This is a genomic window from Ottowia sp. (assembly GCF_047975795.1).
Lineage (GTDB): Bacteria > Pseudomonadota > Gammaproteobacteria > Burkholderiales > Burkholderiaceae_C > Ottowia.
Window position 1 is genome coordinate 1 of record NZ_JBKEEE010000047.1, and the last position, 110913, is coordinate 110913.

Sequence of the window (110913 nt, forward strand, 5' to 3'; positions counted from 1 at the left end):
TAACATGATTTATCTTGCATAACCGCATGATAACCGTTAACCCGACACCGCCATGATACGCAGCAAGTGTCGGGTGGCGGTTGCAAGAAGCACTTCATGATCTTTATACTGTATTAATTAACAGTTTAACGCACACACCGCCCAAGCTGCTCGATCAGTTGCGCGCGGCGGTGCGTTACCGGCATCTGGCGCTGTCGACCGAGAAGGCTTATGTGCACTGGGTGCGGGCGTTGGTGCGCTTTCATCGGCTTGCGGCACCCGCCCCAAATGGCGGCGGCGGGGGCACCCGCGCAGACTTCAGGCAAACTACGCCGTTTCTTGTCATACACGACTGCCACCACCATGACTTACTGCTGCGCCATCAAAGTCCACGCTGGCATGGTGTTTCTGTCCGACTCGCGCACCAATGCGGGCGTGGATTCGATCAGCACCTTCCGCAAGATGCTGGTGTACGAGCGCCCGGGCGATCGCTTCATGGTCATGCTGTCGGCGGGCAATTTGTCGATCTCCCAGTCGGTGCGCGAGATTTTGCAGACCGAGGCTATTCGCGATCCTGAAAGCGGCGACCCCACCACCATCTGGAATGCCAAGAGCATGTTCGACGCCGCCCAGGTGCTGGGCGCGGCGGTGCGCCACGTGGCCCGCCGCGATGGTGACGCGCTGCGCGCTGCGGGGCTGGACTTCAATGTGTCGCTGATTTTTGGTGGTCAGATCGCGGGCGAGCCGATGCGGCTGTTTCTGGTGTATTCGGCGGGCAACTTCATCGAGGCCACGGCCGAGACGCCTTACTTTCAGATCGGCGAATCCAAATACGGCAAACCGGTGCTCGACCGCGTTATCACCCCCCACACGCCGCTGGATGAGGCCAGCAAATGCGCGTTGGTGTCGATGGATTCGACCATCAAATCTAACCTGTCAGTGGGCCTGCCGCTGGATCTGGTGGTGTACCAGGCGGGCCACCTGAAAACCGACCGCGTGATCTGTATCGACCACGACAACCCCTATTACCAGATGCTGCACAGCAGCTGGGGGCAGCGCCTGCGCGAGGTGTTCGACAGCATTGAAGACCCGCAGTGGAACGGCGACCCCACCGAGGTGCCGTTGCGCGTCAACTCCCACCGCCATCCGTCAATCAAGAAAATCACCTCGGCACACGAGCGGTTGATTTGATCGCGCTTGCTTTGTCTACATTTGATTTGATCGGTCACCCTTGCTGACCGGCATCTTGGCAGGCTTGGGCGCAGGCGCGCTGTGGGGCTTGGTGTTCGTGGCACCGCGCATGGTGGCGGGCTTTGGCGGCATCGACCTGACGGCGGGGCGCTTTGTGGTCTACGGCCTGGTGTCCACCCTGGTGCTGGCCGTGTCGTGGCGGCGTGCGCGCCAGCCCACCTGGGCGCAGGCGCTGGCGGCGCTGGGTTTGAGCATGCTGGGCTTTACCGGTTATTACTGGACGCTGGTGCTGGCGATTCAGGACGCTGGCACCGAGATGCCCGCACTGATCGTGGGCACCATCCCCATCTGGGTCATGCTGCTGGGCAAGCCGCAGGGTTTGCGCTGGGCGGCCCTGCTGCCAGGGCTTTTGCTGACGGCAGCAGCGCTGGCACTGATGGCGCAAGCGCCGGTTGCTGCCACCACTGGGGCGCATTACGCCCGTGGCCTGGCATGGGCGCTGCTGGCGATGACCAGTTGGACGGCGTTTACCTTGCTCAACGCCGCCTGGCTGCGCCGCCACCCTGAGGTCAGCGCCGCCGACTGGGCCAACTGGCTGGGCGTGGCCACGGGTGCGGGCGGGCTGGTGCTGGCGCTGGGCATGGGCACACCGTGGCCGCAACTGGCCACACAGCCAGACTGGCCGTTTTTTGTGGCGGTGGTGCTGACCATTGGCGTGGGGTCAAGCTGGCTGGCCACTGTGCTGTGGAACGTGGCCAGCCAACGCCTTTCGGCCAGCCTGTGCGGGCAGTTGATCGTCAGCGAAACCCTGTTTGCGCTGTTTTATTCGTTTTTGTGGGACGATCACTGGCCCACACTGGCGCAAGGCGCAGCAGTGGTTTTGTTCACCGTGGGCATCCTGGCATCCATCAAGGCACACCGATGAAGATTGAACTTCCCGCACAGAAAACCCTGGTTCATGAGGCCACCCTGCCCATTCGCTGGGGTGACATGGACGCCATGGGCCACGTCAACAACGCCAGCTACTTTCGTTACATGGAGACGGTGCGCATCGACTGGTTGATGTCCATCGGCTTTCAAGCCAACCCCGCTGGCGAAGGGCCGGTGATTGCCAATGCGTTTTGCAATTTCTACCGCCAGTTCGAGTACCCCGGCACCATCCTCATCAAGCTGTACCTGAGCGATGCTGGCCGCAGCAGCGTCGATACCTGGCTGACCATGGAGAAAGCCGATCAGCCCGGCGACATTTGCGCCGCTGGCGGGGCCACCATGGTGTGGGTCAACTTTCCGCAGCAGCGCTCGATCGCCCTGCCCGATTGGGTGCGGGAGATGGTCAACCGTTAAGCCGGTGCCGGGCGCTCCACCTCGACGGTGACGTGTGCCAGTTCATGAATGTCGGCCAGCAGCGCCTTGTAATGCGCAGGTGCTTTGGGGTCTTGCGCCACCAGCGAGACAATCGCCGCAAAATGCCCCGGCCCCACCTGCCACACATGCAGATCGGTCACTTCGCTGCCCGTGGGCGCGATCGCTTCGCGAATTTCGGCACGCACGTCTTCGCCTTCAGCCGCAGCGTCCAGCAGCACGCTGCCGGTATCGCGGATCAGGCCCCATGACCACTTGGCAATCACCAGCGCGCCCACCACACCCATGATCGGATCGGCCCACGTCCAGCCATAGCTGCGCCCCAGCAGCAAGGCCACGATGGCCAGCACGGAGGTCAGCGCATCGGCCAGCACGTGCAGGTACGCCGCGCGCAGGTTGTTGTCGCGCGCATGGCCCGAATCACCGTGCGCGTGATGATGGTGATGAGCATGGTGCGCATGGTCATCCTTGAGCAGCCAGGCGCTGAGCAGGTTGACCGCCAGCCCCACCACAGCCACGGCGATTGCCTGCTCAAAATCAATCGGCACCGGCTGCGTCAGGCGCACCAGGCTCTCCCAGCCGATCAGCAAGGCCACCAGCGCCAGCAGCACCGCACTGGCAAAACCCGCCAGATCGCCCAGCTTGCCCGTGCCAAAGGTAAAGCGCGGGTTGCCCGCATGGCGACGCGCCAGACGGTAAGCCAGCGCAGCAATCAGCATGGCCCCGGCATGGGTGGACATGTGCCAGCCATCGGCCACCAGCGCCATCGACCCATACACCGTACCGGCCACGATCTCCACCACCATCATGCTGGCCGTCAGCGCAATCACCAGCCACACCTTGCGCTCGTTGCGCTGGTGGTCGTGGCCTAAAAAGAAATGATCGTGGCCTGGTGCGGTAAGAGGCGGGGTGTTCATCGGCAAATCCTTGCTTGTATTGGGCTGATTCGGTGGAAACATTCAGTCAAAAGGCCAGTGCCTTATTTCATGTAGGAGCGAATCACCTCGATCATTTCTTCGCCGCCTTGTTGCCGCTGCGGCTCATCCGGCGCATCCATCACGTGTTCGCGCAGATGCTCTTCCATCACCTCCGCAGCCAAGCCACCAATCGCCCCCCGCACAGAGGCAATCTGGCGCAGCACCTCAACGCAGGCGAACTCTGACTCCAATGCGCGCTCAATGCCTTCCATCTGGCCTTTAAGGCGGCGCACGCGGGCAATCAGCTTGGTTTTTTGTCGGACGGTGTGAGACATGGCAGATCCCAAATATAGTCTGGGGCACTATGCTACATGACAATCAGCCATCGGCGCACCAGGCACCATGCTCCCGATCAAAACAACACTGCTTGAACTATTAATTTCATAGCTTTTCACGCTTTCTGCACTGGCGTCAACATGCCTCTATCCGTTAATCCAGCCTGATTGCCGTGCGCTACGATGCGGTGCATGACTTGCGCCTTGCACAACCTCACCGCCCATCAACTGCTGGCTGCGTATGCCGATGGATCGCTCTGCCCTGTCGAGGTGACGCAGGACGTGCTGGCCCACATCGAACGCTGGGAGCTGCACCTGCACGCCACCTGGCTGCTTCGGCCTGAAGCTGCGCTGGCCCAGGCACGCGAATCCGAGACGCGCTGGCGCAAAGGCCAACCGCTGGGGCCGTTGGATGGGGTGCCAATCACCCTCAAAGACAACATCGCCACAGCGGGCGATCCCTTGCCGCTGGGCACGCGCGCGGTGCCATTGCTGCCTTCTCGGGCCGATGCGCCGCCCGCAGCGCGCCTGCGCGAAGCCGGGGCAGTGCTGGTCAGCAAGACCACCATGCCCGATTACGGCATGCTGTCGTCGGGGCTGTCGAGCTTTCATCCGCTGTCGCGCAACCCATGGGACTTGGCACTCACACCGGGCGGCTCCAGCGCGGGCGCAGGCGCAGCAGCGGCAGCCGGTTACGGGCCGCTGCACCTGGGCACCGACATTGGCGGCTCCATCCGGCTGCCTGCCGCTTGGTGCGGTGTGGTGGGCTTTAAACCCAGCCTGGGCCGGGTGCCGATCGATCCGCCTTACATGGGCCGTGCCGCCGGGCCAATGACGCGCACCGTGGCCGACGCTGCGTTGATAATGCAGGTGCTGGCCCAGCCCGACGCACGCGACAGCATGGCGCTGCCACCCCAGGTCATCGACTGGGCATCGGTGTGGCAGCAAGAGGATCAACACCTCAGCCGCCTTCGCGGGCTGAAAATTGGCCTGCTGCTGGATGCGGGCTGCGGCCTGGCCGTGGAGCCAGCGATTCACGCCGCCGTAGCGCAAGCCGCGCATCTTTTTGAAGCACACGGCGCTGTGGTCAAACCCATCACGCCGTGGATGACGCCTGGACTGCTGAGCGGACTGGATCATTTCTGGCGCATGCGCTCGCTGCTTGATCTGGATGCGCTGCCCCCCGAACAACGCCATGCCGTGCTGCCGGTGATCCGCACCTGGGCCGAAAGCGCACGCGGCATGAGCGGGGCCGACGTATTTCGCGCCTACAGCGCCACCCACGCCACGCGCGTGGCCACACAACAGGCGCTGCGCGGGCTGGATTACGTTATCTCACCCGTATCACCCAACACCCCGGCGCAGGCCGAATGGCCATCACCCACCAATGACCCGCTGCGCGGGCTGGAACACATTGGCTTTACGGTGCCTTTCAACATGGGCGAGCAGCCCGCCATCTCGATCAACTGCGCCGCCATGCCTTCGCCCGCCACGCCGGGGGCTGTGCTGCCCATTGGCCTGCAAATTGCGGGGCAACGCTTTGACGATCTGGGCGTGCTGGAGCTGGCACGCGCCTTCGAGCAGATTCGCGGGCCGCAACCGCCTTGGCCTGCTCCGCCTGCGCAGGCGGCAGAAAACACCCGCGCCCCGTAAAATGATGGGCGTGAACTTCCCCCTCAACGCCGATCTTCATTGCCACTCCACCACCTCCGACGGCACGCTGCCGCCCGAAGAAGTGGCCGCGCGCGCGCATGCCAACGGCGTGGATTTGTGGTCGCTGACCGACCACGACGAGGTGGGCGGCCAGCCCCGCGCACTGGCTGCCGCCCAGCGGCTGGGCCTGAAATACCTGACGGGCGTAGAAATATCCGTCACCTTTGCCGACTCCACCGTGCACATCGTCGGTCTGGGGTTTGACCACCACGACCCGAGCCTGATTGGCGGCCTGGCCGACACGCGCGATGGCCGCGGCCCGCGCGCGCGCGAAATGGCCGCGCAACTGGCCAAAGCAGGCATTGAAGGCGCTTATGAAGGCGCACTTAAATATGTGGGCAACCCACACCTGATCGCACGGCCACACTTTGCGCGCTATCTGGTTGAAATCGGCGTGTGCAAAGACACGCCCGAGGTGTTCCGCAAATACCTGACAGAAGGCAAACCCGGCTACGTGCCTCACCGCTGGGCCAAGCTGGGCGATGCGGTGCGCTGGATCACCCAGGCCGGTGGCGTGGCCGTGGTGGCGCACCCGGCGCGCTACCACTTCAGTGCCACGGTGGAATACGCACTGTTCACCGAATTCAAGCAGCACGGCGGCCTGGGCGTGGAAGTGGTCACCGGCAGCCACAGCGCAGCAGAAGCGGCGCGCTACGCCGATCTGGCGCGCGAACTGGATCTTGTGGCCTCGCGCGGCAGCGACTTTCACAGCCCCGAAGAAAGCCATACCGACCTGGGCCAATTGCCCCCCCTGCCCGCCGAGCTGACCCCGGTGTGGGATCTGCTGGCCGCGCGCGTGCACTGACAGCGTTGCCATCGCAAGCTCTCTAAGCCTTGTGGCCTCTGCATTCCGTCAGACACATATTGCACTCGATCGAGAGTGGCAAGACGGGTGAAAAGCGAGTGGTTGGGATACCGAGTCAAGAGATTCACAGGGATAGCGCGCTACGCTGCGAAACTCGTTTGGCGCTCTACCCTATCGAGCGCGCCGCTCTGACAGCCGCAGCGAGTCAGTACACACAAAACACAGGACATGCTGCGCTGCCCGCGCCCTGAGCTTCTCGACACGGGCTGAAGGAGGTTGAAGTCCATGGAAGCTGACTGGCAGAGGGGCAAACAATACCAACTGTTACACTATGGTAGGTACCATTTTAATGCCGCTGGTATAAGCTCCTTGCACCTGCTGTCCAATGATGCCAAGAGCCGCTTTCAAACTCTTTGCGTACACTACAGACCCTATTCAAAACCCGAGGAAATCACCATGAAAAAAAGCATGATCGCCAGTTTTTTTGTTGCCGCTGGCGCGCTGCTCGTGCCTGTCGCAGGCTGGACGCAAGGCGCAGCCGCAGTGGCTGTCGAAGGCAGCGCTCCCGGTGCCCGGCTGAAAGGCGGCGAAATTGAGCTGCGCGCCAAAATCGTCGAGCTGGATTTGAAAAACCGCATCGCCACCTTGCGCAATCCTCAAGGCCAAATCGTCATACTGAACGTGCCTGCCAGCGTGCAGAATCTGGACCAGGTGCAGGCAGGCGATGACCTCGTGTTCCGCTACACCGCCGCCGTGGTGGCCAAGCTGGAAAAAGTAACCGGCCAAAGCGGCATTCGTGAACGCGTCGAAAACAACCAGCAGGTCAACGCCCCTGCCGGTGCACTGCCCGGCACCGCCGACGTGCGCACGGTGGATGTTTTGGCCAAGATCACGGCCTTGAACGCCAAAGCCCGTACCGTCACGCTGCGGGGTGCCACCCGCACCACCACGCTGGCCTTGCCTGAAGACCTGGACATCAAGACGCTGAAAGTGGGTGACGAAGTGCGTGCCACCATCATTGAGGCCGCCGTACTGGACATCGAGCGCCCCGCGTCTTGAAGTCAATCGTCTCACCTCAACGCCAAGCGCGCCAGCCTGTGCCCGGGCGCGCTTGACACCAGACCACGCTGCTGCCCTGCGCAGCGCAGCAGATGTCGTGTAATGGCAAAAACACAGGTGTCAGGTAGTCGGCTGGCACGCCACCGCTCCTGATTGGCTCATCACACTGGTCTGACAGTCCCGTCCGGGTGCCCGCAGCATGGCGCACCAGTGCCCCCACGCTGCCCCCGGCGTCTGACCGCCCTCCCTCCCAAGCTTGTAACGCCTGCGCTACCATGCGCACGCTGCCCTTGCGGGCTTTGACAAAGCTTTTGACAGGAGACACGCCCCATGCAACGCCGCGATTTCGCCCTGGCCCTGCCCGCCATTGCCGCCCTGGTGCACACGCCCACCTGGGCACAGTCCAGACGGGACACCCTGGTACTGGGCATGACGTTGGAGCCGCCGGGGCTGGATCCAACCACCGGCGCGGCCTCGGCCATTGCCGAGGTGGTGCTCTACAACGTGCTGGAAACGCTGACCAAAATCAATGCTGATGGCAGCGTCGGCCCGCTGCTGGCCGAACGTTGGGATGTATCGCCCGATTTGCGCACCATCACTTTCTTTTTGCGCAAGGGCGTCAAGTTCAGCAACGGCGAACCTTTCAACGCCCACACCGTCCAGTTTGCGTTTGAACGCGCAGCGGGCGATAAAAGCACCAACAAAGACAAACGCACCTTCACCGCCATGCAAAGCGTGCGCGCGGTGAACGAACACACCGTGGTCATCATCAACCAAGAGCCAGACCCGGACTTTTTGTTTTACCTGGGTCAGGCCACCGCCGTGATGGTGGAACCGAAAAGCGCCGACACCAATGCCGCCACGCCCATTGGCACCGGCCCGTATGTGCTCGAACGCTGGCGCAAAGGATCATCCTTGGTGCTGAAGGCGTCACCCAGCTACCGCACACCCAACACCATCAAAATCAAACGCGCTACTTTTCGCTTCATCAACGACCCGGCGGCGCAGGTGGCGGCCGTGCTGGCGGGCGATGTGGATGTCTTTGCACGCATCACCCAACGCGGCGTGGCGCAGTTCAAGCGCAACCCGCGCCTGCAAGTGCTGAGCAGTGGCTCGCGCGCCAAAACCGTGCTGGCCATCAATAACGCGCGCAAGCCTTTGAACGACGTGCGCGTGCGCCGCGCCATCGCCGCCGCCATCGACCGCAAGGCCGTCATCATCGGTGCAGCCGAAGGCTTTGGTGTGCCCATTGGCAGCCACTACGTGCCCGGCGCGCCGGGCTACATCGACACCACCGGCGTCAACCCCTACAACATCGACAAAGCCAAGGCGCTGCTGAAAGAAGCGGGGATCGCTGCTCCGCTGGAGTTGAGCCTGATACTGCCCCCGCCGCCCTACGCCCGCCAGGGCGGCGAAGTGATCGTGGCGCAACTGGCCCAGATCGGCATCACTGCCAAGGTGCAAAACGTGGAATGGGCGCAGTGGCTGGCCAACACCTACGGCGGGCCGCACAACTACGATCTGACCATCATCAGCCATGTCGAGCCGTTCGATCTGGCCAACTTCACCAAGGCCGACTATTACTGGGGCTACCAGAATCCCCAGTTCAATGAACTGTTCGACAAAATCAAGCACACACCCACCACCGCAGAACGCAACAAGCTGCTGGGCGACGCACAAAAAATGCTGGCCGATGACGCCGTGCTGGCCTGGCTGTACCAGCCGCAGTGGGTCACCGTGGCCAAAAAGAACGTGCAGGGGCTGTGGAAGGACATGCCGATCTTTGCCAACGACCTGGCCGCCCTGTCCTGGGGTTGACCGATTCAGCCCAGCTTAAAACGCTATATATTCAATAGCTTATAATCAAAATCACATCAGCATAAAAGGCACTTTTCGCAGTCAAACATCGGTGCCCACCAGTGCCTCACGCACCATCTCCAGCCGGTCTTGCCCAAAGAACATTTCATCCGCCACAAACATGGTGGGCGCGCCGAACACGCCTTTGGCCACCGCTTCTTCGGTGACAGACTTCAACACGGCTTTAACCTGCGCATCCGCCGCCAGCGCCTGCATCTGAGTCGCATCAAAACCGGCATCGATCAAGGTCTGTGCGGTGATACCGGCATCGTTCAGGTTCAAGCCATCAACCCAGATGGCTTTGAAAATAGCGGCCAGCAGCGGCTGCAAGCGCTCGGGCTGGCGCAACTGCACCCCGGCCACCACGCGCATCAAAAACAGCGTCATGATGGGGAAATGCGGGTTGCGCTCAAACGGCACGCCATACTGGCGGGCATGCCGTGCAAAGTCCATATGGATATAGCGCCCCTTGGCGGGCACGGTGGCGGGCGAAGCATTGCCGGTGGCCTGAAACACGCCGCCCAGCAGCATGGGCTTGCACACCAGCTCTGCGCCAGTGCTTTGGCACAGACTGGGCAATTGCGTCCAGGCCAGGTAAGACGCAGGGCTGCCCACATCAAAATAAAACTGCACTTGCTTAGACATGCTTTCCTCCTGTAGATGCAGGTGTTTGCTGGTGTTGTCGCTTTGGCAACTTTGGCAACACCTGATGGGTGCGCGCCAAAGCTATGCTACGTGAATTGGCACACTCATACAGATACAAGAGAGACAGTCCATGCCTGCGACCGCACTTGCTGATGCACCCACTTCTAAAGTCGCGCTGATCGTCGGCGCGGGCGATGCCACGGGCAGCGCCATCGCGGCGCGGTTTGCACGCGAAGGCTTCACAGTTTGCATGACCCGGCGCTCGGCCGACAAACTGCAACCGGTGGTTGACCAGATTCGCACCGCAGGTGGTCAGGCGTTTGGCTTTGGCAGCGACGCGCGCAAGGAAGAAGACGTGCAGGCGCTGGTTGAGCAAATCGAGCGAGTGCACGGCCCCATTGAGGTGCTGGTGTTCAACATCGGAGCCAACGTGCCTTGCTCCATCCTGGATGAAACCGCCCGCAAATACATGAAAGTGTGGGAGATGGCCTGCTTTTCAGGCTTTTTGAACGCACGCGAAGTCGCCCTGCGCATGGCCGGTCGCGGGCGCGGCACCATTTTGTTTACCGGAGCCACCGCTTCGCTGCGCGGCGGCAGCCACTTTGCCGCCTTTGCCGGAGCCAAGCACGCCCTGCGCGCGCTGGCGCAGAGCATGGCGCGCGAATTGGGGCCACAAGGCATTCATGTGGCGCATGTTGTTGTGGATGGCGCGATCGATACCGAATTCATCCGCACGCAGTTCCCCGAGCGCTATGCGCTCAAGGCGCAAGACGGCATCCTCAGCCCCGCCCACATTGCTGAAAACTACTGGTACCTGCACACCCAGCCGCGCGACGCCTGGACGTTTGAGCTGGATTTGCGCCCTTACATGGAGCAGTGGTAAACCATTGACCACCTTGTTCATTCATCGACCTGAAAGGAAATTAACGCCATGAAAACCCGCATCACCGAACTCTTCGGCATCCAGCACCCCATCATCCAGGGCGGCATGCACTTCGTCGGCAAGGCCGAACTGGTGTCCGCCGTGTCCAACGCCGGCGGTTTGGGAATGATCACGGCGTTGACACAAAAAACACCCGAACTGCTGGCCAAAGAAATTGCCCGCTGTCGCGACATGACCGACAAGCCCATTGGCGTCAACCTGACTTTTTTGCCCACCTTTTCCAAACCACCCTACCCTGAGTACATCCAGGCCATCATCGAAGGTGGAGTCAAAGCCGTGGAAACCGCAGGCCGCAGTCCTGAAGAGCACATGCCCGCACTGAAAGCGGCAGACATCAAAGTCATCCACAAATGCACCTCCGTGCGTCACGCGCTGAAAGCTGAAAAAATTGGCTGCGATGCCATCAGCGTCGATGGCTTTGAATGCGGCGGCCACCCCGGCGAAGACGATGTGCCCAACTTCATCTTGCTGCCGCGCGCGGCTGAAGAGCTGAAGATCCCCTTTGTCGCTTCAGGCGGCATGGCCGATGGCCGCAGCCTGGTGGCCGCCATGGCGCTGGGTGCCGAGGGCATGAACATGGGCACGCGCTTCATCGCCACCCAGGAAGCGCCGGTGCACGATAACGTCAAACAAGCCATCGTGGCCGCCAGCGAGCTGGACACCCGCCTGATCATGCGCAGCCTGCGCAACACTGAACGCGTGATCAACAACGCAGGCGTGGAGCGCCTGAGCGCCATCGAACGCGAAAAAGGCGACGCGCTGAAGATCGAAGACATCATCGACCAGGTGGCCGGCATCTACCCCCGCGTGATGGAGCAAGGCGACATGGACGCCGGTGCCTGGAGCTGCGGTATGGTTGCCGGTCTGGTGCATGACATACCCAGCTGCCAGATGCTGATCGACCGCATCATGATCGAAGCCGAAACCATCATCCGTCAGCGGCTGGCAGATGCACTGAGTTAAGCCTTGTCTGGCGAAGCGCACACCGGCGTTAAAAATCAATGTCGATGTCTATGTTTGACAAGTCAAGCCACGACAAATCCCAGTCAAAATCGAACCACGAGGACGAATCGGCCCCAGAGATATTGGTCACCAGTTCGGCCTTCATGCCCGCGTAATCGCAGGACTCACCCACCGCTTGGTGCATCTTGTCGAAATCTTCGTGGGTGTTGAAAAACGCGTGCGACCAGCAACCCACGTCAACATCCACACGTTGACGCCGATTGGCTTCGCGCACTTCGCGCACGGTGTAAAACTTCTTCTTGCCGTAGTGCTGAACCAGATCGTTGCCAACGTTCTGGATTTGCAACTTGGCTTCGCGGGGTCGTACCGCGCACGGCGCAACCACGGCGTGCATGGATGCGGTGTTTCGCATGGGCGCTGCATTCATGGTGCGCCTCAACCCATTTTGACGGCCGTGCCCGTCATCGACACCAGCATCATGCCGTTGGTCTCGCCCAGCACTTCGTAATCAAAGTCAATGCCGACGATGCCATTGGCACCCATCTCACGGGCAGCGGCTTTGGCGTCGTCCAGCGCAGCCTGGCGGGCACCAGCCAGCGCGCGTTCATACCCGCCTGCACGGCCACCCACCACGTCGCGCACGCTGGAAAACATGTCGCGGAAGATGTTGGCACCAATCACCGCCTCGCCATTGACCAGGCCCAGAAACTGCGCCACCTGCGCGCCGCCTTCGCCTTGCGGCACCACGGTGGAGAGAAAGAAGTCGTCAGACGACTTGGAAAACCAGCCCATACCCGCTGCTCCATGTTGAGGCGTCATTCAAGACCATTGTTGCACCTTTCCATCAAGCATAACGCCCCCGTGCACACGCCGACGAGTTGATAAGCAGATGGAACCTGCACACAAACAGATGCAAGCAGCGTGACATCAAAACGGTGTATCTGAATGTTTATCATGCATACACTATCGTGCATCCTTTCAACAACCACCTAACACCGTGCCCAGCTCCTCCACCTCACGCGCTCGCTTGACTGCATCTGACGCATCGACCGACGACACAGCCATCACGCCGTTCTGGCAGCGTCTGCATTCGTTTTTCATGTTCCCGCTGCAAACAGAGCCGCTCATCCTTGCAGCGCTGTTGTCGCTGCTGAGCTATGCGCTGTTGATGCCTTTTCTCTTCCCAATAGCAGCGGTGCTGGTGATTGCTTTCGTCAGTGCGCACTATGCCTTCAAAGTGGCCGCGCTGGCCTCTCGCGGTGTGTTGCACAGCCGTGATTACAACAGGAACATGATGGATCCTGAATGGAAGTCTTTGCCGTGGGCACTGTTTGGCGTGCTGGTCGTTCACGGGCTGGTGATCGGCTTTTTAAGCCGCCTCAGCCCTTGGCTGGGCTTGATCGGTAGCCTGGTGTCATCGCTGGTGCTGCCGGCCACCTTCATGGTGCTGATTCAAAGTGGGCGCATGCTGCCCGCATTGAATCCCTTTGAATTGCTGGCCACCATGTTCGATATTGGCAAACAGTACCTGCTGCTCTGCCTGTTTCTGTTTTTGTTGCAGGTGGGCATGCCCCAAGCCTTGAGCATTTTGCTGCCTATCACACCCCGCCTGCTGCTGCTGCCGGTGTTTGTTTTTGTCACCATCTACTTCAGCTGGGTGATGGCCGCATTGATCGGTTATGTGATGTACCAGCATCATGGCTCGCTCGACATCGACGTGCTCCAGCGCCCCGAGGCGGATGCGGCCGCTTCAGCAGCCCCCCAGCGCCCAGAGGTGATCGAAGCGCGTCGCCGCGATGCCGAAGTGTCTGCCCTGGTGCAAGCAGGCAATGTCAACGAAGCCATCGCCCAGGCACGGGAATGGGTACGCACTAGCACCAACCCGCTGGCCGATCAGCGCCGCTATCACCGCGTGTTGCTGCTGGATGACCTGGCATCGGGTCGTTTGATCAATCACACACCGGATTACATCGCCTTGCTGGTGGCGCAAAACCACGCCAAAGACGCCTTGGGCGTACTCAACGCGGTGCAGACCAAGTTGCCTGATTTCGCCCTCAACAGCCCCGCTGACACCATCGCTTTGGCCGAACAAGCATGGAAGCAGATGGACGCCAAGCGCACACTCAAACTGCTGCACGGCTTTGACAAACGATTCCCCCGTACTGACGAGGTACCGCGCGCTTGCGAGCTGGTCATTTGCGCGCTCAAGCAAGGCTTGGCCCGTGGCGACATGGCCTTGCCGATTTACCAGTCCATGCAACGCCGCTACCCCGACCATGCCGCCACCCAGGAAGCGGCGTGGGTGTTGCGTGACGAACTCAAGTCCGCCTGAAAGACGACGCATCCGCCTCCCGCCTCCAGCGGTCAGCCTCAAGCCCTCACCGTCTTTTCCAGCCAACGCGTGACTTCGCGCTGCGGCGCATGGCGTTGCAGCTCAGGCAGCCAGTGGCGGGCTTCATCTGTGCGGCCCGCGCGCGCCAGACCGGTGACCAGCAGCTCGATCGTGTCGCTCCACCCATCGGGCGGCGTGTTCATGCGTGTCAGCGCCTGAGCCAGCCCCTGGGCGTCACGCCACTCATCCACAGCGATAAAAGCGCGCAGCAACGATTGCATGGTCGCCGGGCTAATACGCACGGACGGTTTGGCGGTTTCCAGATAAGTGCGAAAGCACCGGTGCTGCAAGTGCTGCGTGGACGCATCGCGCACAGTCAGCTTGAATATCTGGCGGGCCGCTGCATGAAAGCCGTCGGACGCAGGCTCATGCCGGGCGCAGTTGAACCACGCTTGAAGAATATCCGTATCGCGCGGAGCCAGGCGCGCAGCCTGCTTCCAGGCGCGTGCCGCCTCAGTAAAGCGCAGCGCATCGGCATGATCGCGCGCGCGCTGGGTCAACATCGCCAAATCTCCATGACCTGCCGCCGCCTTGGATTGATCTGCGGTCGCAACGTCCGAATCATCCGGCACCTCAAAGCGACGCGTGAGCTTCAGACCACCCATCAGCAACGCCCCCGTTACCAGCCCGCCCAAATGCGCCATGTACGCCACATGGCCATTGCCCATCAGGTGCTGCACCCCTTCCCAGGCCATCCACACCGGCAACACCACCAAAGCAGGCCAGCGCGCAAAGTTGAAATAAAACAGCACCATGTAGAAAAACGGAATGCGCCGCAGCCCATACAGCACCACATACATGCTCATCAGCGCCGACACCGCGCCCGACGCCCCCAGCCCTAAGCCGCCCATACCCTGGTAAGCCCAAACCGCCAGCGCCGAAGCCCCTACGCCACCCAACAAATAACACACCAGATACAGCAATGGCCCCAAAGCCCGCTCCAGCGCAAAACCAAACATGAACAAAAACACCATGTTGCCAAACAGGTGTCCCGCACTGCCATGCAAAAACGTGCTGGTCAGCCACGTGATGACGTTATGAGGGCCGCCAGCGTCGTAGTTTTCAGCCCAGCGCGGGGTAAAGGGCTGGGGTTCCTAGGGCGTAAAAGCGTTGCGCGCTTCGCGCCAGTGGTCATATTCAGGGCTGCCCGGGCGAATCACCTGGTCATTGAGCAAACGCTGCCGAAAGCCCGGGTCGTGCCACATGTGCACGTACAGCACGCGCCATTGACGACTGTCAACCAGACGCGCCGCATCCTCTGCGCGTTCTCGCTGACGCCGCTGTCCTGACTGTCGGGCCTGCTCGTCGAGTTGGCGCACAAAAGCTGCCGCCTCGATCGGCGGCAGCGGCGTGTGCGCATATTCGGCTGCCAACTTGTCAACCAACGCCTGCTCAGGCGCTTGCCAGGCAAAAAACACCCAGCAATTGGCCAAAATCAGCAACAGAGTCACCCACGGCGGGGAACGCCATGAAGGTTTTTCACCCAAGGGAATGGCAATGAGCATGAAAAAAAATTAGCGATGCGCTGCACGTTTGTGCAGCGCCAGCATGAGCCATGACGTGCATGGACAAAGACCAAACAGCCCTTGCGCCATACCGACAAAGCTCATCTTTTTACACCTTCGCCAGCGCCTGATCGAGATCGGCCAGCAAATCGTCAATGTGCTCAATGCCCACGCAAAGGCGCACGGTTTCTTCTTTCACGCCGGTCTTGGCCAACTCTTCCGGCGACAACTGGCGATGCGTGGTGCTGGCTGGATGCGTGGCCAGCGACTTGGTGTCGCCAATGTTGACCAGTCGGGTGAACAGTTGCAGCGCATCCAAAAAGCGCGCCCCAGCGGCCCGCGCATCTTCGCCCGCCTTGGATTGGACACCAAACGTGAGCAAGCCCGATGCGCGTCCGCCCATGTAATGCTGCGCCAGCGCGTGGTCGTCGTGCTCGGGCAAGCCCGCGTAGCTGACCCAGGCCACTTTGGCGTGCTTTTGCAGGTGCTGCGCCACCTTAAGCGCGTTGTCACAAATGCGGTCCATGCGCAGCGCCAGGGTTTCAATGCCTTGCAGAATCTGCCAAGCGTTGAAGGGCGACAGCGCTGCGCCGGTATTGCGCAGCGGCACCACACGGGCGCGGGCAATGTAGGCGGCCGCACCCAGGGCTTCGACGTAGTTGACGCCGTGGTAGCTCACGTCCGGTTCGTTCAGGCGCTTGAAGCGCGCATGGTGTTTGCCCCAAGGGAATTGACCGCTGTCCACAATCACGCCGCCCAGCGTGGTGCCGTGCCCACCCATGTACTTGGTCAGCGAATGCACCACGATGTCGGCCCCGTGTTCAATGGGACGCAGCAAGTAGGGGCTGGCCACCGTATTGTCGACGATCAGCGGCACGCCTTTTTCGTGTGCCACGGCGGCCACGCTGGCGATGTCGGTCACGTTGCCCGCCGGGTTGCCAATGGTTTCGACGAACACGGCTTTGGTTTTGTCGTCGATCAGTGGGCCAAAGCTGGCCGGATCGCGGTGGTCGGCAAAGCGGGTGGTGATGCCCAGTTGCGGCAGCGTATGGGCAAACAGGTTGTAAGTGCCGCCGTACAGCGCCGTGCTTGACACAATGCTGTCGCCCGCCTCGGCAATGGTTTGCAGCGCATACAAAATGGCCGCCTGCCCGCTGGCCACCGCCAGGCCGCCAATGCCGCCTTCCAGCGCCGCCACGCGCTTTTCCAGCACGTCGCAGGTGGGATTCATGATGCGGGTGTAGATATTGCCCGGCACCTTCAAATCGAACAAATCCGCCCCGTGCTGGGCGTTGTCGAACGCGTAGGCCACGGTCTGGTAAATCGGCACCGCCACCGCTTTGGTGGTGGGGTCGGGGGTGTAGCCAGCGTGCACGGACTGGGTTTCAAATTTCCATGTGTCAGACATCAGAATCTCCTCAAAAGTAGTGGTTGGGTTTTAAAAGCTGTATTTTGACCGCCTATGGCTGCCCTTTTATCTTGGTCAGACCGGCCTGCACCGCTGCCAGCAACGCTGCCGCATCACCCGCAGGCACCTCGATCAGGCCGGGGTGCGGCCCAAGGCCGCAGGCGGGCGATGCGATGACGGGCACGCCCGCTGCCAGTGCCCGCAGCAGCGCGCGCGGCTGGTGCTCGATGTGGGCAGGCAATACCACCACGTCAGACTGCGCCAGCCAGTCGCTGGCATAACCCACCGCCGACCAACTGACACCCTCCCAGACACTGGCATCGTCAGGGGGCGATCCCAGCATCAGCACGCGCGCGCCCAAAGCTCTGGCCACTGCGGCCACCTCCGTCGCGCCCTTGCGGGCCAGCGCGCTGGCTGCCAGGGTGAGCGTGACAGGGCTGCGGCTCATATTGGCCACGCCAGTTTCTGGCGAAGGCATTGCCCAAGGCAGCAGATCGACCGCCATGCCCGCATCGACCAATGCGCGATGCACCGCATGGTGTGGCGTCAAGCGCCTACGCGCCTGGGCCAGCGCGCGCCATTCGTCCTGCTGCCAGCGGGTATCCACCCGAAAATCGCGCAGGCTGGCTGCGCCCGGCGTCTGCGATGCCGCGCCGTCCAGGCGCGCCTGAAGCAAAGACACCGGCAACTCGTGCACATAGACATCAAAGCGCCGCCCGCCCAGCGCCCCCAGCCGCCACAAGGGCACTAACAGCTCTTGCGCCAGCACCAGATCGGTCTGTTCAGGCCGCAGGCGCTTGGCGTAGTCGCGGGCCAAATCGGTGGCCACACGCATGCGCCCAGCCTGTCTTGCTCCACCTTCACCGCGCTGCAAGCGCTGCCATGCGATGCGCCTGAAGCTGGGCCAATAAGCGGTGCTCACGCGCGCCCCACTGGGCACTTGCCAACTGCGGCTGCGCAAGCCAGGGCGCACCCACGGCAGCATCCAGTCGGCATCGGGCTGATGGCGTTCCAGCCACGTCGCCAGTTCAGGGTAGCGGTCATTCAGCAGCACCGCTGTTCGGCCCGCCGTGAACAAAGCTTGTGGCTGGTGACGGAAACAGCTCGTTTGCGCGCACGTCAGGCAGCCGCGCGCCACGGCGCGCCCATCCGTTTCGCTGTCCACATTGTTGTGACCGTTGTGCGCATCACGCGCCAGCGCAATCACTTTCCGTTGTGCTGGCGGTGGTGCCGGGCAAGCTGTACGCAGGCGCAACCGCAGTTCATCCGGCGTCAGTTCGACCTCGATACGAAAGCTGAAGTCCGCTGCCAGTCGCAAGTCCACATAGTTCCACGCCACGGTGGCGTCTTCGCTGGGCGGTGCCTGCGCCTCAATGCGGGCGCTGTGCCGATGCCGCTCGACCAGGCGGGCACCGGCTTGCAGCGCCACATCGGCCAGCGCATTCGACAACTGGCACAGACCACCGCCTGTCGTCGGCACCACACAGCCATTGATGATTTCGCGGCCCACCGCAAACCCACGCCGGACACTGGGGCGACCCAGTTGTGCCCAAAAACTCAAGGTTTGTCCTGCCGCCACCTCCACCCCGTCGAAGTGCCGGGCGGCCACGCGCAGGTTGTGCACTTTGCCGCAGCGCAATATGAATTCATCTTCGCGCCCATCGACCCAAAGCGATGAGCGGTGTTCGGCCACCACGGGGGCGTCGACCATCGCCTGTCCTGCTTCAATGCGCTGCGGGCCAGATATCAGGTTTTGCGCTGTGCGCGCTGCGACATGGCAGCACACCTTGAAAGCGTGCCACGCTGTGGCCCACCGGGTGGGTTGCTGCCAGTCGGTGCCAGATTCGGTGGCAACCGCAGGCGACAACCCTGCCTGTTTTGAAGTGGTCGACACAAAACCGCCTATGACGCCCGCAGCGCCAGATTGTTCAGCTTGTCCAGCCGCTCAGGCCAGGTGCCCTGCTGCGCACTTTGTAGCAGGATGCGTGTCCAGGCGACCCAAGCTTGCCAGGCCACGCGCTTGTCCCAGCTGTTGCCCCAGGCGCTGAAGGCGGCCAGTGCGCTTTCGGCCGATTGGGCAGCGTCTTCGACGCGGCCAGCGCTCAGGTAAAGCTGCGCCAGCACCATGCGCGGCTCGCCCACCCAAGGGTTGTGGCGCACAGCCTGCTCGATAACGCTGGTGGCCACATCCACGTCCACCAGCGGTACGTCTTGCTGAATCACCGACCAGTACAGCGCCGCGCCTGCGGCGTCGTCTGAGGCGCTCAAAGCTTGCGTGCAATCACCAAACACGGGCGGCATGGGCAGCACACCTTTGAGCGCCGGATGTTGCAAGGCCAGTCCAAGCTGACTGATCTGATGCAGCATGCGCCCTGAAGGACGCATCGGCCCCGGCCACAGCGACCCGGCCCAGTGCACAGCCTGCGGACGGTGATCGTTGGACGCAGGAAAACGCGAATACACGTCATCCTGCCAGCTTGACCACTGCTCGATGGTGTCGGCCATGCTGACGACCAAAAACGCCGCCACGGTGCGCGGTGCCAGCACCACGCGGCCACCGTCGTTGCGCGCCACGGGCATGGAGCCATCGGCCTCGATTTGTCCAGCCAGCGCCTTGGCCACGAATTCACGCCGCGAGGCAGTGCAAAACTGGTACACCAGTTCTTCCGCATCCGCGCCAATCAACGCTTGCAGCCCCGCACGTTCGGTGCTGGCGTCGAACTTGACGATATCGACAAACGCATTGCCGTACACGCTGTGCAGCAGCCCCAGCAAGCGCACGTCGCGTGGCTGCTGCCACAGCGCCAGCGAACGCGCCACGCCCACCAGGTGATGGCGGAAGGTGCCCGCCTTGTGCCAGTCTTGCCCCACACCGCGCGCCAGCACCGTGGGCAGCACAGGGGCCAGATCGGCATCGTTGTTCAGCCACTCGTCATCCAACAAGCCAAGGGCGCGGGCCAGCAAATCAGCGTCAAGGGGCAAAGGCCAGGGCGAAGGTAAAGGCGAAGATGTGTGCATGGTGCTCGGATCGTCAGGTGAGATTGGTTCGACCGGGCATTCAGCCACAGCCTGCCCGGGTAGACCGCAGCTTAAACCGGTTCGCCAAAGGGCATACAAAGCTTGCTAAAGTCCTTGGCTTGCAGCCCCGGCGCGGGCCTGGCATCTCAAACTTTTTCCCCATCCACCACGAGGATCCACACGCTTATGGCACGCATGGTCAACTGCATCAAACTGGGTACCGAGGCCGAAGGGCTGGACTTTCCCCCCTACCCTGGCGATCTGGGCAAACGCATTTGGGAAAACGTCAGCAAACAGGCGTGGCAAGACTGGATCAAGCACCAGACCATGCTGGTCAACGAAAACCGCCTCAACCTGGCCGACCAACGCGCGCGCGACTACCTCAAGCGCCAGATGGAAAACCACTTCTTTGGCGGCGGGGCCGATGCAGCGGCGGGGTACGTGCCGCAGAATAACTGAGGCACCCCCTGAGAGCGTGTTCCGCCTCTTGCTGCGCACGGGGAACGACGCCACTGGCCGGTGCAAGCCCGGCCACGGCATCCGCGGGCATGGCTTGCTCCGCGCCCTTTTGGATTTACCCCCTCTCCCTCTTGGGGAGAGGGTTGGGGTGAGGAGCTGGGCACCCGATCATGTCCGATTCATTCGATGATTTACCCAATCACCCCAAAGCGCGCACAGCAAGCGCACCAAGCGCCTTAAACAGCAGCGTCCATGCCTCAATCCACCCTGCCATGGCGCGCCGACGGCCCTCCTTTCAGTCCACACTTTGACGACGTACACCACAACGCGGGCGCGGACGGCCCGGGTGGATGGACACAGGCGCGCGAGGTGTTTTTGCGCGGCTGCGGTTTGCTGCCCGAGCGCGCTGGCGATGGCGATAACAATGGCGGTGCACCCACCGTCTGGGCTGGGCAACCGGTATGGCAGGTACTGGAAAACGGCTTTGGCCTGGGGCTGAATTTTCTGGCCACCTGGCACGCCTGGGCCGCCGACCCACAGCGCCCGGCGCGGCTGTTTTACAGCGCCGTCGAAGCCTGCCTGCCCGAAGCGGCTGACATGCTGCGCAGCGCAGCGCCCTATCCTGAGTTGCAGCCGCTGGCCGCACAACTGGCTGCCCAGTGGCGTGGGCTGCTGCCGGGCCTGCACCGCTTGCAGTTTGAAGGCGGTGCGCTGCAACTCACGCTGGCCGTGGGCGACGCCCGGCCCATGCTGGCCGAGTTGAGCGGGCGCTTTGACAGCCTGTACCTGGACGGCTTCAGCCCGCCAGAAAATCCCGACATGTGGAGTGCCGAGGTGCTGCGCGCGGCCACCCGCTTGTTACGCCCCGGCGCACGCGCGGCCACCTGGTGCGTGGCCGCTGAAGTGCGCCAACGGCTGACGGCCTGCGGCTTTGACGTACAGCGTGTACCCGACCCGCCCCCTCAGCATAAGGCGCTGCACGCCACCTACACCCCGCGCTACACACCTCGCAGGCGCACACAGGCGGGCGACATCATGCCCTGGCAAGAGCCACCCGGTCGCTGCACCATCGTCGGCGCCGGGCTGGCGTGCGCAAGTTTGGCTTACAGCCTGGCCGCGCGCGGCTGGCAGGTGACAGTGCTGGGTCAAAGCGATGCACCTGCTGACGGTGCCAGCCACCTGCCTGCGGGCATCGTGGCACCGCACATATCGCCCGACGATCGCCCGCTGTCACGCCTGACGCGCGCTGGTTGCGCCGCCACGCTGGCGCGCGCGCGGGCGCTGTTGCAAAGCGGCGTTGACTTCGCTGAAACCGGCGTACTGGAACGCCACGCCCCGGGCGAGCGCCGCCGCCCGGCGCTTTGGATAGACGCTGAAGACGCTGCGCCATCCACAGTTTCTCGCGCAACATCCACCAGCGCCAGTGCCTGGCTTCTTGCACAAGCCGGTTTGCCCGTGGCCGCCGATCAGCCCGCGCTGTGGCACGCCGCTGCAGGCTGGATCAAGCCTGCAGCGCTGGTGCGCGCCATGCTGGCCGCGCCGGGCGTGCGCTTTGTCGGCTCCGCTCCGGTGGCCCGTGTGGTGCCGCATGGGCGCATATGGCAGGTGCTGAACGCTGATAACGCGTTGTTGGCCGAGGCCGATCTGGTGGTGCTGGCTGCCGGGTTCGACACACTGGGGCTGCTGCAAGCTTCGTTCAGCGAGGTGGCCCATGCGCCGCCGCCCGACCTGCCGCCCGCGGCCTGGCCGCTGCATGCGCTGCGCGGTCAGGTAGCTTTTGGCCCGATGCCTGACGATGCCCGTGCCCAGGCCGCGCTGCCCCCTTTTCCGGTCAACGGCCACGGCAGTCTGATTGCGCCGGTACCGGACGGCGGCAGCGCATTCTGGATCACCGGCTCCACCTTCGAGCGCGCCAACCCGCAGCCTGAACTGCACGCCGCCGACCACGCTGCCAATCGCCAGCGTCTGGCCGAGTTGTTGCCGCAGGCAGCCGCCGCCCTCAGCCCCCAGTGGAACGATGGCCGCGCCCAAAGCTGGGCCGCCGTGCGCTGCACCGTGCCTGACCGGCTGCCCATGCTGGGGCCGCTGCGCTGGCCGCCGCTTTTGGAAGTTGAAAATACAGCATCAAATCAACCTTTGTCGCTTAATACGCAAGCGCAAACAGCTATCAAATCGAAAGCAAAATTTACCGCCGCCGCCCCCTCAATTCCTGCCCCCCAGCCGCCCTGGGTATTCACCGGTCTGGGAGCGCGCGGGCTGACACTGGCGGTGCTGTGCGGTGAAATTGCCGCCGCCTGGCTGATGAACGAACCACTGCCCGTAGCGCAGTCATTGGCACGCAGCCTGCGTGCAGCGCGGTTTTCGTCGGGCACGTGATCGGCGCGCCACAATCGGGTATCGTCACGCCGCTGCCCCAACCACTACACCCCACCGCCTTGAACGCCAACGCCACTTCTTCTGCCGGTGCGGCAACCAGCACCGCCTCCCCTGCGCTGGCCGCCCCGCACCTGCTGCTGGCGCTGGCGGTGATGTTCGTGTGGGGCACTAACTTCGTCATCATCAAGCTGGCGCTGACGCATTTGCCACCCTTTTTGCTGGCCACACTGCGCTTTTTGCTGGCGGCGGTGCCGCTGGTGTTTATCCTGCCGCGCCCGCGCATCCCTTTGTGGAACCTGGCGCTGTACGGCCTGCTGATTGGCGCAGGGCAGTTTGGCGTGCTGTTTTTCGCCATGACGCGCTACATCTCGCCCGGCCTGGCCTCACTGGTGGTGCAAGCGCAGGTGTTCTTCACCATCGGGCTGGCCATGCTGGCCACGGGCGAGCGGGTGCGGCCTTTTCAGGTGCTGGCCACACTGATGTCGGCCTTGGGGATCGCCATCATCGCCAGCCACACCGACGGCCATACCACCGCAGGCGGCGTGCTGCTGGTGCTGGGCGCAGCGCTGGCCTGGGCGCTGGGCAACATGACCAGCCGCGCCGCAGGCCGCGTGAACGTGCTGGCCTACATGGCCTGGAGCAGCCTGTTTGCCGTGCCACCGCTACTGGGACTGTCGCTGTGGCTGGAAGGCTGGCCGCGCATCACCGAAGGGCTGGCCCAAGCCGATGCCGTGACCTGGGCCGCCGTGATCTGGCAAGCGCTGGGCAACACCATTTTTGGCTACGGTGCCTGGGCCTGGCTGCTCAGCCGCTACCCGGCGGCCACCGTCAGCCCGTTTGCGCTGCTGGTGCCAGTGTTCGGCATGGGCGCATCGGCCTGGGCGCTGAGCGAGGCCATGCCCGCCTGGAAGCTGGGGGCCACCGCCTTGGTGCTGGCCGGTCTGGCGCTGAACGTGCTGTGGCCGCGCTGGAAAGCACATCGGCGGCGCTGATCAGCCCGCACGCAGCCACTGCCGCCCATGAGACATGGTGTGAGGCGTTTTCAATCATCACGCCCTACACTGCAAAGCATCTTCAAATTGACCCTGAAGGACTTTTATCCATGAGCAAAACCCACAAGATCGCCGTCATCCCCGGCGACGGCATCGGCAAAGAGGTGATGCCCGAGGCGCTGCGTGCGCTGGAGGCGGCATCGAAAAAATTCGGCTTCAAATTGCAGTTGACCCCCATCGAATGGGCCAGTTGCGACTATTACGCCCAGCACGGTGAGATGATGCCGCCCGACTGGAAGGCGCAGCTCGAAAGCCAGGACACCATTTTGTTCGGTGCCGTCGGCTGGCCTGCCACGGTGCCCGATCACGTATCGCTGTGGGGCAGCTTGCTGAAATTCCGGCGCGAATTCGACCAATACATCAACCTGCGCCCGGTGCGCCTGTTCGAGGGCGTACCATGCCCGTTAGCAGGCCGCCAACCCGGCGAAATCGACTTTTTGGTAGTGCGCGAGAACACCGAAGGCGAATACACCAACCTGGGCGGCGTAATGTACGCGGGCACCGAGCGCGAGGTGGTGGTGCAAGAAACCGTGATGAGCCGCTTTGGGGCCGACCGCGTGCTCAAATTCGCCTTTGAGCAGGCCGCCGCCCGCCCGCGCCAAAAGCTGGACGTGGCCACCAAAAGCAACGGCATTGCCATCAGCATGCCGTGGTGGGATGGCCGCGCCGACGCCATGCATCAAAACTACCCGCAAATCGCGGTGGAAAAACACCACATCGACATCCTGACAGCGCGCTTTGTGCTGCAACCGCAGCGTTTTGACGTGGTGGTGGCCAGCAACCTGTTTGGCGACATCCTGAGTGATCTGGGGCCAGCTTGCACCGGCACCATTGGCCTGGCCCCGTCGGCCAACCTGAATCCCGAGCGCACTTTCCCCAGCCTGTTCGAGCCGGTGCACGGCTCGGCACCCGACATTGCCGGCAAAGGCATCGCCAACCCGGTGGCCATGATCTGGTCGGCGGCCATGATGCTTCAGTTTTTGGGCGAGCAGGCTGCGCACGACGCCATGTTGGGTGCCATTGAACAGGTGCTGGCCAAAGGCCCGCGCACAGGCGATCTGGGTGGCCAAGCCAGCACCACCGAGATGGGGCAGGCAGTGGCTGGGCTGATCTGAACTTGATCCTGTTTTTATAGCTTTTGACGCTTTTTCAAGTTGCGTCAACGGCCAAAATTGCAAGATTTTTCACAAGGCTATCGTGACAAGGTCTTGGCGTAAAACGGCGTCAGCTTGTCCATGGCTGCGCGCACATATTCAGGCACCCAGTAAGTCTCGATGTGCGTGGCCCCGTCAATCTTGAACAGCGCTTTGTCTTGCGTGCCGGTGGCTTTGGCAAAGGCTTCTTCGGTCATGTACAGGCTGTCGGCCTTGCTGCCCGCGATCATCAGCAGGGGCTGGTCAATCAGCGCCATTTCATCGGTGGCGTCCCAGCGCATCAAATCCAACAAGCTGCTTTGGGTGTATTTGAAAGTGGAGTTCGGGTGCGCGTGCGACTTCCAGTAATACGCGTAGCCCTGCCGATACAGATCGAAAGGCAGAGCGGCGATCTGCGCGTCGGTCATGTCAGCATCGCCTGCATACAGAATTTTTTCTCCGGATTTTTCTTGCGCCCGCGCATTGGATGCCTGTTTCAGGCGCTGCTGCACCGTGTCCAGTTGCGAATCGGCGAAGCCATTGCGGCGCACACGGCCTGAGTTGAACATGCTCAACGTCGCCACCGATTTGAAGCGCTTGTCGGCCTGCGCCGCCGACAAGGCGTAGCCCCCGCCGCCACAAATGCCCAGCAGCCCCAGGCGCGCGGCATCGGCCCCCGGATAGCGGGTGATGAAATCGGCCGCACCATGAATGTCTTCAATGCGAAATTGCGGTTTGTCGGTGTGGCGTGGCTCACCGCCGCTGCCGCCCTGGTATGCTGCATCGGCTGCGATGGTGATGTAGCCTTCGCTCGCCAAACGCTGGGCATACAGGCCCGCCACTTGCTCTTTCACTCCACCATTGGGATGGGCAACCACCACCACGGGATACGTCTTTTTGGCATCGTAGTTGGCGGGGGTGTAGACGTTGGCCACGATGTCCAGGCCGTTGAGCCTGTACTTGACCGGATGGATGTTGACCTTGCCTGGCTCGTTTTGGGTGATGGCACCTTGGTAGGCCAGGGTAAACGGGTTCGTCTTGTAGTCATCTGCCAAAGCGGCGCTGCCCGATGCGCCGACGATGGCCGCCATCAGAGTGGCCTTGATTGCAGTATGTGTCATTCACAACCCCTTAAACGCTTGTTTTAAAACAGCACCCAGGCGGGCACGAAAAAATGCGCCTTCAGTCCAGCCGCTTGTCTGCCAGGAACGCAGATACCAAATCCATAATCTGTACGTTGTTCAGGTCAGACATCAGAAAGTGCGTATTGCCCCGCACGCCGATTTCCGGCAGGTGCACCAGGCGGGCATCACCGCCATGGCGGTTGATGGCATCGACCCACAGCCGGGCCATCGCCAGCCGCACGCGCCAGTTGTCCTGCCCGCGCTCAGTGGTCGGCTCGACTGGAAAGTTGTCGCCGTAATAGATGACGATGGGAATGCGCGTGAGCTTTTGAAAATCCGCCAAAGGCACCGTTTCAGGCGACAGTGCTCCAGCCGCACTGGGCATGGCCGCTGGCTGCTCGCCTGGCGGAAAGACAAAACCGCTGCCCGGCTCAAAAGCGACGATGGCTTTGACATGGGCGCTTTTGATCGCCGTCAGCCACCCCGGCCCGCCGCCCTGGGAATGGGTGAACAAAATCGCTGGCCCCGTTTTGGCAAACAGCGCCGACATGGCATCGGTAATCACCCCCGCGTCATACGGGCCGGTGTTGGGCGTGACCGAACGCAGAAACTGGTTGAGCGTCTCGGGCTGGCGGTCGAACTGCACGTTGTCGAAATACTGCGGCCATTGGCCGATGCGAAACTGATCGAAGAACAACTGGTCGTAGGGCATCGGCTCTACCGTTGCAGCCACTGTGCTGTTGCCCGCACGCCCCCGGCGTGGCTGATCGACCAGATAAACCGGGAACCTGCGGCGCAAAAACAGGGTTTGAAAGCCCTCGCGTCCGTCCGGCGTGCTCTCCCAACTGCGCGCTGACTGAAAGGCTCCGTGCAGCATCACGATGGGCAGCGACCTGGGGTTTGGCGGCACCTGATAAAAGGCGTAAAGATGATCGCCATGCAGGCTTTGGCCCGCAGCCGTCGGCTGGTTGTTGTTGTAGGTTCCAGCGGTCTTTTTCACCGTTCCGCCAACAGCGAAACTCCCCTGAGACTGGATCAGCAAAGGCCCGGGGGCGTTACCAGCTCCGTTGGGTTGGGTGGCACAACCAGTCAGCAGGCCTGTCATGGCCGTGGCGGCGATCAACAGAACTCGGGCAGCTTGCACCGTCAGCCTCCTGATGCAGCGGCAAGCGCCTGCGTCAGCGCATCGCCCGCACGCTGGGCCGCACCGGCATCGCCGCGTTTGGCCAGCACCTTGACCAGTTGACGCAGTTGCGCCTGCGTCAACCCCACGCGCTGGCTGGCACGCATGTGCGAGCGCAGTTGAGCCTCAACCCCCGGCGTGGCCGCCAGTGCGCCCACCGTGGCCAACTCGCGGCTTGGCCAGTCGAGGTTGTCGCGCTCAAAAATGTCGCCAAACAGATGCGCCTGCAAATACTGGTTGATCACTGGTGCAAAGTCGAACACCGGGCCTTGGACGACACGGCCTGAAATCTGCGTCTGGTTGGCCGTGCCCACCGCGCGCAAGGCATCGCCTGTCGGAATCGGGCGGCCGGGTTCGCGCCCCGGAGCATCCTTGATGCCGCGCTGCTGACGCGCCTGCACGACTTGCAACAGCTCGTTCAGCGCATTCAGGCTTTTGGGGAAACCCACATACGCATACAACTGCACCAGCACCTCTTTGGCATCGCTGATGGTCAACCCCGCATCCAGCCCCTGATTGAGCGCCGCGTTCAGCCGTGGCATGTCGCTGGCCGCCATGAAAGAGGCGATCAACACAATGGCCTGCTGCCTGGCCGACAGGCTTTCAGCAGCGCGTGCTGTTGCCGTGCCTGGCTGGCCCTTGGCTTCTTGTGCCAAGGTGTCTTGCGCCATGATGGGGCTGACCGCTGCGGCCAAAACCAGCGCCAGCCCAGCCAGTGCGTGTTTAGCGGCCTTGGTATTGGTCATCACTCACCTGCTCTTTCCAGTTCGAGCTTTGGCCGTCTTTTTTGTAAGCCACAGCCCAGTGGCGCATGCCGTTGGCAGATGCTGCGCCGTGCCAGTGCTTGACATCGGCGTCGATCCACACCACATCACCGGCCTTGATTTCACGCCTGGGCTGCCCTTGCTCCTGCACCCAGCCCTTGCCATCGGTGACGATCAGCAACTGCCCCACCGGATGCACATGCCATGCGGTGCGCGCACCGGGCGCAAAGTCCACCATGCCGACGCTGCCGTGCTGGCCGCTCTGCCCCACCTGGGCCATGTCTACTGTCACATGGCCGACAAAATTCTGGCTGCCGCCCAGCCTGCTCGGCGTAGAGCCGGCAGGCGCAATCTGAATGCCCTGCGCATGCACAGCAGCCGCGCCCAGCAGCGCCGTGGCTGCGGCTACCGCAACGAGTTGTTTTTTCATAAGACCCCTTTCCTCAGCCCGGATCAAGCCGACCTGGTTTCAAATGAAAGCCATCTTAGAGATCGAACCCGTTTTGATTAAGCCCATAAAACCGCAAGTGGTGTTGAGCCAGATTCATGAATGGCCGTGGCTTGCAGCCCAGCGCCCACCATCCAACGAAACAGATCAAATGGCATGGCGTTTGGCTTTGGCCGCCTTGCGAGGCGGGTCGCGGTAGCGCAGCGCATCCACAATCACCGCCAAAGCACCGGAGGAGGGCCTGCGGCTGGGGTAGTACAGGTGGTAACCGGTGTAAGGCTGGCACCAGTCGTCCAGCACACGGATCAAGCGGCCATCAGCCAGCGGCTCGGTCACCGCTTCTTCCGGCACAAAAGCCAGCCCCTGCCCGGCCAGCGCCGCGCGCACGATGGGCGAAACGCTGTTGTAAATCCACTGACCCGTGACGCGCACGTTCTGCTTGCGCCTGCCTTTTTGAAAATCCCACACCAGCAGGCCGCCATGCGTAGGCAAACGCAGGTTGATGCAGTTGTGATCGGCCAGATCCTGGGGCGTTTTCGGTTTTGGCATGGCTGCGAAGTACGCGGGCGCGCCCACCACCGCAATGCGCATATCCGGCCCAATGCGCACGGCAATCATGTCTTTGGCCAGTTCACCGCCCAAGCGCACACCAGCGTCGTAACGCGCGGCCACGATGTCGGAGCGGTTGTAATCCACCGTCACCTCGACCGTAATGTCGGGGTAGTCCGGCAGCACTTTCGACAGCCTGGGCCAGAGAATGGCGTTGGCCGCATGTTCGGCGGTGGTAATGCGTACCGTGCCCGCGGGTTTGTGGCGCTGGGCGGTGGTGGCCTGTAGTTCGGCGTCGATTTCTTCAAACCGTGGTGCGGTGTTCTGGTACAGGCGTGCGCCCGCTTCAGTCAAAGACACGCTGCGCGTGGTGCGCGTGAGCAGACGCACGTCCATGCGTTCTTCCAGCGCGCGCACCGAGTGGCTGAGCGCCGACGGCGACACGCCCAGTTGCGCCGCCGCGCGGGTAAAGCTGCCCTCGCGCGCCACATGAATAAACGCCAGCACATCGGAATAGCCGTCTCTGGGCATTGGCGAATCGCTCCATTGCTCTGATGAAGCGGCATCTTATCGACCCGTGCAGTAGGTAGCGCAGATTCAAGCGCGCGCTATGCGCCTTGCAACCCGGCCAGTTGGGGAGAAACCATCACGGCCTTGAATTCACGCACGTCGTAGCTGGCCCAGCCGGGGGCGTGGTACACGTCTTCGGCCAGCAGGCGTTGCAGCGCATCGCGGCTGGGCGTGTGGGCCACGATGACGCCCGCGTGCGGCTGATCGAGGTAAGGGCCAAGCAGCAGGAAGTGGCCCGCATCGAAATGTTGTTTGAACCAGGCGCGGTGCTGCACCAGCAAGGATTCAGCCTGCCCGGCAGGCAGTTTGTCTGGGTCGATGGTGATGTGAATGAGGTACATGGCGAGTGGTTTTCCCGTGTGCGTGCAATCAAAGCGTGTTCAGCAAGGCCGCCAGGCGTTGGGCGTGGTCTGCGGCCCTGGTGCGCATGTCGACCAGCAAAGCCGGATCGCTGCGGCTGACGAAGGCCACGCCGCCGGTGTACACATGGCCTGCCCAGCGCATGCCGCACAGCGCAGCCAGTTGCTTCAGGGGTGGCAAGAAGTCTTCGATGGGATAGCCCTGCAAGCCGCCGTGGCGGTACATGTCTTCGGGCGCACCTGAGGTAAACGATGCCACCAGCGCCTTGCCGTGCAGCTTGTCGCCGCCGTCGCCGTGCGAGAAGCCAAACACAAAGGTGTCTTCGATCCAGCGCTTGAGCAGCGAAGGCACGCCGTACCAAAACAGCGGAAATTGCAGCGCCACCACGTCGGCCTTGACAAGCTGCGCCTGCTCGGCGGGCACGTCGATACGGAAGCCGGGGTAGCGCTGATCGAGCAAGTCAAACTCTGCGCTGGGCAGCAGGTTTTGCAGCGTGTGCAAGATGGTTTTGTTGGCGACCGAGTTGTTCAAGTCGGTATGGCCGGAAACGATAAGGATGTTTTTCATACGAAAGGAAGTGATAAGGTGCACACGGCCTGCCGGGGTGCGCCGGATGGCACCCTGGCAAGGGCGATGCGTTGACGAAAAAATTGGATGCGAAACGGCCTGAAGCTGTGCGCTCAGAACTCCTGCCGTGTCGGGCGCAGGGTGATTTCGTTGATGGCCACGTCGGCGGGCTGCTCAATGGCGTAGGCCACGGCGCGGGCCACCGAATCGGCGGGGATTTCAAAGGCGTCGTAGAACGACTTCATGGCGGCGGCGGCGTCGGGATCGGTGCTGCCGTGCTTCAGCTCGCTGTCGATCGCGCCGGGGTACAAGGTGGTGACGCGGATGCCGTCTTTGCCCACCTCGGCGCGCAAACCTTCGCTGATGGCTTTGACGGCAAACTTGGTGGCGCTGTACACGGTGCCCACGCCCGCAGACACGCGCAGCCCCGCCACGGACGACAGATTGATGATGTGCCCGCTTTTTTGCGCCAGCATGCCGGGCAGCACGGCGGCAATGCCGTACAGCACGCCTTTGACGTTGATGTCGATCATCTGATCCCACTCGTCCACTTTGAGTCGGGCCATGGGTGCCATGGGCATCACGCCCGCGTTGTTGACCAGCACGTCGATGCGGCCAAATTGGGCAATGGTCTGTGCGGTCAGGTGTTCCAGATCAGCGCGCCGGGCCACGTCGGTGGTCACGGCCAGCGCCTGCCCGCCTGCGGCGGTGATGTCGGCCACCAGTTTTTCCAGCCGGTCGGCGCGGCGGGCGGCCAACACCAGTTTGGCACCACGCGCGGCCAGATGGCGCGCGGTGGCTTCGCCCAGGCCACTGGATGCGCCGGTGATGACGATGATTTTGTTTTGAATATTGGAGTTGCTCATGGTGTGCTCTCGGTAAAAAAAGAGGGGAGATGAAATGGCATTCAGGTGCCGGTTTACGCCGGTTTACTTTTAGGCCAGGCGCTGGATCAGCGCTTTTTGATAGTCCGGCAGGCGTGACGCGCTGACGCTTTCAAACACCAGCGGCGGCAAGTAGTGCATGCCCGCGTGCAAGGCGCTGGCTTTCATGGGCGCAAACACGTCGGCCAGCGCCATGCCGGTGCGCCCTGACGGGCCATAGGTCGTGCTGCCGCCCGCTGCGGTAGACACCACCAGCATGTGCTTGCCCTGCCACAGGCCCGGCCCCACGCTGCCCCATACGTCGTTCATTTAGGCCTTCATCATCGGCGCGATGTTGAACCAGTGCGTGGGAAACAAAAACACGAGGCGATCGTGCTGCTGCGTCAGCGCGTATTCCTTTTGGGCGTCGATGGCGCGGGTGTCAAAACCGTACAGGGCTTCCAGATTGCGCACCGTCACGCCGCGCACGGTTTGCGCGGCCTGTTGCAAGCCCTTGGTCATCACCGAGCGTTCAGGGTACGGGTGCGAAACGATCGGCAGCGTTTTAGCTTCAGCCCTGGGCTGCTGCGCCATTACAGAGCCTGCGGCCAGCGCCAGACCGGTGTTCAAAACATGGCGGCGATTGAGCGGCATGACAACCTCCTTGGTTCAAGCCAGGCGGCACTTACTGCGCCAGCCCTTCAACGATGTAGGTGCGCGAGTTGCCCGAGCAGTGGCGGATGGGAATGAGCTTCTGGTACTCAACCGAGTCGTACCAGGCACGCGCCTGCGCCAGACTGTCAAAGCGGATCATCACCAGCCGCCCTTGCGCACCAAAGCCCTCTTTCACGTCCAGCACGCCGCCGCGCACCACGTAGCGGCCGCTGTAGGGCGCAAAGGTGGATTGGACCTGCGCACTGTAGGGCTGGATGCCTTCCACATCGGTGGCTTGAAATTCGGCCACGTAATACGCTGGGCGTGCGGCCTGCCCGGTGGCGACCGATGAGGTGACTGGGACGGTCTGTGCCTGTGCAGAGGCCAGCAAAGCGCACAACCCCAGCAGGCCAGCCATCAGCGCAGGCAAGCAGGGGCGGGGATGTTGCAAATTCATGGCACGTTTTCCTTTCATCAAATTCAGTTTTGTTATCAAAAACAGAGCGTTAAGCGCAGTCACAGAAATCGCTTAAGACCCATTTCATTCAGAGCTTTGGCTTGGTGCGCCGTCGGCACTGAACGCCAGCCCCCCTTTGTTCATCAGCGTGCTCGGACGCAGATCGATCAATTCACGCGCGGCCACCATGTCACGCGTTTGGTCGACGTAAGCGCGAAAGTGCGCCGTCTGGCGGTGCGCGTCTGAGGCGGCCTGGTCGGCATAGACCTCAAAAAACACCCACTGACGGGGCTGGCCTTTCAGCGTAACGGCGATCATGGCCAGCACGCCCGGCTCGACATCCATGGTGCGCTGCATCTCCCACATCACGATGCGGCGGTAGTCGGCCACATACTGCGGGTGCACGCTGATGCGGGCCATGCGCACCAGCGGCGCACGTGTCGGCCCCGTCACCGCCAACGGCGCAGGCTGTTCGCGCACAAACTGCGGCTGCACCTCGATCAACCGCTTGGTCGTTATTGCGCTTTGTGTGTCGGCCAAAAACTGCTTGAAGTGCACCGACGCGGTGTGCGCTGCCAAAGCCGCCGCATCGGTGTAGACCTCCAGCACATAAGCGCGCTGCGCATCGCCTGGCTGCGTGACGGCATACATGGCCCGCGTGCCCGGCTCTTGCTGGATGGAGGCGCTGATGTTGGCGCGCCCGGCAACGTCAAACGCCTCCGTCTGGCCAGAGGCGATGCCCAGCTCGAACAGGCGAACCACGGGCACCGCAGACGCAAGCGGCGCAGCGCTCTGCTGCGCGGCCACTGGCGTCGTTGACGCGATAAACGCGGCAGTGAGCACGGCGGCAGTGAACATGGTGGTAGTCAAAAAGCGGCTCCATGTCATGGTTTTGGTTTCCTTTGTACGTGCAGTGCTGGGCTGCGACGAGACGAATGTTCGGCCTTTTAGTCACTTAATAGAAGTTATGAATTGGTTATTTGATAATCAACCTGAAGTTATCAATCAAACCATCTCATGGATTCCTCTCACCGCATCCGCGCCATCGTCTCCTTTGTGCAGACCACCGATTCGGGCAGCTTTGCCGCCGCAGCGCGGGCGCTGGGCATCAGCGCAGCCGCCGTGAGCAAAAACGTCGCCAGCCTGGAGCAGGCGCTGGGCGTGCGCCTTTTGCACCGCACCACGCGCACGCTGTCGCTGACCGCCGAAGGCACGGCCTTTTTGCACCGTGCGCGCGTGGCGCTGGATGCGCTGGATCAGGCCGTAGACGCCGTGGCCGCGCAGCGCGCGCAGCCCGTGGGGCAGGTGCGCATCTCCAGCAGCCAGGCGTTTGGCGTGGCGCACCTGATGCCTGCGCTGCCGCCACTGCTGGCGCAATACCCGGGCTTGTCGGTCGAGGTGGACTTTGACGACCGCGTGATCGATCTGGTGCACAGCGGCTACGACATGGCGCTGCGCGGCGGCCATATTGAAGACAGCGCGCTGGTGTCGCGCCCGGTGTGCCGCTTCAAGCTGATTCTGGTGGCCTCGCCCGCCTACCTGTCGGCGCACGGCGTGCCCCGCACACCGGATGATCTGCACACCCATCGGTTGATTGCGCGCCGCTTTCTGGGCGGGCGCGTGATGCCGTGGGCGTTGTCACCAGCGCAGGAACAAGGTCAAAATAAAAGCGTGCCGTTTGACGTGTCAAACCACGCCACACTCACCCTGTCAGCGCCCGAGGCCGCACTGCAAGCCGCGCTCAACGGCGCAGGCATCACCCAAACCGCGTTGCACCTGGCCTGGCCGCACCTGAAGGCAGGCACGCTGAAGATGGTGCTGCATCCGCAGTTTCAACCAGGCGATTACGAGCTGGTCATGCAATACCCTCACCGCGCCTTGATGGCCCCGCGCGTGCGCGTCACGCTCGATCACCTGTCCGCCGCCTTTGCCAAAGATGAAGCCCTGCATGTGCCGCTGGCCGAAGCGGCGCGCTTTGCTGCGTCGTGAACTGGTGCAGAAACAAAACCATCCTGCACCTTGCCCCGCTATCATCATCGGCCACACCACATCGACCAAGCAACATCAGGGAAGGACGCGCATGTGTGATTTTTACGGCGGCTTCAAGCTGTGCACCTGCGATGTGCAAGGCATCGAGCTGGACACCCGCGCGCCCAGCCACCCCTGGATGCGCATCAAGCACAACCAGCCTGCCGACTTTGTCGGGCCACAGCCGCTGCACTATCTGTGGATGCTGCACCACGCACACGGCGAGGACGTGGAAGGCACCACCATGGGCCGTGCCATCTTGCCCAGCCGCTCGGTCGGGCGTGGGCTGGATGCCGACTGGCTGTGCTATCTGCTCAACCAGCAACACTGCTTTGACTTTGACTACCAGCCGCAGCAGCAAGACACGTTGACCCTATTTCCCAGCTATCAAAGCCTGGGCTATCTGTCGGCCGTGTACCTGGACGGTCGCTGGTGCGACTACGCCTACATTTTTTCTGACATGGACTTTCAAGCCGTCGGCCACGGCCTTGTTTTGCCGGAGCACACCGCATGACCTTCTCTCTTCGCTTGCCCCTTCGTCCTGCTGCATCTGCCCTGCTGGCACTGGCCGCGTGCTTGCCGCTGCCCGCCGCCGCCGCGCCACGCTGCCCACCGCACCTAAAATCGCTCGACTTGCCCGACGGCGGACGCTACTGCGGGCAAATGCAGCGCGGCAAGCTGCACGGCCAGGGCCGCATCGACTGGAAGGATGATGAACATTACGAAGGCCAGTTTGCGGGCGGCTTCATGCAAGGGCGCGGCCACATCGTGACCCCCGAATTCGAATACACCGGCCAGATGCAGCGCGGCCGCATGCACGGCCAGGGCAAGCTCACGCGCGACGATGACTGGACGTACGAAGGCGAATTTGCCGACAACCGCATGCACGGGCAGGGCAAACTGACCCTGGGCCTTATGACCTACGAAGGCCAGTTTCTGAAAGACTTATTCACTGGCCACGGTCGATTCACCGATAGCAACGGCGGCACGATGGAAGGTAGATTCGACAACTTCGAGCCTCAAGGCAAGATGACCATCACCTGGCCCACGGGCGACCGCTACGAAGGCCCGCAAATGGGCAACATGCCGCACGGCGAAGGCGTGTGGACGCGCGCTGACAAGGCGGTAGTGCGCGGCGTATTCAGCTTTGGCAGCATCGACGGTAAAGCCCGCATCGAATACCCCGACGGAGCCATTTACACCGGCCCGGTTGATCGCCAAATGATGCCCCAGGGCAAGGGCGAGCTGCGCTACCCCAATGGCAACGTGTACGCAGGCCGCCTGAGCGCCGAGCGACCCGACGGCCCAGGCACCCTGACCCGCGCCGACGGCAGCGTGCAAACCGGCTACTGGCAGGCGGGTGAATACAGCGGCACGACAGCCCCCGCCCATGCCGCTGGCGACGACGCGCAGGAAGACACGCCTGAAGTGGCCGAGCGCAACAACGAAGCCGCCCTGTACAACCAGCCCGCCCTGCTGCAAAGCCAGTGGGATCAGTTGCAATCGAGCAGCATTTTTGGCGCACCGCGCATGTACGCGCTGTACGTGGCGGGCGATGGCTCGCAAGAGGTATTCCGCCGCGAAGTTGCTTACGTCGATGATTTGTTCGCGCGCCGCTTTGGCACACGCGGGCGCTCAGTCAGCCTGGTCAACAGCCGCAGCAGCATTGAACGGCTGCCGCTGGCCACCGCGCACAGCATCGAACTGGCCTTGCAGCAACTGGCGCAAAAAATGAACCGCGAGCGCGATGTGCTGTTCGTCTTTTTAACCAGCCACGGCTCGGAAGACCACCAACTCAGCTTAGGGATGCGCGGCCTGCGTCTGCCTGATCTGCCCGCCCAACGCCTGGGCGAGCTGCTCAAGGCCAGCGGCATCCGCAACCAGATCGTGGTGGTGTCGGCCTGCTACTCCGGCGGCTTTGTGCCCGCGCTGCAAGGCGATCGCACCTGGGTCATCACCGCCGCCAGCGCCGACCGCACCTCGTTCGGCTGCGCCGACGACAACCAGTTCACCTACTTCGGGCGCGCCCTGTTCAAAGACGCCCTGGCCGAATCAGCCTCCTTGAGCGAAGCCTTCGCCCGCGCTGACCAACTGGTGCGCGAATGGGAAGATCGCGATGCCAGCCAAACCGGCGGCACCTTGCCGCGCGCACCAGCCGCCTTTGGCGGCACGCCAGAAGCGGTGCCCACGCCAAACCCGGTGCCCGGCGCTTCGCCTGATCCCACGTCCAAGCCAAAAACCAGCGCAGCCAAAGCCGATGGCCGATCCTTGCCACGCTCAGTCGTGACGCCGGCCTTTCAGGCCGAGATGGACGCCTGGTTCCGCCGCCACCCCGCGCCTGCCAGCCCAAGCACCGGTAACACTATCAACAAAGCAGCAGAAAACACGGCAGACAGCAGTACGGCGAAGGCTTTCGGTTCTGGCATGCGGCAAGAATAACCACCCAATGAGCCGTGAACGCTTTTCCATCAAGCGCAAGAAGCTATTTATTTTGAAGCATCCAGGCGTGCATCACGTGCTGCCTGCACCGCACGCCAGATCAGCAGCCCCAGCGCCAGCAACGCGGGCACGGCCAGCGCGCCCACCGCCACGCGGTAGCTGCCACTGCCTGCGGCCAGTGCACCAAAGGCGGGCGAGCCGCACACCACGCCCAAAAAGGTGAACATCAGCGTGCCGCCAGTGGCCACCCCCGCCTGCCCCGGTGGGGCCTGCCGCGCCACGGCGGCCAGGTACACGCCGTTCCAGCCGATGGCCGACGCGCCCAACAGCGCCACCACGGTCCACAGCCACGCGGTGGACGTGGCCACAGGCAACGCAGCCAGCAGCAGGCTGCCCACCACGATCAGCACCGCCAGCAGCATCAACGTGCGGCGCGGCCCCAGGCTGCGATCAGCCAGCGCCCCCCAGGCAATGCGCCCCACCACGCCTGCCGCCTGCGATACCGACAGCGCCACCCCAGCGGCCAGCAGCGTCATCGACAAGGCCACGTTCAGGTAAGTGACCAGATACGCCGTCACCGACACCTGCACCGACGAGAACAAAAACGAACACGCCGCCAGAATACGCAGCGACGGATGGCGCAGCACCATCATCACCGGCCCCAGCAGCGCGCGCCAAGCCAGCGCCTGGTTGGGTTGGCGGTCGGCGTCCAGCGCCGCACGCAGCGGCTGCGCCAACGCCACGCACCCTGCGCAGGCCAACGCTACCAGTGCCAGCGCGCCTTGCCAGCCCAGCCACAGCGTCAACCCCGGCATCAGCGCGCCCGCCAGCATGCCGCCCAGTGGTACGCCGGTTTGTTTGATGGAAAACACCAGCGACAGCCGGTGCGCGGGGGTTGTCAGCGCCAGCAAATGTGAGCTGGCCGGAGTGATCGGCCCATAGCCCGCCCCCACGCACAGCGCGCCCAACACCATCGCAGGCCACCAGGCCGTAGCGCACAGCAGCATGCCCAGGCCGCACAGCAGCAAACCGATCTGGCTGACGCGGATGGCTCCCCAACGCCGCACCAGCGTACCGCCCACCAAACTGGCCCCCATGGCCGCCACGTAGCACACCGCCACATACAAGCCCACCAGCGTGGTCGATACCCCCAGCGCCTGCGCCACGGCGGGTGCCACGGCGGGCAAGGCCAGCAAGGCCATCGACACCATGGCCTGCACGGTGGTGGTAATCACCAGGCTGCGCCAGGGATTGGCGTCCACCAGCGGTGGTGTGGATGATGACGTGGGTGGAGCAGCAGACATGGGCGAAGCAGATGCTTCGGGCGGCTCAGGCGGTACGGCAGGCTTAGACACCTTGGTTGCACATCCAGTCGGCGGTTTTAAAAAAACTGTGGTGCAACTGCGTGCGCAGCGGCTCGGCCACCGCCAGCTCGCGCATGGCCTGGTCCATGCAGGCCACCCATTGATCGCGCTCTGCCGCACCAATGGCAAACGGCAGGTGGCGCATGCGCAGACGCGGGTGACCAAAGCGCTGCACGTACAAATCCGGCCCACCCAGCCAGCCGCTCAAAAACCAGAACAGCTTTTGCCGCGCACTGTCCAGCGTGGGGCCGTGGGTGGCACGCACGGCGGCGTAGGCAGGCTCCAGATCCATCAGGTCGTAAAAGCGCTCGATCAGCGCGCGCAGCACCGCCTCACCACCCAACTGCTGATAAGGCGTGGCTTGGATTGATGTCTCACTATCAGCTTCAGATTGGAGGGTCAAAATAGGCTCCAACGCTTTATACACCAGCGCAAGCAGCTATCAAATATATAGTATATTAAGTTACCATGAAGGGCATGGCCTGTTGCGCATTCTAGGCAGACTTGAGTATCGTCGTAGCACGTCAGTGCAACGCCCACACACTGGCAACCTCTTGACAAAAACAGCTTCACTTGATCGAAGCATGTAGCCATATCCGACCCGCGCAACCTACAATCAAAAACATCAATCGACCGCATCATCATTCCAAGGAAGGTCCATGCAAGGCAACCCCGACGTTCTCAAATACCTCAACAAACAACTGGCTGGCGAGCTGGCCGCGCGCGACCAGTATTTCATTCACGCCCGCATGTACGAAGACTGGGGCTACAAGCGCCTGTTTGATCGCAGCCAGCACGAGATGGAAGAAGAAACCACGCACGCCGCCGTGCTGATTGCCCGCATCCTGATGTTGGGCGGCACGCCTGTGATGGTGCCCGAACCGGTGAACGTGGGCCACGACGTGCCCAGCATGTTCCAAAGCGATCTGGCGGTGGAGTTCAAAGTGCGTGACGAACTCAAAGGTGGGATCGCCCTGTGCGAGCAAAAGCAGGACTACGTGACGCGCGATTTGCTACTGACCCAGCTCAAAGACACTGAGGAAGACCACGCCCATTGGCTGGAGCAGCAGTTGTCGCTGATCGAAAAAATGGGGCTGCAAAACTACCTGCAAAGCCAGATGGGCTGAATCTGTCAAGCGGCAAGCCCTGATTCGACAGGGCTTTAAAAATTTCAGCCCCAGCCCAAACGTGATGGGGGCCTGGAAAAAATCAATCCGCCCGGTAGTTCGGCGCTTCTTTCGTGATCTGCACGTCGTGCACATGCGATTCACGAATACCAGCGGCGGTGATTTGCACAAACTCGGCCTTGTCGCGCATATCATCTACCGTGGCGCAACCACAATAGCCCATGCTGGCGCGCAGGCCACCAGCCATCTGGAAGATGATGGCGACCACGCTGCCTTTGTAGGGCACGCGGCCTTCAATGCCTTCAGGCACCAGCTTGTCGGCGTTGGGGTTGCCGGTGCTGCTTTCTTGAAAATAACGGTCGGCACTGCCCTGCTGCATGGCACCAATGCTGCCCATGCCGCGGTAGCTTTTGTAGCTGCGGCCCTGGTACAGCACGATTTCGCCAGGCGCTTCTTCAGTGCCCGCAAACATGCCCCCCATCATCACGGTGCTGGCCCCAGCGGCAATGGCCTTGGAGATATCGCCCGAAAAACGCACGCCGCCATCGGCAATCAGCGGCACGCCGCTGCCTTTAAGGGCTGTGGCGACGTTGTCAATGGCGGTGATTTGGGGTACGCCCACGCCCGCCACGATGCGAGTGGTGCAAATGCTGCCGGGGCCGATACCCACCTTGACGCCATCGGCACCCGCCTCGGCCAGCGCCTTGGCAGCAGCGCCGGTAGCGATGTTGCCGCCGATCACATCCACCTGCGGGTAGTTCTGCTTGACCCAGCGCACGCGCTCGATCACGCCTTTGCTGTGACCGTGCGCGGTGTCGACCACGATGGCGTCCACCCCGGCCCTGACCAGCGCCTCAACCCGCTCTTCGGTACCTTCGCCCACACCGACAGCAGCACCCACGCGCAGGCGCCCGGATTCGTCGCGCGCTGCGTTCGGGAAGCTGGTCTGCTTGGTGATGTCCTTGACGGTGATAAGCCCCTTCAAGCGGTCAGCGTCATCAACAATCAACAGTCGCTCCAGCTTGTGCTTGTTGAGCAGCAGCTTGGCGTCGTCGTGGCTGGTGCCTTCTTTCACCGTGATCAGGCGCTCGCGCGGGGTCATGATCTCGCGCACGGGTACGTCGTAGCGGGTTTCAAAGCGCAGATCGCGCCCAGTGACGATGCCCACCACCTTGCCGCCGTCAATCACCGGAAAGCCGCTGATGCCCAATTCATCGCTGAGCTGCATCACTTGCAGCACGGTGTGCGCAGGGGTGATCACCACCGGGTCGCGCAGCACGCCGCTCTCGTAGCGCTTGACCTTGGCCACTTGCGCCGCCTGATCCTGCGCACTGAGGTTCTTGTGCACGATACCGATGCCACCTTCCTGCGCGATGGCAATGGCTAGGCGCGCTTCAGTGACGGTATCCATCGCGGCTGAAACCAGAGGCAGGTTCAGGCGAATGCGGCGGGTGAACTGTGTGGAAAGATTGACGTCCTTGGGCAGGACTTGAGAAAACGCGGGCACCAACAACACATCGTCGAAGGTCAGCGCATTGCCGAGAAGGCGCATGGGTAAATAGCTCCAAAAAATGAATTTTACCCGCGCTGGTCACCTGTGCCTGTGCCACCACACCCAGCGACACCCAGCCGCGCAAGTGTGCAAAACGCACGCCCTGTGACAGCCGCTTGTCGCCAAAGCGCCGCCGTTGAGGGGTACAGTGACACCCAGTTGTAACAACCAGCTAGACTCTTGGCCCATCTATGAAAGCTCATCGCGCCCTGTTTTTCGGACTTGCCCTGGCTTGCAGCCTGAGCGCATTCGCCCAGTACTCGTGGATCGACAAAACTGGCCGCAAGGTCTTCAGTGACCGACCGCCTTCCAACGACGTACCTGCCAAAAATGTGCTGACACAACCACGTGGCGCTGGCTCAGGCGTTATTACCGTGACGCCTAGCGCTGAAGAAGCTGCTACGACCACCGCTGCCTCAACTAAACCTGCCGCCACGGCTGCTGCCGCACCCGCCAGCGCAGCCAGCGCCGCGCCCTCGGGTCAAGACAAGGCTCTGGAAGAAAAGAAAAAGCAGGCCGAGGCAGCAGAAGCCGCCCAGAAAAAAGCCGACGCAGATCGCCTGGCCGCCGCCCGTGCCGACAACTGCAAACGTGCCATGAACTCCAAGGCCATGCTTGACTCCGGCCAGCGCGTGGCCCGCATGAACGACAAGGGCGAGCGCGAAATCATGGACGACACCCAGCGCAGCGCCGAGCTGGAGCGCATCAACAAGATCATCGCAGCAGATTGCAAATAATCAGCTTGGCCGACATCACCAAAAACGCGCCTTGAAGGCGCGTTTTTTTATGCCCTCCCGACCTGCTGCTTTGCTTGCATTTCAATACCCCGGCTTCGCTCCCAGCCTGCGCTGCGCAAACAGGCCCGCCGAACGCGCACCCTGCTTGCCAAAGCGTTCGCGCCGTGCCAGCTTGGGATCGACGCGCAGTGGCCGCCAGATTTCCACCCGGTCACCATCACGCAGCAGTTGGGTCAACGGGGTTTTGCGCCCCCACACGCCAACATGGTCTGTGCTGACATTCCAGTCCGGCTCGCCCAGGCCGCTGGTGGTCACCGCCGCTTGCACTGTCGCACCTTCAGGCAGTACCAGCGCCACTTCACGCACCTGCCGGGGTGCGGGCGCGTCGCATACGGTGACATGAATCACGCCGCTCATAAGGCAACTTCACAAAGCAGGCGCGCCGTACACGCTTTCGGCACGCTGCACAAAAGCATCCACCAAAGAAGCGGCGATTTTGTCGAACACCGGCCCCACCACCGAAGCCAGCATCTTGTTGGAAAAGCCGTAGTCCATTTTCAAATCAACCCGGCAGGCGCGCTGGGTTTCATCACCCACGGGGGTAAACGTCCACAAGCCTTCCAGTTTGGAAAACGGCCCGTTCAGCAGATGCAGGCGCACTTCGCGGTCCGGCACGTGCACGTTGCGGGTGGTAAATGTCTGAACAACGCCTTTAAAGCCAATGCCCACCTCCGCCGTCATGCCAAGCGCGTGACGCTCCAGCACCTTGCCACCGTTGCACCAGGGCAGAAAGTCGGGGTAACGCTCAACATCAACCACCAGCTCGTACATTTCGCGGGCGGCGTACCAGATCAGAACGGACTTGTGGACAGATTTCATAGAATGCGCAGCGCTGTCCATTGTAGAGTCACGCTCTTTGCCCTCACTTTGCCGTCAGCGCATGCGGCTTGCATCCTGCCCTGCCGCGCCCATATAACCCTTCATGGCCAGCTCCAAACCCAAATCGCCCAACCCGGTGATCGCCGAAAACAAAAAGGCCTCGTTCAACTACTTCTTTGAAGAACGTTACGAGGCCGGTATGGTGCTGCATGGCTGGGAAGTCAAGGCCCTGCGCGCAGGCAAGGCGCAACTGACCGACGGTTATGTGGTCATCAAAGGTGGCGAGCTGTTCGTCATCGGTGCGCAAATCAACCCCCTGGGCACCGCCAGCACCCATGTGCGGCCCGACGCCGTGCGCACCAAAAAACTACTCATGCACAGCGAGCAAATCCGCCGCCTGATCGGCAAAGTAGAGCAAAAAGGCTACACCCTGGTGCCCATCAATCTGCACTGGAAAAACGGCCGCGTGAAATGCGAAATAGCCCTGGCCAAAGGCAAAGCCACGCACGACAAGCGCGACACCATCAAAGAGCGCGAGGGCAAGCGCGAGGTTGAACGCGCCATGAAGCAGCGCCACCGCTGAACGCACGTCCTGGCTCACACTCTGCGGCATAGCGCATTGCTTGCCAATGGATACACAAGCAGCCCCTGAACCACAGCCCCTACGCCACTGCACCCGCTAAACTGGGCTGCCATTTCATTTAGATTTCACTTCGGCACGCAAGGAGTTCCCGGCCATGAAAAACACGATCCTCATCACCGCCATTGCCGCCGCTGCCCTCAGCGGTTGCGGCATGTTCAACAAATCATCCGACACAGCCGCCCCGGCCAAAACCGCCAGCAGCCCCAGCACCCCCACGCAAACCGCCGAAGGCGTGCTGATTGGCCCTGACGGCCGCACCCTGTATGTGTTTGCCCAAGACGTGGCGGGCAGTGGCAAATCGGCCTGCGTAGACACCTGCGCCGTCAACTGGCCACCGCTGACCGTCACTCCCACCGCCCAAGCCCTGGGCGACTACAGCATCGTCAATCGCACCGACGGCACCCGGCAATGGGCCTACAAAGGTATGCCGCTGTACTACTTCATCAAGGACGCCAATCCCGGTGATCGCTCGGGTGACGGCGTGGGCGGCAACTGGCGCATCGCCCGTCGCTGACTGACCCACACACATCAAGCACGACCGTGCACGGCGCACCCAGCCCGCCAGGGTGGTGCGCCGTTTTTTGCGCCGCTTCGCCGTCCAACCAGATGGGGCCGCAGCACCTCACAGCCCCAACGCCTTCGCCAGCGCATCCATGCGCGCTGTGATGGCCGCATCCATGGCGATCGGGCGACCCCATTCACGCTGCGTTTCACCGGGCCACTTGTGGGTGGCGTCCAGCCCCATCTTGCTGCCCAAACCGGCCACGGGCGAGGCAAAATCGAGGTAGTCGATCGGCGTGTGCTCGATCAGCATGGTGTCGCGTGCTGGATCCATGCGCGTGCTCAGCGCCCACACCACTTCTTTCCAGTCGCGCGCATCCACATCTTCATCGACCACCACAATGAACTTGGTGTACATGAACTGGCGCAGATGGCCCCACACCCCCATCATCACGCGCCGCGCATGCCCCGCATAAGCCTTGCGCATACGCACCACGGCTAGGCGGTAACTGCACGCCTCGGGTGGCAAATAAAAATCCATGATTTCGGGAAAAGCACGCTGCAACAGCGGCACAAACATTTCATTCAGCGCCAGACCCAGCATGGCTGGTTCATCGGGCGGCTTGCCAGTGTAGGTGCTGTGATAAAGCGCGTTTTCACGCAGGGTGATGCGCTCCACGGTCAGCACCGGAAATTCGGCGCGCTCGTTATAGTAGCCCGTGTGGTCGCCGTAAGGGCCTTCCATGGCGTGGTGCCAGCCGCTGGGGTGATCGGCATCAGGTCGAATGTGGCCTTCAAGCACGATCTCGGCCCGCGCTGGCACCGACAACGGCACCCCCAGCGCGGGGGCAACCTCGGTGCGTGCGCCGCGCAATAAACCGGCAAATTGGTATTCGCTGAGCGCGTCGGGCACCGGCGTGACAGCACCCAGCAAGGTGGCTGGGTCGGCCCCAATGGCCACAGCCACTGGATAAGGCTGGCCAGGGCGCTGGCGGCAGTGCTCGGCAAAGTCCAGCGCGCCACCACGGTGCGCCAGCCAGCGCAGGATGAGGGTATTGGCCGACAGCAGTTGCTGACGGTAAATGCCCAGGTTCTGGCGCGCTTTCAGCGGCCCCCGCGTGATGGTCAGGCCCCAGGTGATAAGCGGTGCCGCATCACCCGGCCAGCAACGCTGGACAGGCAGGCGGCCCAGATCGACCTCGTCGCCTTCCCACACCATCTGCTGGCATGGCGGACGCTGGACGGTGACGGGGGCCATGCGCCAAAGACTTTTGAGCAGCGCACGCCGTCCCCACAGATCACGCATGCCCTGGGGCGGTTCAGGCTCTTTGAGCTGAGCCAGCACTTCACCAAATGCACGCATCTCGCTCAGATCAGCCAGACCCAGCGCGCGCGCTACCCGCTCAGGCGTGCCGAACAAATTGGTGAGCACTGGCATGTAATGGCCAGCGGGCCGCTCAAACAGCAGGGCCGGGCCGCCTGCGCGCAGCACGCGGTCACTGAAGGCGGTCATCTCCAGATCGGGTGACACCGGCTCGGCAATGCGACGCAACTGGCCATCTGCTTCAAGCCGGGTCAAAAAGTCGCGTAATTCACGGTGCGGCATGATGAATTAAATCAGCGATTAACGCCTGAATATTCAGGCATTCAAGCTATGAAATCAGGAGCTTTCAGGCAAACCTGTCCAGCGCGGCGCAAGATTGCCTGGCAGATCAAGAAGATCCAGCACGCGGGCCACGCTGTGCTCAACGATGTCATCCAGCGTGCTGGGGCGCTGGTAGAACGCGGGCATCGGCGGGCAGACCACCGCCCCCATTTCGGTGACTGCGGCCATATTGCGCAGGTGCACCAGATGCAGGGGCGACTCGCGCGTCAGCAGCACCAGACGGCGGCGTTCTTTCAGCGTGACGTCGGCGGCACGTGTGAGCAGGGTATCGGCCAGGCCGTGGGCCACGGCGGCCAGCGTGCGCATGGAGCAAGGGGCCACCACCATGCCCTGCGCCACAAACGAACCGCTGGCAATGGCTGCGCCAACATGATTGACGTCGTATGCGGTGTGGGCCAGCGCCTGCACGGCACTGCAATCCAGGCCCAACTCGTGGTGCAAGGTGCGCCATCCGGCGTCAGAAACCACCAGGTGCGCCTGCACCTGCGGCAGATCGCGCAGCGCGCGCAAAAGACGTATGCCATACACCGCACCGCTGGCACCTGAGATGCCAACGATGATGCGGCGCACGTCAGTCATGGTGCGCGAGTTCGGGTTGCTGGGCCAGCACTTCGGCTTCAATGCATGCCAGCACCTCGGCGGCTTGCCCAGGATCGAAGTCCTGGTGGGTGCGTTTTTTCACCCCATAGTGGTGCAACTGGTAGTGGCGTGCAGGCGCAATGCCGTGGCGGGCCAGCGAGCTTTTGACGCACACCAGTGGGCAGCCATCCAGCGCAATGATGGGGCGGCCCGAGCGCGCAGTTTTCATCAGATGCGGCACATCGCCGCCCACACCGGCGATGCACGACATTTCGGCCACGCCCCGCCGGTCAAGTTGCAGCGCCACATGGTTGGCCAGTTGCGCCGCGCTGGAGCAGCCCGAGCACGAATAGACCAAGGGATGTTGACCGTTCAATGAGGCGGTCGTGCTCATGGCCGATCTCCAAAAACAGGGGGCAAAGGCGGCAGGTAACGCGCCAGGTGCGGTGCCTTGCGCATGAGCACCGCGCGGGGCGACCAGTGGGCAGGGTCAAGCACCGGCAACTCAATCGCGTCCAGCGCGTTCTTGACCACCAGGCCCAGCTCGGTGTCGCCTTCCATCACCAGACGGCGGTTGAAAAACAGGGTGTCCGGGTCTTGGCGTTTTTGGGCCAGCAACAAAAAATCTTGTGCATTGGCGCTGATGGTCAAGTCGGGTGCCGCTTGCGGCGGGTTGGGCGCAAAGCGTCGGCCTGTCCAGACAAAGTCAAACGTCAGGTGCGCATCGCGCACGCGAATCGACAGGCGCTTGTCTTGCAGCAGGGCCTTAACGTCAGCGGGCAGGTGGCGCGCCAGTGCAAGATTGATGGCGGCCACCAGCAAGGCGGAGCCTGGATACGCAGGCAGGCGCGCAAGCATGGCACCCACAGGGCGGGGCAAAGTGAAGGAGGCAGGTGGTGGTGTGATCATGACGGTCAACTCTCCAAAAACACATCATCCCGGCACAGGGGCTGCCACCAGATTCAACCCCGGCTGGCCGTGCCAATAACCGTTGCAGGGCGCAGCGGGCATGAGCGTGCGAAGCCGATCCAGCGTCGCCGGGTCAGCCTGTGGCACATGGCGGGCGGTATCGAATGCGGCGATGATTTCAGCCATGTGCCGGGACTGCGGCGACAGCCGCAGCACATCGACATGCAGATCGCGCAGCGCAGGCACATCCTGCACAAGGTTGTAGACCTGCGCGGACTGGGTCTGAATGCCGTTAAGCGCCAAAAATTCGGCCTTGTCCCGGGTTTGCAGCAGTTGCCCGTCAGGATGTTCGATGCAGGCAAAGCCGCAATCGTCCTTGGGCCGGTTGTAGTGGCGCGCGGTAAAGCAGCGAGCCGAAAACGCCAGCGGCAAACGGCCATAGGCAAACACTTCGGTTTCCAGCCCGGCAGGCCGGGCCTGTTGCAGCACAGCCAAATGGCTTTGGCCCATCTCCAGCGGCATCACCCAGCGGCTGGCACCCAGGCTGGCCATCCAGGCCAGCGCATCAGGGTTGAATAAATTGAGCTGCGGGCCAGCCACAAACGGACGCTGACCCGCCAAGTGGTGCACCGCACCCATGTCATTGGCTTCGACCAGAAATTCATCTTGTTGCACGATCTTGTGCATGGCCGCCACGTCAGAGGTCGACTCCAGCAGCACCATGGTGGACAGCACGGGCTGTTTGCCTGCATCGTGCAGCATGTGGGCGATGTCGAGCCAGTCGCTTTGACGCAACTCGTGGCGGCGCGAGCACACCGCCTCGCCCAGATAAACCACGTCCACCGGCGTTTGCGCCATGGCTTGGTAGAACTCAAAAACCGTCTCGCGCGGCCAGTAATACAGCAAGGGGCCCAGCGCGAGTTTGATCGTGGTGTTTGTCATCCCTTTATTTCCAGGGCCGGTGGTAAGCGCCCAGCGTGTGCTGCTGGCCTTCGGCCACCTGATCCAGGCTGGCCATCCAAGTGGTCTTGGGCGCATACAAATGACCCTGTGCCATGCAGTGATCAATGGCCTCGCGCCAGACTTGAGTGACTTGCGCCACGTAAGCCGGACTGCGCTGACGGCCTTCGATCTTGAAGGCGCGCACACCCATCTTGACCAATTGGGGCAGCAACTCCAGCGTGTTGAGGCTGGTGGGTTCTTCCAGCGCGTAGTAATCGTGTGCATCGGCCACGTCAAAGCGGCCCTTGCACAAGGTGGGGTAACCAGCGTGTTCGCCGGGGCCATAGCGGTCGATCAGCACGTTGTTCAGGCGCGCCTGAAGCCCTTGGGGCGTTTCTTGCCAACGCACGAATTTGGCGGGCGAACACACGCCATGCGTATTGGGTGACTCGCCCGTGGCGTAGGACGACAAGGCGCAGCGCCCTTCCACCATCACGCACAGACTGCCAAAACCAAACACCTCAATTTCGACCGGCGTGCGCTGCACCACCTGACGCACCTGCTCCAGCGACAGCACGCGTGGCAAAACCGCACGTTGAATGCCAAATTGCGTGCGGTACAAGTTGATGGCGTCATGATTAGTGGCCGAGCTTTGCACCGACAAGTGCAAACGCAACTGGGGGTGTTGGCGCACGGCGTATTGCATCAGACCAGGATCGGCCAGGATCACTGCGTCTATGCCCCAGTCGGCGGCGCGGTCAAGCGCTGCACGCCAAGGTGCCGGGTTGCTGGCCTGCGGATAGGTATTGAGCGCCAGCAGCACCTTGCGGCTGCGTGCATGGGCGTAGGCAATACCGCGCTGAATCGCCGCTTCGTCAAAGTTCAAGCCAGCAAAGTTGCGCGCATTGGTGGCATCGCGCAGACCCAGATAAACGCAGTCAGCACCCGCGTCCACCGCCGCCTTGAGGGCAGGCAGGCTGCCGGCAGGGCAAACAAGCTCGGGGGCAATGATGGGTGAAGGGCGGGCTGAGTCAGTCATCGAAAACCGGCGTGAAGACGAACCGTTTGGCTGCGCACTTTAGCCAGCGCTGGGCATGGCACGGCTGATCCATGTCAACCGCACGGACTCAATCCTGACTGATCAACTCGGAATTGATCTGGTTCTGGTTGTCATGCGTCTGTCTTGACTTCTGCCCTGTCCGGCTGCCACGCCAGCACCCCTATCGCCAGCAGACCCAGCACGCCGCCCACACCGAACGTCCACGCTGGCCCCTGGTGCTGCCACAGCAAGCCCGCAATGACGCTGGCCAGCAGCATGGCCACGCCGCTGGCCAGGTTGAACAGGCCAAAGGCCGTGCCGCGCAAGTCTCCCGGCGCAGCCTGCGCCACCATGGCCGCCAGCAACCCCTGCGTCAGCGCCATGTGCACGCCCCACAAAGCCACCCCCGCCAACAAAGCACCCCAGTGCGCAGCGCTGGCCAACACCCCATCAGCCGCCACCAGCGCCGCCAGGCCCCACAACAGCAGCCCCCTGTGACTGCTGCGGTCAGCCAGCTTGCCCGCCGGGTAAGCGCCCAGCGCGTAGACCACGTTCATCATCACCAGCACCAGCGGCACCCAGGTGGCCCCCACACCCAGATCGGCCGCACGCAGCACCAAAAAAGCCTCGGAAAATCGTGCCAGCGTGAACACCGCCCCCACCGCCACCACCCACCAGTAAGCACGCGGCAGGCGTTTCAATTGATCGCGCGCAATCGGGTTGCGGCGCGGGGCCTGCTGGTTGCGCACAGGCTCGCGCACCGCCAAGGCCAGCATCGCCACGCCCAGCACCGCCGGAACAATGGCCACGGCAAACACTGCGCGAATGTCGCCCGCCCAAAGCAGCATCAGCCCCACCGCCAGCAACGGCCCCAAAAAAGCCCCCACCGTGTCGAGCGACTGGCGCAGGCCATACGCCTCACCTTGCCGATCGGGCGGTGCCAGATCGGCCACCAATGCATCGCGTGGCGCGCCGCGAATGCCTTTGCCCACGCGATCCAGCAAGCGCGCCGTCACCACCCACAGCGGCCCTGTGGCCAGCGTGAACAAGGGTTTCGACGCCGCCCCCAGCCCATAGCCCAGCAACGCCAGCGGTTTGCGGCGGCCAAACCAGTCGCTGATAACGCCAGAAAATACCTTCAGCACCAGCGCCGTGGCCTCTGCCAGCCCTTCCAGCAGCCCCACCAGCGCCACGCTCATGCCCATCGAGCCGACCATGAACAGCGGCAGCAGCGCATGGATCATCTCGGACGAAATGTCCATCAACAGGCTCACCATGCCCAGCGCCCATATACCGGCGGGCAACCGTGCCGATGGCGTCTTACTTTTCACTGCACGCATCCTTTGGAAAGCAGGCACTGTAAAACACAGCCACCCCACAACCATGATCCGCACATGGGACAAAATCAAATCTTCTTTTTCAATCCAACAGGTTTCAAACCGAAAGGACAAGGCGATGACCACGCGCATCAACCTCGGCAAAGCCGCCCCTCAGTTGTACAAATCCATGGAGCAGATGGAGCAGCAATCCGTGCAACTGGCCCTGGATGCGGGCCTGGACAAAGGTTTTTGTCATGTGCTGAAACTGCGCGCCTCACAAATCAACGGCTGCGCCTTCTGCCTGCGCATGCACACCCGCGACGCGCTGGCCGCAGGCGAAAGTGCAGACCGTTTGTCGGTACTGCCCGGCTGGCGTGAAAGCCGGTATTTCTCCGAACTTGAAGCCGCTGCGCTGGCGCTGATAGAAGCCGTTACCCAGGTGGCCGATGGCCAGGTGCCAGACGCTGTCTACCAGCAAGCTGAGGCCGCGCTGAGCGATGCACAAATCGCCGCCGTGCAATGGCTGGGCGTGGTCATCAACGGCTGGAACCGCATTGCCATTGGCAGCCGCTATCCCGTTGCACCTTGACCACGGGCGTTCATTCAGCCTGAGTCCGTCAACGCCACACGCGCCAGCAGTCGTTCAGTTGCGTGACGGCTCGACACGAACGAACGCCTGCTGCATCTGCTCCAGCATCTGGAAAGCGTTTCAAAACCAGTACTGGCCAGCGCATTACCTGATCGACCACGCGGGCCGCATCCGCTATCGCCATTACGGCGAAGGCGACTACGATCGCACCGAAAAGGCCATCCGCGCCGTGCTGGCGTTGCGCAGTTGATCGTCCAAAGGCACGGCCCGATCATTGGGTTGCAAACACTTTTTGATGACCCTGACGCTGCATGAAAATCAGCACTCAAGAAAAGGCCGACAAGACTGCACAATGCAGCCATGCAACTCAATTTCATCGACAATCAATCCACCACCTCCGCCACTGGCCGCACCCTGCCGGTGATCGACCCATCCGACGGCCAGCCTTACGACGACATCCAGCGCAGCGATGCGCGCGACATCGATAGCGCGGTGCAGGCCGCGCACCGCTGCTTCGATGGGTCATGGCAAAGACTGTCCGCCGCTGAACGTGGCCGCCTGCTGATGGCGCTGTCGCGCAAGGTGGCCGAGCATGCCGATGAACTGGCCGCTATCGAGCAGCGCGACTGCGGCAAGCCCACCAAACAGGCGGTGGCCGATGCCGCTGCGCTGGTGCGTTATTTCGAGTTTTACGCCGGTGCCTGCGACAAGCTGCACGGCCACACCATTCCCTACCAAAGCGGCACCAGCGTGCTGACCTGGCGCGAGCCGCACGGCGTCACCGGCCACATCGTGCCGTGGAACTACCCCATGCAAATCTTTGGCCGCAGCGTGGGCGGCGCGCTGGCGGCGGGCAACTGCTGCGTGGTCAAGCCGTCCGAAGACGCCTGCCTGAGCCTGATCCGCGTAGCTGAATTAGCGGCCGAGGCTGGCTTTCCGCCCGGTGCCATCAATATCGTGACCGGCTACGGGCACGAGGTGGGCGATGCGCTGGCGCGGCATGCGGGCATTGACCACATCAGCTTCACCGGTAGCCCCACAGTGGGCACACTGATCCAGCAGGCGGCGGCCGAGCGCCACTGCCCGGTCACGCTGGAGCTGGGCGGCAAAAGCCCGCAAATCGTGTTTGCCGACGCCGATCTCGACGCGGCCATCCCCGTCATCATCAACGCCATCGTGCAAAACGCGGGGCAGACCTGCTCGGCCGGCTCGCGCCTGCTGGTGGAACAAAGCCTGTATGGCGAATTGATCGGGCGGCTGGCCCAGGCTTTCGAGGCGCTGCGCGTCGGCCCTGCGGCGATGGATCTGGATGTCGGCCCGCTGATCCGCCAGAGTCAGCAAGAGCGCGTGTGGGAATTTTTGAACGACGCCCAGGCCGCAGGCATCGCCACCGTGGCGCAAGGGCGCATCGTCGATGAGGCTCCCGAAAGCGGTTTTTACCAAGTCCCGGTGCTGCTGGCCGACGTGCCCCAAAACCACCGCGTGGCGCAGGACGAGGTGTTCGGGCCGGTGCTGTCGGCCATGTCTTTCAGCGACGAAGACCACGCCGTGGCGCTGGCCAACGCCACCCGCTTCGGCCTGGTGGCGGGCGTGTGGACGCGCGACGGCGCGCGTCAGTTCCGCATGGCACGGCGCGTGCGCAGCGGCCAGGTGTTCATCAACAACTACGGCGCAGGCGGCGGTGTGGAACTGCCGTTTGGCGGCTTCAAATCCTCAGGCTACGGACGCGAAAAAGGTTTTGAGGCGCTGTACGGCTTTACCACGCTGAAGACGGTGGCGGTGCGGCATGGCTGAGTACGCAACGGCTGAATAAGAATGGCGATATCGCTTCGCCACGCGGCCCACGGCTTTACATCGATGCTTTTATATTGATAGCTTCACACGCAATATTCACCTGCACTAAAGCTTGATTTGGCTCATAAACAAGCCCCTCAATCCAGCTCAAACAAGTCTCTTTGCGCACGCAAGGCCGCTGGGTTGAAGCGGCTCAGATCGATGCCACTGCGCTCGCGGTTCAGCCCCAACCGGGCGCAGGTTTTGGCAAAGCGCTGGTGCAGCACATCGGCCCACACGCCCTCGCCGTGCATGCGCTGGCCCCAGCGGCTGTCGTAGTTTTTGCCGCCGCGCATCTCGCGCACACGCGCCATCACCCGCTCGGCGCGATCGGGATAATGCGCCGCCAACCATTGCTGGAACAGCGGGGCCACTTCCCAGGGCAGCCGCAGCACGGTGTAGAAAGCGCTTTGCGCGCCCGCTGCGTGTGCGGCAGTCAGCACCTGCTCCATATCGTCGTTGATGAAGGGAATTTGCGGCGCTACGCTCACGCCCACTGGCACGCCTGCATCGGCCAGCGTGCGAATGGTGCGCAAACGCCGCTGGGGTGCAGCGGCGCGCGGCTCCAGAAGACGGGCCAAGCGCGCATCCAACGTGGTGATGGTGACGTACACCGCCGCCAGCCGCTGCGCCGCCATGGGGGCGATCAAATCCAGATCGCGCTCTACTCCGCTGGATTTGGTGACCACGGCAAACGGGTGCGCAGCGCGCGCCAGCACCTCGATCACCCCGCGCGTTAAATGCAGCGCGCGCTCTATGGGTTGATAAGCGTCGGTGGCCGCGCCCAGATTCAGCATGGAAGGCTGGTAGCGGGGCGCGGCCAGCTCACGCGCCAGCACGGTGGCAATGTTGCGCTTGGCCACCAGCCGTGTTTCAAAATCCAGCCCCGGCGACCAGCCCAGGTAGCTGTGCGTGGGCCGCGCAAAGCAGTAAATGCAGCCGTGCTCGCAGCCGCGATAGGGGTTGACCGTGTGCTTGAACGCAATGTCGGGGGAATCGTTGGCGTTGAGCGCGCTTTGGGCGTCTTCAAACCGAACCTCCGTCAATGGAGGGGCTGGGGCGGCGTGGCCTTCGCCGTTCCAGCCGTCATCGAACACCTCGCGCACGTCAACAGCAAATCGGTGCGCCAGTTGCGACACCGCGCCCCGGCCTTTAAGGCGGCGCAGCGGGGCCAAAGACAACGTTTGCGGGGTCGTTTGATCAGGCGTCATATCTGTATTTTCATACAGTTATGACGCGCCGCAAAGGTCAAGCTATTTAGTGCCTGTGGTTTGATTTGAGCAGGACATCAAATGACCTCGATCACGGCCTTCTTCTCCATGAACTCTTCCAGCCCGTACTTGCCGAACTCGCGGCCATTGCCCGATTGCTTGTAGCCGCCAAATGGCGCGTTGAAATCCAGCCCCAGCCCACCGGTGTTGACGAACACCATGCCCGCGCGAAGCTGGCGCACCAACTTCTGGGCCGCCGCCGGATCGCCCGCAATAAAAGCCCCCAGTCCGTACGGTGTGTCGTTGGCGATGGCCACGGCTTCATCCAGGTCGCGGTAACGAATGACGACCAGCACCGGGCCAAAAATTTCTTCGCGCGCCACCGTCATATCGTTCGTCACGTCGCTCAGCAATGTGGGCTTGACGAAATAGCCGCGCTGCTTGCCCTCCACACGGCCTGGGCCACCGGCAGCCACCGTGGCACCTTCCTTGATGCCGGTTTCAATCAGGCCCTGAATCTTGGCGTATTGAGACTGGTTGACCACCGGACCAATGTGCGCGCCCTCCTTCAGTGGATCGTCCACCGGCGTGTGGGCAAAAATGTCGGCCAGCAGCTTCACAGCCTCATCGTACTGGTCGGTGTGCACCAAAAACCGCGTGGGCGCGATGCAACTCTGACCCGAGTTCAGCAAAACCGCCTGGGCACCGCCCGTCAGCGCCGCTTGCAGCGGCGTGCCGGGCAAGATGACGAAGGGCGATTTACCACCCAGTTCCTGATGCACGCGCTTGACCGTATCGGCCGCATTCTTGGCCACCAAAATACCGGCCCGGGTCGATCCGGTAAAGCTGATCATGTCAATGCCTGGGTGCGTCGACATGGCGTTGCCCACGATCGGGCCATCGCCATACACCACGTTGAACACCCCTGCGGGCACCCCGGCCGCCTCCATGACCTAGGTCAGGATGTTGGCCGAGCCAGGTGTCTGCTCAGAAGGCTTGAAGACGATGGTGTTGCCCGCCGCCAGCGCCGGTGCAATTTTGGCCATGGCCTGATTGATCGGCCAGTTCCAGGGCGTGATCAGGGCCACCACGCCAATCGGCTCGAAATCCACCCGGTTCTGGCCTGTCGATTCGCTGAACTCAAATTTTTCCAGCACCGCCATGGTGGCGTCCAGATGCCCCACGCCAGAGCCTGCCTGTGCGGTGGTCGACATGCTGATCGGCGCGCCCATTTCTTCCGACAGCGAGCGCCCAATCTCTGGCATGCGCTTGAGGTATTCCTCGCGGATGCGCTTGAGCAAGGCCAGCCGCTCGGCCTTGGTGGTAGCTGAAAAGCTCACGAACGCCTGGCGTGCCGCAGCCACGGCCTGATCCACGTCAGCCGCAGTGCCCAGCGTGACCTCGGTGGCGGGCTGCTCGGTGGCCGGATTGAGGACAGTGTGCACCTTGGCCCCCTGGCCGGGTGCCACCCACTGGCCGTTGATGAAATGCTTGTCGATCTTGGTGACGGCGGCGTTGGAAGTGGTGGTCTTCGTCATGTTCAAGTGCCTTTAATGACAGTGATGGAAATGGTTTGGGCTTATGGAGCCAAGCCCAGCCTTGAAAGATAACCGCGCCATTCTTGCCACGAAAAGCCCCTTGTCCAGCAGGCGACTTCTCTTTGGATTTTTGGCGTGGCTTTGGATATTTTGTTCCTCCAAGCACAGTAAAAGCAAACGCCTGTACGCCGCCTGCAAGTCAGCAACTCGCTTGACGGCCAGCCAAAACCCTCACCCAGCTCGCGCCAGTTCACGAAACGTGCGGCGAAACTTGGCCACCTTGGGCGCGGCCACCGCCACGCAATAACCCTGATGCGGGTTGCGTTCAAAGAAGTCCTGATGTTCATCCTCAGCCGCAAAGTAGTGCACCAGCGACACCACCTCAGTAACGATAGGCGCATCAAACAGCTTGTCCTGGTTGGCTTCGCGGATCAACGCCTCGGCCACCTGCTGCTGCGCAGGCATGGTGAAGTAAATGCCGCTGCGGTACTGCGTGCCCACATCGTTGCCCTGACGATTCAGTTGTGTCGGATCGTGCGTGGCGAAGAAAATCTCAAGCAGTTGGCGTGTGCTGACTTGCATCGGGTCGTAGACCAGCTTGACCACCTCGGCGCTGCCGGTGCGGCCGGTGCAAACCTCCTCATAGGTCGGGCGCGTGGCCTGGCCGTTGCTGTAGCCGCTTTCCACGTCCAGCACACCGCGTACCTCCTTGAACACCGCCTCGGTGCACCAGAAGCAGCCGCCGGCCAGCACGATGGTTTCGCTTGAACTCATGGCAAATCAGTCTCCTTGGCCGCCGATGCTAGCCGGCATCCGCCACCGCCTGCACGGCGCGCAGAAATAGCCGCAGCGCCGGCTGGTCTTGCGCCGGGTTCCACAGGCAGCGGGTTTCGTAACGGGTCAGTCCAGCCTCACCGTCAGTCAATGGCACAAAGCGCACCCCAGCCATGCCGGATTGCTGCAGCGCGGCCGGCACCAATGCGACCGCCAAGCCCTGCGACACCACCGACACCACGCTGAGCCAGTGGCGCAGCTCATGCGTCGGCTCGGGGTCAAACCCTGCGGCACTGCAGACGGCCACGATCCTCTCGTGGTAATCCGGTGAAACGGCCCTCGCCACCAGCGCCAGGGGCTCTCCAGCCAGCTCTGCCGGTGCCAGACTGGCGGCACCAGCAAGTGGGTGGTCCTGCGGAACGCAGGCCACGAAAGCCTGGCTTGACACCAGGATCTGGTCCATACCGGCCGGGACTCGGCTGATGTGCACAAAGCCAGCGTCCAGCCGGTCGTGCTGCAGCTCGATCACCTGCTCGCTGGAGTTCATCTCCCGCAGGCTCAGCCGGATGCGCGGATGCGCCGCGCGGAAGTTCCGCAACATGGCCGGCAAACCACGGTAAAGCATGGTGCCGGCAAACCCAACCACCAGTCGCCCCACGTGTCCGTCGGCCGCCGCACGCGCGTCGCTCACTGCCGAGGCCGCACTCATCAACAACGATCGCGCTCGCGGCAGCAGAGCCGCACCGGCAGCGGTCAGCCGCACACCCCGGCTGTTGCGCTGGAACAGCGCAGCGCCAACCTCAGCTTCCAGTTGCTGGATCGCCACTGTCAGCGGCGGCTGGCTGATGGCCAGGCGCTGCGCGGCGCGGCCGAAGTGCAATTCGTCCGCGACGGCCAGAAAGCAACGCAGGTGACGCAGTTCCATATTCTGAATTTTATATTGATGATTATTAAATCAATATTGGACAACTATCGTCAAGCCTCCAAAAATGGCGTTACTCAGGAGACAAAGCCATGACCAAAAACCCGCCCACCATGTCCGTGCTGCCTGCGCTGAATCCGGTGCCCGACCAGCACGGCGCCAACCTCTACACCACCGACCCGGCGCTGCGCGAACTGCTCAGCGTGTACCTGCCGGCCGACCTGCTGGCTCACCTGCCCCCCCCCCCTGCTGGAGCGCCTAGGCGGTCTGGCTGGCGGCCGGCTGGACGATCTGGCGGGCACCGCCGACAAGAACCCGCCCGAGTTGCAACTGCGCCACCGCACCGGCGTGGACGCGCAAAAAGTCCTCAAGCACCCGGCCTTCGTGGAGCTGGAGCGCCACGCCTTTGGTGAATTTGCGCTGGCCGCCATTTCGCACCGCCAGGACGTGCTGGGCTGGCAGTGCCAGATGCCTGCCATCGTCAAGTACGCGCTGACCTATCTGTTCGTGCAGGCTGAGTTTGGCCTGTGCTGTCCGGTGTCGATGACCGATTCGCTCACACGCACCCTGAAGAAATACGGTGCCAGCGAGCTGGTGCAACGTTATCTGCCCGGCTTGACCAGCCTGGACCTGGACACGCTCTCACAAGGTGCCATGTTCATGACCGAACAAGGCGCCGGCTCAGACATCGCGGCCACCGCCACACTGGCGCGCCCCGACCCGGCCTACCCTGAGCGCTGGCTGCTAACCGGCGACAAGTGGTTCTGCTCCAACCCCGACGCGGCGCTGGCCATGGTGCTGGCGCGTGTGGAGGACGATCCGGTCGGCATGAAAGGCGTGTCGCTGTTTTTGCTGCCGCGCGATCTGGACGACGGCAGCCACAACCACTAATCGCGCTGTTGGTCGACCAGGATGGCCCGACCTTGGCCGACGCGCTGATGCAAATCGGCGTACCCGCTGCGCCAGTACTCAGCGTCAGCGATGCGCTAAGGCACCCCCATACGGTGCATCGCCAAATGACGATCAAGATTGGCGACGACTACACTGGCGTGGCGTCGCCAATCAAGCTGAGCCGCACCCCGGCCACCTATCGGCTGACACCACCCATTCATACCAAGTAACGCCCTAAGAAAGAGACGGACCTCATGGCCAAAGCCACCTTCCACTGGGAAGACCCCTTCCTGCTGACCCAGCAACTCACCGAAGACGAGCGCCACGTGCAGGAGGCCGCCCGCGCCTACTGCCAAGAGAAACTGTTACCGCGCGCGCAGATGTCGTTCCGCAACGAGCAGACCGACCCGGCCATCTTCCGCGAGATGGGCGAGCTGGGCCTGCTGGGATCAACCATTCCTGAACAGTACGGCGGCGCGGGACTGAACTACGTCTGCTACGGCCTGGTGGCGCGCGAGGTGGAGCGTGTCGATTCTGGCTACCGCAGCATGATGAGCGTGCAAAGCTCGCTGGTGATGGTGCCGATCAACGAATTCGGCACCGAAGCGCAAAAGCAGAAATACCTGCCCAAGCTGGCCACGGGTGAATGGATCGGCTGCTTCGGCCTGACTGAGCCGAACCACGGCTCTGACCCCGGCAGCATGATCACCCGCGCCCGCAAGGTGGACGGCGGCTACTCGCTCAGCGGTGCCAAGATGTGGATCACCAACAGTCCGATCGCCAACGTGTTCGTGGTCTGGGCCAAGGACGATGGCGGTCAGATCCGTGGCTTCATTCTGGAGAAGGGCTGGAAAGGTCTGAGCACCCCCGCCGTGCACGGCAAAGTGGGGCTGCGCACCAGCGTCACCGGCGAGATCGTCATGGACGAGGTGTTTGTGCCGGAAGAAAACGCCTTCCCTGAGGTGCGTGGCCTCAAAGGCCCCTTCACCTGCCTGAACAGCGCCCGCTACGGCATCGCCTGGGGCGCGTTGGGTGCGGCTGAAGATTGCTACCTGCGCGCACGCCAGTACGTGCTCGACCGCCAGCAGTTCGGCCGCCCGCTGGCCGCCAACCAACTGATGCAGAAAAAGCTGGCCGACATGCTGACCGACATCAGCCTAGGGCTGCAAGGCTGCCTGCGGCTGGGTCGAATGAAGGACGAAGGCACGGCTTCGGTGGAATTGACATCCGTCCTCAAGCGCAACAGTTGCGGCAAGGCGCTGGACATCGCCCGCCAAGCGCGCGACATGATGGGCGGCAACGGCATCAGCGACGAATACGGCGTGGCCCGGCATCTGGTCAACCTGGAAGTGGTCAACACCTACGAAGGCACGCACGACGTGCACGCGCTGATTCTGGGTCGGGCGATCACGGGGATTGCAGCGTTTGCGAACTGAGCGCGAATGCCAAGCAAAATCCGCACAAAAGCGCTGCCCTTACGCCATAAACAAAAACCCAGCAGCCGTTGCTTAGAGCGTGTTCAACGTCTCTGCGCGGGTGTGTGGGCACGGCCTCGGGCGGTTTGCGCCTTGCAGCCCATCCCGATCCGCATCCCACACCCCTCACGCTGAGACTTTGAACACGCTCTTACTGCCCACCGCCCAAGGTCAAGGTGGTCGCCGTTGAAGGTGCAGGCGCAAAAATCTTGACCTTGTAGCGCGCTTTCAACGCTTCGTAGTACTGGAAGGCTTCGGCCATGGTCCACAACTGGTCGTAGCGCTGGCGGCTTTGGGCGACCAATTCAGCGTCGTGTTCGGCTTTGGGCATGACTTTTTCAACCCGCACGACAGCGTAGCCGCCCGCCCCCAGATCAACACCGACAGTAGCGGGAAGTTTGGCCGGATCAGCGCGCAGCACGGCATCCAGCACTTGCTGGGGCTGGTTTTGCATGGCGTCGCGCGACAGCACGATGGCCGCTGGCATCTGGCTGGCGGTATCGGGTTGGTCGGTCAAGGCTTTCAGGCGAGCCTGTCCTTGCTGGCGCGCGGTTTCAGCGCCTTTGTCGGCCACGAAGGCCGCGCGCACGGCATCGCGCACTTCGGCAAAAGGACGGGCATGAGCGGCCGTGTGTTGCAACACGCGGCCAGACACCAGTTGGCTGCCACCCAGATCGACCGCCTCGGTGTTGTGTTTTTTCTCCAGCGCATCGGCACTGAACAGAGCATTTAAAAACTTGGCGTTGGTCAGTGGCGCGGCGGCATCAGGTCCAGGGATGCGGCTGACGTTATGGGCGGTTTGCACTTTCAGCTTGAGGCGTTCGGCTGCGGGCGCAAGCGAATCGGACTGCTCGTACACGCTGTTGGTAAAGGTTTCGGCCAGCTCACCAAACTGACGCTGCGCCTGCTGGGTGCGCAACTGGTCTTCGAGTTGCGCGCGCACTTGCTCAAACGGCGGCACATCGGCGGGCTTGATGCCGGTCAGGCGAACCAGGTGGTAGCCAAAATCAGTTTCCACCACGTCGCTGATGTCGCCTTCCTTGCCCAAGGCAAACGTAACTTTCGACAGGGTGGGGTCAATGCCTTTGCTGCTCTGAAAGTACCCCAGATCACCCCCTTCAGGCGCGCTAACGTCGTCTTGTGACAACTGGCGTGCTACGTCGGCAAAGGTGTCGGGCGCTTTGCGCAGCTCGGCCAGCAGTTCGGTGGCCTTGGCCTTGGCCTGGCTGCGTTCATCCGCCGGGGCGTCTTTGGGTGCATTGATCAGGATGTGGCTGGCACGGCGCTCTTCCGGCTTGCCCATGGCTGGTGCGTTGTTGTCGTAGTAGGTGCGCAACTCTTGTTCATTGATGCTGATGTCTTTTTTAACGCTGTCCAGATCCAGCACCACGTATTCAATGTTCGCCGTCTCAGGGGCCTGATAGCGTGCGAGATGGGCTTGGTAATACGCCTCCAGATCAGCGTCGCTGGGTTGCAGCTTGGCCGCGTATTCTGCGGGCGTGAACGTTTGCACGCGCGCTTCACGGCGTTCCAAAAAGGCATTGGTGGTGACGTCTGCCTGTGCCGGGCTGATGAGTTCAGACACCACCACGCCTTCCAGCACCTGGCGCGACGACATCTCAGCGCGCACCCCGGCTTCAAAGCCTTCGGTGGTCATGCCACGGGCTTGCAGCAGGCTGCGGTATTGCTCTACGTCCAGCGTGCCATCGGCCTGGCGTAAAGCGGCAATGGTCGGGTTGCGCTGCAACTCAGCGGCCAATTGCTGGTCGGTAATGGTCAGGTGCTCGCCTGCGGCGGCGGCCTGCAACACGCGCTCGCGCACCAGGCGCTCCAGCGAAGCGTATTTCATCGTTGGGGTGTCCAGCAAGCTGAGGTCGATGCCGGGGTTGCTGGCCCGCACACTTTCCACGTCCTCGCGGTGCGCTTGATCCCATTCGGTCTGCGATATCTTGACGCCATTGACCTCAGCCACCTTGCCCGCGTTGTCGCTGAAGCTGCTGTAGCCTTCGATCCCGAACAGCGCAAACGAAGGAATGACCAGCAAAAACAACACCCCCATGATGAGTTTGGTGTGGCGGCGGATGAAATCAAACATGAACGCAACTCTTGACGTGTGGACAACAAATGAAAAAGGCGAACCGGGGTTCGCCTTTACTGCAATTGGTGGTGGGTGCTGACGGGGTCGAACCGCCGACCTACGCCTTGTAAGGGCGCCGCTCTACCAACTGAGCTAAGCACCCCACCTGAACTGATTCAATCAGTTCAACGCATCTTTCAGCGCCTTGCCAGGACGGAACTTGGGCACCTTGGCGGCCTTGATTTTAATCGTTGCGCCAGTGCGGGGATTGCGGCCCGAGCGTGCTGCGCGCTTGCCCACGGCAAACGTGCCAAAACCCACCAGCGACACCGTGCCGCCTTTGCGCAGCGTGGTTTTGACGGCACCAATGGTGGCCTCAAGCGCGCGCGTGGCAGCGGCTTTGGAAATGTCAGCGTTCTTGGCGATGTGTTCAATCAGCTCGGTCTTGTTCACGAAGGTGCCCCTCTTTCAGACAGGAAATCAAAAAATTCAGATAAAGCGTTCTTTGAAATTCAGGCCATTCGGCCTGCCTTTCGTTGGTACGCCGCTTTTGAACCAGATATTCGCTTTGAAGGCGGCTTTGGCTGCCATCTGCACTAGTGTCTCTCGTACATACCCGTTCAATGAGCGGTGAATTCTAGCCCCAATTGCACCCCGCTCATCCCGTAACAACCCCAGCAACGCGCTACAGCAACAACAAGTCACAAAGTTGTGGTGCCGATCATGCAACTTACGGCTTAAACGCGCACATATGCACACAAGCGCAGGACATTGAAGCAGGTTTGCGTCATGTCAACGCGCCCGCCCGCCTGAGCGCACCACCAGCGATACGCCAAACGCCGTCAGGGCAATGCCTGCCACGGTGACGACCGTAATCGGCTCATCAAACAGCACCCAGGCCATCACGGCGGTGGTGGGTGGCACCAGATACATCAGGCTGGCCACGCTGGCGGCCGCGCCGCGCTGAATCAGCAAATACAGCAGCGAGCTGCCTCCCAGCGTCAACCCCAGCACCGACCAAACCATGGCCCCGGCAGACTGCGCGTTCCAACGCAGCGTCTCAGTCTCCAGCAGCGCCAGCGGTAGGGTAACCAGCGCCGCGGCCATCAACTGCACAGTGTTGGCGGTGCGCACATCGCACGGCTGAACGTAGCGTTTTTGGTACAGCGTGCCTGCCGTGATCGACACCAGCGCCATCATCGCCCACAACACGTTCGTCCACGTCACATGATCGCCCGGGCTGCCCGCGACCAGCTTGCGCGACACCACCAGTACCAACCCGGTAAAGCCCAGCAGCAAGCCCATCCACTGGCGGCGGCTGACCGACGCCCCGGCCGTCGCCCCCACGGTGGACAGCCACACCGCCGTCAGCACCGGCTGCACCCCGACGATCAGGGCCGACAGGCCCGATCCCATGCCATCTTTGACTGCCGCCCACACCCCACCCAGGTAGCCAGCGTGCATCAACACACCCGTCACACCCAAATGCCACCACTGCTGGCGCGTGGCGGGCCAGCGTACACCGGCAGCGACAATCCACACGCCAAAACAAACAATCGACAGCCCGTAACGCCACAGCAAAAAGGTGAACGGCGGTGCATGTGGCATGCCGTAGCGCGCCACGATAAAGCCCGTGGCCCAGATCAGTACGAACACCGCGGGCATCAGGCGGATCAACAAAGCGGTGGTGTCGCCGCGCGCGTTCATCTGGACAAGAGTGCCTGGTGACTTATTTCACCCGCGCGCGGATTTCAGGCAGCGCTTTTTGCAGGTAATACACCATCGACCACACCGTGAGCACCGCCGCTGCCCATATCAACACGTTACCCCACCAGCGCGTATTGACCGTACCCAACAGCACACCGTCGTACAGCAAAAACGGCATCGCCACCATTTGCACCGTGGTTTTGAGCTTGCCCACCATGTGCACCGCCACACTTTTGCTGGCACCAAGCTGGGCCATCCACTCGCGCAGAGCAGAAATAGCGATCTCGCGTCCGATGATGATCAGCGCCACAAACACATCCGTGCGCTGTAAATGCACCAGCACCAGCAGCGTGGCACAAACCAGAAACTTGTCGGCCACCGGATCCAGAAACGCCCCAAAGGCCGAGGTCTGGTTCAGCTTGCGGGCCAAAAAACCGTCCAGCCAATCGGTCCAGGCAAACACGATGAACATCACCGTGGCCACCAAGTTGGCCGTGTGCGGCGCAATCGGCAGATAGAACACACCCACAATCAGCGGAATCGCGACAATGCGCGTCCAGGTCATGATGGTGGGCAGGGTGAAAAACATGGCAGGGATTGTGTCACGCCCCAAAAAAACACGTTTTTACTACTCTTTTGATAGCCTGTTTTTCTTTTTTTATCAGCGCCAGAGGCCGATTAGGCTTATATGCTTTGACCTTCAGTGCAGCGCGCGGTAAATATCCTCGGCCAATGCGCGCGAGATGCCTTCGACCGTCGTCAGATCGTCCACACTGGCACTTTCGACCCCGCGCACACCGCCAAAGCGCTGCAACAGTTTGGCGCGTTTTTTGGGGCCGACGCCGGGGATTTCCTCAATGCGACTGCCGCCCACACGCACCTTGGCGCGCTGCGCGCGCATGCCGGTGATGGCAAAGCGGTGCGCCTCGTCACGAATCTGCGCCACCAGCATCAGCGCGGCTGAATCTTTGCCCAGATAGACCTTTTCGCGCCCGTCAGCAAACACCAGCTCTTCCAGCCCGACCTTGCGGCCTTCGCCTTTTTCTACGCCGACGATCAGCGACAAGTCCAGTCCCAGCTGCTCGAACACTTCACGCGCCATGCTCACCTGGCCCTTGCCACCGTCGACCAGCACCAGATCAGGCATGCGCGCGGCGCGGGTTTGCAGTTCGCTGCCGCCTTGCTCGCGCAGCGCCTCGGCAATCTTGCCGTAGCGGCGCTGAAGCACCTGGCGCATGGCGGCGTAGTCGTCGCCGCCGATGATGCCGTCGATGTTGTACCGGCGGTAGTCGCTGCTGACCATGCGGTGGCCCTGAAACACGACGCAGCTGGCCTGCGTGGCCTCACCCGCGGTGTGGCTGATGTCAAAGCACTCGATGCGCAAGTCGTCCAGATGCTCATGGGGCAAATCCAGCGCCTCGGCCAATGCGCGGGTGCGCGCCTGCTGCGAGCCTTCTTCCGACAACAGACGCGCCAGTTGCAGCGCCGCGTTTTGCTGCGCCATCTGTAACCACACGCGGCGCTGTCCGCGCGGGGCGTGGGTCGCCTGAATTTTGGTGTCTTCCTTGTCGTTCAGGGCTTGCAGCAAAGCCCGCGACACCGGCTCGCTGGTGATCAGTTGACCCGGCGTCGGACAGCTCAGGTAATGCTGGGCAATGAAGGCGTCCAGCACCTGCGCCTCCACCGTGGTCAGCTCGGCCTCACCTTTTTCTTGCGCCAGCGCGCGCGCTTCTTCGACGTGGGCGGGAAAGTAAGCCCGATCACCCAGGTGCCGCCCGCCACGCACCATGGCCAAATTGACGCAGGCGCGTCCGCCCTGCACCTTCACGGCCAGCACGTCGGCATCAGCGTCACCGCCCACCTCCACCGCCTGCTGGTGCAGCACGCGCGACAGCGCGCCGATCTGGTTGCGGATATCGGCCGCTTGCTCGAATTCCAGCGCATCAGCATGCGCCATCATGCGGCGCTCCATCTGTTGCAGCAGCTCTTGCGTTTCACCGCGCAAGAATTGCTCCGCGTGCGCCACGTCGGCGGCGTAATCCTGGGCACTGATATGGCGCACACAGGGCGCGGTGCAGCGCTTGATCTGGTACAGCAAACAGGGCCGGGTGCGGTTGGCAAACACCGTGTCTTCGCAAGTGCGCAACCGAAACACCTTTTGCATGAGCTGGATGGTTTCTTTCACCGCCCAGGCTCCGGGGTAAGGCCCGAAGTAGCGGTGCCGCTTATCTGTGGCACCCCGGTAATAGGCCATGCGGGCATACGCTGCGGGCTGCGGCGGGCCATCACCATCATCGGCCACCAGCTTGCCGCTGCCAGTCAGCTTGAGGTAGGGATAGCTCTTGTCGTCCCTGAACAGGATGTTGTATTTGGGTGCCAGCTGCTTGATCAGGTTGTTTTCCAGAATCAGCGCCTCGGCCTCTGAGCGCACCACCGTGGTTTCCATGCGCGCGATCTTGCTCACCATGTGGCCAATGCGCGTGCCCCCGTGCTGGCGGCTGAAGTAGCTGGACACGCGCTTTTTAAGATGGCGCGCCTTGCCGACGTACAGCACTTGATCGCTGGCATCGAAATAGCGGTACACCCCGGGCAGGCCGGGCAGCGCCGCCACCTGGGCCAGCAGCTCGGGCGTGTGGCCCGGCGCGGCATCTGGCGCAGAATCGGATGAGCTTGCCGCTGTATCGTTCATGAGTGCCAAGTGTACGAACGGCGGGCCGCACCTGAAATTTTGGCCTGACATTTATCAGGCACAAATTAGGCACAATGGCTGTATGGCACACCATCACCCGCGCTTGCTTTGGGACGTGTTCTGCCGCGTGGTGGACAACCTGGGCGACGCGGGCGTGTGCTGGCGGCTGGCGCGCCAGTTGGCAGCGCACGGCCATCAGGTGCGTTTGTGGATTGATGACCCTACCCCACTGGCCTGGATGGCGCTGGGTGCGCTGCAAGGGCGCGTGGCGGGCATCACCGTCATCCCCTGGACTCAGCCGCTGGACGCTGCGCTGCTGGCCCGCCTGCCCCCAGCCGACGTGTGGATCGAGGCATTTGGCTGCGAAATTGCACCTGAATTCATAGCTGCTCACGCAGACTTTACAAGCGCCAAAAATCAATTTGAAACACCGATTTCGCCAGTCTGGATCAACCTGGAATACCTCAGCGCTGAAAGCTACGTCGAGCGCATGCACGGCCTGCCTTCGCCCGTGCTGCACGGCCCGGCGGCGGGGCGTACCAAATGGTTTTTCTACCCCGGCTTCACCCCCCGCACCGGTGGGCTGCTGCGCGGACGCCACGCGCTGCCCGAAACCACGGGCTTTGACCGCCACACCTGGTTTCAGACCCACGGCCTGCACTGGCATGGTGAGCGCGCCGTGTCAATGTTTTGTTACGACCCACCTGCACTGGCCCACCTGCTGACCCGCTGGCAACTTGCACCCACACTCACACGCCTGCTGGTGGCCGCTGGCGGCAGCGCCGACGCCGTGCAACGCGCCCTGCCCCCCACCGAAGCTCCCGCATCCACCCAGCGCCAGCTTGGTGCGTTAACTGTCGACTTCCTGTCTTATCTGCCCCAGCCTGAGTTCGACCAGATGATGGCCGCCTGCGACCTGAACTTCGTGCGCGGCGAAGATTCGCTGGTGCGCGCGCTGTGGGCCGGTGCGCCGCTGGTGTGGCACATCTACCCGCAGCACGACAACGCGCACCACGCCAAACTGCAAGCCTTTTTAGACTGGCTGGATGCGCCACCGTCTCTGCGCCAGTTTCACCGCGTGTGGAACGGCATTGACCGCAGCCCGCTGCCCAAAATCGACCTGCCTGCCTGGCGCAGTTGCGTGCTGCGCGCACGCCAACGCTTGCTCGCGCAGCCCGATCTGTGCACCCAGCTGATCAAATTTGTGAGCGAAAAACGTTATAATTCAAGGCTTTGCGAGCCACGCCCCGCGTCTTGAGCGGCTTGGCGTGCAGCCGTTCCAACAAAGGCTGTCGCAAACTTTGCCGCCGCGCACAGCAAGTGCTTTTTTGCCAGTGCTGGAGCGGCCCGCTCACCTCACCATCACTGGAACACTCTCATGAAAATCGCCCAGGAAATCCGCGCTGGCAACGTCATCATGCACGGCAAAGACCCCATGATCGTTCTGAAAACCGAATACGCCCGCGGCGGCCGCGGTGCCGCCACTGTGCGCATGAAACTCAAGTCTCTACTGGGCAACATGGGCACCGAGGTCGTTTTCAAGGCCGACGACAAAATGGAGCAAATCATCCTTGACCACAAGGAATGCACCTACTCCTACTTTGCCGACCCGATGTACGTGTTCATGGACGGCGAGTACAACCAGTACGAGGTCGAGGCCGAAAACATGGGCGACGCCCTGAACTACCTGGAAGACGGCATGGCCGTCGAAGTGGTGTTCTACGACGGCAAGGCCATCTCGGTCGAGCTGCCCACCAGCGTAGAGCGCGTCATCACCTGGACCGAGCCGGCCGTCAAGGGCGACACATCAGGCAAGGTGCTCAAGCCCGCCAAGATCGCCACCGGATTTGAAGTGGCGGTGCCGCTGTTCGTGGCCCAGGACGACAAGATCGAGATCGACACCCGTACGGGCGAATATAGAAAGCGGGTGTAATCTCGCGTCCCCCTGATCGGCTCATGCCGCTTTTCCTGCGCTCTGTCTTCAGGCGATGGGCGATGCCGGGTTCGGTAAAAACCCGAGCACGATATCTTTAACGCGACTTGTTCCATAGTCACTTGAAATTAAAAGCCCCAATTTTTTGGGGCTTTTTGCCTTTTTGCGCAAGCCCATAAAGCACAAACAGCTAGCATTATAATAGCAACCCATGGAATCAACCGACGATCTCAAAACCACCCAACAGTCCCCTCTTGCCGATGCATGGGCCGAGTTACAGGCCCATGCCGACCGTGGCGAGCCATTGGCCGCTGACGCCTACCGCCTGGCGTTTGCCGACCCCGAGTTTTTGCTGCGGCGCGAAACACGCGGCATTCGCTTTCAACTGGAGATGCTCAAACCCGAACTGGACTTGCAAACCGCTGGCGTAGAAGGCACCGTGGTGGTGTACGGCAGCGCGCGCTTTCCCTCACCCGAGCAGGCGGCTGAGCGCTTGACCGCCGCGCGCGCCAGTGGTGACGCGCAGGCGATCACGCTGGCAGAGCGTGCGGTATACAACGCCCGCTACTACGAGGCGGCGCGCGAGTTTGGTCACATCGTTGCCACCTACAGCCAGCGTCTGCCGCAAGCTGAAAAGATTTACATCTGCACCGGTGGCGGCCCGGGCGTGATGGAAGCGGCCAACCGTGGCGCACACGATGTGGGTATGCCCACCATTGGACTGAACATTGCGCTGCCGCACGAGCAGTCGGCCAACCCGTATGTCACGCCCACACTGTGTTTCAAGTTCCACTATTTCGCGCTACGCAAAATGCACTTCATGATGCGTGCCAAGGCGCTGGTGGCCTTTCCGGGCGGCTTTGGCACGCTGGACGAGTTGTTTGAAGTGCTGACGCTGGTGCAAACGCGCAAGGCCAGGCCAGTGCCGGTGGTGTTGTATGGCAGCGATTACTGGAAGCGCCTGATCAACTGGGAGGTGCTGGTGGAAGAAGGCGCGATTTCGCCCGAAGACTTGAAGCTGTTCACCGTGGTGGACGATCCGGCCCAGGCCTGGGCACAGATCCGGCACTTCTACGATCTGAAGTCCTGAAACGGTGGCCAGGTTGCTGGCACTTAAAAAAACATCAGCGCGGATGGTAATTGGCCAGGCTGGCCGTATCGGGCACGTGGATGTCGCGCTTGTCCACATGAATCAGGCCCGCAGTTTCCAGCTCGTTGAGCACGCGCGAGAAATATTCCGGTGTGAGCGACAGGCGTGAAGCGATCGACGCCTTACTGACCGGCAGGTTGACGGTGATGGATTCCGAAGCCACTTCGCCTTCGTTCATGCGGTCGCCCAGCAGGTAACCAATCACTCGCTGCACGCCACTGTGCAGCGCGTAGGCTTCCACGTCCTTGATCAAGCCATGCAGGCGGCGCGACAGCCCAGCGAGCATGCGCAGGGCAAAGTCGGGGCTGGTGGTGATTTCGTGCAGCACGGCTTTTTTGGTCAGCGTCAGCAACAGTGATTCGGACAGGGTTTGGGCCGATACCACATAAGGGGCGTCCATGAACATCACCGCCTCGGCAAAGCTGTGGCCGGGGCCGCACAGCTCAATCACCTTTTCCATGCCCGTGGGCGAGATCACGAACAGCTTGACCTGGCCCAGCACCACCACGTGAAATTCTTCGCACGGCTGACCCACATGGAACACCAGCTTGCCACGCTCCAGCCGTTGCAACGTGCTGCCCTCGGCCAGCTTGACCAGCTCTTGCGGCTGCATTTGCGAAAACAGGGGCAGCGAGGCCAGAAAACGGGGAATGTCGAAACGGTCCAGATCCATGAATGTGCAGAAATTTAATGTAGCGACCAACCCGTCTGGGTCAGCCCTTATTTTGTCGATATGCAGCCAAGCATCAAACGATTTTTTGATATCTAAAGTTTACACAATATCAAATTCATGCTTGTGCCTCTTCCGCTTTAAGGTCATCGCGCATTCGCCGTCAGCCGCACGTAAACCTGCGTGAGCGCGCGCGCCAGTTGCTCAGGGTGGTGCACCAGCGCATAGCCTTGCGCACCAAACAGGCGCGCCAGATAGGCGTGAGCCTGCTCGTCGATGGTGACGCAAAACGGTACCAGCCCGGCCTGGCGCGCGGCCAGCACGGCGTGGCGGGTGTCTTCCAGGCCGTAGCGGCCCTCGTACTGGTCAAGGTCGTTGGGTTTGCCGTCTGACAGGATGAGCAGCAGTTTTTGCCGCTCGGGCCGCTCGGCCAGACGCTGAGTACCAAAGCGTATAGCCGCGCCCATGCGGGTGTAAAAGCCTGGCTTGATGGCAGCCACACGCTCACGCGCTGCATCATTCCACGGTTCGCCAAAGCGTTTGAGTTCATGCACGCGCAGCAGGCGGCGCACCGATGAAAAGCCCAGCATCTCGAACGGATCGCCCACGGCTTGCAGCGCCTGGCCAAACACGTACAGGCTGTCACGCACCAGATCGATCACGCGCGCTTGCGAAGTGGCGTAAGCGTCGGTAGACAGCGACAAATCCGCCAGCATGACGGTGGACAGGCTGCGCTCAGAGCGCATGCGGCTGGAAAACACGGCGGGCGATTCCACATGCGTGTGCGTGTGGTCGCTGCGGTCGACCTGAAAACGCACCCAGGCGTCCAGGTTCAACTCTTCGCCTTGCGTCAAGCCGTGTTGCCAGCGCGGCGCGGCGCGCAGCGCCTCGAAGCGGCGGCGCACCTGGCGCGAAGTGCCTTTGAGCCGCTGCTGCATCTCGGCGGCGGGGCTGGTGGGCAAAGCAGCATCCGCCGAGGCTTCCGCCAAAGTCGCTGCCTCAGGCCGCGTGCGCAGGCGCTGGGCGATGCAGCGATCGGGCAGCAGCGCAGCGCGTTTGAAGTCCCACTCAGGCAGCGGCTCGCCCTCGCCCACCGGCAACTCGTCGGCGCTGGCGCTGGGTAAATCCAGATCGAACTTGACGCGGGCGGCCAGTGTTTGGTCATCGCGGGCGATGGCCAGTTGCTCCAGGTCGTCGGCCACATCGCTGGCGTCATCCAAGTCGTCGTCATCGGCCGTGCGGTTGACGCGCACGAACTCACTCCAGCTCAAAATGGATTCGGCACGAAAGTACAGCACCAGACCGCTTTTGTTGCTGCTGTCTTTGGTGTGCTCGGCACGGCGGCGCTTGTGGTCTTGCTGCACGCGCTGGTCAGTGGGTTTTTCTGAGCGTTTTTGGTCGTTAACGCTAGAGTTGCTTGCGCCAGTATCTGTTAAATCTGAAGTATCCGGGCGATAAGCATGCAGCCACACCCACACGGGGGCCACGGTTTCGGGCTGAAAGGCGGCGCTGGGTGCATGGTCTGCTGCTGCATGGGCAGGAGCAGCGGCAGCACCTTGATCCAGCGTGTCGTGCAAGGCGCGCTGCACCGCGCGCTCGGTGTCAGCGGCTGCACCGCGCAGGTGGGCAGGATCGGGGCGCTGCGCCAGATGCGCTTGGGCCAGCCGCTGGTAACGCCTGCGCAGGCCAGGAAAACGCTCCAGCGCCAGCGCGGTGGCACTCAGGTTGCGGCCGATCCAGTCGGTCGCTGAAGATGCCTGTGAAAGTGGGGGCGAAAGCTCGTACAAAGGTTCGTGCGCAGGCCCATGCGCGGCGCTCAGGGCTGCCAGCCACAGGTACAAATCGCGGTTGAGCTGGCGATCATCAAACACGGCCAACACGGGTGGCAGCGCCAGCGCCTCGCCATCCAGCGCGCTGACGACGGCGCGTTCGCCCTGTCCTGCGATGCGCTCCAGCCAGGTGCGCGGCCCGCCTACTTTTTGCGCGCTGGCCGGCGCCACGCGCACCAGCGCATCGCCGCCACCGGCGCGGAACAACATCTCGATGGCGCGCTGCACCTGATCCAGCGACACCGCCGCCTGCGGGTAAGTGCGGTCAGCCGCCCGGGTGATGAAGCGGTGCCAGCGCTGACCGACCCATTCTTCCATCTCAACCTGCCGAGGTAGTGATGCGCAGCCGCAACCAGCCGCGCCGCAGGTTGCGCGCAAGCCTCAAAAGGCAGTGGAGCAAGCCCGGCCTCAGAGGGATAGTCATACCTCGAATGCGGCCAGGACGACTTCGTTCAGAGCCTCAGCCGTGTCGGCATCGTCTGTCAGCGCATCGACGATGGCCGCGCGGCACGCTGCCAACTCGGGCAGGCCGCTGGCCATCAAGCGCGCGGCCATCACCAGCAGGCGGGTACTGACGGTTTCTTCCAGATCCTGGTCGGTCAGACGGCGCAGTGCCTGCGCCAGCTTGACCAGCCGCGTGGCCAGGGCTTCATCAATGCCCGACTCGGCCGTCACGATGCGCCGCTCCACCTCAGGTGCCGGGTAATCGAACGACAGCGCCACAAAGCGCTGGCGCGTACTGGGCTTGAGGTTTTTCAGCAGGTTTTGATAGCCGGGGTTGTACGACACCACCAGCATGAATTCAGGCGCGGCCTGCAACAGCTCGCCCGTACGCTCAATGGGCAACTGGCGGCGGTCGTCAGCCAGCGGGTGCAGCACGACGGTGGTGTCCTTGCGGGCTTCGATCACCTCGTCCAGATAGCAAATGGCCCCTTGCCGCACGGCGCGCGCCAGCGGGCCATCGGCCCACACGGTGTTGCCGTCACCAATCAGGTAGCGGCCCACCAGATCAGCGGCGGTGAGATCATCGTGGCAACTTACGGTGACCAAAGGTCGCTGCAAGCGTGCGGCCATGTGCTCGACAAACCGGGTTTTGCCACACCCCGTCGGCCCTTTGAGTAGCAGCGGCAGGCGCTGCCTGAAGGCGTGCTCGAACAGCGCCGCCTCATCGCCTTGCGCAGCGTAGAAGGGGATCGCCGCCTCTTCGGTGGCCGCACTGTCGGGCATGGCGTCGCGATACATCTCAGTGATTCATGGCGCGGGATACCCCCCAGCGCGGTCGGCCGTGCAAGGGCCGCCCCGCCGCGCTGGCTGCGTCCCCCTGCCCGCCTTGGGCAGCAAGGCCAAAGCGGGGGAAAGGTACGAAGCACCACAGGGGGTGTTTCATTTTCAAACGCGCGATGAACGGCGCGCAGCGGGGCTGGGCATCAGGCCGCCACGGCGTGATTCGATGCCCGGCTCTTCAGCCGGCTCGCCGCCGATGAAGAAGCTCCACACGTACATCAGCAGGCCGATGGCAAACAGCACACCGCCAGCCAAGCGCAAGCCATAGAAGAACATGGCCTGGTCTTGCGCGGCCATGAAAGGCATGGCCCCGCTTTCAGGCAGGCGCTGCAACCACACCTGCACGATACCTGCGCCAGTCAGCGCCAGCGTCATCAGGCCCATGCCGATGGTCATGACCCAGAACGACCACATTTCCACCGATTGCGCCTTGGCGCTGTTGGCGATGCGCCCGCGCAGCGTGGGCATGGCGTAGCTGATGATGCAGATCACCACCAGCGCATACGCGCCATAAAACGCCAAGTGCCCGTGGGCTGCGGTGGTCTGGGTGCCGTGGGTGTAGTAGTTGACAAACGACAGCGTGTGCAAAAAGCCCCACAGGCCCGCGCCCACAAAGCCCATCACGGCGCAGCCCACAGCCCACAAAATAGCAGCCTGGTTGGCGTGTTCACGCCTGCGCTTTTGCACCACGCGGAAGGCGAACATGGTCAGCAGGAAGAACGGGATCGGCTCCAGCGACGAGAAGATGTTGCCAATGGGGTGCCAGTAGCCCGGCAAGCCAATGAAGTAGTAATGGTGGGCCGTACCCAAAATGCCGGTAAACAGCGCAAAGGCCACGATCACGTACACCCACTTGTCCACCACTTCGCGGTCGACGCCTGTGGTCTTGATCAACACATAAGCCAGCAGCGAAGCCAAAATCAGCTCCCACACGCCTTCCACCCACAGGTGAACCACCCACCACCAGTACATTTTGTCGCGCACCAGGTTGTGCGGGTTGGCAAAGGCAAACAAAAACAGCAACGCCAGCCCCCACAGGCCAATCAGCAAAATGGTGGTGATGGTGGTCTTGCGGCCCTTCAGGTAGGTCATGCTGACGTTGAACAACAGCGCCAGCGCCACAATCACAATCCCTATCTTGGTTGGCAAGGGCTGCTCCAGGAATTCACGCCCCATGGTCATCAGCAGGTTATTGCCCGTCATCTCGGCCAGCTTGGCGTAAGGCACCAGCAAATAGCCCAGGATGGTGGCCGCGCCCGCTGCCAGGAATATCCAGAACATGGCGATCGCCAGCTTGGGGCTGTACAGCTCGGTCTCGGCCTCTTCCGGCACCATGTAGTAAGCCGCGCCCATAAAGCCGAACAGCAGCCACACGATCAACAAGTTGGTGTGCACCATGCGGGCCACGTTAAACGGTATGGCCGGGAACAGAAAGTCGCCCCAGATGTATTGCACGCCCATCACCAGGCCAAACACGATCTGGCCCACTAACAGGGCAATGGCGGCAATGAAGTACGGCTTGGCGACCGCTTGCGATTTGTATTTGAGAATGCTTGAAGTGCTCATGTCTGTATGCTCCGCGGCTTCAGCCTTCGATGTTGGGTGGCCATTTTTCGGTATTGATACCGTTGGTCCACTTCAAAAATTCAACCAGATCGTCGAGCTGCTGCTCGCTCAGGTTGAACTGCGGCATTTGCCTGCGGCCTGGTGCGCCCGTAGGTTGCGCTTGCATCCATGCCTTGATGAAGGCGCCGCCCGACGCATCGCCACCGCGACGCTGGTACACGTTGCCCAGTTCAGGCGCAAAGTAAGCGCCCTCGCCCAGCAGGGTGTGGCAACCAATACAGTTGTTTTGCTCCCAAATGGCCTTGCCACGCACCACCGATTCGGTCATCGCTGGCTCGTTGGAGCGCTCAGGAATGCGCCCTTCCGAATGAAACACCAGGCTGATAAACACCAGAATGAAAAACAGCGACCCACCGTAGAAGATGTTGCGCGCCATCTCCTTGGTAAAGCCGCTGGATGACGGATTGCTCATGGCCTTAAACCCTCGCTCTAAAAGTTAACCTTCAGAGGGTAAGAACCACCCCTTATTCCGTCCTTAATGCATGTCAAGAACACCCTGGTGCTGCGCCGGGGCCTGAGCGGAGATGCGCCACACAAATGTGGCATCAAAAAGACACCTAGCCCAAAGGTACTTTGTTTTATGCGGCAGTGCCATCACCCCATGTTTCACGCACACGAGCCAATTTTTCCTGCAAACGCTGGCTGGACGCCACCATGCGCGCATCACGCTGCCAGTCAAGACAGGGGTTGAGCTGCAAACCAGGCTGACCACTGCCAAACAATCGTCCAGGCCGTACCGTCAGCGTGTAAAAGTCGTTCAGATGGTAATGCAGCGCCAGCGTGTGGGCATCCACTGGCCAATGCGCGTCCAGCAAGTAGCTGCAGAACATCAGGCCCAGAGTGGCTTGCGCCACCACCCGGCCCGTGTGGTCAATCAGCAAAAAATCGTTCGCCTCCTCGTACATACAGTCGTAGGACGTGATCAGCAGCGGCCCCAGGGGCGTGTCGTACTGCGCCTCAATCACATAGCCCGGTACGCCATGCGGCAGCAAATGGCCATCAGCCCACAGACGGGACTTTTTGGGCCACGAGGCATAGTCGCCTTCGTGCTGTTCGATGCGATAGCGCTGGATAGGTGTCATGACAACAGCCGGTTTGCCCCCATGATGCCATGCCGCGCCGGTGCTACAAGTCAGCCTTTCATGGGTCAGTTTTCGTGGGCGTGCATGCCATCGTGCTCATGGCTGGCGCAGCATCCTGGCTCAACCGCTGCTGCGGTTGTGGTACTGCCGCCGCGCAACTCAGCCCACGCCTGCCGCCCCACCGCCCATGCACCGGTAATGCCCAGCAGCGCCATCAGCGCCGCCACCATCAAATCCGGCCAGGCCGTGCCGGTGCCCAACACGCCCAACGCCGCCAGCGCCACCGCCACATTGCCAATGGCATCGTTGCGTGAGCAAATCCAGACCGAACGCATATTGGCGTCGCCCGAACGGTAGTGGTACAGCAGCCACGCCACCGCCACATTGGCCACCAGCGCCAGCGTGGCCACGACGCCCATGGTCATCGCCTCAGGCACTATGCCGCCGCGCACCGACCACGCTGCCCGCCCCAGCACAAACACACCAAAAGCGGCCATGCACGCGGCCTTGAACAGCGCCGCCTTGGCCCGCGTGGCCAGCGCCATGCCCAGCACCGCCAGCGACAGGCCGTAATTAACCGCATCGCCAAAAAAATCAATCGCATCGGCCAGCAACGCCACCGACCCCGCCGCCCAGCCCGCCAGCAGCTCTACCCCAAACATGGCGGCATTGACCACCAGCGCCACCCACAGCACGCGGCGGTAGCGTGGATTGTTGCCTGGTGATACAGGGGCGCAGCACGATGCGGACATGGTTTTAGCCTTTCAGAATCAACACACCACCATTGAAAACCCTATAGTCGCTACAAGGTCAAGCCCCTACCCAAAACACCAGCAACTGCCCACAAGCAACTGCCTCGGACACTGTCATGAAGATTGGAGAACTCGCCACCCGCGCCGACTGCGACGTACAAACCGTGCGCTATTACGAACGCGAGGGCCTGCTTGATGCGCCCGAGCGCGACGCCTCAGGCTACCGCGCCTACGCCGATCAGCACTTGGCGCGCCTGCAGTTTGTGCGCCACTGCCGCGCACTGGACATTCCGCTGGCCGACATCCGCCAATTGCTGGCCTACGCCCGCACGCCGCGCCAGTCGTGCCAGGACGTGAACGCGCTGCTGGACGAGCACATCGTGCGCGTACAGCGCCAGGTGCAGTCCCTGACCGCGTTGCAAACCCAACTGGTGGCCCTGCGCCAGCAATGCCAGGGTGCTGCTGGCGGACAAGACTGCGCCATCATCGACGCCTTCATGAGCGCGCCCGGCGACCACGCATGCGCCTGCCATCCGTCCGATCAAGGGTCTCTAACCAGACCGATTATGTGACCCAATAATTCTTCTAATAGCTGGCAACGCTTGCTGTACTTACGCAGAAGCCAAGTTTGCTTCAAATCACAAAGCCTCAATCCCGGCTGCGCGCACGATAGACCAACCACGCATAAAAGCCCCCAAACACTGGTGCCGCAAAGATGGAGAAGTAGGCCAACAGCACGACGATGCCATAAGACAAATCGTTGGCCGAGCGCTGCTCGGGCTGGATGCCCGCCATGATGGAAAACACCACATGCTCCAGGTTGAGCACCGTCAGCGTCACCACAATCAACGTCAGCGGCAGCAGCGTGGCCACCACCACCGCCCCCCACGACAGCCCCGCCAGCCGTCGCAAAAACCAGAACAGCAACGCCACCCGCCACAGCGCCACCACTGCCAAAAACCAGGCATTGGCCGCCTGCGCCTCAGGCAGCGGCATGAAGCGCTCGACCGGAATGGCGTAAAACACCGCTGGCGGTGAGGTCAACGTGATAAAGATCAACACATTGCGATACGACCAGCGCTGCGGCTTGAGCGGAGCCAGCAGCACCCACAGCACCAGCGCCAGACAAAACACATAGACCACCGAACCCAGCCCCAGGTGCTGCCACAGCAAGGCACGCGGGTTGTCCCAATAGCGGCCCACCCCCGCCAACCACGTGATCCCTAGGCCAAAAGCCAGATAGGCCCGCCAATGCGCACCGATGGCAGGCGACGGCGACCGAAAAGTCAGCACGCGCCAGGCATCGCAGGCCACGGTGCCGATACCGAATGAAGGTGCGGTCATATCAAGGTGCTGGTGGCTGCCCTAGTAATATCAATTTGATAGCTATTAGCGAAATGCTGACAAGTGCCGTCGGCATTTAATTTGCACTCACAGCCCCCGACTCAGCCCACCACCCGCGCCAGCGTCAGCAACACCAGCAGCAGCAGCCACAGCGCCACCATGCGCCACAGCAAACCAATCACCTGGCTGAAGTGCGCCGGGCTGGGCGCATCGCCGGGCAAGGGCTGGGCCGCCGCGGCGAGCGTCGTTCCCAATGGCCCATCACCTTCCACGGCGGACGGCGCTTTCAAGGCGTTGTCGCCCAGGCGCACGCCCAGCGCACCGGCAGTGGCGGCCAGCACCACGCCATCGTTGCCATCGGCAAAGCGGTGGGCGTGGTTGCGCCAAACCTCGATGGCTTCTTCAAAACTGCCTACCATGGCCATGCCCAGTGCGGTGGCCCGAGCGGGCAGCCAGTTGACGGCCTGCCATGCCTGCTGGGCCGCACTGACCAGTGCCGGGCTGACCGGCTGCTGCCCGGTGCGTGCCTTGTGCGGCCAGTAGCGCCGTGCAAATTCGGCGTTGCGAAACAGTACGGCCCCCGCTGGCCCTAACCCCAGCATGGCCGACAGACAAAACCACAGCAGCACGCCAAACACATGGCTGTGGGCGGCCAGCACCGAATGCTCGATCACGCGACGCGCCACGTCGCTACGCGGCAGCGCGCTGACGTCCACCTGCTGCCAGCGTGCCAGCAACTGGCGGGCGCGCGCGTCATCGCCCGCTTCCAGCGCGTCGCGAATACCGGTGAAGTGGTGGCTGAACTGCCGAAATCCCAGCGTCAAATACAACATCCACACCGTCCAGGCCAGCGCCAGCGGCCAGCCCACCAACCAGTCCAGCAGCCTGCCCACTGCGGCGGCGGCCAGCGCTGGGGCCACCACGGCCAGCGTCCAGGCCAGCCAGCCATGCGACACGCCGCCAGCGTCCACGTTCTGGCCCACCGCGCGCACCCAGTGGCGCAAACCCACCGTGGCCAGATTGCCCGCCGCCAGCGGGCGAACCTGCTCCAGCAGCAGCGCGATGACGATTGCAAACAAGGCCATGGCCGGAATGATAGCCACGCCAGACCGCAGGCCATGCCAAGCCTACGTTGATGCCATTCAGGCGCTCAAAAACCGATAAAAGTTGCGCAGCATGCCCGCCGTGGCCCCCCAGATGAAGTGCTCCACCGCGTGGCCTGACATGGGGCCTAACGCGGGCGGCGACTCGCCTGCCGCCGCATCAGCGCGCGCAGGGGCCACATACGGCATGGAAAACCATTCGCGTACCTGACCTTCCCAGTCCATCTGATGGCGGCGGTGGTGTGCAGGGTTCATCAAAAAAGCCAAAGGCACCTCAAACGCACAGGCCACTTCGCCCGGATTGGGGCGCAACACAAAACCTTCGCGCACCAAGGCCACCACGGGCGTGACGGTGAATTGCGAGCCGGTCACGTAAGCGGGCAACTCGCCAATCACGTCGACAAAACGGCGCGCCAGAGCCACTTCTTCCTCCGCCTCGCGCAAGGCGGCATCAGCGGCATCGACATCGGCCTTGTCCACCTTGCCGCCCGGAAAAGCAATCTGCCCCGAATGGGTGGACAAATGGGCCGTGCGCTGTGTCAACAGCACAGTCAGTCCATCAGCACGCTGCACCAGCGGCACCAGCACGGCAGCGGCAGCGGGCGGGCGATCCATGAAGCGGGGTTCGCGCCGCACCTCGGGCTGCCAGACGGGCGGACGGGCAAAGCGCTGGCGCAAGGCTCCTGGCGTCAGGCGCTCGATGGTCACGGGCGGCAAATGATCGTCCACCGCCGCCACCGGCACCTGACGCGGGTCAAAACTGGGGAGCGTGAAGGCTGGTTGTTGCATCACGCCACTCTACCGCGCTGCACGAAAGCCAGGCAGAGCAGCCATGAAAAACCGCCTGGTGCAACAAGCGCAACAGGCGGCGTGTGAGTGATCAGTCCAAAGACTGAGCGCTGAATACAGCAGATCAGGCGGCGTTGCTGGCCTGCTTGGCCACGCGGCTGGGCAGCTTTTCCTTGATGCGGGCCGACTTGCCAGAACGCTGGCGCAGGTAATACAGCTTGGCGCGGCGTACATCGCCACGGCGCTTGACTTCGATGCCGGCAATCAGCGGGCTGTAGGTCTGAAACGTGCGCTCCACGCCTTCGCCGCTGGAGATCTTGCGCACCGTAAAGCCACTGTTCAGGCCGCGGTTGCGCTTGGCAATCACCACGCCCTCATAAGCCTGCACGCGCTTGCGGCTGCCTTCCACCACGTTCACGCTGACGATCACGGTGTCGCCCGGGGCAAACTCGGGGATCTTCTTGCCGAGGCGCTCGATTTCCTCTTGCTCGAGGGTCTGGATCAGGTTCATTTCAGTCTTCCGACTTCGATCAGTGCACGCGCTACGCTAGGGGCGGCGGCTTCTGGGCGAGCTATTGAAGCCACCCGTAAGCTGTTGATTTGAGAGCGATTTTTGCAAGCTCAGGAGCTTGCCCCCGCATCTCGTGCCGCGGCCGGCAGAGGATCGAAAAGCCTTTGATTATATGCAATTTTGGCACGCCGGCCGAGCACGCCCGCCCTAAGCTGTCCACGGTGCCTGGCGATCCGGCTGCAGTTGGTACTGTTTGATGGCTGCGACGCAAACCTGGGCATCCAGGCTGCCGCGCTGGCGCAGTGCCGTCACCTGCCCCCGCACCCCACTGGCAAAGCCATGCAGTTGCACCGGCAGGTCGTCCAGCAGGTGCAGCGCCTGCCGCGCCAGGTCGCGCAGCGCCAGGCCAGCTGCGGTCGGCTCGACCCCGCGCGCGCGTGCCGGATCAGCAGCGGCGTGGCCAGCAGTTCCTCCAGCTCCGCGATGCGGCGGCTGATGGCCGCCGCCGCCAGGTATTCGCGCTCGGCGGCGGCGGCAATCGAGCCGGTCTCGACGACGGCGACGAAGACTTGCAATGAAACGGGGTCGATGCGCATCAGAGTCCCATTCTGCCCCATCGCCGTGCCGGACGAACCACCGGCTGCGGCGTCAAATGGACAGGCTGTCGCCTTGCACCTGCCGCAGCAGCGCCTCATCCGCGGCCGACAGGCGCCCGTCGGCGCGCGCGGCGGCGATCAGATCCGGGCGGTGCCGCACCGTCAGCGCCAGCCGCTGGGCGCGCCGCCACTGCTCGATCTGCGTGTGGTGGCCCGACAGCAGCTCGGCCGGCACGCGCTGGCCGCCCCAGGCTTCGGGGCGGGTGTAGTGCGGGCAGTCCAGCAAACCGTCCAGGGCCGGATTGAAGCTGTCGGCCTGGTGGCTGCCTTCGTCGTTCAGCACGCCAGGCTGCAGGCGTGCCACGGCGTCCAGCAGCGCCAGCGCGGCGATCTCACCGCCCGACAGCACGAAGTCGCCCAGGCTGATCTGCGCATCGACATGCCTGTCGATGAAGCGCTGGTCAATGCCCTCATACCGCCCGCAGACCAGGATGGCACCGCGCACGTCCGCGGCCCAGCGCTCAACCATGGTGTGGCGCAGCACCTCGCCGATGGGCGAGAACAGCAGCACCGGCGCTGCCTGGCCGGGCGCGTCGGCGCGGTCGGCACGGATGGCGGCCAGGCAAAGCGCCAGCGGCTCGGCCAGCATCACCATGCCGGGGCCACCGCCAAAGGGGCGGTCGTCGACGCGGCGGTAGTTGCCCTCGGCGTGCTCGCGCGGGTTCCACAATTTCAAGTCAATTTGGCCGCTGGCATAGGCGCGGCGTGCAATACCAGCTTCCAAAAAAGGAGCGAAAAGCTCAGGAAACAGGGTGATGACGTCAAAACGCATGGGTTTGCTGGCAGTGCCTGGTGCGCCTTACTGCACCGAACCCGGCTGGGGCGATTGCTGCTCTGCCGGGGTGAACAGTCGCGCCACATCCACGGCGTCAAAGCGCTCTTGCTGGCCGCAAAAATCGCAGCCCACTTCGACTTGACCTTGCTCGGCCAAGATCGAATCCAGCTCGCCCTGCCCCAGCCCTTTGAGCATGGCGGCCACACGCTCGCGGCTGCACGAGCAGGCAAAGCGCGGCCCTTGCACGCCCATTTGCGGTGGAAAGCGCAACAGCTTTTCCTCCCAGAACAGGCGGCGCAAGATGGTGTCAGCATCCAGCCCCAGCAGTTCTTCGCGCTTCAAGCTGCGCGCCAGCACGGCGATGCGGTCAAAGTCGTCTTCTTCGCCCGCATCATCTGCATCGTCGCGCACCACATTGCTTTGCGACAGGTTGGTTTCGCCCTGCACGGGCAGGCGCTGGATCAGCAGGCCCGCGGCCACTTGCTCATCGGCTGCCAGCACCAGCACGGTGTCAAGCTGCTCGGACTGGCGCATGTAATGTTCCACCATGCCCGACAGGCTGCGCAGCGGCGCACCCGCCTCGTCCACCAGCGGCACCACGCCTTGATAAGGTTGCTGGCCGTGTTCACGGCGGGCCGGATCAAGTGTGATGGCGCAGCGCCCTTGGCCATGTGCGTTCACCAGTTGATCCACCCGCGCACCGGGCGACACAGTCCCCACCACCGAGGCGGTGGCGCGCAGGCGCAAATCGGTCTGCACTTCGGCCACGGCCACTTTGACCGGGCCATCGCCAAAAATCTGCAAGATCAGCGCACCGTCGAACTTGATGTTGCCCTGCATCAGCACGGCGGCAGCGGCCATTTCGCCCAGCATCTCGGCCACTGCGGGCGGATAGGCCCCGGTTTGCGTGTTGGCGGCGCGGCGGCGCAGCAGCTCTTGCCAGGCATCGGTCAAGCGCACCAGTTGACCGCGCACCGGCAGGCCGTCGAAGATGAATTTGTGCAGTTCAGACATGAGCAACTATGTGGGGCGTGCGCTGGCTGGATTCAAGCGTCTGGCCAGCAGTTATGGCCTTTACGGCCTCACGCCGACAGCTTGTTCAAGGTGGCGCGAAACAGCCGTGCATTGTCGATGTAATGCTGGGCGCTTTGGCGCAAGCCCTCCATCTGCTCCGGCGTCAATTGGCGCACCACCTTGGCGGGAGCACCCACAATCATGCTGCCGTCAGGAAACTCTTTGCCTTCAGTCACCAGTGCGCCAGCGCCCACCAGGCAGTTGTTGCCAATCTTGGCTCCATTGAGCACCACCGCACCAATGCCGATCAGCGACTCGTCGCCAATCGTGCAGCCGTGCAGCATGACCTTGTGGCCCACAGTCACGTGGCGGCCAATCGTCAAGGGCATGCCGTGGTCGGCGTGCAGCACGCTCAGGTCTTGAATGTTGCTGCCTTCGCCAATGGTCATGCTCTCGGTGTCCCCGCGCAGCACGCAGCCAAACCACACACTGGCTTCTGGCCCCAGGGTGACGTGGCCCATCACCTCGGCCGATTCGGCAATCCAGGCGGTGGAATCGATCTGCGGCACTTTGCCATCCACTTCGTATACAGCCATGCTTGGGGTCTCCTCGATCAATTCCAGGGGCGAGAAAACATACCCTTATAGGGAAGGACATACGTACCCTGGCCTTGCAGGCGCTTTGCACTTCAGATTTGGATCAAAAGATAGCTTTAGCGCTTGATTTAAAGGAGCAGGCAGCTACAAAAAAAATAGCAATCGAAAGCACTATCACCGCCCCGCCCCAACTGCCGGGCCGCCCAGACCGGCCCGAGCTGATCGCCCCGGCCGACGTACCCCAGCGCAGCGTACACACCGCCGAAGGGCGGGCGGCGCTGATCCACGCCATTTGCCACATTGAATTCAACGCCATCAACCTGGCGCTTGACGCCGTGTGGCGCTTTGCCGGTATGCCCGAAGCGTTTTACCGCGACTGGCTGCGCGTGGCGACTGAGGAAGCTAGGCACTTTCAACTGTTGCGCCAACACTTGCGCACGGCGCTGGGCCACGATTACGGCGATTTTCCGGCCCACAACGGCCTGTGGGCGATGTGCGAAAAAACCAGCGGCGACATTACCGCCCGCATGGCGCTGGTGCCGCGCACGCTGGAAGCGCGCGGGCTGGACGCCACCCCGCTGATCCAGGCCAAGCTGCGCGCTGTGGGCGCGCCCGATGCACTGGTCGCCTGCGACATTCTGGACATCATCCTGCGCGATGAGGTGGGCCACGTGGCCATTGGCAACCACTGGTACGGCTGGCTGTGCACACGCCAACAGCTGAACCCAATGGCCCATTACCGCGTGCTGGCCCGTCAGTACCAGGCCCCGCGCCTGAAGCCGCCCTTCAACAAGGACGCACGCTTGCAAGCCGGTTTTTCACTGGCCGAGCTGGATGAGCTGGCGCGCTGACTACACCCGTAAAAGAACAACGCCGCACAAAACCCGAAGGTCTTGCGCGGCGTGGTGCCAGGTTTTGGGTCTGCCCGGTCAACGCTGTCGCGCCACCAGGCAACAGGTGCCCATCACGTCAGTTCTGGACGCCGCTGGGCACTTGGTAGCCGTGCTCGATGGCTTGACGCAGCTCGGCGCGCACTTCAGCGCGGCTCTGGTCGCTGTACCCGCCTTGCACCTGGGCCACGGTTTGCTCACCAGCAGCGGGGCGGTTTTGAATGGCTTCGGCACGCACTTCAGCGCGGGTCAAGGTCGAGCCGACGGCAGGCGGGTTGAGAAACAGCGGGCCAACACCCGACTCAGGCATTTGCGATGCGGCGAAAGCACTGCCCGACAAGGCAGCCAGAGCGACGATGGAAGACAGGGTGATGTTTTTGATGTTCATGATGATTTCCTTAAAAAGCCAAAGGGTTGCACGTTTCAAGCGGTCAACAGGGTTTGAAGCGCATCGGACCAATATCTGGTTGATGGCTTTGGGGTCTGTCCCGCTTGTCATGACTGGCCCCATGACCGTTACTTTGCGCTTTTCATAAAGGCAAAGAAAGCGGTTGAATAGAATATGACTATTTCTATTCAAGAAATAATGGACTCGCTTGATCTGATCCAGACTTTCCGTGAAGTGGCACGGCGCGGCAGCTTTTCCGGCGCGGCGCGCGCGCTCGATATGTCACCCCCCAACGTCAGCAAGTATGTGGCGGCGCTGGAGCAGCGCTTTGGCGTGCGGCTGTTCAACCGCACCACGCGCAAAGTCTCGCTGACCGACGCGGGACAACTGTTGTACGAGCGCACCGGCCCCGTGCTGGAGCTGGTGCAAATGACCCAGGGCGAGCTGCTGGAGCGCGCCATCAAACCCAGCGGACGGCTCACCGTGTCCGCCCCGCCGCGCCTGATGCACACGCCCCTGCCCGCAATGCTGGGGCGCTTTCTCACCCAGCACCCAGCCGTCACCTTGCGCCTGCAACTCACCAACCGCGTGGTTGATTTGGTAGAAGAAGGCGTGGACATCGGTCTGCGCATCGGCCCCATCCCCGACGCCAGCATGATCGTGCGCCGCCTCACCCCAGTCACACTCACCGTAGCGGCCACCCCGGCCTATTGGCAGATGCACGGCGTGCCGTCACACCCGCGCGAGCTGCTCACCCACCACACGCTGGCCGCCGCCTTGCACGACGCAGTCCCCGTATGGCATTTCAGCGACCACGGCAAACCCCTGGCCGTGACGGTGCAGCCGCGCGTGGTGGCCTCTGACAACGAACCCTTGCTCACACTGGTGCAACAAGACCTGGGCGTGGTCTACATGCCCACCGCCGCCTTGATAGAGCACCTGGACAACGGCACCTTGCAGGCCGCACTGACCGAGTTCATGCCGCGCGATATCTGGTTGTACGCCGCCTATGCCCAGCGCCGCCACAACAGCGCCGCCATGGCTTCAATGCTAGACTTTTTAGAGCAAGAAACCAAACGTCTGATTGGTGAACACCGATACGTTGTCTCTCATCACACAGCACAAAACTTGAAATCTTAAAAGCCCACCCGATTCAGGTGGCGCAAGCCAGAGTCAGTCGGTCAACCACCGGCAGGGGTGTTTTGATGAATTCCCGGCCCAGCCGCTGCAATGCAGCGCGTCAAGGACTGTGAAATGGTGGAAAATAGCGCGTTTTGCGGCCAAGCCGCACATTGTGCTTTCTCTCTTATCTCACCACAGCAAAGGATCTCATCATGGGCAGCAAACTCGTCACTGAAGCCATGCGCAAAGCCACGCCACCCCTGCCAGGCGCACCCACCATCAAGCAAGGTGCCGGGCAGCGCAAAAGCCTGGAGCGCGGAGCGCACACGCGCAGCAAGAAAAACCCTGGCAAGCGCCCGCACCAGGGTTGAGGGCTGGTATCGCGCTCAACGCGCTACAACTGCTCAATCAATCCAAGCGCCTTACGGGGCGCTTTTTCTTTTTAAAAATCATCACTGGCCCCAACGGCCATGCTTTCAAACCGGGTCAGCGCATTCAGGAAGGTCAGCTTGACGGTGCCGGTGGGGCCGTTGCGCTGCTTGCCGATGATGATTTCGGCCACACCGGGTTCACGTGACTCTTTGTTGTAGTACTCGTCGCGGTAGATAAACATAATGATGTCCGCATCCTGCTCGATGGCACCGGACTCACGCAAGTCGCTCATCATGGGACGCTTGTCGTTGCGCTGCTCCACACTGCGATTGAGCTGCGACAGCGCGATCACCGGGCATTGCAACTCCTTGGCCAGTGCCTTGAGGCCCCGCGAAATTTCGCCCAGCTCGGTCGCGCGGTTTTCATCGCTGGAACTGCTGCCGCTCATCAGCTGCAAGTAGTCCACCACGACCAGGCCCAGTTTGCCGCACTGGCGCGCCAGCCGACGGGCATTGGCGCGCAGCTCAGAAGGTGTCAGGCCTGGTGTTTCGTCGATGTGCAGGCTCACTGTGCGCAAGCGCTCAATGGCTTCGGTCAGGCGCGGCCATTCTTCGTCGTTCAGCTTGCCGGTGCGCAGATGGCTTTGATTGATGCGGCCAATCGAGCCGACGATACGCACCGCCAGTTGCGCCGCACCCATCTCCATCGAAAACACGGCAACTGGCAACCCTTCGTTCAGCGCCACGTGCTCGGCGATGTTGATGGCCAATGCGGTCTTGCCCATCGACGGGCGTGCCGCCAGCACCACCAAATCGCCCGCCTGCAAGCCTGCGGTCATGCGGTCAAGGTCATAAAACCCTGTGGGCACGCCTGTCACGTCGTTGGGGTTGTCGGCCATTTCCTGCACGCGGTCAAGCAGCTGCACCACCAGCTTGTCCATGGGCTGAAAGCCCTGCTTCATGCGCGAGCCTTCTTCGCCAATGTGGAAAATCTTGGATTCGGCCTCGTCCAGAATCTTGTCCACCGCCTTGCCCTGGGTGTTGAAAGCGCTGGTAGCGATCTCGTCACTGGCCGACACCAGCTTACGCAGCACCGAGCGCTCGCGCACGATTTCGGCGTAGCGACGAATATTGCTGGCACTGGGCACGTACTGGGCCAGCGAATTCAGGTAAGCCACCCCCCCGACTTCATCGCCCTTACCCTGGCGTTGCAGCTCTTCATAGACGGTGATGATGTCGGCTGGCTTGTTCTCATTGATCAATTTGCCGACCACGGCAAACACCAGCCGGTGTTCGTAACGGTAGAAGTCCGAGTCGATCAGCAGGTCGGCCACCCGATCCCACGCGCCGTTGTCCAGCAGCAAGCCGCCCAGCACACTGGATTCAGCCTCGATCGAATGTGGGGGAATGCGTAACTGGGCGATCTGGGGATCGACAGGCAAGTCAGCGCCAAAGTCGGCGTAACTGGGGGGTAAAACAGCGGACATGCAAGCGGTAAAGAAGTGATAACGGCCCGTTTTTGAAAGCGGTCAACAATGAACGACAACGGTCAACGCATGGTACGCGGCGTGCGGCCACCTGTCATGGCAAAACCCTGTGGAAAAACAGTGCGATTGCAGTGGGTAACGCAATGAAAATCCGTGGATACCAGTGGATAAAGAAAGCGCCAAAAAACAAACCGCCTCGCCTGAGCAGGCGGGCGGTTTAGGAGTGTCGAAAGACTGAGGCGCTGCAACAGCGCCAGCCAGCCAGAGCAATTAGGCGGTTTCGCCGTAGATCGATACCGTGATTTCAGCATCCACGTCGGTGTGCAATGACACCTGCACGGCGTTGTCGCTGACGACTTTGATCGGCCCATTCGGCAAGCGAACCTGCGACTTGTGCACGTCAAAGCCTTGTTTTTTCAGCTCATCGGCAATGTCGTGGTTGGTGACCGAACCAAACAGGCGGCCATCCACACCCGCTTTCTGAGTGAGCTTGATGGTTTGTCCATTGAGTTTTTCGCCCACGGCCTGGGCTGCCGCCAGCTTTTCAGCGGCCTGCTTTTCCAGCTCGGCGCGGCGTGCTTCGAATTCAGCTTTGGCCGCTTCAGTGGCGCGACGGGCACGACCTGAAGGAATCAGGTAGTTGCGTGCGTAGCCGTCCTTGACTTTGACGATTTCGCCCAGATTGCCCAGGTTGATGACTTTGTCCAGAAGAATGATTTGCATGGTGAATTTCCCTTCCGGCTTTAGACGCGGTGCTGGTCGCTGTACGGCAACAGCGCCAGAAAACGCGCGCGCTTGATGGCGGTATTGAGCTGGCGCTGGTAGATGGCGCGCGTGCCGGTCAGGCGCGCCGGCACGATCTTGCCGTTTTCGCTGATGAAGTCGCGCAGCGTGTCGATGTCCTTGTAGTCGATCTCGTCCACGCCTGCCACCGTGAAACGGCAAAAGCGCTTGCGCTTGAACAGCAGCGACTGGCTGTTGCGCTTGGGACGCTTGTCCTTGTTGAATTTTTTGAACGTGGCCATTTATAAGGCTCCTTGAAACTGGTTTTGTTGAAAATCCTGGATATGAAGCAGCACTGATTTGAGATGGCGCGGGCTGGACAGAAAGCCGGTAAAGCACCAGCATGATCCAACCGTTTGCTTGCCAAGCCGTTCGGCTGTAGCGCCTATGGCGACCGCCTTAAGCACCACTTTCACCTGTCGCAACTGGTCTGCCTCTTGCTGTACCGACTCGTGTTCAAGCCGGATATCCAGCGCAGGCAAACCCGCTGGTGTGTAACGGGGCGCACTCAACTCGACAATACGGGCCGACAGACGTACAACGTTCACGCCATTGGGCCGCGCCGCCGCATCAATCAGTGGCTGGCCTCCGTTTGCTGGGCTTTGCGGGCCTCTTCGCGCTCAACGGTTTTCATCATTGACGAAGGGGCGGTGTCGGCCTTTTTCTTTTGAACGGTGAGGTGGCGCAGCACGGCATCGTTGAACTTGAAAGCGTGCTCAAGCTCTGCCAGCACGGACTGATCGGCCTCGATGTTCAGGCACAGGTAATGCGCCTTGGCCAGCTTGTTGATCTGGTAAGCCAGTTGGCGGCGACCCCAGTCTTCTTCGCGGTGGATCTTGCCGCCACCGGCGGTGATCATGCCTTTGTAGCGCTCCAGCATAGCTGGCACCTGCTCGCTTTGATCCGGATGGATCAACAAAATGATTTCATAGTGACGCATGAACGCTCCTTATGGATCGAAACACCCTAGCTGCACGGCACTGTGAATCAGTCCGCGCACCAAAGCAAAAACCGCCCCCGGCGTCAGGATCAGGGTGCGGCAAGGAAACCCAAAATTATAGCGGGATTGACCTGCCCGGTGCCAGGCTCAATCCCTTGGCATTACTTCAGCCGCGCCAGCCGCTCACGGCCGGCCTGCGCCGCCTCGGACTGCGGGTAGGTTTTGACCAGCGACTCCAGTGACGTTCGGGCCGCGCGCGTGTCTTTCATCTCGATTTGGCAATTGGCAATCGACAGCATGGCTTCGGGCGCGCGCTGGTGGTTGGGGGCTGCCGTCAGCAAAGCCCTGAAGTTGGTGATGGCCTCTTTATAGTCGCGTGTGGCGTACTGTGCATTGCCCAGCCAGAACAACGCCGATGGTGCCAGGTTGCTGCGCGGATAGCGCTTGATAAACCCTGCGAAGCCCGTTTGCGCTGCCTTGAAGTCACCTGCACGAAACACAGCCAGCGCAGCGTCAAACTCCTGCCGTTCGCTGCCTGTTGCAGCCGTTGCTGCATCACCGTTGATCACCTGCTCATCAGGTGCACCACCCGACTCCAGTTTGCTCAGCCGCTCTTGCAGCGTCTGCTGACTGCTTGCCTGGGTGCGTTTGAGTTCCGCAAGTTCACGGGTCAACTGCTCCTCAGAACCCACGGCCCGGGCCAGTTCGCCGCGCAGTGATTCGATTTGCTGCTGCAAATCCAGCATGCTGCGGCGCATTTGGGCGTTGTCATCCACCAGACGGTTTTGCGCCGTGACGGCCTGATCAAACCGCTGGCGCAAATCCAAAATGGCCTGCCGCGCCTGGTCATCACCAAAAATTTGCGCCTGCGCCGCCTGCCCTGTGGCCAGCAGCGCCAAAGTCATCAGACAGGCGTGGGCTGTTTTACGCGCTTGCACTGTGCTTTGGCTCAACGGTAGCGCAACTCAACGCGCCGGTTCTGCGAATAAGCGTCTTCTGAGCTGCCCATGACGGCAGGCTTTTCCTCGCCAAAGCTCACCGCCTCCACCTGGGCATCGCTGGCACCCACCAGCGTCAACGCGCGGCGCACGGCTTCAGCGCGCTTTTGACCCAGTGCCAGGTTGTATTCGCGGCTGCCGCGCTCGTCGGTATTGCCTTCCAGCGACACAAAACGTCCCCGGTTGGCCTGCAAAAAACGGGCATGCTGATCGACCAGACCCTGGTATTCAGGATTGACCGAAAAGCTGTCGTAACCAAAGTAAATGACGCGTCCGACGCCTGACGGGCCTTGCGCATCGGACTCCATGCCACCAGCCTGTACGGGCGTAACCGTGCTTTCGCCTGCGCCTTGCGTGGTTGCGCCACCCGTGCCTGCACCATTGGCACCCGCGCCTTCAATGGGCGGATCCATCTTGACGCTGCTGCCGCAACCGGCCAGTACGACCGTCATAGCGGCCACCATCATGTAATGCTTAAAGTTCATCCTGCTTCTCCTGCAATGAAAATTTGAAACCATTCAAAAAAGCCCCGCCATTGACCGGGAACCACCACGAAACTCAAAAATCTTGGCCATCAGCGCTGATACGGGCCCCAGGAAGGCTCCCTGATATCACCGCCCTTGCCCGCCAGCCGGGCTTTGATCTTGCCGTCCACCGTGGTGGTCATCAACGTATCCCGCCCCCCCTGACGGGTGGCGTACACGATCAAACGGCTGTTGGGTGCAAAGCTCGGGTTTTCGTCCTCGCTGGTGTCCGTTACCGCCGTGACGTTGCCTGAGGCCAGATCCATCACATGCAGCTTAAAGCCACCCGTGCGCGAGATGTAGGCCAGCCAACGACCATCCGGGCTGATCGTGGGCGACACGTTGTAGCTGCCACTGAAGGTCACGCGCTGCGCACTGCCGCCGCCTGCGGGCATACGGTAAATTTGCGGCGCACCGCCCCGGTCGCTGACAAAGTAAATACTGCTGCCATCGTGCGAAAACACTGGCTCGGTATCAATGCTGGACGACTGCGTCAAGCGCCGGGGGTCTCCCCCGCTGGCGCTGATCAGATAAAGCTGCGAGCCACCATCGCGCGACAAAGTCACGGCCAGGCTGCGCCCGTCCGGCGACCAGGCGGGGGCGCTGTTGGAGCCGCGAAAGTTGGCCAGCAAACGCCTGCGTCCGGTGGACACGTCGTGCACATAAATCACCGGCTTGCGCGCCTCGAACGACACATAGGCCAGTTGCGTGCCGTTGGGCGACCAGGCGGGCGAAATGATGGGCTCGGGGCTGGACAGCGCGCCCTGGGCATTTTCGCCATCCGAATCGGCCACCCACAGCGTGTAGCGGCTGCCCGCCTTGGTGACGTAGGCCAAGCGGGTCGAAAACACGCCTTTTTCACCCGTCAGCTTTTCGTAGATGTAATCGGCGATCTTGTGCGCCGCCAGCCGCAAATCGGCCTGCGGCACCACATAGCCCTGGCCACCCGAATCCTGCCCGCGCACCACGTCCCACAGGCGAAAGCGCGCATCCCAGCGCCCATCGGGCAGGCGGTTGATGCTGCCGCCTGCCAGTGCATCGGCCGTGCGCTGGCGCCAGAACGACATATCGGGGCGCGATGTTTCGTCCATCGGCTGGCCGCTGGAGTCGACCACGCGGAACATGCCGGTGCGTTCCAGGTCGGCACGCACGATGGCGCTGATTTTTTGCGGCGCGGCATCTTCCCCGCGAAAAGGCACCAGCGCAATGGGCAATTGGGTCAAGCCCACGCCAGAGACTTCCACACGAAACTGCGCCCATACAGGCGCAGAACAAGTCCAGGCCAACGCGCCCAGCAAGGCGCGGCGTGAAGGATGGGGAATAACTGGCGGATCAGAAGGCAGGTTCATAAAGGGTCGATGCAAAGGGCAGGCAACAAAACACGCGTTCAAACGGGGATAGAGAGATAGCGCTCACCCAAACCCGACAATGGTAACAAGCTGGCGCGATACTCCGTTTCAAACTGTGCATTGGTGAGGCGCTTTTGTGTGAAGTTCCCGCGCATTCGTAGAATGCCCTCACCCTGATTGCCGTGCCCATGCCTTCACCCGCTCCCCCTTCCTCATCGTCCGCCCCATCGCCAGCGCCTTCTCCTGCATCTTCTTGCGCACAGCAGCCGCTGTGGCAGCGTCTGCGGCGGTTGTGGGCTTATTTCAGCGAATACCGCCTGGGCTGGGTGATTGCCGTGCTGGGCACCTTGATCAGCGCGCTGACTGAAGCTTCTATCCCCATGCTGCTCAAGCCCTTGCTGGACGATGGCTTTACCCGTGGCACGCTGGCTTTCTGGACGGTTCCGGTCACTATCGTGGGACTATTCGCCTTGCGCGGCTTTGCCCACTTTGGCAGCCAGTATGCGTTGGCCCGCATTGCCAATGACGGCATGGTCAAACTGCGCCGCCAGTTGTTTGACCGTTTGCTGACGGCTGAGCTGTCTTTGTTCTCGCGCCAGTCGGCCAGCCAGTTGTCCAACACCATCGTGTACGAAGTGCAAACCGGCTCTACCTTGCTGGTCAACGCCTTGCTGAATCTGGCGCGCGACAGCTTCACGGTGCTGGCGCTGATGACGTACCTGCTGGTGCTGAACTGGTCGCTCACGCTGGTGGTGCTGACGCTGGTGCCGGTGGTGGCCACGATCATGAAAGTGATGTCCCGCCGCCTGTACCGCTACACACGCCAAAGCCAGGCCACCACCGACGAGCTGGCCTACGTGGTGGAAGAAAACGTGCTGGCCCACCGCATGGTGCGCCTGCATGGCGCGCAGACCCAGCAATCAGGGCGTTTTGCTGAACTCAGCCGCCATCTGCGCGGCTTGTCGATCAAGGCTGCCAGCGCCTCTGCCGGTGTCATGCCACTGGCCCAGATGGCCACCGCCGTGGCGTTGTCGACAGTCATTGGCATTGCGCTTTACCAGGGCCAGCGTGCCGACGCCAATGGCAGCGCCGTCACCGTGGGCGGGTTTGTGGCGTTCATTACCGCCATGCTGATGCTGACGCAGCCGCTGCGCCGTCTGACGGACGTGGTCGGCCCCATCACGCGCGGGCTGACGGCGCTGGAGCGTGGGCTTGATCTGATGGCCGAAGTGTTGCCCGAAGTCGGCCCCAGCAACCCCGCAGCCCTCACCGGCACTGCCTGCCCTGCCCCGCGCGTGCGTGGCGACATCGATCTGCGGCAGGTCAGCGTGGCCTATCCGTCCTCTGGAGACACGGCGCACACCGCGCCCGCACTGCATCAAATCAGTCTGCATGTGATGCCGGGCGAAACGGTGGCCCTGGTCGGCCCGTCGGGCGCTGGCAAAACCACGCTGGTCAACCTGTTGCCGCGTTTTGTGCATCCCACAGCGGGCCAGGTGCTGCTGGACGGGCGCGATCTGGCCGACTGGCCACTGGTCGATTTACGCGCCCAACTGGCGCTGGTCAGCCAGGATGTGGTGATGCTCAACGACAGCATTGCCGCCAACGTGGCGCTGGGCGCTGCCGAAATCAACCGCGATCAAGTGCAGCGCTGTTTGCAAGACGCCAATCTGGCCGCCCACGTCGCCGCTCTGCCACAAGGCATCGACACCGTGCTGGGCCACAACGCCACACAACTGTCCGGCGGCCAGCGCCAGCGGCTGGCGATTGCCCGCGCACTGTACAAAGACGCGCCGGTGCTGTTGCTGGATGAGGCCACGTCAGCGCTGGACACCGAAAGCGAACGCCTGGTGCAGCAAGCCATGGCCCGCGCCATGGCCGGGCGTACCACGCTGGTGATTGCGCACCGCCTGTCCACCATCGAACACGCTGATCGCATCGTTGTCATGGAACACGGCCAAATTGTCGAGCAAGGCACGCACGCCAGCCTGATGGCCCAGCGCGGGCTGTATGCGCGCCTGCACAACGCAGCCTACATGGTGCCTGATCCAGTGCTTTGAAACTGCTGCGGGAATCGCTGCCTGCGGAGACAGCCCACCCGATCACAACAGCACGATGTCGTACTGATCCGGCCCGATGCTGGATTCAGCCTGCAAGGAAATGGGCTTGCCGATGAAGTCCGACAGGCCCGCCAGATGCACGTTTTCCTCGTCCAGCAGCATGTCCACCACGGCAGGCGTGGCCACGATGCGAAATTCTTTGGGGTTGAACTGGCGCGCCTCGCGCAAAATTTCGCGCAAGATGTCGTAGGCCACGGTGCGCGCGGTGCGCACGCGGCCCGTGCCCTGGCACTGATCGCACCCTTGGCTGAGCAGCTGCGCCAGTGATTCGCGCACGCGCTTGCGCGTCATCTCCACCAAGCCAAGGGCTGAAAAGTTGCCCACCTGAGTCTTCACACGGTCGCGCGCCAGTTGCTTGCGCAACTCGGCCAGCACGGCCTGTTGGTGCTCGGGCAAGGCCATGTCAATAAAATCGATGATGACGATACCGCCCAGGTTGCGCAGACGTAACTGCCGTGCGATCGCCAGTGCAGCTTCCAGATTGGTCTTGAACACTGTGTCGTCAAAATTGCGCGCGCCCACAAAGCCGCCAGTGTTCACGTCGATGGTGGTCAACGCCTCGGTCTGGTCGATGATGAGGTAGCCGCCCGACTTCAAATCCACCCGGCGGCCCAGCGCCTTGGTGATTTCTTCATCGACCGAGAACAAATCAAAAATGGGCCGCTCGCCCTTGTAGTGCTGCAAATGCGCTGCCGCCGCAGGCATGAATTCGCGCCCAAAAGCAGCCAGCGCGTGAAACTGCTCGCTGGAATCAATGCGGATGGCGCTGGTACGCTCGCTGGTCAGATCACGCAACACACGTTGTAACAAACTCAAATCCTGGTGCAGCAAGCTGGTGGGCGGCTGCTGCACCGACGCCTGCTTGATGCGCGCCCAGGCTTTGCGCAGGTAGGCCATGTCTTCGGCCAGCTCGGCATCTGAAGCGTCTTCGGCATTGGTGCGCAAAATGAAGCCGCCAATGCGCCCCTCGTTTTCAGCCTCGCTGGCCAGCGCCTGCAAGCGCGCGCGCAAGGCGTCGCGCAAGGCAGCCGGGATTTTTTGCGACACGCCGATGTGCTCGTCCTGCGGTAAAAACACCAGCATTCGGCCCGCCACGCTGATTTGCGTAGACAGGCGCGCGCCCTTGGTGCCTATCGGGTCTTTGATGACTTGCACCATCAACGTCTGGCCTTCAAACACCTGCTTTTCAATCGGCTTGACTGGCGCGCTGTGCCGATGGGCAGGCAGCGATTCGCCTTCCAGCGGGCGCTGCCACAAATCAGCCACATGCAAGAACGCGGCGCGCTCCAGCCCAATGTCGATAAAGGCCGACTGCATGCCCGGCAACACGCGCGCCACCTTGCCCAGGTAAATGTTGCCCACCAGGCCGCGCTCCAGCGCACGCTCGACGTGCACCTCTTGCACGGCCCCGCTTTCGACGACCGCCACCCGCGTCTCCTGCGGCGACCAGTTGATCAGAATGTCTTGCTGCATGTGCAATCACCTTTGCTTGAGCGCCGCAGGCCGCTTCGGCGCAGCAGCATCGCGGTCTCATAAAGTGGCAGGCCCATGATGCCGCTGTAGCTGCCACTGATGTGTTCGATAAAAACCGCCGCCCGGCCCTGAATGCCATAAGCGCCCGCCTTGCCTTGCCATTCACCGCTGGACACGTAAGCGGTGATGTCAGCCTCGGTCAAACGGGCAAAGCGCACGCGCGAATCGCTCACTGCCTCGTGCCTCACGCCATCCGCGGCCTGCACGACCACAGCAGTGATCACGCGGTGCGTGCGGCCCGCCAGGCGGCGCAGCATGCGGGCAGCATCGACCGCATCGGCCGGTTTGCCCAAAATGCCCGCACCCAGCGCCACCGTGGTGTCGGCACACAGCACCGGCGCGGCTGGCAGACCCTGTTGCGTCAAGCGTTTGAGCGCCTCATCCAGCTTCAGCGCCGTCACGCGGCGCACGTAACGGCCAGGTGACTCACGCCCGCGCACTTGCTCCAGCGCTTCGGCAGCGGCGGCATCGGCAGGCAGCAGCAGTTGCAGCCGCACGCCGATCTGCTCCAGCAACTGGCGGCGACGCGGGCTTTGTGAGGCGAGGTAGATGAAGTCCACAACGGGCCATGAGTCAAGGGGTTGAAGGGGGCGATGCCCAAGCACCAATGTCCACGCATTATTCCCGGTGATACGGATGGCCCGCGTTGATCGACCAGGCACGGTACAACTGCTCGATGAGCAGCACGCGCACCATGGCATGCGGCAAGGTCAGGTCAGACAGGCGGATGCGCTCGTGTGCGGTTTTTCGGAATGCGGGATCCAGCCCGTCCGGGCCGCCGATCACCAACGCCACATCGCTGCCCAGCCCTTGCCAGCGCGTCAATGCTGCCGCCAGCGCGGGGGTGGTCAGCGCCGTGCCGCGTTCATCCAGCGCCACCACGTGGGTGCCTTTGGCAATGGCCGCTTCGATGCGCGCGTGCTCGGCGGCCATCACTTGCGCCGTGGTTTTACCACCGCTGCGCGGCTCGGTTTTGATGGCTTTGAGCGCCAGCTTGATCTCGGGCGGAAAGCGCTTGGCGTAATCGTCCCAGGCGGTTTGCGCCCACGGGGGCACACGCTGGCCCACAGCAACGACGATCAAACGCATGCCGCGCTCACCTCAAGCGGGCTTGCGCGAGGCGGCCTTGCGGGCAGGTGATTTAACAGACGATTTGGCAGCGGGCTTAATGACCGACTTGGTCGTCGGCTTGCCACCTCCGCGTTGCGACCTTGAATCTGGCTGGCTACGGCCCGGTGCGGCCTTGCGGGCAGCGCCTGATTTTTTGGCGGGCACGGCTTTCTTTGAAGCTGACTTGGTTGGGGGTTTTTGAGGTGCGATGGCATGCTTGGGTGCGGCTTGGGTCTGCGCCGCTTTGGTCTGCGCCGCTTTCTTGGCCGTCGCTTTCCTGGCCACCGGCTTGCGCGATGCTTTGGCCGCTGCGCCCGAGCCTTTCAGGCGCACCGGTTTTTCGCCCCAGATTTCTTCCAGGTTGTAGTATTGGCGAATCACCGGCTGCATGATGTGACACACGGCGGGGCCACAGTCGACGATGATCCATTCGCCGTTGTCTTCACCTTCAATGCGCGGTTTGGCAAAACCAGCTTCGCGCACTTTGTCGCGCACGCTAGCGGCCAGCGCCTTGGTTTGCCGGTTGGACGTGCCGCTGGCGACCATCACGCGCTCAAACAAGGGCGACAGATGCTCGGTGTTGAACACGCGGATGTCGTGGGCTTTGACGTCTTCCAGACCATCGACGATGGCGCGCTGGAGTTTCTGAATATCTTTCTTGGCGGAAGCTTCGCTCATCAGGCAGGTGTCTTGTAAAGATGGTGTTCGGCAATATACCTTGCGACTGGCGCTGAAACCAGACCGTCGACCGACAGCCCTGCGGCCACACGGCGGCGCACTTCGGTGGCGCTGTGTGCCAGCGCGGGCAGCGTCAGTATTCGGGTGGTTGCCGCAGGGGTTTTGGGCAATGGATTTTTTACATCGAATTGGCCTTCAACGCCATTTGTAACTGCGCGAGCAGCTATTGAAACAGTAGCTAATTGCAGCAGATCGGCTGCCCGGTGCCAGGTGTGAAAGGCAGCCGCCTGATCAGCCCCGATTTGCAAAAACAGCGCTGCACCGGGGTATTCGGCGCGCAACTCGATCAGCGTATCAACGGTGTAGGTGGGGCCGTTGCGGCGCAACTCACGCTCGTCCACCACCACCTTGGGCACATCGCCAAAGGCCAGTCGGCACATGGCCAGCCGGTGCGATGCCGGGCTTAATGGGCGTGACTTGTGCCAGGCATCGCCGGTGGGCGCGATGTGCAGCCGATCCAGCGCCAGTTGCTCGATGGCCGCGCGCGCCAGCGCCACGTGGGCGTCGTGCGGTGGATCGAACGCACCGCCAAACAGGCCGATGCGCTGCGGCGCAGTGCTGACACTCACACCCATGCACGCGGTGGCAAAAAGCGCTCAAGTAAAGCCGCTTCAGGCGAGCCAGGCGCGGGCTGGTGCTGATAAGCCCAGCGCGTCAGCGGCGGCATGGACAGCAAGATCGACTCGGTGCGCCCGCCTGATTGCAGACCAAAGTGCGTGCCACGGTCCCACACCAGGTTGAATTCGACATAGCGCCCGCGCCGGTAAAGCTGATGATCTCGCTCACGCTCACCCCAGGGCATGCCCACGCGGCGTTGCACGATGGGCAGATAGGCGGGCAAAAAAGCATCCCCCACGGCCTGCATCAGTGCAAAGCCCTGCGTCGGCGTGTCGCCGCTGAAGTCGTCGTAGAAGATGCCACCAATGCCGCGCGGCTCGCTGCGGTGCTTGTTGAAGAAGTACTCGTCGCACCACTGCTTGAAGCGCGGATATTTGTCGTCACCGAAGGGGGCCAGTGCATCGCGGCAGACGGTGTGAAAGTGCACGCAGTCGTCCTCGAAGCCGTAGTACGGCGTCAGATCCATGCCGCCGCCGAACCAGCACACCGGCACCTGCCCGGGCTGGACAGCAGCGATCATGCGCACGTTCATGTGCACCGTGGGCACGTAGGGGTTCAGGGGATGGAACACCAGCGACACGCCCATGGCCTCGAACGGCGCGCCCGCCAGCTCGGGCCGATGCTGCGTGGCCGAAGGCGGCAGCTTGGGGCCACGCACGTGCGAAAAGCCGACGCCCGCGCGCTCAAACACCGCGCCACTTTCCATGATTTTGGTGATGCCGTCGCCTTGCAACGGCTCGCCCGGCGTCTTGGCCCAAGCATCGGTCAGGAACTGCGCCTGCCCGTCCACGCTCCCTATGGCATCGGTGATGCGGGCTTGCAGGTCGATCAGCCAGTCGCGGACGGTTTGCGGGTCAGGTGCGGTCATAGCAACACGATTTCAAGGCGCGTTTTACTACTTAGACAGTAGCTAATAACACTCATAGAACAAGCCCTAGCGGCCCATTTGACAACGACAATGGGGTGACACCTGCCCTCACCCTCTCCCGCACGCGGCAGAGGGAGTCCAAAGGCTGCTGAGCAGGCCGGCCCAGTGAACGCCGTTCCCGGACCTGCGCCGGGGACTGGCGTTGTCCCCCTCGCGCAGCCAGAGGGGGAAGGTGCCGACAGGCGACTCAGGGGGTGATTCACTTTATCGCCCTATAACCAATGTCGCGCCGGTATTGCGCCCCGTCGAAATGGATTTCACGCGCTACGTCGTAAGCGCGTGCCTGCGCCTGCTTGACCGAATCGGCCAGCGCGGTCACGCACAGCACGCGCCCGCCCGCCGTCTTGACCTGATCGCCTTCGGCCACCGTGCCCGCATGGAACACCACCGCGTCGTCGGCAGGCCTGGGCAGGCCGGTGATCAAATCGCCCTTGCGCGGCGACTGCGGGTAGCCGGCGGCGGCCATCACCACGCCCAGGGCGGCGCGACGATCCCATTGCAGTTCCACTTCATCCAGCTTGCCACTGGTGGCGGCCAGCATCACATCGACCAAGTCGGACTTCAGCCGCATCATGATCGGTTGCGTCTCGGGGTCACCCATACGGCAGTTGAATTCCAGCGTCTTGGGCTGGCCGTCGGCGTCGACCATCAGGCCCGCATACAAAAATCCGGTGAACGGCACACCGTCTTTGTCCATGCCGCGGATGGTGGGCTGAATCACCTCGCGCATGATCCGCGCATGCACTTGTGGCGTGACGATAGGCGCGGGCGAATACGCACCCATGCCGCCCGTGTTGGGGCCTTGGTCGCCATCTTGCAGACGCTTGTGGTCCTGACTGGTGGCCATGGCGACCACGTTCTTGCCGTCGCACAGCACGATGAAGCTGGCTTCTTCACCCTGCAAAAATTCTTCGATCACCACGCGCGCACCGCCTTCGTTGTGCGCCACGCCCAGGCTGTTGCTGCCCAGCATGTCGTCGATGGCGGCGTGGGCCTCTTCCTTGGTGGCCGCCACCACCACGCCCTTGCCTGCGGCCAGCCCGTCGGCCTTGACGACGATGGGCGCGCCCAGCTTGTCCACATAAGCGTGGGCCGCAGCGGCATCGGTGAAGGTGTCGTAAGCGGCGGTGGGGATGCCGTGGCGTTGCATGAAATCTTTGCTGAACGCCTTCGAACTTTCCAGTTGCGCCGCCGCCTTGGTGGGGCCAAAGATACGCAAGCCATGGGCGCGAAAGTCGTCCACCACCCCTGCGGCCAGCGGTTGCTCAGGCCCCACCACGGTGAGGCCAATTTTTTCTTTCAGCGCCCAGTCGCGCAGCGCCACCAAGTCAGTGATGGGCACGTTTTTCAGGCTGGACGAGGTGGCCGTGCCGCCGTTGCCGGGGGCCACATACACCTGCTGCACTTTGGGCGATTGCGCCAATTTCCACGCCAATGCGTGTTCGCGGCCACCGCCGCCGATTACCAGAATTTTCATGGGTTCATTCTTTAAATAGCCAACGATGCCCGGTCACTGTGCGGGCACCGCCTCATCGGTTGCGGAAACAGTTTTGGACAACGAAGGCACGTCGTCACATTCGCCCGCGCCGATGCCTACAGACACATTGGGCAAATCGCTGGACACACTGCTGCACACGCCGTCGCCACAAGCTGTCAACCACGCTGCCGCACACGCCACCATGAACGACATGACCGGCCTGTGCCCAGGCTGCATCAGGCCAGCTCCACGTTGGCGTTGTGGTAGACCTCTTGCACGTCGTCCAGGTCTTCCAGCATGTCGAGCAGCTTTTGCATTTTGGCGGCGTCATCACCGACCAGGTCAATGGTGTTTTCGGCCCGCATGGTGACCTCGGCCACTTCGGGCGTGAGGCCAGCGGCCTCCAGCGCATTTTTGACGGCCTCGAACTCGGCGGGCGGTGTCAGCACCTCAATGGCACCTTCGTCGTCGGTAATGACGTCTTCGGCACCGGCCTCCAGCGCCGCTTCCATCACCTTTTCTTCATCGGTGCCAGGGGCAAAAACCAGTTGGCCAACGTGTTGAAACTGGAACGCCACCGAGCCTTCGGTGCCCATGTTGCCGCCGTATTTGCTGAAGATGTGGCGCACATCGGCCACGGTGCGCACGCGGTTATCGGTCATGGTGTCGACGATGATGGCCGCACCGCCAATGCCGTAGCCCTCGTAGCGAATTTCTTCGTAACTCACGCCTTCCAGGTTGCCAGTGGCCTTGTCGATGTTGCGCTTGACGGTGTCGGCAGGCATGTTGGCAGCCTTGGCCTTTTCAATGGCCAGACGCAGGCGTGGATTGGCCGTGGGGTCGCCCCCACCGGTGCGCGCCGCCACCATGATCTCGCGCACCACACGGGTCCAGACGCGCTGGCGCTTTTCGTCTTGCCGACCCTTGCGGTGTTGAATATTGGCCCATTTGCTGTGACCTGCCATGAAAGATGCCCTCAATGCAATGAATAATCAGGGTTGATTTTACTTTTTGCCTTACAACGGAGGATCACCCCCATGGCCGAACCGCTTTTGATTGCCCAGCATGGCGACATCCATTGCAGCTTGCTGCCCAGCCTGGCCAATCGTCACGGGCTGATCACGGGGGCCACCGGCACGGGCAAAACCGTCACCTTGCAAAAGCTGGCTGAAGAATTCAGCCGTGCTGGCGTGCCGGTGTTCATGAGCGATGTGAAGGGGGATTTATCCGGCATCGGCCAGGCAGGCAGCCTTGGCGACAAGATGGCCGCCATCCTCAAAGAGCGTGGCTTGCCCGTACCCGATCCGCTGGCCTGCCCTGTCACCTTCTGGGACGTGTTTGGCGAACAGGGTCACCCGGTGCGCGCCACCATCTCCGACATGGGGCCGCTGCTGCTGGCGCGCATGCTGGACTTGAACGACACGCAAAGTGGCGTGCTCAACCTGGTGTTCAAAATTGCCGATGACAGCGGCTGGCTGCTGCTGGACATGAAAGACCTGCGCGCCATGCTGCAATACGTCGGCGACAACGCCAAACAGTTCACCACCGAATACGGCAACATCAGCGCCGCCAGCGTGGGGGCCATCCAGCGCGGTCTGCTGGCATTGGAAAGCCAAGGCGGCAGCCAGTTCTTTGGCGAGCCAATGCTCAATATCGCTGACATGATGCAAACCAGCGATGGCAAAGGCATGGTCAACGTGCTGGCGACCGACAAGCTGCTCACAGCCCCGCGCCTGTACGCCACCTTCTTGCTGTGGCTGCTGTCCGAGCTGTTCGAGACGCTGCCCGAAGTGGGCGACCCCGACAAACCCAAGATGGTGTTCTTCTTTGACGAAGCGCACCTGCTGTTTGACGACGCACCCAAAATTTTGCTGGAGCGCATTGAGCTGGTAGTGCGCCTGGTGCGATCGAAAGGCGTGGGCGTGTACTTCGTCACCCAAAACCCGATCGACGTGCCTGACAGCGTGCTGGCGCAACTGGGCAACCGCGTACAGCACGCACTGCGCGCCTTTACCCCGCGCGACCAAAAAGCTGTCAAAGCCACCGCCGAAACCATGCGCGCCAACCCAAAACTGGACATCGAAACTGCCATCACCGAGCTGGCTGTGGGCGAAGCGCTGATCAGCTTTTTAGATGCCAAAGGCCGCCCCAGCGTGACCGAGCGCGTGTTCGTCATCCCACCTGGCAGCCAGATCGGCCCCATCACGGCCCAGCAGCGCCAGCAAACCACCGCCAGCTCGCTGGTGGCGGGCATTTACGAGCAGGCCGAAGACCTCGAATCAGCCTACGAAGTGCTCAAGGCCCGCGCCGAACCCGTGGCCCAGGCCGGTCAGCGCACCGCCGACCAAATCAGCCAGCAGCCTGCCGAAAACAACAACGAATGGATGGACATGGCCAAAGACCTCCTGTTCGGCAGCACCGGCCCCCGCGGCGGCAAGCGCGACGGCCTGGTGCAAACCATGACCAAATCCACCGCCCGCACCATGGGCACCAAAATCGGCAACCAGATCCTGCGCGGGGTGCTGGGGGGCATTTTTGGGGGCAGGCGCTGAACTTGGGGGCTGTGACCTTGCGCCACGCCGTGGCAAGCACCTTTGTGAACCATCGTCCAATTGTCGTTTGAACCCCACACCTGGCGCAGCCACTCGCCTCACATCTGTCAATTTGTAGGGTGCAACACGTCTGCGCTGAAAACCCATTGAACAAGACCATCGGCACGACCGCTACAATTTGTAGCGTCTTGTCTATGTTTGGATGCTGGCTGCACCAACAGCCCTTTGTCTCTCCATGATCTGCTCGCGATGCGGCTTTGAAAACCGTGAATCGGCCAAGTTTTGTCTGAAGTGTGCCCAACAATTGGTGACACTCGACCCAAACTCGGACACAGCCACGCCGCCGCCCAAAGAATCCCGGCTGCTCAAACTGAAAAAAGCGAAACTGCGCGCCCGCCGCAACCACTCTCCTTACCAGGATGGGGATACCGTTTTACTGGCTGGTGGCGATACGGTGCTGCTGGATCAGCCCACCGAACCTATGTCGTTGTCGGTCAAAGTGGCGTCGCCTGCAGCGCAGCAGCAAAGCACAGATAAATATCGTCCTTCACACCCATCGCACGCCAACAACACCGGGGCACTCCTGCCGCGCAGGATCGCAACCACCACCCCCGAATGGCACCGTTACGCCGTGGCGGGCGTGCTCATGCTGTTTGTGCTGGGATGGGCGGTGTATGCCACCACCCGCACACCTCAACCAGAAAACAGTGACGCCGTGGCACAAGCCAGCGCCGACGCCATGGCCCTGGCAGGTGATGAGGTGTTGATCCTGCCGCAACTGGAATCCATCTCGCCCATTCCCGAGATGGCTGCGGCTGCGGCCTCGGCTTCTGCGGCGGTTGCCAACGCTGCCGCTGAACCTGCGGCCACCGCAGCGCAGCCTCAGACACAGCCCACTCGCCCCACACCCAAGCGCGCTCCGCCAAAGCGCGCACCTGTGCCCAAACCTGTCGCCGCGCCCACCGTACCCGCCCCTGCGCCCACCCCTGCGCCACCGCCGCAAGCGCCCGCATCGCAAGCGGTCAAGCGCACGCCACCAGCGCGGCTGTGCGCTGGCAGCAGCTTCATCGCGCATGAGGTGTGCCTGCAAAACGAATGCACCCGTGCCGGGATGCGCCAGCACCCACAATGCGTGCGCATGCGTGAGCGCCAAAAGCTGCTGCGCGACGGCGTGGGGGACGGTTAAAACGGGGACTACCCCTGAGCACTGCGCGTACAGCGCGCCAGACATGTGCACCTGAGAGCGCGTTCAGCGCTCACAGCGCAAACCCGTCATCGGCCGCAATGATGGCCCCATTGACAAAGTGGCTCTGGTCGCTGGCCAGCATCAACAATACCACGTCCAGATCTTTTGGCTCGCCCACGCGCTTGCGCGGCATCATGTCCACCAGCTTGCGGCCCTGTTCGGTCTGCCAGTGGTGGTGGTTGATTTCGGTATCGATATAGCCAGGACAAATGGCGTTGACATTGATGCCAAAGCGCCCCCACTCCAGCGCCATGGCCTTGGTCATCTGCACCACGGCAGCCTTGCTCATGCAGTACACGCCGATTTGCGGCAGCACCTTCAGGCCAGCCATACTGGCGATGTTGATGATGCGCCCGCCGGTAAAGCTGCCCGGTGCCGCGCCTTTGGCCCGCGCCAACATGCGCTTGCCCACTTCCTGTGCCACAAAAAATGCGCCACGGGTGTTGGTGTTGAAGGTGAAGTCGTAGTCTTCCTCGCTCACGTCCTGGATGCGTTGGGTGGTCGATACGCCCGAGTTGTTGACCAGGATGTCGATGGATCCCATCTCAGTCTCGGCGTGTGCCACAGCGGCCTTGATGGATTGCACGTCGGTCACGTCGCACTCCACCACATGGGCATCGCCGCCATCACCTTCGATGCGCGCGCGCAAATCTTTGAGTTTTTCCAGCCGACGACTGGCCAGCACGACGCCCGCCCCTGCACCGGCCAGCGTGCGTGCAAAACGCGCACCCAAACCGCTGGAAGCGCCCGTCACCAAAGCCACACGGCCCGAAAGATCAATGCTGTATGCCATGAAAAATCCTTTTCTTGATGCAACGCACCCATCATGCATGCGCTACGGGCAATGTTGTCCGCATGAATACAATGGGCTTGAGTCCCGCCACGGTATCGCCGTTACAGGTTGCAGCCATTATTTCAAACCCCACGAGAGACGCCCCATGACCAACGAGGAAATCATTCAGCAGCACGGCCCGCGCGAGGCGATGGAGTACGACGTGGTCATCGTCGGTGCCGGGCCTGCCGGGCTGTCGGCGGCCATCCGCATCAAGCAACTGTCGGCCGAAAAGGGCCAGGACGTGTCGGTGGTGGTGCTGGAAAAAGGCTCTGAGCCGGGCGCGCACATCTTGTCTGGCGCCGTGATGGACCCCAAGGCGCTGACCGAGCTGATCCCCGACTGGAAAGAAAAAGGTGCGCCCCTGCACCAACCCGTGACCGACGACGCCTATGTGTTCCTGAGTGAGAAAGACGGCTTTCGTGTGCCCGGCCTGTTCTTGCCACCCTTTGCGGACAACCACGGCAACTACATCGTCAGCCTGGGCAATGTGGTGCGCTGGCTGGCCGAACAGGCTGAAGGCCTGGGCGTGGAAATCTTCCCCGGCTTTGCCGCTGCCGAGGTGCTGTACAACGATGATGGCAGTGTCAAAGGTGTGGCCACCGGCAACATGGGTGTGGGCAAAGACGGCGAGCCAACCGAGAACTTCCAGCTGGGCATGGAGCTGCACGGCAAATACACGCTGTTTGCCGAAGGCGCGCGCGGCCACCTGGGTCGCCAGCTCATCGAGCGCTACAAACTCGACGCCGACAGCGATCCGCAAAGCTACGCCATCGGCATCAAAGAGCTGTGGGAAATCGACCCCAGCCGCCACACGCCTGGCTTCGTGATGCACACCGCTGGCTGGCCCATGGACGAACACACCTATGGCGGCGCATTCCTGTACCACGCCGAAGACAACAAGGTGTACTGCGGCTACGTGATCGGGCTGAACTACAAAAACCCGCATATGAGTCCGTTCGAAGAGTTCCAGCGCTGGAAGACGCACCCGCGGGTCAAGTGGTACTTCACCGACGACGATGGCAACGTCAACGCCAAGCGCCTGTCGTATGGCGCGCGCGCCATCACAGCGGGCGGCATTCTGGCGCTGCCCAAAACCGTGTTCCCCGGCGGTGCGCTGGTGGGCTGTGACGCGGGCTTTTTGAACGTCAGCCGCATCAAAGGCAGCCACGCCGCCATCAAAACCGGCGCACTGGCTGGGCAAGCCGCTTACGACGCCGTGGCAGCGGGTCAGCAGCACAACGAACTGAGCGCCTACCCCGCCGCCTTTGAAACCAGCTGGCTGGCCGCTGAACTGAACAAAGACCGCAATTTCAAAAACTGGTTCAAGAAGGGCCTGTCGGTCGGCACCATGATGAACGGCTTTGAGCAATACGTACTGCGCGGCCACGCCCCGTGGACACTGCACCGCCACGAGCCAGATCACGTCCAGCTCAAGCCCGCCACTGACTGCAAGCCCATCGTCTACCCAAAGCCAGACGGCAAGCTCACGTTTGACCGCCTGTCCAGCGTGTTCATCAGCAACACCAACCACGAAGAGAACCAGCCCGCGCACCTGACGCTCAAAGACGCCACGGTGCCGGTGCGCATCAACCTGGCCCAGTTCGCCGGACCGGAAGGGCGCTACTGCCCTGCCGGGGTGTACGAATTCGTGCCCGATGAGGCCCAGGGCGGCAACGCTCAGCGCTTGCAAATCAACGCCCAGAACTGCGTGCACTGCAAGACCTGCGACATCAAAGACCCTACGCAAAACATCGTCTGGGTCACGCCCGAAGGCGGCGGCGGCCCCAACTATTCGGGCATGTGATTTTTGAATCAACCAAGCTTTTCATGCTCTTGTAACCAGCGATCTTTGCTCTCATAACAAGAGCACATCAGTCGCCTTGCCCTCTGCCTTTCGCGACCTGCGCGAAAACCCGTAGCACCCAGTCTGCATGGGTTGCCGATAATGATCCGTTCTGGCGCGCTGCTTTCCAGAGCGCGTGCGGGTTACTGTTCAACAAGTCCGTTCAACGAAGGAGATGTTCTCGATGAAATTGCACCAACTGGTTTTGGGTATGTCGCTGGCGCTGGGCATGGTGGCTGGCGCTGCCGCGCAAACCGTCATGAAGATCAACATTTCGGTGGCGCAAAACTCGCACCAGGGCATTGCCATCGACACCTTTGCACAAGAAGTGGCCAAGCGCACTGGCGGCCGCTACAAGATCGAGACCTTTTACAACGGCTCACTGGGCGGCGAGCGCGAATCCATCGAGGCAGTGCAACTCGGCACCCAGGCACTCACTTTCAGCTCCACCGGCCCGGTGCCCAACTTCGTGCCCGAGGCGCAAATTCTGGACATCCCGTTCCTGTTCCGCGACAAGGCCCATGCCCGCGCCGTGCTGGACGGCCCGGTTGGTCAGGACATGCTGAAGAAATTTGAGTCCAAGGGTTTCAAGGCTTTGGCCTGGGCCGAAAACGGCTTCCGCAACATGACCAACAACAAGCGCGCCATCAAAGAGCCTGCGGATGTGAAGGGCCTGAAGATGCGCACCATGGAAAACCCGGTGCACATTGCCGCCTACAAGTCGCTGGGCATCATCACCACGCCCATGGCCTTTCCGGAAGTATTCACTGCGCTGCAACAAGGCACGGTGGACGGGCAAGAAAACCCGCTGCCGGTCATCATTTCGGCCAAGTTCGATCAGGTGCAGAAATACCTGGGCCTGACCGGCCATGTGTATTCGCCCTGCATCTTTTTGATGAACAAGGCCGAGTTCGACAAGCTCAGCCCCGCCGACCAGCAAGCCTTTATCGAAGCCGCCAAGGAAGGCACCAAGGCCAACCGCGCGCGCGTGGACAATGACGACGCCAAGGGCGTCGAAGACCTGCGCAGCAAAGGCATGCAGGTGGAAACCAATGTCAACAAGGCCGCTTTCGTGCAGGCCCTGGCCGGTGCCAATGCCGAGTTCGAGAAAAAGTTCGGCAAGGCCAACATCGATCGCATTCGCAACTTCAAGTAAGCGGCCATTCGCATTGATAGCTATTGTTTAAATAGCATAAATCGCCCGACCAGATTGCTCTGTCGGGCGTTTTTGTTTATAAATTTAGATTTGCCCTGCACCGCTGCCATCAGCTTATGAAACGACACTTTCTTGAATTCGAGCGCTGGACCACCCGCATCGCGCTGGCGCTGGCCTGCCTGATGCTGGTCGTGGCCGCGTCGCTGGGGGTGTTCCAGATCGTCACGCGCTTCATCCTCGAGCAGCCTGCCGAATGGAGCGAGGTGCTGATCCGCTTTTCGCTCATCTGGATGTTGTTTCTGGGCATTCCGGCGGCTTTCCGGCAAGGGGCCATGGTGAGTGTGGACGCGCTCAAGCGCGCCTTGCCTGGGCGGGGGCGGCGCGTGCTCGAACTGGTGGGCGCACTGGCCGCGCTGACGCTGATGGGCATCATCGTGTGGTGGGGCTGGGATTACGCCGTGCGCGGCAAGGTGCAAACCATGGCCGGGCTGGAATCGATCTCGATGTTCTGGGCCTATGTGGCGATGCCAGTGGGCGCGGTGTTCGCCATCATCGGCATCGTGGCCAACTACATCGATCCGCGCCACATGGAGCTGGAGACGGCGCAATGAAAGCCGACGCAATGAAAGGCCGCGCATGACCACCGCCATGCTCATCACCATGATCCTGGGTTTTGTGCTCAGCGTGTCGGTGGCAGTGTCGATCGGGCTGGCCTCGGTGGTCGGCATTCAGGTCAACCAGGCCCACATGCTGATCTCGGTCAAAGAGATCTTCAACGCCGTCAACAAATTTCCGCTGGCCGCCATTCCCTTCTTCATTCTGGCGGGCAACCTGATGGAAACCGGTGGCATCTCGCGCCGCCTGGTGGACTTTGCCAAGAGCATCGTCGGCGGCGTGCAAGGCGGCCTGCCCATGACCTGCGTGCTGACCTGCATGATTTTTGCGGCAGTGTCCGGCTCATCCGTGGCCACCACCTTTGCCATTGGGGCGATTTTGATCCCCGCGCTGGTCAAGCACGGCTACCCCAAAAGCTACGCCGCCGCACTGCAAGCGACCAGCGCCGAGCTGGGCGTGGTGATTCCCCCTTCGATCCCCATGATCTTGTACGGCGTAGCCGCCGAGGTCTCGATTGGCGAGCTGTTCATCGCCGGGTTTGGCCCCGGCGTGCTGATCTCTGGCGCGCTGATGCTGTTCGTTTGGGGCTATTGCAAATACAAGGGCTGGGGCAAAACCGACGGCGAAGGCCGCCTGGGCTTTTTTGCCGCCACGCGCCAGGCACTGTGGGCGCTGCTGATGCCCATCATCATCCTGGGCGGCATCTATGGCGGCGTGTTCACCCCCACCGAAGCGTCAGCCGTGGCGGTGCTGTACGCGCTGATCGTCGGCATGGTGATTTACCGCGAAATCAGCCTGAAAGATTTGGCGCAGGTGCTGCGCAAATCGGTCATCTCGTCAGCAGTCATCATGTTCATCATCGCCAACGCCGGGCTGTTCGCCTTTTTGATCACCCGTGCTGGTGTGCCCGACGCCATTGGCCACTGGCTGGAGGCCACGCTGCAATCGCCCATGTGGTTTTTGCTGGGCGTGAACGCGGCGCTGTTCATCATCGGCATGTTCATCGAAACCAGCGCCGCCATCATCGTGCTGGGGCCGATTCTGGCCCCCGTGGCCATGCACTTTGGCGTCGACCCCGTGCACTTTGGCCTCATCATGGTGGTCAACCTGGCGCTGGGCATGATCACCCCGCCCTTTGGCGTCAACCTGTTTGCGGCGTGCACGGTGGCCAAGATTCCGCTGGAGCACATCATCAAACACCTGATTCCCTTCGTGCTGGTGGTGCTGGCCTGCCTGATGGTGATCACCTACGTGCCCGAGCTGTCGCTGGCCTTGCGCGATGCGCTGAAGTAAAACTCCGCAACTCCCACCCAGACTCTACCTACCCACACCATATACTGCCAGTTCATGCAGCCTGTCGTCGGGCTGGCAGAACAATCAAGGAGGTGTGTGTGCATGAATTTTCCTTTCAAAGCAGCATTCGCAGCGCGACTCGTTTGGTTTGCTTGGTCAGCATATGGGGGGCGCTGATGGCCTACCAACCTACCACCTCCGCAGAACCATCCACCGTCGCCGCCAACGCTTTCGGCGCAGCCAAGAACGACAAGTCAGCGCAAGAACACCTCTGGCGCGCCAACCCGTCGCCCAAACAGGGCTTCGAGGTGGTGTTCGAGCTGCACGATGCGCCCGGGCCATTCGCCGGCTTCGGCGGATATGCGCACTACCAGTCCTTCAACTGCAACTTCGTGACCAGCGAATGGGCCGGCACGCGCAGCCAGCCCACGAAAATGATTCCGGTCGCAGCCGAGCAGATCGACACCACCCACTACCGTGCCACGTTCTACCTCGACGGCCTGCTCGACGAGGACTACTACGGCAAGGGGGTTTGTCACTGGGATCTCATCGGTGTGACCGTCGGATTCAAGGCCACGGGTGCCAAGGGGGAGACCGACTATGCCTTCGATCTGGACAAAAAAGCTTGGCGGGACGGAGGGCAGGACAGACGCTACTACTGGAAGGGCGACTACCCCTCCTTACCGATTGGCGGCGGCAATCAAGGCCGACGTGATCCTGACGGCTTCTCTGCAGACTTCCGCAGCAACATCTTCTCGATCTCTGCGACGGTGAGGGCGAAGCCATGAGAATTTCCAGTCAA

The 110913-nt window shown here is 62.2% G+C and carries 116 protein-coding genes, 1 tRNA gene and 4 pseudogenes (1 of these 121 only partly in view); 44 read left to right on the forward strand and 77 right to left on the reverse strand.

Features of this window, described 5'->3' with window-relative positions; translation table 11 throughout:
- Positions 1 to 116: 116 nt before the first annotated feature.
- The 4 genes and pseudogenes from ACK5NW_RS06990 to ACK5NW_RS07005 form a co-directional block, all read left to right on the forward strand.
- Positions 117 to 272: pseudogene (locus ACK5NW_RS06990) on the forward strand (phage integrase N-terminal SAM-like domain-containing protein); the annotation flags it as partial.
- 70 nt (positions 273 to 342) lie between these two features.
- Positions 343 to 1170, forward strand: a complete 828-nt coding sequence (locus ACK5NW_RS06995) for a peptidase (RefSeq protein WP_416926442.1) — start codon at positions 343 to 345, stop codon at positions 1168 to 1170.
- Between the two features lie 40 nt (positions 1171 to 1210).
- Entirely contained in the window at positions 1211 to 2095 is an 885-nt protein-coding gene (locus ACK5NW_RS07000) for a DMT family transporter (RefSeq protein ID WP_416926444.1), read from the forward strand.
- A complete protein-coding gene (locus tag ACK5NW_RS07005) occupies positions 2092 to 2514 on the forward strand; it encodes an acyl-CoA thioesterase (RefSeq protein WP_416926446.1) in 423 nt (140 codons plus the stop codon). Before ACK5NW_RS07000 ends, ACK5NW_RS07005 begins: the two co-directional genes overlap by 4 nt.
- On the opposite strand, the gene dmeF is transcribed toward ACK5NW_RS07005, so the two are convergent.
- Positions 2511 to 3449, reverse strand: coding sequence for a CDF family Co(II)/Ni(II) efflux transporter DmeF (dmeF, locus tag ACK5NW_RS07010; protein WP_416926448.1), 939 nt, complete (start codon positions 3447 to 3449; stop codon positions 2511 to 2513). The genes ACK5NW_RS07005 and dmeF overlap by 4 nt on opposite strands.
- 62 nt (positions 3450 to 3511) lie before the next feature.
- On the reverse strand, positions 3512 to 3784 hold the full coding sequence (locus tag ACK5NW_RS07015; RefSeq protein WP_416926450.1) for a metal/formaldehyde-sensitive transcriptional repressor: 273 nt from the start codon (positions 3782 to 3784) through the stop codon (positions 3512 to 3514).
- A 183-nt stretch (positions 3785 to 3967) separates the two neighbouring features.
- Between ACK5NW_RS07015 and ACK5NW_RS07020 the strand changes: the two genes are divergently transcribed.
- From ACK5NW_RS07020 to ACK5NW_RS07035, 4 genes are all read left to right on the forward strand, one after another.
- On the forward strand, positions 3968 to 5437 hold the full coding sequence (locus ACK5NW_RS07020) for an amidase (RefSeq protein WP_416926452.1): 1470 nt from the start codon (positions 3968 to 3970) through the stop codon (positions 5435 to 5437).
- A gap of 10 nt (positions 5438 to 5447) precedes the next feature.
- Positions 5448 to 6302 (forward strand): 3',5'-nucleoside bisphosphate phosphatase, encoded by an 855-nt coding sequence (locus ACK5NW_RS07025; protein ID WP_416926454.1) that lies wholly within the window; start codon positions 5448 to 5450, stop codon positions 6300 to 6302.
- A 456-nt stretch (positions 6303 to 6758) separates the two neighbouring features.
- The gene (locus ACK5NW_RS07030) at positions 6759 to 7361 is read left to right on the forward strand and encodes a hypothetical protein (protein ID WP_416926456.1); all 603 of its coding nucleotides are present in this window, start codon (positions 6759 to 6761) and stop codon (positions 7359 to 7361) included.
- A gap of 330 nt (positions 7362 to 7691) precedes the next feature.
- A complete protein-coding gene (locus ACK5NW_RS07035) occupies positions 7692 to 9179 on the forward strand; it encodes an ABC transporter substrate-binding protein (RefSeq protein ID WP_416926458.1) in 1488 nt (495 codons plus the stop codon).
- Positions 9180 to 9260: 81 nt separating this feature from the next.
- Here ACK5NW_RS07035 and ACK5NW_RS07040 read toward each other — a convergent pair whose 3' ends face one another.
- The gene (locus ACK5NW_RS07040) at positions 9261 to 9863 is read right to left on the reverse strand and encodes a 2-hydroxychromene-2-carboxylate isomerase (protein ID WP_416926460.1); all 603 of its coding nucleotides are present in this window, start codon (positions 9861 to 9863) and stop codon (positions 9261 to 9263) included.
- A 130-nt stretch (positions 9864 to 9993) separates the two neighbouring features.
- Here ACK5NW_RS07040 and ACK5NW_RS07045 point away from each other — a divergent pair, with 130 nt between their 5' ends.
- Positions 9994 to 10746, forward strand: a complete 753-nt coding sequence (locus ACK5NW_RS07045; protein ID WP_416926462.1) for an SDR family oxidoreductase — start codon at positions 9994 to 9996, stop codon at positions 10744 to 10746.
- A 48-nt stretch (positions 10747 to 10794) separates the two neighbouring features.
- Entirely contained in the window at positions 10795 to 11769 is a 975-nt protein-coding gene (locus ACK5NW_RS07050) for an NAD(P)H-dependent flavin oxidoreductase (protein ID WP_416926464.1), read from the forward strand.
- 28 nt (positions 11770 to 11797) lie between these two features.
- Here the strand turns inward: ACK5NW_RS07050 and ACK5NW_RS07055 are convergent, their stop codons facing one another.
- The gene (locus ACK5NW_RS07055; RefSeq protein ID WP_416926466.1) at positions 11798 to 12181 is read right to left on the reverse strand and encodes a hypothetical protein; all 384 of its coding nucleotides are present in this window, start codon (positions 12179 to 12181) and stop codon (positions 11798 to 11800) included.
- 23 nt (positions 12182 to 12204) lie between these two features.
- Positions 12205 to 12561, reverse strand: a complete 357-nt coding sequence (locus tag ACK5NW_RS07060) for a heavy metal-binding domain-containing protein (protein WP_416926468.1) — start codon at positions 12559 to 12561, stop codon at positions 12205 to 12207.
- A gap of 235 nt (positions 12562 to 12796) precedes the next feature.
- On the opposite strand from ACK5NW_RS07060, the gene ACK5NW_RS07065 reads away from it, so the two are divergent.
- Positions 12797 to 14101, forward strand: coding sequence for a hypothetical protein (locus ACK5NW_RS07065; RefSeq protein ID WP_416926470.1), 1305 nt, complete (start codon positions 12797 to 12799; stop codon positions 14099 to 14101).
- 38 nt (positions 14102 to 14139) lie between these two features.
- Here the strand turns inward: ACK5NW_RS07065 and ACK5NW_RS07070 are convergent, their stop codons facing one another.
- From ACK5NW_RS07070 to ACK5NW_RS07090, 5 genes are all read right to left on the reverse strand, one after another.
- The gene (locus tag ACK5NW_RS07070; RefSeq protein WP_416926799.1) at positions 14140 to 15192 is read right to left on the reverse strand and encodes a rhomboid family intramembrane serine protease; all 1053 of its coding nucleotides are present in this window, start codon (positions 15190 to 15192) and stop codon (positions 14140 to 14142) included.
- Between the two features lie 63 nt (positions 15193 to 15255).
- Positions 15256 to 15666: a hypothetical protein gene (locus ACK5NW_RS07075; protein WP_416926472.1), complete on the reverse strand. Its 411-nt coding sequence runs from the start codon at positions 15664 to 15666 to the stop codon at positions 15256 to 15258.
- A 109-nt stretch (positions 15667 to 15775) separates the two neighbouring features.
- Positions 15776 to 17074 carry an O-acetylhomoserine aminocarboxypropyltransferase/cysteine synthase family protein gene (locus ACK5NW_RS07080; RefSeq protein ID WP_416926474.1) on the reverse strand — a complete coding sequence of 433 codons (1299 nt, stop codon included), beginning with the start codon at positions 17072 to 17074 and terminating at the stop codon, positions 15776 to 15778.
- A gap of 52 nt (positions 17075 to 17126) precedes the next feature.
- Positions 17127 to 18968 (reverse strand): VanW family protein, encoded by a 1842-nt coding sequence (locus tag ACK5NW_RS07085; RefSeq protein WP_416926476.1) that lies wholly within the window; start codon positions 18966 to 18968, stop codon positions 17127 to 17129.
- Positions 18969 to 18976: 8 nt separating this feature from the next.
- Positions 18977 to 20092, reverse strand: coding sequence for a DUF6817 domain-containing protein (locus ACK5NW_RS07090; RefSeq protein WP_416926478.1), 1116 nt, complete (start codon positions 20090 to 20092; stop codon positions 18977 to 18979).
- A gap of 186 nt (positions 20093 to 20278) precedes the next feature.
- On the opposite strand from ACK5NW_RS07090, the gene ACK5NW_RS07095 reads away from it, so the two are divergent.
- The 4 genes from ACK5NW_RS07095 (at position 20279) to ACK5NW_RS07110 (ending at position 25094) form a co-directional block, all read left to right on the forward strand.
- Positions 20279 to 20551, forward strand: coding sequence for an oxidative damage protection protein (locus ACK5NW_RS07095; protein ID WP_416926480.1), 273 nt, complete (start codon positions 20279 to 20281; stop codon positions 20549 to 20551).
- Between the two features lie 252 nt (positions 20552 to 20803).
- Positions 20804 to 22927: an FAD-dependent 5-carboxymethylaminomethyl-2-thiouridine(34) oxidoreductase MnmC gene (gene mnmC, locus ACK5NW_RS07100; RefSeq protein WP_416926482.1), complete on the forward strand. Its 2124-nt coding sequence runs from the start codon at positions 20804 to 20806 to the stop codon at positions 22925 to 22927.
- A gap of 116 nt (positions 22928 to 23043) precedes the next feature.
- A complete protein-coding gene (locus ACK5NW_RS07105; protein WP_416926801.1) occupies positions 23044 to 23919 on the forward strand; it encodes an EamA family transporter in 876 nt (291 codons plus the stop codon).
- A 110-nt stretch (positions 23920 to 24029) separates the two neighbouring features.
- Complete coding sequence (locus tag ACK5NW_RS07110; protein ID WP_416926484.1) at positions 24030 to 25094, forward strand: tartrate dehydrogenase; 1065 nt, start codon at positions 24030 to 24032, stop codon at positions 25092 to 25094.
- A gap of 77 nt (positions 25095 to 25171) precedes the next feature.
- Here the strand turns inward: ACK5NW_RS07110 and ACK5NW_RS07115 are convergent, their stop codons facing one another.
- The 11 genes and pseudogenes from ACK5NW_RS07115 to ACK5NW_RS07165 form a co-directional block, all read right to left on the reverse strand.
- Positions 25172 to 26203 (reverse strand): alpha/beta hydrolase, encoded by a 1032-nt coding sequence (locus ACK5NW_RS07115; protein ID WP_416926803.1) that lies wholly within the window; start codon positions 26201 to 26203, stop codon positions 25172 to 25174.
- Positions 26204 to 26294: 91 nt separating this feature from the next.
- Positions 26295 to 27341, reverse strand: coding sequence for an alpha/beta hydrolase (locus ACK5NW_RS07120; RefSeq protein WP_416926805.1), 1047 nt, complete (start codon positions 27339 to 27341; stop codon positions 26295 to 26297).
- Positions 27342 to 27382: 41 nt separating this feature from the next.
- On the reverse strand, positions 27383 to 28165 hold the full coding sequence (locus ACK5NW_RS07125; RefSeq protein WP_416926486.1) for a carboxymuconolactone decarboxylase family protein: 783 nt from the start codon (positions 28163 to 28165) through the stop codon (positions 27383 to 27385).
- Entirely contained in the window at positions 28143 to 28613 is a 471-nt protein-coding gene (locus tag ACK5NW_RS07130; RefSeq protein WP_416926488.1) for a cupin domain-containing protein, read from the reverse strand. Before ACK5NW_RS07130 ends, ACK5NW_RS07125 begins: the two co-directional genes overlap by 23 nt.
- Before the next feature lie 165 nt (positions 28614 to 28778).
- Positions 28779 to 29711 carry a LysR family transcriptional regulator gene (locus ACK5NW_RS07135; protein ID WP_416926490.1) on the reverse strand — a complete coding sequence of 311 codons (933 nt, stop codon included), beginning with the start codon at positions 29709 to 29711 and terminating at the stop codon, positions 28779 to 28781.
- Between the two features lie 77 nt (positions 29712 to 29788).
- Positions 29789 to 30091, reverse strand: coding sequence for a YciI family protein (locus tag ACK5NW_RS07140; RefSeq protein WP_416926492.1), 303 nt, complete (start codon positions 30089 to 30091; stop codon positions 29789 to 29791).
- A 28-nt stretch (positions 30092 to 30119) separates the two neighbouring features.
- Positions 30120 to 30677 carry an NAD(P)H-dependent oxidoreductase gene (locus ACK5NW_RS07145; protein ID WP_416926494.1) on the reverse strand — a complete coding sequence of 186 codons (558 nt, stop codon included), beginning with the start codon at positions 30675 to 30677 and terminating at the stop codon, positions 30120 to 30122.
- A 113-nt stretch (positions 30678 to 30790) separates the two neighbouring features.
- Positions 30791 to 31543 carry an SDR family oxidoreductase gene (locus tag ACK5NW_RS07150; RefSeq protein WP_416926496.1) on the reverse strand — a complete coding sequence of 251 codons (753 nt, stop codon included), beginning with the start codon at positions 31541 to 31543 and terminating at the stop codon, positions 30791 to 30793.
- A gap of 69 nt (positions 31544 to 31612) precedes the next feature.
- Positions 31613 to 32194: pseudogene (locus ACK5NW_RS07155) on the reverse strand (NAD(P)H-dependent oxidoreductase).
- Between the two features lie 31 nt (positions 32195 to 32225).
- Positions 32226 to 32651, reverse strand: a complete 426-nt coding sequence (locus ACK5NW_RS07160; protein ID WP_416926498.1) for a DUF1330 domain-containing protein — start codon at positions 32649 to 32651, stop codon at positions 32226 to 32228.
- An 84-nt stretch (positions 32652 to 32735) separates the two neighbouring features.
- Positions 32736 to 33539, reverse strand: coding sequence for a putative quinol monooxygenase (locus ACK5NW_RS07165; RefSeq protein WP_416926500.1), 804 nt, complete (start codon positions 33537 to 33539; stop codon positions 32736 to 32738).
- A gap of 129 nt (positions 33540 to 33668) precedes the next feature.
- On the opposite strand from ACK5NW_RS07165, the gene ACK5NW_RS07170 reads away from it, so the two are divergent.
- The 3 genes from ACK5NW_RS07170 to ACK5NW_RS07180 all read left to right on the forward strand — a co-directional run bounded on the left by ACK5NW_RS07170 (position 33669) and on the right by ACK5NW_RS07180 (position 37118).
- Positions 33669 to 34640 (forward strand): LysR substrate-binding domain-containing protein, encoded by a 972-nt coding sequence (locus ACK5NW_RS07170; RefSeq protein ID WP_416926502.1) that lies wholly within the window; start codon positions 33669 to 33671, stop codon positions 34638 to 34640.
- Between the two features lie 91 nt (positions 34641 to 34731).
- On the forward strand, positions 34732 to 35193 hold the full coding sequence (locus ACK5NW_RS07175; RefSeq protein ID WP_416926504.1) for a hypothetical protein: 462 nt from the start codon (positions 34732 to 34734) through the stop codon (positions 35191 to 35193).
- The gene (locus ACK5NW_RS07180; RefSeq protein WP_416926506.1) at positions 35190 to 37118 is read left to right on the forward strand and encodes a C13 family peptidase; all 1929 of its coding nucleotides are present in this window, start codon (positions 35190 to 35192) and stop codon (positions 37116 to 37118) included. Before ACK5NW_RS07175 ends, ACK5NW_RS07180 begins: the two co-directional genes overlap by 4 nt.
- Before the next feature lie 47 nt (positions 37119 to 37165).
- On the opposite strand, the gene ACK5NW_RS07185 is transcribed toward ACK5NW_RS07180, so the two are convergent.
- Both ACK5NW_RS07185 and ACK5NW_RS07190 read right to left on the reverse strand, forming a co-directional pair.
- Complete coding sequence (locus ACK5NW_RS07185; RefSeq protein ID WP_416926508.1) at positions 37166 to 38473, reverse strand: MFS transporter; 1308 nt, start codon at positions 38471 to 38473, stop codon at positions 37166 to 37168.
- Positions 38466 to 38885, reverse strand: coding sequence for a group II truncated hemoglobin (locus tag ACK5NW_RS07190; RefSeq protein WP_416926510.1), 420 nt, complete (start codon positions 38883 to 38885; stop codon positions 38466 to 38468). Before ACK5NW_RS07190 ends, ACK5NW_RS07185 begins: the two co-directional genes overlap by 8 nt.
- A gap of 256 nt (positions 38886 to 39141) precedes the next feature.
- On the opposite strand from ACK5NW_RS07190, the gene bfr reads away from it, so the two are divergent.
- Positions 39142 to 39609, forward strand: coding sequence for a bacterioferritin (gene bfr / locus ACK5NW_RS07195; protein ID WP_416926512.1), 468 nt, complete (start codon positions 39142 to 39144; stop codon positions 39607 to 39609).
- Positions 39610 to 39691: 82 nt separating this feature from the next.
- On the opposite strand, the gene guaB is transcribed toward bfr, so the two are convergent.
- Positions 39692 to 41161: an IMP dehydrogenase gene (gene guaB / locus ACK5NW_RS07200; RefSeq protein WP_416926514.1), complete on the reverse strand. Its 1470-nt coding sequence runs from the start codon at positions 41159 to 41161 to the stop codon at positions 39692 to 39694.
- Positions 41162 to 41352: 191 nt separating this feature from the next.
- Between guaB and ACK5NW_RS07205 the strand changes: the two genes are divergently transcribed.
- The gene (locus ACK5NW_RS07205) at positions 41353 to 41898 is read left to right on the forward strand and encodes a DUF4124 domain-containing protein (RefSeq protein ID WP_416926516.1); all 546 of its coding nucleotides are present in this window, start codon (positions 41353 to 41355) and stop codon (positions 41896 to 41898) included.
- 81 nt (positions 41899 to 41979) lie between these two features.
- Here ACK5NW_RS07205 and ACK5NW_RS07210 read toward each other — a convergent pair whose 3' ends face one another.
- Both ACK5NW_RS07210 and ACK5NW_RS07215 read right to left on the reverse strand, forming a co-directional pair.
- Positions 41980 to 42315 carry an RnfH family protein gene (locus ACK5NW_RS07210; RefSeq protein WP_416926518.1) on the reverse strand — a complete coding sequence of 112 codons (336 nt, stop codon included), beginning with the start codon at positions 42313 to 42315 and terminating at the stop codon, positions 41980 to 41982.
- Between the two features lie 9 nt (positions 42316 to 42324).
- Positions 42325 to 42777 carry a type II toxin-antitoxin system RatA family toxin gene (locus ACK5NW_RS07215; protein WP_416926520.1) on the reverse strand — a complete coding sequence of 151 codons (453 nt, stop codon included), beginning with the start codon at positions 42775 to 42777 and terminating at the stop codon, positions 42325 to 42327.
- 103 nt (positions 42778 to 42880) lie between these two features.
- Between ACK5NW_RS07215 and smpB the strand changes: the two genes are divergently transcribed.
- Together smpB and ACK5NW_RS07225 are read left to right on the forward strand one after the other, a co-directional pair.
- Positions 42881 to 43360 (forward strand): SsrA-binding protein SmpB, encoded by a 480-nt coding sequence (gene smpB / locus ACK5NW_RS07220; protein ID WP_416926522.1) that lies wholly within the window; start codon positions 42881 to 42883, stop codon positions 43358 to 43360.
- Between the two features lie 154 nt (positions 43361 to 43514).
- Positions 43515 to 43934, forward strand: a complete 420-nt coding sequence (locus ACK5NW_RS07225) for an ATP-binding protein (RefSeq protein WP_416926524.1) — start codon at positions 43515 to 43517, stop codon at positions 43932 to 43934.
- Positions 43935 to 44042: 108 nt separating this feature from the next.
- On the opposite strand, the gene ubiD is transcribed toward ACK5NW_RS07225, so the two are convergent.
- From ubiD to ACK5NW_RS07260, 7 genes are all read right to left on the reverse strand, one after another.
- Positions 44043 to 45527 (reverse strand): 4-hydroxy-3-polyprenylbenzoate decarboxylase, encoded by a 1485-nt coding sequence (gene ubiD, locus ACK5NW_RS07230; RefSeq protein WP_416926526.1) that lies wholly within the window; start codon positions 45525 to 45527, stop codon positions 44043 to 44045.
- Between the two features lie 54 nt (positions 45528 to 45581).
- Positions 45582 to 46166 carry a UbiX family flavin prenyltransferase gene (locus ACK5NW_RS07235; RefSeq protein WP_416926528.1) on the reverse strand — a complete coding sequence of 195 codons (585 nt, stop codon included), beginning with the start codon at positions 46164 to 46166 and terminating at the stop codon, positions 45582 to 45584.
- Complete coding sequence (locus ACK5NW_RS07240; protein WP_416926530.1) at positions 46159 to 46560, reverse strand: putative zinc-binding protein; 402 nt, start codon at positions 46558 to 46560, stop codon at positions 46159 to 46161. Before ACK5NW_RS07240 ends, ACK5NW_RS07235 begins: the two co-directional genes overlap by 8 nt.
- Positions 46557 to 47075 carry a ubiquinone anaerobic biosynthesis accessory factor UbiT gene (gene ubiT, locus ACK5NW_RS07245; RefSeq protein ID WP_416926532.1) on the reverse strand — a complete coding sequence of 173 codons (519 nt, stop codon included), beginning with the start codon at positions 47073 to 47075 and terminating at the stop codon, positions 46557 to 46559. The genes ACK5NW_RS07240 and ubiT overlap by 4 nt, the downstream gene beginning before the upstream one ends.
- A 24-nt stretch (positions 47076 to 47099) precedes the next feature.
- Positions 47100 to 48002, reverse strand: coding sequence for a U32 family peptidase (locus ACK5NW_RS07250; RefSeq protein ID WP_416926807.1), 903 nt, complete (start codon positions 48000 to 48002; stop codon positions 47100 to 47102).
- Between the two features lie 19 nt (positions 48003 to 48021).
- Complete coding sequence (ubiU, locus tag ACK5NW_RS07255) at positions 48022 to 49056, reverse strand: ubiquinone anaerobic biosynthesis protein UbiU (protein ID WP_416926534.1); 1035 nt, start codon at positions 49054 to 49056, stop codon at positions 48022 to 48024.
- 131 nt (positions 49057 to 49187) lie between these two features.
- Positions 49188 to 50396: an MFS transporter gene (locus ACK5NW_RS07260; RefSeq protein WP_416926536.1), complete on the reverse strand. Its 1209-nt coding sequence runs from the start codon at positions 50394 to 50396 to the stop codon at positions 49188 to 49190.
- A 115-nt stretch (positions 50397 to 50511) separates the two neighbouring features.
- Here ACK5NW_RS07260 and ACK5NW_RS07265 point away from each other — a divergent pair, with 115 nt between their 5' ends.
- The 3 genes from ACK5NW_RS07265 (at position 50512) to ACK5NW_RS07275 (ending at position 52758) form a co-directional block, all read left to right on the forward strand.
- Positions 50512 to 50964: a carboxymuconolactone decarboxylase family protein gene (locus ACK5NW_RS07265; protein ID WP_416926538.1), complete on the forward strand. Its 453-nt coding sequence runs from the start codon at positions 50512 to 50514 to the stop codon at positions 50962 to 50964.
- The gene (locus ACK5NW_RS07270; protein ID WP_416926540.1) at positions 50954 to 51214 is read left to right on the forward strand and encodes a hypothetical protein; all 261 of its coding nucleotides are present in this window, start codon (positions 50954 to 50956) and stop codon (positions 51212 to 51214) included. The genes ACK5NW_RS07265 and ACK5NW_RS07270 overlap by 11 nt, the downstream gene beginning before the upstream one ends.
- A gap of 110 nt (positions 51215 to 51324) precedes the next feature.
- The gene (locus ACK5NW_RS07275; RefSeq protein ID WP_416926542.1) at positions 51325 to 52758 is read left to right on the forward strand and encodes an aldehyde dehydrogenase family protein; all 1434 of its coding nucleotides are present in this window, start codon (positions 51325 to 51327) and stop codon (positions 52756 to 52758) included.
- A 137-nt stretch (positions 52759 to 52895) separates the two neighbouring features.
- Here ACK5NW_RS07275 and ACK5NW_RS07280 read toward each other — a convergent pair whose 3' ends face one another.
- The 4 genes and pseudogenes from ACK5NW_RS07280 to ACK5NW_RS07295 form a co-directional block, all read right to left on the reverse strand.
- Positions 52896 to 54008, reverse strand: a complete 1113-nt coding sequence (locus ACK5NW_RS07280; protein WP_416926544.1) for a PA0069 family radical SAM protein — start codon at positions 54006 to 54008, stop codon at positions 52896 to 52898.
- A 77-nt stretch (positions 54009 to 54085) separates the two neighbouring features.
- Positions 54086 to 55546, reverse strand: a pseudogene (locus tag ACK5NW_RS07285) (aldehyde dehydrogenase family protein).
- A gap of 231 nt (positions 55547 to 55777) precedes the next feature.
- Positions 55778 to 56320 carry a peptide-methionine (S)-S-oxide reductase MsrA gene (gene msrA, locus ACK5NW_RS07290; protein ID WP_416926546.1) on the reverse strand — a complete coding sequence of 181 codons (543 nt, stop codon included), beginning with the start codon at positions 56318 to 56320 and terminating at the stop codon, positions 55778 to 55780.
- Between the two features lie 28 nt (positions 56321 to 56348).
- The gene (locus tag ACK5NW_RS07295; protein WP_416926548.1) at positions 56349 to 57245 is read right to left on the reverse strand and encodes a LysR family transcriptional regulator; all 897 of its coding nucleotides are present in this window, start codon (positions 57243 to 57245) and stop codon (positions 56349 to 56351) included.
- An 89-nt stretch (positions 57246 to 57334) separates the two neighbouring features.
- Between ACK5NW_RS07295 and ACK5NW_RS07300 the strand changes: the two are divergent.
- The 3 genes and pseudogenes from ACK5NW_RS07300 to ACK5NW_RS07310 all read left to right on the forward strand — a co-directional run.
- Positions 57335 to 58127: pseudogene (locus ACK5NW_RS07300) on the forward strand (acyl-CoA dehydrogenase family protein); the annotation flags it as partial.
- 14 nt (positions 58128 to 58141) lie between these two features.
- Complete coding sequence (locus tag ACK5NW_RS07305; protein ID WP_416926550.1) at positions 58142 to 58363, forward strand: CoA transferase; 222 nt, start codon at positions 58142 to 58144, stop codon at positions 58361 to 58363.
- Positions 58364 to 58387: 24 nt separating this feature from the next.
- Positions 58388 to 59569, forward strand: a complete 1182-nt coding sequence (locus ACK5NW_RS07310; protein WP_416926552.1) for an acyl-CoA dehydrogenase — start codon at positions 58388 to 58390, stop codon at positions 59567 to 59569.
- Between the two features lie 190 nt (positions 59570 to 59759).
- On the opposite strand, the gene ACK5NW_RS07315 is transcribed toward ACK5NW_RS07310, so the two are convergent.
- From ACK5NW_RS07315 to uvrC, 6 genes are all read right to left on the reverse strand, one after another.
- Positions 59760 to 61703 carry a SurA N-terminal domain-containing protein gene (locus ACK5NW_RS07315; protein ID WP_416926554.1) on the reverse strand — a complete coding sequence of 648 codons (1944 nt, stop codon included), beginning with the start codon at positions 61701 to 61703 and terminating at the stop codon, positions 59760 to 59762.
- Between the two features lie 69 nt (positions 61704 to 61772).
- Positions 61773 to 61848, reverse strand: a tRNA-Val gene (locus ACK5NW_RS07320).
- Positions 61849 to 61865: 17 nt separating this feature from the next.
- A complete protein-coding gene (locus tag ACK5NW_RS07325) occupies positions 61866 to 62138 on the reverse strand; it encodes an HU family DNA-binding protein (protein WP_124862790.1) in 273 nt (90 codons plus the stop codon).
- 339 nt (positions 62139 to 62477) lie between these two features.
- Entirely contained in the window at positions 62478 to 63392 is a 915-nt protein-coding gene (locus ACK5NW_RS07330) for a DMT family transporter (RefSeq protein WP_416926557.1), read from the reverse strand.
- A gap of 22 nt (positions 63393 to 63414) precedes the next feature.
- A complete protein-coding gene (pgsA, locus tag ACK5NW_RS07335; protein WP_416926559.1) occupies positions 63415 to 63981 on the reverse strand; it encodes a CDP-diacylglycerol--glycerol-3-phosphate 3-phosphatidyltransferase in 567 nt (188 codons plus the stop codon).
- Between the two features lie 111 nt (positions 63982 to 64092).
- Positions 64093 to 66081: an excinuclease ABC subunit UvrC gene (uvrC, locus tag ACK5NW_RS07340; protein ID WP_416926561.1), complete on the reverse strand. Its 1989-nt coding sequence runs from the start codon at positions 66079 to 66081 to the stop codon at positions 64093 to 64095.
- An 82-nt stretch (positions 66082 to 66163) separates the two neighbouring features.
- Here uvrC and earP point away from each other — a divergent pair, with 82 nt between their 5' ends.
- The 3 genes from earP (at position 66164) to ACK5NW_RS07355 (ending at position 69104) form a co-directional block, all read left to right on the forward strand.
- Complete coding sequence (gene earP / locus ACK5NW_RS07345; RefSeq protein WP_416926563.1) at positions 66164 to 67339, forward strand: elongation factor P maturation arginine rhamnosyltransferase EarP; 1176 nt, start codon at positions 66164 to 66166, stop codon at positions 67337 to 67339.
- A gap of 120 nt (positions 67340 to 67459) precedes the next feature.
- On the forward strand, positions 67460 to 68014 hold the full coding sequence (gene efp, locus ACK5NW_RS07350) for an elongation factor P (protein WP_416926565.1): 555 nt from the start codon (positions 67460 to 67462) through the stop codon (positions 68012 to 68014).
- A 211-nt stretch (positions 68015 to 68225) separates the two neighbouring features.
- Positions 68226 to 69104 (forward strand): TIGR00730 family Rossman fold protein, encoded by an 879-nt coding sequence (locus ACK5NW_RS07355; protein ID WP_416926567.1) that lies wholly within the window; start codon positions 68226 to 68228, stop codon positions 69102 to 69104.
- A 34-nt stretch (positions 69105 to 69138) separates the two neighbouring features.
- On the opposite strand, the gene ACK5NW_RS07360 is transcribed toward ACK5NW_RS07355, so the two are convergent.
- The 7 genes from ACK5NW_RS07360 to ACK5NW_RS07390 all read right to left on the reverse strand — a co-directional run bounded on the left by ACK5NW_RS07360 (position 69139) and on the right by ACK5NW_RS07390 (position 76407).
- Entirely contained in the window at positions 69139 to 69837 is a 699-nt protein-coding gene (locus ACK5NW_RS07360) for a Crp/Fnr family transcriptional regulator (RefSeq protein WP_416926569.1), read from the reverse strand.
- Positions 69838 to 69980: 143 nt separating this feature from the next.
- Positions 69981 to 71981 (reverse strand): nitric oxide reductase activation protein NorD, encoded by a 2001-nt coding sequence (locus ACK5NW_RS07365; RefSeq protein ID WP_416926571.1) that lies wholly within the window; start codon positions 71979 to 71981, stop codon positions 69981 to 69983.
- A gap of 102 nt (positions 71982 to 72083) precedes the next feature.
- A complete protein-coding gene (locus ACK5NW_RS07370) occupies positions 72084 to 72905 on the reverse strand; it encodes a CbbQ/NirQ/NorQ/GpvN family protein (protein WP_416926573.1) in 822 nt (273 codons plus the stop codon).
- 147 nt (positions 72906 to 73052) lie between these two features.
- On the reverse strand, positions 73053 to 74513 hold the full coding sequence (locus ACK5NW_RS07375; RefSeq protein ID WP_416926575.1) for a cbb3-type cytochrome c oxidase subunit I: 1461 nt from the start codon (positions 74511 to 74513) through the stop codon (positions 73053 to 73055).
- A gap of 19 nt (positions 74514 to 74532) precedes the next feature.
- Positions 74533 to 74985, reverse strand: coding sequence for a c-type cytochrome (locus tag ACK5NW_RS07380; RefSeq protein WP_416926578.1), 453 nt, complete (start codon positions 74983 to 74985; stop codon positions 74533 to 74535).
- Positions 74986 to 75151: 166 nt separating this feature from the next.
- The gene (locus tag ACK5NW_RS07385; protein ID WP_416926580.1) at positions 75152 to 75655 is read right to left on the reverse strand and encodes a hypothetical protein; all 504 of its coding nucleotides are present in this window, start codon (positions 75653 to 75655) and stop codon (positions 75152 to 75154) included.
- Positions 75656 to 75720: 65 nt separating this feature from the next.
- Positions 75721 to 76407 carry a cation transporter gene (locus tag ACK5NW_RS07390; protein WP_416926582.1) on the reverse strand — a complete coding sequence of 229 codons (687 nt, stop codon included), beginning with the start codon at positions 76405 to 76407 and terminating at the stop codon, positions 75721 to 75723.
- 116 nt (positions 76408 to 76523) lie between these two features.
- Here ACK5NW_RS07390 and cadR point away from each other — a divergent pair, with 116 nt between their 5' ends.
- Positions 76524 to 76979: a Cd(II)/Pb(II)-responsive transcriptional regulator gene (gene cadR / locus ACK5NW_RS07395; protein WP_416926584.1), complete on the forward strand. Its 456-nt coding sequence runs from the start codon at positions 76524 to 76526 to the stop codon at positions 76977 to 76979.
- 76 nt (positions 76980 to 77055) lie between these two features.
- Here the strand turns inward: cadR and ACK5NW_RS07400 are convergent, their stop codons facing one another.
- From ACK5NW_RS07400 to ACK5NW_RS07435, 8 genes are all read right to left on the reverse strand, one after another.
- A complete protein-coding gene (locus ACK5NW_RS07400) occupies positions 77056 to 77751 on the reverse strand; it encodes a hypothetical protein (protein ID WP_416926586.1) in 696 nt (231 codons plus the stop codon).
- Positions 77752 to 77852: 101 nt separating this feature from the next.
- A complete protein-coding gene (locus ACK5NW_RS07405) occupies positions 77853 to 78836 on the reverse strand; it encodes a CobD/CbiB family protein (protein WP_416926588.1) in 984 nt (327 codons plus the stop codon).
- Between the two features lie 57 nt (positions 78837 to 78893).
- On the reverse strand, positions 78894 to 79643 hold the full coding sequence (locus ACK5NW_RS07410; RefSeq protein ID WP_416926590.1) for an NUDIX hydrolase: 750 nt from the start codon (positions 79641 to 79643) through the stop codon (positions 78894 to 78896).
- Between the two features lie 124 nt (positions 79644 to 79767).
- On the reverse strand, positions 79768 to 80154 hold the full coding sequence (gene rplS / locus ACK5NW_RS07415) for a 50S ribosomal protein L19 (RefSeq protein ID WP_416926592.1): 387 nt from the start codon (positions 80152 to 80154) through the stop codon (positions 79768 to 79770).
- 308 nt (positions 80155 to 80462) lie between these two features.
- Positions 80463 to 80750 (reverse strand): helix-turn-helix domain-containing protein, encoded by a 288-nt coding sequence (locus ACK5NW_RS07420; RefSeq protein ID WP_416926594.1) that lies wholly within the window; start codon positions 80748 to 80750, stop codon positions 80463 to 80465.
- 52 nt (positions 80751 to 80802) lie between these two features.
- Positions 80803 to 81582 carry a tRNA (guanosine(37)-N1)-methyltransferase TrmD gene (gene trmD, locus ACK5NW_RS07425; protein WP_416926596.1) on the reverse strand — a complete coding sequence of 260 codons (780 nt, stop codon included), beginning with the start codon at positions 81580 to 81582 and terminating at the stop codon, positions 80803 to 80805.
- Positions 81583 to 81609: 27 nt separating this feature from the next.
- Entirely contained in the window at positions 81610 to 82599 is a 990-nt protein-coding gene (locus tag ACK5NW_RS07430; protein ID WP_416926598.1) for an Hsp33 family molecular chaperone HslO, read from the reverse strand.
- 68 nt (positions 82600 to 82667) lie between these two features.
- The gene (locus ACK5NW_RS07435; protein ID WP_416926600.1) at positions 82668 to 83195 is read right to left on the reverse strand and encodes a gamma carbonic anhydrase family protein; all 528 of its coding nucleotides are present in this window, start codon (positions 83193 to 83195) and stop codon (positions 82668 to 82670) included.
- A gap of 98 nt (positions 83196 to 83293) precedes the next feature.
- Between ACK5NW_RS07435 and ACK5NW_RS07440 the strand changes: the two genes are divergently transcribed.
- On the forward strand, positions 83294 to 84046 hold the full coding sequence (locus tag ACK5NW_RS07440) for a ferritin-like domain-containing protein (protein WP_416926602.1): 753 nt from the start codon (positions 83294 to 83296) through the stop codon (positions 84044 to 84046).
- Positions 84047 to 84164: 118 nt separating this feature from the next.
- On the opposite strand, the gene ACK5NW_RS07445 is transcribed toward ACK5NW_RS07440, so the two are convergent.
- Positions 84165 to 84473: a DUF4148 domain-containing protein gene (locus ACK5NW_RS07445; protein ID WP_416926604.1), complete on the reverse strand. Its 309-nt coding sequence runs from the start codon at positions 84471 to 84473 to the stop codon at positions 84165 to 84167.
- A 198-nt stretch (positions 84474 to 84671) separates the two neighbouring features.
- On the opposite strand from ACK5NW_RS07445, the gene ACK5NW_RS07450 reads away from it, so the two are divergent.
- Positions 84672 to 85613, forward strand: coding sequence for a LysR substrate-binding domain-containing protein (locus ACK5NW_RS07450; RefSeq protein ID WP_416926606.1), 942 nt, complete (start codon positions 84672 to 84674; stop codon positions 85611 to 85613).
- A gap of 194 nt (positions 85614 to 85807) precedes the next feature.
- Positions 85808 to 85966 (forward strand): hypothetical protein, encoded by a 159-nt coding sequence (locus tag ACK5NW_RS07455; protein WP_416926608.1) that lies wholly within the window; start codon positions 85808 to 85810, stop codon positions 85964 to 85966.
- 71 nt (positions 85967 to 86037) lie between these two features.
- On the opposite strand, the gene dnaB is transcribed toward ACK5NW_RS07455, so the two are convergent.
- The 8 genes from dnaB to tolB form a co-directional block, all read right to left on the reverse strand.
- Positions 86038 to 87453, reverse strand: coding sequence for a replicative DNA helicase (gene dnaB, locus ACK5NW_RS07460; RefSeq protein ID WP_416926610.1), 1416 nt, complete (start codon positions 87451 to 87453; stop codon positions 86038 to 86040).
- 270 nt (positions 87454 to 87723) lie between these two features.
- Entirely contained in the window at positions 87724 to 88176 is a 453-nt protein-coding gene (gene rplI / locus ACK5NW_RS07465) for a 50S ribosomal protein L9 (RefSeq protein WP_416926612.1), read from the reverse strand.
- 20 nt (positions 88177 to 88196) lie between these two features.
- Positions 88197 to 88478: a 30S ribosomal protein S18 gene (rpsR, locus tag ACK5NW_RS07470; RefSeq protein WP_416926614.1), complete on the reverse strand. Its 282-nt coding sequence runs from the start codon at positions 88476 to 88478 to the stop codon at positions 88197 to 88199.
- The gene (gene priB, locus ACK5NW_RS07475) at positions 88479 to 88784 is read right to left on the reverse strand and encodes a primosomal replication protein N (RefSeq protein ID WP_416926616.1); all 306 of its coding nucleotides are present in this window, start codon (positions 88782 to 88784) and stop codon (positions 88479 to 88481) included.
- A 26-nt stretch (positions 88785 to 88810) separates the two neighbouring features.
- Complete coding sequence (gene rpsF, locus ACK5NW_RS07480; protein WP_416926618.1) at positions 88811 to 89176, reverse strand: 30S ribosomal protein S6; 366 nt, start codon at positions 89174 to 89176, stop codon at positions 88811 to 88813.
- A 161-nt stretch (positions 89177 to 89337) separates the two neighbouring features.
- Complete coding sequence (gene ybgF / locus ACK5NW_RS07485; protein ID WP_416926809.1) at positions 89338 to 90081, reverse strand: tol-pal system protein YbgF; 744 nt, start codon at positions 90079 to 90081, stop codon at positions 89338 to 89340.
- A gap of 44 nt (positions 90082 to 90125) precedes the next feature.
- Positions 90126 to 90659, reverse strand: coding sequence for a peptidoglycan-associated lipoprotein Pal (pal, locus tag ACK5NW_RS07490; protein WP_416926620.1), 534 nt, complete (start codon positions 90657 to 90659; stop codon positions 90126 to 90128).
- 89 nt (positions 90660 to 90748) lie between these two features.
- Positions 90749 to 92047, reverse strand: a complete 1299-nt coding sequence (gene tolB, locus ACK5NW_RS07495) for a Tol-Pal system beta propeller repeat protein TolB (protein ID WP_416926622.1) — start codon at positions 92045 to 92047, stop codon at positions 90749 to 90751.
- 188 nt (positions 92048 to 92235) lie between these two features.
- On the opposite strand from tolB, the gene msbA reads away from it, so the two are divergent.
- Positions 92236 to 94107 (forward strand): lipid A export permease/ATP-binding protein MsbA, encoded by a 1872-nt coding sequence (msbA, locus tag ACK5NW_RS07500; protein WP_416926624.1) that lies wholly within the window; start codon positions 92236 to 92238, stop codon positions 94105 to 94107.
- Between the two features lie 42 nt (positions 94108 to 94149).
- On the opposite strand, the gene rng is transcribed toward msbA, so the two are convergent.
- The 9 genes from rng to ACK5NW_RS07545 form a co-directional block, all read right to left on the reverse strand.
- Positions 94150 to 95640, reverse strand: a complete 1491-nt coding sequence (rng, locus tag ACK5NW_RS07505; protein WP_416926626.1) for a ribonuclease G — start codon at positions 95638 to 95640, stop codon at positions 94150 to 94152.
- On the reverse strand, positions 95622 to 96260 hold the full coding sequence (locus ACK5NW_RS07510) for a Maf family protein (protein WP_416926628.1): 639 nt from the start codon (positions 96258 to 96260) through the stop codon (positions 95622 to 95624). The genes rng and ACK5NW_RS07510 overlap by 19 nt, the downstream gene beginning before the upstream one ends.
- A 58-nt stretch (positions 96261 to 96318) precedes the next feature.
- Positions 96319 to 96789 carry a 23S rRNA (pseudouridine(1915)-N(3))-methyltransferase RlmH gene (rlmH, locus tag ACK5NW_RS07515; protein WP_416926630.1) on the reverse strand — a complete coding sequence of 157 codons (471 nt, stop codon included), beginning with the start codon at positions 96787 to 96789 and terminating at the stop codon, positions 96319 to 96321.
- A 12-nt stretch (positions 96790 to 96801) separates the two neighbouring features.
- The gene (gene rsfS / locus ACK5NW_RS07520) at positions 96802 to 97488 is read right to left on the reverse strand and encodes a ribosome silencing factor (protein WP_416926632.1); all 687 of its coding nucleotides are present in this window, start codon (positions 97486 to 97488) and stop codon (positions 96802 to 96804) included.
- Positions 97488 to 98123, reverse strand: coding sequence for a nicotinate (nicotinamide) nucleotide adenylyltransferase (gene nadD / locus ACK5NW_RS07525; protein WP_416926634.1), 636 nt, complete (start codon positions 98121 to 98123; stop codon positions 97488 to 97490). Before nadD ends, rsfS begins: the two co-directional genes overlap by 1 nt.
- Positions 98114 to 99034: an oxygen-dependent coproporphyrinogen oxidase gene (hemF, locus tag ACK5NW_RS07530; RefSeq protein WP_416926636.1), complete on the reverse strand. Its 921-nt coding sequence runs from the start codon at positions 99032 to 99034 to the stop codon at positions 98114 to 98116. The genes nadD and hemF overlap by 10 nt, the downstream gene beginning before the upstream one ends.
- Before the next feature lie 259 nt (positions 99035 to 99293).
- Entirely contained in the window at positions 99294 to 100571 is a 1278-nt protein-coding gene (purD, locus tag ACK5NW_RS07535; RefSeq protein WP_416926638.1) for a phosphoribosylamine--glycine ligase, read from the reverse strand.
- 33 nt (positions 100572 to 100604) lie between these two features.
- The gene (locus ACK5NW_RS07540; protein ID WP_416926640.1) at positions 100605 to 100808 is read right to left on the reverse strand and encodes a hypothetical protein; all 204 of its coding nucleotides are present in this window, start codon (positions 100806 to 100808) and stop codon (positions 100605 to 100607) included.
- Entirely contained in the window at positions 100808 to 101536 is a 729-nt protein-coding gene (locus tag ACK5NW_RS07545) for a YebC/PmpR family DNA-binding transcriptional regulator (RefSeq protein ID WP_416926642.1), read from the reverse strand. The genes ACK5NW_RS07540 and ACK5NW_RS07545 overlap by 1 nt, the downstream gene beginning before the upstream one ends.
- 72 nt (positions 101537 to 101608) lie before the next feature.
- Here ACK5NW_RS07545 and ACK5NW_RS07550 point away from each other — a divergent pair, with 72 nt between their 5' ends.
- Together ACK5NW_RS07550 and ACK5NW_RS07555 are read left to right on the forward strand one after the other, a co-directional pair.
- Positions 101609 to 103123: a helicase HerA-like C-terminal domain-containing protein gene (locus tag ACK5NW_RS07550; protein WP_416926644.1), complete on the forward strand. Its 1515-nt coding sequence runs from the start codon at positions 101609 to 101611 to the stop codon at positions 103121 to 103123.
- A gap of 307 nt (positions 103124 to 103430) precedes the next feature.
- Complete coding sequence (locus ACK5NW_RS07555; protein WP_416926646.1) at positions 103431 to 104309, forward strand: hypothetical protein; 879 nt, start codon at positions 103431 to 103433, stop codon at positions 104307 to 104309.
- A gap of 70 nt (positions 104310 to 104379) precedes the next feature.
- On the opposite strand, the gene ACK5NW_RS07560 is transcribed toward ACK5NW_RS07555, so the two are convergent.
- Entirely contained in the window at positions 104380 to 105162 is a 783-nt protein-coding gene (locus tag ACK5NW_RS07560; RefSeq protein ID WP_416926648.1) for an SDR family oxidoreductase, read from the reverse strand.
- 145 nt (positions 105163 to 105307) lie between these two features.
- Between ACK5NW_RS07560 and ACK5NW_RS07565 the strand changes: the two genes are divergently transcribed.
- The 6 genes from ACK5NW_RS07565 to ACK5NW_RS07590 all read left to right on the forward strand — a co-directional run.
- Entirely contained in the window at positions 105308 to 107008 is a 1701-nt protein-coding gene (locus ACK5NW_RS07565; RefSeq protein WP_416926650.1) for an electron transfer flavoprotein-ubiquinone oxidoreductase, read from the forward strand.
- 223 nt (positions 107009 to 107231) lie between these two features.
- On the forward strand, positions 107232 to 108203 hold the full coding sequence (locus tag ACK5NW_RS07570) for a TRAP transporter substrate-binding protein (protein ID WP_416926652.1): 972 nt from the start codon (positions 107232 to 107234) through the stop codon (positions 108201 to 108203).
- 116 nt (positions 108204 to 108319) lie between these two features.
- Entirely contained in the window at positions 108320 to 108814 is a 495-nt protein-coding gene (locus ACK5NW_RS07575; RefSeq protein ID WP_416926654.1) for a TRAP transporter small permease, read from the forward strand.
- 25 nt (positions 108815 to 108839) lie between these two features.
- Complete coding sequence (locus ACK5NW_RS07580; protein ID WP_416926656.1) at positions 108840 to 110111, forward strand: TRAP transporter large permease; 1272 nt, start codon at positions 108840 to 108842, stop codon at positions 110109 to 110111.
- Between the two features lie 176 nt (positions 110112 to 110287).
- Positions 110288 to 110899 (forward strand): hypothetical protein, encoded by a 612-nt coding sequence (locus ACK5NW_RS07585; RefSeq protein ID WP_416926658.1) that lies wholly within the window; start codon positions 110288 to 110290, stop codon positions 110897 to 110899.
- Positions 110896 to 110913: the 5' end (the start) of an XVIPCD domain-containing protein gene (locus ACK5NW_RS07590; protein WP_416926660.1), read on the forward strand. It continues 1371 nt past the right edge of the window; 18 of the gene's 1389 nt are visible here — the first part of the coding sequence; it begins with the start codon at positions 110896 to 110898; its stop codon lies off the right edge, out of view. Before ACK5NW_RS07585 ends, ACK5NW_RS07590 begins: the two co-directional genes overlap by 4 nt.

Excerpts from the sequence above, each read along its gene's own strand:
- ACK5NW_RS06995 (WP_416926442.1), top strand. The coding sequence starts at position 343 with ATGACTTACTGCTGCGCCATCAAAGTCCACGCTGGCATGGTGTTTCTG.
- ACK5NW_RS07005 (WP_416926446.1), top strand. The coding sequence starts at position 2,092 with ATGAAGATTGAACTTCCCGCACAGAAAACCCTGGTTCATGAGGCCACC.
- dmeF (WP_416926448.1), bottom strand. The coding sequence starts at position 3,449 with ATGAACACCCCGCCTCTTACCGCACCAGGCCACGATCATTTCTTTTTA.
- ACK5NW_RS07015 (WP_416926450.1), bottom strand. The coding sequence starts at position 3,784 with ATGTCTCACACCGTCCGACAAAAAACCAAGCTGATTGCCCGCGTGCGC.
- ACK5NW_RS07020 (WP_416926452.1), top strand. The coding sequence starts at position 3,968 with ATGCGGTGCATGACTTGCGCCTTGCACAACCTCACCGCCCATCAACTG.
- ACK5NW_RS07030 (WP_416926456.1), top strand. The coding sequence starts at position 6,759 with ATGAAAAAAAGCATGATCGCCAGTTTTTTTGTTGCCGCTGGCGCGCTG.
- ACK5NW_RS07035 (WP_416926458.1), top strand. The coding sequence starts at position 7,692 with ATGCAACGCCGCGATTTCGCCCTGGCCCTGCCCGCCATTGCCGCCCTG.
- ACK5NW_RS07040 (WP_416926460.1), bottom strand. The coding sequence starts at position 9,863 with ATGTCTAAGCAAGTGCAGTTTTATTTTGATGTGGGCAGCCCTGCGTCT.
- ACK5NW_RS07045 (WP_416926462.1), top strand. The coding sequence starts at position 9,994 with ATGCCTGCGACCGCACTTGCTGATGCACCCACTTCTAAAGTCGCGCTG.
- ACK5NW_RS07050 (WP_416926464.1), top strand. The coding sequence starts at position 10,795 with ATGAAAACCCGCATCACCGAACTCTTCGGCATCCAGCACCCCATCATC.
- ACK5NW_RS07055 (WP_416926466.1), bottom strand. The coding sequence starts at position 12,181 with ATGCGAAACACCGCATCCATGCACGCCGTGGTTGCGCCGTGCGCGGTA.
- ACK5NW_RS07060 (WP_416926468.1), bottom strand. The coding sequence starts at position 12,561 with ATGGGCTGGTTTTCCAAGTCGTCTGACGACTTCTTTCTCTCCACCGTG.
- ACK5NW_RS07075 (WP_416926472.1), bottom strand. The coding sequence starts at position 15,666 with ATGCTCATTGCCATTCCCTTGGGTGAAAAACCTTCATGGCGTTCCCCG.
- ACK5NW_RS07080 (WP_416926474.1), bottom strand. The coding sequence starts at position 17,074 with ATGTCTGACACATGGAAATTTGAAACCCAGTCCGTGCACGCTGGCTAC.
- ACK5NW_RS07090 (WP_416926478.1), bottom strand. The coding sequence starts at position 20,092 with ATGCACACATCTTCGCCTTTACCTTCGCCCTGGCCTTTGCCCCTTGAC.
- ACK5NW_RS07095 (WP_416926480.1), top strand. The coding sequence starts at position 20,279 with ATGGCACGCATGGTCAACTGCATCAAACTGGGTACCGAGGCCGAAGGG.
- mnmC (WP_416926482.1), top strand. The coding sequence starts at position 20,804 with ATGCCTCAATCCACCCTGCCATGGCGCGCCGACGGCCCTCCTTTCAGT.
- ACK5NW_RS07110 (WP_416926484.1), top strand. The coding sequence starts at position 24,030 with ATGAGCAAAACCCACAAGATCGCCGTCATCCCCGGCGACGGCATCGGC.
- ACK5NW_RS07115 (WP_416926803.1), bottom strand. The coding sequence starts at position 26,203 with ATGGCGGCCATCGTCGGCGCATCGGGCAGCGCCGCTTTGGCAGATGAC.
- ACK5NW_RS07120 (WP_416926805.1), bottom strand. The coding sequence starts at position 27,341 with ATGACAGGCCTGCTGACTGGTTGTGCCACCCAACCCAACGGAGCTGGT.
- ACK5NW_RS07125 (WP_416926486.1), bottom strand. The coding sequence starts at position 28,165 with ATGACCAATACCAAGGCCGCTAAACACGCACTGGCTGGGCTGGCGCTG.
- ACK5NW_RS07130 (WP_416926488.1), bottom strand. The coding sequence starts at position 28,613 with ATGAAAAAACAACTCGTTGCGGTAGCCGCAGCCACGGCGCTGCTGGGC.
- ACK5NW_RS07135 (WP_416926490.1), bottom strand. The coding sequence starts at position 29,711 with ATGCCCAGAGACGGCTATTCCGATGTGCTGGCGTTTATTCATGTGGCG.
- ACK5NW_RS07140 (WP_416926492.1), bottom strand. The coding sequence starts at position 30,091 with ATGTACCTCATTCACATCACCATCGACCCAGACAAACTGCCTGCCGGG.
- ACK5NW_RS07145 (WP_416926494.1), bottom strand. The coding sequence starts at position 30,677 with ATGAAAAACATCCTTATCGTTTCCGGCCATACCGACTTGAACAACTCG.
- ACK5NW_RS07150 (WP_416926496.1), bottom strand. The coding sequence starts at position 31,543 with ATGAGCAACTCCAATATTCAAAACAAAATCATCGTCATCACCGGCGCA.
- ACK5NW_RS07160 (WP_416926498.1), bottom strand. The coding sequence starts at position 32,651 with ATGAATTTGCAACATCCCCGCCCCTGCTTGCCTGCGCTGATGGCTGGC.
- ACK5NW_RS07165 (WP_416926500.1), bottom strand. The coding sequence starts at position 33,539 with ATGACATGGAGCCGCTTTTTGACTACCACCATGTTCACTGCCGCCGTG.
- ACK5NW_RS07170 (WP_416926502.1), top strand. The coding sequence starts at position 33,669 with ATGGATTCCTCTCACCGCATCCGCGCCATCGTCTCCTTTGTGCAGACC.
- ACK5NW_RS07175 (WP_416926504.1), top strand. The coding sequence starts at position 34,732 with ATGTGTGATTTTTACGGCGGCTTCAAGCTGTGCACCTGCGATGTGCAA.
- ACK5NW_RS07180 (WP_416926506.1), top strand. The coding sequence starts at position 35,190 with ATGACCTTCTCTCTTCGCTTGCCCCTTCGTCCTGCTGCATCTGCCCTG.
- bfr (WP_416926512.1), top strand. The coding sequence starts at position 39,142 with ATGCAAGGCAACCCCGACGTTCTCAAATACCTCAACAAACAACTGGCT.
- guaB (WP_416926514.1), bottom strand. The coding sequence starts at position 41,161 with ATGCGCCTTCTCGGCAATGCGCTGACCTTCGACGATGTGTTGTTGGTG.
- ACK5NW_RS07205 (WP_416926516.1), top strand. The coding sequence starts at position 41,353 with ATGAAAGCTCATCGCGCCCTGTTTTTCGGACTTGCCCTGGCTTGCAGC.
- ACK5NW_RS07210 (WP_416926518.1), bottom strand. The coding sequence starts at position 42,315 with ATGAGCGGCGTGATTCATGTCACCGTATGCGACGCGCCCGCACCCCGG.
- ACK5NW_RS07215 (WP_416926520.1), bottom strand. The coding sequence starts at position 42,777 with ATGAAATCTGTCCACAAGTCCGTTCTGATCTGGTACGCCGCCCGCGAA.
- smpB (WP_416926522.1), top strand. The coding sequence starts at position 42,881 with ATGGCCAGCTCCAAACCCAAATCGCCCAACCCGGTGATCGCCGAAAAC.
- ACK5NW_RS07225 (WP_416926524.1), top strand. The coding sequence starts at position 43,515 with ATGAAAAACACGATCCTCATCACCGCCATTGCCGCCGCTGCCCTCAGC.
- ubiD (WP_416926526.1), bottom strand. The coding sequence starts at position 45,527 with ATGCCGCACCGTGAATTACGCGACTTTTTGACCCGGCTTGAAGCAGAT.
- ACK5NW_RS07235 (WP_416926528.1), bottom strand. The coding sequence starts at position 46,166 with ATGACTGACGTGCGCCGCATCATCGTTGGCATCTCAGGTGCCAGCGGT.
- ACK5NW_RS07240 (WP_416926530.1), bottom strand. The coding sequence starts at position 46,560 with ATGAGCACGACCGCCTCATTGAACGGTCAACATCCCTTGGTCTATTCG.
- ubiT (WP_416926532.1), bottom strand. The coding sequence starts at position 47,075 with ATGATCACACCACCACCTGCCTCCTTCACTTTGCCCCGCCCTGTGGGT.
- ubiU (WP_416926534.1), bottom strand. The coding sequence starts at position 49,056 with ATGACTGACTCAGCCCGCCCTTCACCCATCATTGCCCCCGAGCTTGTT.
- ACK5NW_RS07260 (WP_416926536.1), bottom strand. The coding sequence starts at position 50,396 with ATGCGTGCAGTGAAAAGTAAGACGCCATCGGCACGGTTGCCCGCCGGT.
- ACK5NW_RS07265 (WP_416926538.1), top strand. The coding sequence starts at position 50,512 with ATGACCACGCGCATCAACCTCGGCAAAGCCGCCCCTCAGTTGTACAAA.
- ACK5NW_RS07275 (WP_416926542.1), top strand. The coding sequence starts at position 51,325 with ATGCAACTCAATTTCATCGACAATCAATCCACCACCTCCGCCACTGGC.
- ACK5NW_RS07280 (WP_416926544.1), bottom strand. The coding sequence starts at position 54,008 with ATGACGCCTGATCAAACGACCCCGCAAACGTTGTCTTTGGCCCCGCTG.
- msrA (WP_416926546.1), bottom strand. The coding sequence starts at position 56,320 with ATGAGTTCAAGCGAAACCATCGTGCTGGCCGGCGGCTGCTTCTGGTGC.
- ACK5NW_RS07295 (WP_416926548.1), bottom strand. The coding sequence starts at position 57,245 with ATGGAACTGCGTCACCTGCGTTGCTTTCTGGCCGTCGCGGACGAATTG.
- ACK5NW_RS07310 (WP_416926552.1), top strand. The coding sequence starts at position 58,388 with ATGGCCAAAGCCACCTTCCACTGGGAAGACCCCTTCCTGCTGACCCAG.
- ACK5NW_RS07315 (WP_416926554.1), bottom strand. The coding sequence starts at position 61,703 with ATGTTTGATTTCATCCGCCGCCACACCAAACTCATCATGGGGGTGTTG.
- ACK5NW_RS07330 (WP_416926557.1), bottom strand. The coding sequence starts at position 63,392 with ATGAACGCGCGCGGCGACACCACCGCTTTGTTGATCCGCCTGATGCCC.
- pgsA (WP_416926559.1), bottom strand. The coding sequence starts at position 63,981 with ATGTTTTTCACCCTGCCCACCATCATGACCTGGACGCGCATTGTCGCG.
- uvrC (WP_416926561.1), bottom strand. The coding sequence starts at position 66,081 with ATGAACGATACAGCGGCAAGCTCATCCGATTCTGCGCCAGATGCCGCG.
- earP (WP_416926563.1), top strand. The coding sequence starts at position 66,164 with ATGGCACACCATCACCCGCGCTTGCTTTGGGACGTGTTCTGCCGCGTG.
- efp (WP_416926565.1), top strand. The coding sequence starts at position 67,460 with ATGAAAATCGCCCAGGAAATCCGCGCTGGCAACGTCATCATGCACGGC.
- ACK5NW_RS07355 (WP_416926567.1), top strand. The coding sequence starts at position 68,226 with ATGGAATCAACCGACGATCTCAAAACCACCCAACAGTCCCCTCTTGCC.
- ACK5NW_RS07360 (WP_416926569.1), bottom strand. The coding sequence starts at position 69,837 with ATGGATCTGGACCGTTTCGACATTCCCCGTTTTCTGGCCTCGCTGCCC.
- ACK5NW_RS07365 (WP_416926571.1), bottom strand. The coding sequence starts at position 71,981 with ATGGAAGAATGGGTCGGTCAGCGCTGGCACCGCTTCATCACCCGGGCG.
- ACK5NW_RS07370 (WP_416926573.1), bottom strand. The coding sequence starts at position 72,905 with ATGTATCGCGACGCCATGCCCGACAGTGCGGCCACCGAAGAGGCGGCG.
- ACK5NW_RS07375 (WP_416926575.1), bottom strand. The coding sequence starts at position 74,513 with ATGAGCACTTCAAGCATTCTCAAATACAAATCGCAAGCGGTCGCCAAG.
- ACK5NW_RS07380 (WP_416926578.1), bottom strand. The coding sequence starts at position 74,985 with ATGAGCAATCCGTCATCCAGCGGCTTTACCAAGGAGATGGCGCGCAAC.
- ACK5NW_RS07385 (WP_416926580.1), bottom strand. The coding sequence starts at position 75,655 with ATGACACCTATCCAGCGCTATCGCATCGAACAGCACGAAGGCGACTAT.
- ACK5NW_RS07390 (WP_416926582.1), bottom strand. The coding sequence starts at position 76,407 with ATGTCCGCATCGTGCTGCGCCCCTGTATCACCAGGCAACAATCCACGC.
- cadR (WP_416926584.1), top strand. The coding sequence starts at position 76,524 with ATGAAGATTGGAGAACTCGCCACCCGCGCCGACTGCGACGTACAAACC.
- ACK5NW_RS07400 (WP_416926586.1), bottom strand. The coding sequence starts at position 77,751 with ATGACCGCACCTTCATTCGGTATCGGCACCGTGGCCTGCGATGCCTGG.
- ACK5NW_RS07405 (WP_416926588.1), bottom strand. The coding sequence starts at position 78,836 with ATGGCCTTGTTTGCAATCGTCATCGCGCTGCTGCTGGAGCAGGTTCGC.
- ACK5NW_RS07410 (WP_416926590.1), bottom strand. The coding sequence starts at position 79,643 with ATGCAACAACCAGCCTTCACGCTCCCCAGTTTTGACCCGCGTCAGGTG.
- rplS (WP_416926592.1), bottom strand. The coding sequence starts at position 80,154 with ATGAACCTGATCCAGACCCTCGAGCAAGAGGAAATCGAGCGCCTCGGC.
- ACK5NW_RS07420 (WP_416926594.1), bottom strand. The coding sequence starts at position 80,750 with ATGCGCATCGACCCCGTTTCATTGCAAGTCTTCGTCGCCGTCGTCGAG.
- trmD (WP_416926596.1), bottom strand. The coding sequence starts at position 81,582 with ATGCGTTTTGACGTCATCACCCTGTTTCCTGAGCTTTTCGCTCCTTTT.
- ACK5NW_RS07430 (WP_416926598.1), bottom strand. The coding sequence starts at position 82,599 with ATGTCTGAACTGCACAAATTCATCTTCGACGGCCTGCCGGTGCGCGGT.
- ACK5NW_RS07435 (WP_416926600.1), bottom strand. The coding sequence starts at position 83,195 with ATGGCTGTATACGAAGTGGATGGCAAAGTGCCGCAGATCGATTCCACC.
- ACK5NW_RS07445 (WP_416926604.1), bottom strand. The coding sequence starts at position 84,473 with ATGAACATCAAAAACATCACCCTGTCTTCCATCGTCGCTCTGGCTGCC.
- ACK5NW_RS07450 (WP_416926606.1), top strand. The coding sequence starts at position 84,672 with ATGGACTCGCTTGATCTGATCCAGACTTTCCGTGAAGTGGCACGGCGC.
- ACK5NW_RS07455 (WP_416926608.1), top strand. The coding sequence starts at position 85,808 with ATGGGCAGCAAACTCGTCACTGAAGCCATGCGCAAAGCCACGCCACCC.
- dnaB (WP_416926610.1), bottom strand. The coding sequence starts at position 87,453 with ATGTCCGCTGTTTTACCCCCCAGTTACGCCGACTTTGGCGCTGACTTG.
- rplI (WP_416926612.1), bottom strand. The coding sequence starts at position 88,176 with ATGCAAATCATTCTTCTGGACAAAGTCATCAACCTGGGCAATCTGGGC.
- rpsR (WP_416926614.1), bottom strand. The coding sequence starts at position 88,478 with ATGGCCACGTTCAAAAAATTCAACAAGGACAAGCGTCCCAAGCGCAAC.
- rpsF (WP_416926618.1), bottom strand. The coding sequence starts at position 89,176 with ATGCGTCACTATGAAATCATTTTGTTGATCCATCCGGATCAAAGCGAG.
- ybgF (WP_416926809.1), bottom strand. The coding sequence starts at position 90,081 with ATGACTTTGGCGCTGCTGGCCACAGGGCAGGCGGCGCAGGCGCAAATT.
- pal (WP_416926620.1), bottom strand. The coding sequence starts at position 90,659 with ATGAACTTTAAGCATTACATGATGGTGGCCGCTATGACGGTCGTACTG.
- tolB (WP_416926622.1), bottom strand. The coding sequence starts at position 92,047 with ATGAACCTGCCTTCTGATCCGCCAGTTATTCCCCATCCTTCACGCCGC.
- msbA (WP_416926624.1), top strand. The coding sequence starts at position 92,236 with ATGCCTTCACCCGCTCCCCCTTCCTCATCGTCCGCCCCATCGCCAGCG.
- rng (WP_416926626.1), bottom strand. The coding sequence starts at position 95,640 with ATGCAGCAAGACATTCTGATCAACTGGTCGCCGCAGGAGACGCGGGTG.
- rlmH (WP_416926630.1), bottom strand. The coding sequence starts at position 96,789 with ATGCGTTTGATCGTCGTTGCTGTGGGCCAGCGTGTGCCCCCGTGGGCG.
- rsfS (WP_416926632.1), bottom strand. The coding sequence starts at position 97,488 with ATGAGCGAAGCTTCCGCCAAGAAAGATATTCAGAAACTCCAGCGCGCC.
- nadD (WP_416926634.1), bottom strand. The coding sequence starts at position 98,123 with ATGGGTGTGAGTGTCAGCACTGCGCCGCAGCGCATCGGCCTGTTTGGC.
- hemF (WP_416926636.1), bottom strand. The coding sequence starts at position 99,034 with ATGACCGCACCTGACCCGCAAACCGTCCGCGACTGGCTGATCGACCTG.
- purD (WP_416926638.1), bottom strand. The coding sequence starts at position 100,571 with ATGAAAATTCTGGTAATCGGCGGCGGTGGCCGCGAACACGCATTGGCG.
- ACK5NW_RS07540 (WP_416926640.1), bottom strand. The coding sequence starts at position 100,808 with ATGCAGCCTGGGCACAGGCCGGTCATGTCGTTCATGGTGGCGTGTGCG.
- ACK5NW_RS07545 (WP_416926642.1), bottom strand. The coding sequence starts at position 101,536 with ATGGCAGGTCACAGCAAATGGGCCAATATTCAACACCGCAAGGGTCGG.
- ACK5NW_RS07550 (WP_416926644.1), top strand. The coding sequence starts at position 101,609 with ATGGCCGAACCGCTTTTGATTGCCCAGCATGGCGACATCCATTGCAGC.
- ACK5NW_RS07560 (WP_416926648.1), bottom strand. The coding sequence starts at position 105,162 with ATGGCATACAGCATTGATCTTTCGGGCCGTGTGGCTTTGGTGACGGGC.
- ACK5NW_RS07565 (WP_416926650.1), top strand. The coding sequence starts at position 105,308 with ATGACCAACGAGGAAATCATTCAGCAGCACGGCCCGCGCGAGGCGATG.
- ACK5NW_RS07570 (WP_416926652.1), top strand. The coding sequence starts at position 107,232 with ATGAAATTGCACCAACTGGTTTTGGGTATGTCGCTGGCGCTGGGCATG.
- ACK5NW_RS07575 (WP_416926654.1), top strand. The coding sequence starts at position 108,320 with ATGAAACGACACTTTCTTGAATTCGAGCGCTGGACCACCCGCATCGCG.
- ACK5NW_RS07580 (WP_416926656.1), top strand. The coding sequence starts at position 108,840 with ATGACCACCGCCATGCTCATCACCATGATCCTGGGTTTTGTGCTCAGC.
- ACK5NW_RS07585 (WP_416926658.1), top strand. The coding sequence starts at position 110,288 with ATGGCCTACCAACCTACCACCTCCGCAGAACCATCCACCGTCGCCGCC.